Origin of the sequence: Salipiger sp. 1_MG-2023, assembly GCF_030547555.1 — a bacterium.
In the GTDB taxonomy this organism is placed as follows: Bacteria; Pseudomonadota; Alphaproteobacteria; order Rhodobacterales; family Rhodobacteraceae; genus Salipiger.
On sequence record NZ_JAUOQN010000002.1, the window covers coordinates 1 to 111,471 of the forward strand.

Annotated in this window: 111 protein-coding genes, 1 tRNA gene and 1 pseudogene (1 of these 113 only partly in view); 50 read left to right on the forward strand and 63 right to left on the reverse strand. The window is 64.6% G+C overall.

Going from position 1 to position 111,471, the window contains the following annotated elements; translation table 11 throughout:
* The 4 genes and pseudogenes from Q4543_RS01280 to Q4543_RS01295 all read right to left on the reverse strand — a co-directional run.
* Positions 1-818: IS256 family transposase (locus Q4543_RS01280; protein WP_303435891.1), on the reverse strand; the 818-nt coding region annotated here is incomplete at its 3' end.
* Between the two features lie 93 nt (positions 819-911).
* Positions 912-1,496, reverse strand: a pseudogene (locus tag Q4543_RS01285) (hypothetical protein); the annotation flags it as partial.
* A 349-nt stretch (positions 1,497-1,845) separates the two neighbouring features.
* Positions 1,846-1,935 (reverse strand) — tRNA-Ser (locus Q4543_RS01290).
* Positions 1,936-2,026: 91 nt separating this feature from the next.
* Positions 2,027-3,673, reverse strand: coding sequence for an electron transfer flavoprotein-ubiquinone oxidoreductase (locus Q4543_RS01295; RefSeq protein ID WP_303435892.1), 1,647 nt, complete (start codon positions 3,671-3,673; stop codon positions 2,027-2,029).
* A gap of 247 nt (positions 3,674-3,920) precedes the next feature.
* On the opposite strand from Q4543_RS01295, the gene greA reads away from it, so the two are divergent.
* The gene (greA, locus tag Q4543_RS01300; protein ID WP_216002318.1) at positions 3,921-4,391 is read left to right on the forward strand and encodes a transcription elongation factor GreA; all 471 of its coding nucleotides are present in this window, start codon (positions 3,921-3,923) and stop codon (positions 4,389-4,391) included.
* A gap of 9 nt (positions 4,392-4,400) precedes the next feature.
* A complete protein-coding gene (locus tag Q4543_RS01305; RefSeq protein ID WP_303435894.1) occupies positions 4,401-5,405 on the forward strand; it encodes a hypothetical protein in 1,005 nt (334 codons plus the stop codon).
* Positions 5,406-5,477: 72 nt separating this feature from the next.
* Here the strand turns inward: Q4543_RS01305 and Q4543_RS01310 are convergent, their stop codons facing one another.
* The gene (locus Q4543_RS01310; RefSeq protein WP_303435895.1) at positions 5,478-7,166 is read right to left on the reverse strand and encodes an acyl-CoA dehydrogenase family protein; all 1,689 of its coding nucleotides are present in this window, start codon (positions 7,164-7,166) and stop codon (positions 5,478-5,480) included.
* 148 nt (positions 7,167-7,314) lie between these two features.
* Between Q4543_RS01310 and Q4543_RS01315 the strand changes: the two genes are divergently transcribed.
* Positions 7,315-8,085: a sulfite exporter TauE/SafE family protein gene (locus Q4543_RS01315; RefSeq protein ID WP_303435896.1), complete on the forward strand. Its 771-nt coding sequence runs from the start codon at positions 7,315-7,317 to the stop codon at positions 8,083-8,085.
* Here Q4543_RS01315 and Q4543_RS01320 read toward each other — a convergent pair.
* The 3 genes from Q4543_RS01320 to glpD form a co-directional block, all read right to left on the reverse strand.
* A complete protein-coding gene (locus Q4543_RS01320; protein ID WP_303435897.1) occupies positions 8,082-8,822 on the reverse strand; it encodes an aspartate/glutamate racemase family protein in 741 nt (246 codons plus the stop codon). The genes Q4543_RS01315 and Q4543_RS01320 overlap by 4 nt on opposite strands.
* A 63-nt stretch (positions 8,823-8,885) precedes the next feature.
* Positions 8,886-10,373 (reverse strand): glycerol kinase GlpK, encoded by a 1,488-nt coding sequence (gene glpK, locus Q4543_RS01325; RefSeq protein WP_303435898.1) that lies wholly within the window; start codon positions 10,371-10,373, stop codon positions 8,886-8,888.
* A gap of 15 nt (positions 10,374-10,388) precedes the next feature.
* Entirely contained in the window at positions 10,389-12,002 is a 1,614-nt protein-coding gene (gene glpD / locus Q4543_RS01330) for a glycerol-3-phosphate dehydrogenase (protein WP_303435899.1), read from the reverse strand.
* A 212-nt stretch (positions 12,003-12,214) separates the two neighbouring features.
* Between glpD and lepB the strand changes: the two genes are divergently transcribed.
* Genes lepB through Q4543_RS01345 form a run of 3 tightly spaced genes read left to right on the forward strand, consistent with a single transcriptional unit; the run spans position 12,215 to position 14,608 of the window.
* A complete protein-coding gene (gene lepB / locus Q4543_RS01335; RefSeq protein ID WP_216002311.1) occupies positions 12,215-13,045 on the forward strand; it encodes a signal peptidase I in 831 nt (276 codons plus the stop codon).
* Positions 13,042-13,725 (forward strand): ribonuclease III, encoded by a 684-nt coding sequence (gene rnc, locus Q4543_RS01340; RefSeq protein WP_216002310.1) that lies wholly within the window; start codon positions 13,042-13,044, stop codon positions 13,723-13,725. Before lepB ends, rnc begins: the two co-directional genes overlap by 4 nt.
* Positions 13,726-13,729: 4 nt before the next feature.
* On the forward strand, positions 13,730-14,608 hold the full coding sequence (locus tag Q4543_RS01345; protein ID WP_303436130.1) for a DMT family transporter: 879 nt from the start codon (positions 13,730-13,732) through the stop codon (positions 14,606-14,608).
* On the opposite strand, the gene Q4543_RS01350 is transcribed toward Q4543_RS01345, so the two are convergent.
* Positions 14,581-14,859: a hypothetical protein gene (locus tag Q4543_RS01350; RefSeq protein ID WP_303435901.1), complete on the reverse strand. Its 279-nt coding sequence runs from the start codon at positions 14,857-14,859 to the stop codon at positions 14,581-14,583. The two genes, Q4543_RS01345 and Q4543_RS01350, sit on opposite strands and share 28 nt — an antisense overlap.
* Positions 14,860-14,994: 135 nt before the next feature.
* On the opposite strand from Q4543_RS01350, the gene era reads away from it, so the two are divergent.
* The 3 genes from era to Q4543_RS01365 all read left to right on the forward strand — a co-directional run bounded on the left by era (position 14,995) and on the right by Q4543_RS01365 (position 16,638).
* Entirely contained in the window at positions 14,995-15,912 is a 918-nt protein-coding gene (gene era, locus Q4543_RS01355; protein ID WP_303435902.1) for a GTPase Era, read from the forward strand.
* Entirely contained in the window at positions 15,913-16,245 is a 333-nt protein-coding gene (locus Q4543_RS01360) for a DUF1491 family protein (protein WP_303435903.1), read from the forward strand. It begins immediately after the preceding gene.
* A gap of 186 nt (positions 16,246-16,431) precedes the next feature.
* Complete coding sequence (locus Q4543_RS01365) at positions 16,432-16,638, forward strand: cold-shock protein (RefSeq protein WP_009505711.1); 207 nt, start codon at positions 16,432-16,434, stop codon at positions 16,636-16,638.
* Between the two features lie 96 nt (positions 16,639-16,734).
* Here Q4543_RS01365 and Q4543_RS01370 read toward each other — a convergent pair whose 3' ends face one another.
* Positions 16,735-16,914 (reverse strand): hypothetical protein, encoded by a 180-nt coding sequence (locus tag Q4543_RS01370; protein WP_303435905.1) that lies wholly within the window; start codon positions 16,912-16,914, stop codon positions 16,735-16,737.
* 267 nt (positions 16,915-17,181) lie between these two features.
* Between Q4543_RS01370 and recO the strand changes: the two genes are divergently transcribed.
* The 5 genes from recO (at position 17,182) to Q4543_RS01395 (ending at position 20,243) form a co-directional block, all read left to right on the forward strand.
* Entirely contained in the window at positions 17,182-17,904 is a 723-nt protein-coding gene (gene recO / locus Q4543_RS01375; RefSeq protein ID WP_303435906.1) for a DNA repair protein RecO, read from the forward strand.
* A gap of 147 nt (positions 17,905-18,051) precedes the next feature.
* Positions 18,052-18,717: a CDP-diacylglycerol--glycerol-3-phosphate 3-phosphatidyltransferase gene (gene pgsA, locus Q4543_RS01380; RefSeq protein WP_303435907.1), complete on the forward strand. Its 666-nt coding sequence runs from the start codon at positions 18,052-18,054 to the stop codon at positions 18,715-18,717.
* Positions 18,714-18,962 (forward strand): molybdopterin converting factor subunit 1, encoded by a 249-nt coding sequence (moaD, locus tag Q4543_RS01385; RefSeq protein ID WP_303435908.1) that lies wholly within the window; start codon positions 18,714-18,716, stop codon positions 18,960-18,962. Before pgsA ends, moaD begins: the two co-directional genes overlap by 4 nt.
* A 7-nt stretch (positions 18,963-18,969) precedes the next feature.
* On the forward strand, positions 18,970-19,410 hold the full coding sequence (locus Q4543_RS01390; RefSeq protein ID WP_303436131.1) for a molybdenum cofactor biosynthesis protein MoaE: 441 nt from the start codon (positions 18,970-18,972) through the stop codon (positions 19,408-19,410).
* A 62-nt stretch (positions 19,411-19,472) separates the two neighbouring features.
* Positions 19,473-20,243 (forward strand): FCD domain-containing protein, encoded by a 771-nt coding sequence (locus Q4543_RS01395; protein ID WP_303435909.1) that lies wholly within the window; start codon positions 19,473-19,475, stop codon positions 20,241-20,243.
* Positions 20,244-20,425: 182 nt separating this feature from the next.
* Here the strand turns inward: Q4543_RS01395 and Q4543_RS01400 are convergent, their stop codons facing one another.
* The 4 genes from Q4543_RS01400 to Q4543_RS01415 all read right to left on the reverse strand — a co-directional run bounded on the left by Q4543_RS01400 (position 20,426) and on the right by Q4543_RS01415 (position 24,869).
* Positions 20,426-22,513 carry a pyrroloquinoline quinone-dependent dehydrogenase gene (locus Q4543_RS01400; protein ID WP_303435910.1) on the reverse strand — a complete coding sequence of 696 codons (2,088 nt, stop codon included), beginning with the start codon at positions 22,511-22,513 and terminating at the stop codon, positions 20,426-20,428.
* Between the two features lie 17 nt (positions 22,514-22,530).
* Positions 22,531-22,932, reverse strand: a complete 402-nt coding sequence (locus Q4543_RS01405; RefSeq protein WP_216002300.1) for a glucose dehydrogenase — start codon at positions 22,930-22,932, stop codon at positions 22,531-22,533.
* 223 nt (positions 22,933-23,155) lie between these two features.
* On the reverse strand, positions 23,156-24,493 hold the full coding sequence (locus Q4543_RS01410) for an ammonium transporter (protein ID WP_303435911.1): 1,338 nt from the start codon (positions 24,491-24,493) through the stop codon (positions 23,156-23,158).
* Positions 24,494-24,530: 37 nt separating this feature from the next.
* Positions 24,531-24,869, reverse strand: coding sequence for a P-II family nitrogen regulator (locus tag Q4543_RS01415; protein ID WP_007794645.1), 339 nt, complete (start codon positions 24,867-24,869; stop codon positions 24,531-24,533).
* Positions 24,870-25,122: 253 nt separating this feature from the next.
* Between Q4543_RS01415 and Q4543_RS01420 the strand changes: the two genes are divergently transcribed.
* From Q4543_RS01420 to rlmH, 4 genes are all read left to right on the forward strand, one after another.
* Positions 25,123-27,300 carry a transglycosylase domain-containing protein gene (locus Q4543_RS01420; protein ID WP_303435912.1) on the forward strand — a complete coding sequence of 726 codons (2,178 nt, stop codon included), beginning with the start codon at positions 25,123-25,125 and terminating at the stop codon, positions 27,298-27,300.
* An 80-nt stretch (positions 27,301-27,380) separates the two neighbouring features.
* Positions 27,381-29,711: an aldehyde dehydrogenase family protein gene (locus Q4543_RS01425; protein WP_303435913.1), complete on the forward strand. Its 2,331-nt coding sequence runs from the start codon at positions 27,381-27,383 to the stop codon at positions 29,709-29,711.
* Positions 29,712-29,963: 252 nt separating this feature from the next.
* Entirely contained in the window at positions 29,964-30,329 is a 366-nt protein-coding gene (rsfS, locus tag Q4543_RS01430) for a ribosome silencing factor (protein ID WP_216002296.1), read from the forward strand.
* 24 nt (positions 30,330-30,353) lie between these two features.
* On the forward strand, positions 30,354-30,824 hold the full coding sequence (gene rlmH / locus Q4543_RS01435; protein WP_303435914.1) for a 23S rRNA (pseudouridine(1915)-N(3))-methyltransferase RlmH: 471 nt from the start codon (positions 30,354-30,356) through the stop codon (positions 30,822-30,824).
* 262 nt (positions 30,825-31,086) lie between these two features.
* On the opposite strand, the gene Q4543_RS01440 is transcribed toward rlmH, so the two are convergent.
* Positions 31,087-31,890 (reverse strand): undecaprenyl-diphosphate phosphatase, encoded by an 804-nt coding sequence (locus Q4543_RS01440; protein ID WP_303435915.1) that lies wholly within the window; start codon positions 31,888-31,890, stop codon positions 31,087-31,089.
* A 226-nt stretch (positions 31,891-32,116) separates the two neighbouring features.
* Here Q4543_RS01440 and Q4543_RS01445 point away from each other — a divergent pair, with 226 nt between their 5' ends.
* From Q4543_RS01445 to mtgA, 4 genes are all read left to right on the forward strand, one after another.
* Positions 32,117-33,553 carry an NAD(P)-dependent oxidoreductase gene (locus Q4543_RS01445; RefSeq protein WP_303435916.1) on the forward strand — a complete coding sequence of 479 codons (1,437 nt, stop codon included), beginning with the start codon at positions 32,117-32,119 and terminating at the stop codon, positions 33,551-33,553.
* A 72-nt stretch (positions 33,554-33,625) separates the two neighbouring features.
* On the forward strand, positions 33,626-34,063 hold the full coding sequence (locus tag Q4543_RS01450) for a GFA family protein (protein WP_303435917.1): 438 nt from the start codon (positions 33,626-33,628) through the stop codon (positions 34,061-34,063).
* Positions 34,064-34,144: 81 nt separating this feature from the next.
* Positions 34,145-38,686 carry a glutamate synthase large subunit gene (gene gltB, locus Q4543_RS01455; protein WP_303435918.1) on the forward strand — a complete coding sequence of 1,514 codons (4,542 nt, stop codon included), beginning with the start codon at positions 34,145-34,147 and terminating at the stop codon, positions 38,684-38,686.
* Positions 38,687-39,088: 402 nt separating this feature from the next.
* Positions 39,089-39,745, forward strand: coding sequence for a monofunctional biosynthetic peptidoglycan transglycosylase (gene mtgA, locus Q4543_RS01460; protein WP_303435919.1), 657 nt, complete (start codon positions 39,089-39,091; stop codon positions 39,743-39,745).
* On the opposite strand, the gene Q4543_RS01465 is transcribed toward mtgA, so the two are convergent.
* From Q4543_RS01465 to Q4543_RS01475, 3 genes are all read right to left on the reverse strand, one after another.
* A complete protein-coding gene (locus Q4543_RS01465) occupies positions 39,742-39,969 on the reverse strand; it encodes a hypothetical protein (RefSeq protein ID WP_303435920.1) in 228 nt (75 codons plus the stop codon). The two genes, mtgA and Q4543_RS01465, sit on opposite strands and share 4 nt — an antisense overlap.
* Positions 39,942-40,160 (reverse strand): hypothetical protein, encoded by a 219-nt coding sequence (locus Q4543_RS01470; protein WP_303435921.1) that lies wholly within the window; start codon positions 40,158-40,160, stop codon positions 39,942-39,944. Before Q4543_RS01470 ends, Q4543_RS01465 begins: the two co-directional genes overlap by 28 nt.
* A gap of 454 nt (positions 40,161-40,614) precedes the next feature.
* On the reverse strand, positions 40,615-41,241 hold the full coding sequence (locus tag Q4543_RS01475; protein ID WP_303435922.1) for a GcrA family cell cycle regulator: 627 nt from the start codon (positions 41,239-41,241) through the stop codon (positions 40,615-40,617).
* Between the two features lie 122 nt (positions 41,242-41,363).
* On the opposite strand from Q4543_RS01475, the gene Q4543_RS01480 reads away from it, so the two are divergent.
* Entirely contained in the window at positions 41,364-42,173 is an 810-nt protein-coding gene (locus tag Q4543_RS01480) for an ABC transporter permease (protein WP_303435923.1), read from the forward strand.
* On the opposite strand, the gene Q4543_RS01485 is transcribed toward Q4543_RS01480, so the two are convergent.
* The 7 genes from Q4543_RS01485 to Q4543_RS01515 all read right to left on the reverse strand — a co-directional run bounded on the left by Q4543_RS01485 (position 42,094) and on the right by Q4543_RS01515 (position 50,399).
* The gene (locus tag Q4543_RS01485; RefSeq protein WP_303435924.1) at positions 42,094-43,059 is read right to left on the reverse strand and encodes a DMT family transporter; all 966 of its coding nucleotides are present in this window, start codon (positions 43,057-43,059) and stop codon (positions 42,094-42,096) included. The genes Q4543_RS01480 and Q4543_RS01485 overlap by 80 nt on opposite strands.
* A gap of 316 nt (positions 43,060-43,375) precedes the next feature.
* Positions 43,376-43,828 (reverse strand): NUDIX hydrolase, encoded by a 453-nt coding sequence (locus Q4543_RS01490; RefSeq protein WP_303436132.1) that lies wholly within the window; start codon positions 43,826-43,828, stop codon positions 43,376-43,378.
* 204 nt (positions 43,829-44,032) lie between these two features.
* Positions 44,033-44,170, reverse strand: a complete 138-nt coding sequence (gene cydX, locus Q4543_RS01495) for a cytochrome bd-I oxidase subunit CydX (protein WP_303435925.1) — start codon at positions 44,168-44,170, stop codon at positions 44,033-44,035.
* A gap of 12 nt (positions 44,171-44,182) precedes the next feature.
* Positions 44,183-45,346 (reverse strand): cytochrome d ubiquinol oxidase subunit II, encoded by a 1,164-nt coding sequence (cydB, locus tag Q4543_RS01500; RefSeq protein ID WP_303435926.1) that lies wholly within the window; start codon positions 45,344-45,346, stop codon positions 44,183-44,185.
* 5 nt (positions 45,347-45,351) lie between these two features.
* Positions 45,352-46,950 (reverse strand): cytochrome ubiquinol oxidase subunit I, encoded by a 1,599-nt coding sequence (locus Q4543_RS01505; RefSeq protein WP_303435927.1) that lies wholly within the window; start codon positions 46,948-46,950, stop codon positions 45,352-45,354.
* A 147-nt stretch (positions 46,951-47,097) separates the two neighbouring features.
* Complete coding sequence (locus Q4543_RS01510; RefSeq protein ID WP_303435928.1) at positions 47,098-48,759, reverse strand: amino acid ABC transporter ATP-binding/permease protein; 1,662 nt, start codon at positions 48,757-48,759, stop codon at positions 47,098-47,100.
* Positions 48,756-50,399: an ABC transporter ATP-binding protein/permease gene (locus Q4543_RS01515; protein WP_303435929.1), complete on the reverse strand. Its 1,644-nt coding sequence runs from the start codon at positions 50,397-50,399 to the stop codon at positions 48,756-48,758. The genes Q4543_RS01510 and Q4543_RS01515 overlap by 4 nt, the downstream gene beginning before the upstream one ends.
* A gap of 154 nt (positions 50,400-50,553) precedes the next feature.
* On the opposite strand from Q4543_RS01515, the gene Q4543_RS01520 reads away from it, so the two are divergent.
* Together Q4543_RS01520 and acpS are read left to right on the forward strand one after the other, a co-directional pair.
* Positions 50,554-51,318 (forward strand): pyridoxine 5'-phosphate synthase, encoded by a 765-nt coding sequence (locus tag Q4543_RS01520; RefSeq protein WP_303435930.1) that lies wholly within the window; start codon positions 50,554-50,556, stop codon positions 51,316-51,318.
* Entirely contained in the window at positions 51,315-51,719 is a 405-nt protein-coding gene (gene acpS / locus Q4543_RS01525; protein ID WP_216002279.1) for a holo-ACP synthase, read from the forward strand. The genes Q4543_RS01520 and acpS overlap by 4 nt, the downstream gene beginning before the upstream one ends.
* A gap of 351 nt (positions 51,720-52,070) precedes the next feature.
* Here acpS and Q4543_RS01530 read toward each other — a convergent pair whose 3' ends face one another.
* From Q4543_RS01530 to Q4543_RS01545, 4 genes are all read right to left on the reverse strand, one after another.
* Complete coding sequence (locus tag Q4543_RS01530) at positions 52,071-52,643, reverse strand: cob(I)yrinic acid a,c-diamide adenosyltransferase (protein WP_303435931.1); 573 nt, start codon at positions 52,641-52,643, stop codon at positions 52,071-52,073.
* Between the two features lie 3 nt (positions 52,644-52,646).
* Positions 52,647-52,850 carry a twin transmembrane helix small protein gene (locus tag Q4543_RS01535; protein WP_216002327.1) on the reverse strand — a complete coding sequence of 68 codons (204 nt, stop codon included), beginning with the start codon at positions 52,848-52,850 and terminating at the stop codon, positions 52,647-52,649.
* Positions 52,851-52,917: 67 nt separating this feature from the next.
* Positions 52,918-53,751 carry an SDR family NAD(P)-dependent oxidoreductase gene (locus Q4543_RS01540; protein WP_303435932.1) on the reverse strand — a complete coding sequence of 278 codons (834 nt, stop codon included), beginning with the start codon at positions 53,749-53,751 and terminating at the stop codon, positions 52,918-52,920.
* 63 nt (positions 53,752-53,814) lie between these two features.
* Entirely contained in the window at positions 53,815-54,402 is a 588-nt protein-coding gene (locus tag Q4543_RS01545; protein WP_303435933.1) for an SH3 domain-containing protein, read from the reverse strand.
* A gap of 182 nt (positions 54,403-54,584) precedes the next feature.
* Between Q4543_RS01545 and Q4543_RS01550 the strand changes: the two genes are divergently transcribed.
* The 5 genes from Q4543_RS01550 (at position 54,585) to Q4543_RS01570 (ending at position 61,194) form a co-directional block, all read left to right on the forward strand.
* Positions 54,585-56,897 (forward strand): DNA topoisomerase IV subunit A, encoded by a 2,313-nt coding sequence (locus Q4543_RS01550; RefSeq protein ID WP_303435935.1) that lies wholly within the window; start codon positions 54,585-54,587, stop codon positions 56,895-56,897.
* Between the two features lie 67 nt (positions 56,898-56,964).
* A complete protein-coding gene (locus Q4543_RS01555) occupies positions 56,965-58,197 on the forward strand; it encodes a DUF898 family protein (RefSeq protein ID WP_303435936.1) in 1,233 nt (410 codons plus the stop codon).
* On the forward strand, positions 58,197-59,315 hold the full coding sequence (locus tag Q4543_RS01560; protein ID WP_303435937.1) for a M48 family metallopeptidase: 1,119 nt from the start codon (positions 58,197-58,199) through the stop codon (positions 59,313-59,315). The genes Q4543_RS01555 and Q4543_RS01560 overlap by 1 nt, the downstream gene beginning before the upstream one ends.
* 194 nt (positions 59,316-59,509) lie before the next feature.
* A complete protein-coding gene (locus Q4543_RS01565) occupies positions 59,510-60,268 on the forward strand; it encodes an electron transfer flavoprotein subunit beta/FixA family protein (RefSeq protein ID WP_303435938.1) in 759 nt (252 codons plus the stop codon).
* Positions 60,268-61,194 (forward strand): electron transfer flavoprotein subunit alpha/FixB family protein, encoded by a 927-nt coding sequence (locus Q4543_RS01570; RefSeq protein ID WP_216002271.1) that lies wholly within the window; start codon positions 60,268-60,270, stop codon positions 61,192-61,194. The genes Q4543_RS01565 and Q4543_RS01570 overlap by 1 nt, the downstream gene beginning before the upstream one ends.
* Positions 61,195-61,247: 53 nt before the next feature.
* Here the strand turns inward: Q4543_RS01570 and Q4543_RS01575 are convergent, their stop codons facing one another.
* Positions 61,248-62,858: a BCCT family transporter gene (locus Q4543_RS01575; RefSeq protein ID WP_303435940.1), complete on the reverse strand. Its 1,611-nt coding sequence runs from the start codon at positions 62,856-62,858 to the stop codon at positions 61,248-61,250.
* A 174-nt stretch (positions 62,859-63,032) separates the two neighbouring features.
* Between Q4543_RS01575 and Q4543_RS01580 the strand changes: the two genes are divergently transcribed.
* Positions 63,033-63,596, forward strand: a complete 564-nt coding sequence (locus Q4543_RS01580; protein WP_303435941.1) for an NADPH-dependent FMN reductase — start codon at positions 63,033-63,035, stop codon at positions 63,594-63,596.
* A gap of 42 nt (positions 63,597-63,638) precedes the next feature.
* Here Q4543_RS01580 and Q4543_RS01585 read toward each other — a convergent pair whose 3' ends face one another.
* The 4 genes from Q4543_RS01585 to Q4543_RS01600 all read right to left on the reverse strand — a co-directional run bounded on the left by Q4543_RS01585 (position 63,639) and on the right by Q4543_RS01600 (position 67,552).
* Complete coding sequence (locus Q4543_RS01585) at positions 63,639-65,336, reverse strand: capsule biosynthesis protein (RefSeq protein ID WP_303435942.1); 1,698 nt, start codon at positions 65,334-65,336, stop codon at positions 63,639-63,641.
* The gene (locus Q4543_RS01590) at positions 65,314-65,973 is read right to left on the reverse strand and encodes an ABC transporter ATP-binding protein (RefSeq protein WP_216002267.1); all 660 of its coding nucleotides are present in this window, start codon (positions 65,971-65,973) and stop codon (positions 65,314-65,316) included. Before Q4543_RS01590 ends, Q4543_RS01585 begins: the two co-directional genes overlap by 23 nt.
* A gap of 201 nt (positions 65,974-66,174) precedes the next feature.
* The gene (locus tag Q4543_RS01595; protein ID WP_303435944.1) at positions 66,175-67,203 is read right to left on the reverse strand and encodes a permease; all 1,029 of its coding nucleotides are present in this window, start codon (positions 67,201-67,203) and stop codon (positions 66,175-66,177) included.
* Positions 67,196-67,552: a helix-turn-helix transcriptional regulator gene (locus tag Q4543_RS01600; RefSeq protein WP_303435945.1), complete on the reverse strand. Its 357-nt coding sequence runs from the start codon at positions 67,550-67,552 to the stop codon at positions 67,196-67,198. Before Q4543_RS01600 ends, Q4543_RS01595 begins: the two co-directional genes overlap by 8 nt.
* A gap of 99 nt (positions 67,553-67,651) precedes the next feature.
* Between Q4543_RS01600 and Q4543_RS01605 the strand changes: the two genes are divergently transcribed.
* Positions 67,652-68,245 carry a uracil-DNA glycosylase family protein gene (locus tag Q4543_RS01605; RefSeq protein ID WP_216002264.1) on the forward strand — a complete coding sequence of 198 codons (594 nt, stop codon included), beginning with the start codon at positions 67,652-67,654 and terminating at the stop codon, positions 68,243-68,245.
* Positions 68,242-69,033 (forward strand): SseB family protein, encoded by a 792-nt coding sequence (locus tag Q4543_RS01610; RefSeq protein ID WP_216002263.1) that lies wholly within the window; start codon positions 68,242-68,244, stop codon positions 69,031-69,033. Before Q4543_RS01605 ends, Q4543_RS01610 begins: the two co-directional genes overlap by 4 nt.
* Before the next feature lie 3 nt (positions 69,034-69,036).
* Here Q4543_RS01610 and panC read toward each other — a convergent pair whose 3' ends face one another.
* Both panC and panB read right to left on the reverse strand, forming a co-directional pair.
* Positions 69,037-69,879, reverse strand: coding sequence for a pantoate--beta-alanine ligase (gene panC, locus Q4543_RS01615; protein WP_303435946.1), 843 nt, complete (start codon positions 69,877-69,879; stop codon positions 69,037-69,039).
* Positions 69,876-70,703, reverse strand: coding sequence for a 3-methyl-2-oxobutanoate hydroxymethyltransferase (panB, locus tag Q4543_RS01620; protein WP_303435948.1), 828 nt, complete (start codon positions 70,701-70,703; stop codon positions 69,876-69,878). Before panB ends, panC begins: the two co-directional genes overlap by 4 nt.
* A 124-nt stretch (positions 70,704-70,827) precedes the next feature.
* On the opposite strand from panB, the gene Q4543_RS01625 reads away from it, so the two are divergent.
* A complete protein-coding gene (locus tag Q4543_RS01625; protein WP_303435950.1) occupies positions 70,828-72,294 on the forward strand; it encodes an ABC transporter substrate-binding protein in 1,467 nt (488 codons plus the stop codon).
* On the opposite strand, the gene Q4543_RS01630 is transcribed toward Q4543_RS01625, so the two are convergent.
* The 5 genes from Q4543_RS01630 to folK form a co-directional block, all read right to left on the reverse strand.
* Positions 72,269-73,144, reverse strand: coding sequence for a DMT family transporter (locus Q4543_RS01630; protein WP_303435952.1), 876 nt, complete (start codon positions 73,142-73,144; stop codon positions 72,269-72,271). The two genes, Q4543_RS01625 and Q4543_RS01630, sit on opposite strands and share 26 nt — an antisense overlap.
* Before the next feature lie 19 nt (positions 73,145-73,163).
* Entirely contained in the window at positions 73,164-73,808 is a 645-nt protein-coding gene (locus Q4543_RS01635) for a DUF2062 domain-containing protein (RefSeq protein WP_303435954.1), read from the reverse strand.
* A 126-nt stretch (positions 73,809-73,934) separates the two neighbouring features.
* Positions 73,935-76,073 (reverse strand): bifunctional (p)ppGpp synthetase/guanosine-3',5'-bis(diphosphate) 3'-pyrophosphohydrolase, encoded by a 2,139-nt coding sequence (locus Q4543_RS01640; RefSeq protein WP_303435956.1) that lies wholly within the window; start codon positions 76,071-76,073, stop codon positions 73,935-73,937.
* A gap of 33 nt (positions 76,074-76,106) precedes the next feature.
* Positions 76,107-76,460, reverse strand: coding sequence for a DNA-directed RNA polymerase subunit omega (gene rpoZ / locus Q4543_RS01645; protein WP_216002256.1), 354 nt, complete (start codon positions 76,458-76,460; stop codon positions 76,107-76,109).
* 78 nt (positions 76,461-76,538) lie between these two features.
* Positions 76,539-77,162 (reverse strand): 2-amino-4-hydroxy-6-hydroxymethyldihydropteridine diphosphokinase, encoded by a 624-nt coding sequence (gene folK / locus Q4543_RS01650; protein ID WP_368502143.1) that lies wholly within the window; start codon positions 77,160-77,162, stop codon positions 76,539-76,541.
* An 83-nt stretch (positions 77,163-77,245) separates the two neighbouring features.
* On the opposite strand from folK, the gene Q4543_RS01655 reads away from it, so the two are divergent.
* From Q4543_RS01655 to Q4543_RS01685, 7 genes are all read left to right on the forward strand, one after another.
* Positions 77,246-77,824 carry an NYN domain-containing protein gene (locus Q4543_RS01655; RefSeq protein ID WP_216002255.1) on the forward strand — a complete coding sequence of 193 codons (579 nt, stop codon included), beginning with the start codon at positions 77,246-77,248 and terminating at the stop codon, positions 77,822-77,824.
* Between the two features lie 45 nt (positions 77,825-77,869).
* On the forward strand, positions 77,870-78,313 hold the full coding sequence (locus Q4543_RS01660) for a YqaA family protein (protein ID WP_303435961.1): 444 nt from the start codon (positions 77,870-77,872) through the stop codon (positions 78,311-78,313).
* 161 nt (positions 78,314-78,474) lie between these two features.
* Complete coding sequence (gene ispH / locus Q4543_RS01665) at positions 78,475-79,425, forward strand: 4-hydroxy-3-methylbut-2-enyl diphosphate reductase (RefSeq protein WP_303435963.1); 951 nt, start codon at positions 78,475-78,477, stop codon at positions 79,423-79,425.
* Between the two features lie 15 nt (positions 79,426-79,440).
* Entirely contained in the window at positions 79,441-79,893 is a 453-nt protein-coding gene (locus Q4543_RS01670) for a DUF3429 domain-containing protein (protein WP_303435965.1), read from the forward strand.
* Positions 79,890-80,477 carry a bifunctional 2-polyprenyl-6-hydroxyphenol methylase/3-demethylubiquinol 3-O-methyltransferase UbiG gene (locus Q4543_RS01675; RefSeq protein ID WP_303435968.1) on the forward strand — a complete coding sequence of 196 codons (588 nt, stop codon included), beginning with the start codon at positions 79,890-79,892 and terminating at the stop codon, positions 80,475-80,477. The genes Q4543_RS01670 and Q4543_RS01675 overlap by 4 nt, the downstream gene beginning before the upstream one ends.
* The gene (rnhA, locus tag Q4543_RS01680) at positions 80,470-80,928 is read left to right on the forward strand and encodes a ribonuclease HI (RefSeq protein ID WP_216002250.1); all 459 of its coding nucleotides are present in this window, start codon (positions 80,470-80,472) and stop codon (positions 80,926-80,928) included. Before Q4543_RS01675 ends, rnhA begins: the two co-directional genes overlap by 8 nt.
* A gap of 1 nt (position 80,929) precedes the next feature.
* Positions 80,930-81,550 carry a trimeric intracellular cation channel family protein gene (locus tag Q4543_RS01685; RefSeq protein ID WP_303435971.1) on the forward strand — a complete coding sequence of 207 codons (621 nt, stop codon included), beginning with the start codon at positions 80,930-80,932 and terminating at the stop codon, positions 81,548-81,550.
* Positions 81,551-81,629: 79 nt separating this feature from the next.
* Here the strand turns inward: Q4543_RS01685 and cueR are convergent, their stop codons facing one another.
* The 9 genes from cueR to argH form a co-directional block, all read right to left on the reverse strand.
* Entirely contained in the window at positions 81,630-82,019 is a 390-nt protein-coding gene (gene cueR / locus Q4543_RS01690; protein WP_303435973.1) for a Cu(I)-responsive transcriptional regulator, read from the reverse strand.
* Positions 82,016-84,460: a heavy metal translocating P-type ATPase gene (locus tag Q4543_RS01695; RefSeq protein WP_303435975.1), complete on the reverse strand. Its 2,445-nt coding sequence runs from the start codon at positions 84,458-84,460 to the stop codon at positions 82,016-82,018. The genes cueR and Q4543_RS01695 overlap by 4 nt, the downstream gene beginning before the upstream one ends.
* A 44-nt stretch (positions 84,461-84,504) precedes the next feature.
* Positions 84,505-84,936 carry a hypothetical protein gene (locus tag Q4543_RS01700; protein ID WP_303435978.1) on the reverse strand — a complete coding sequence of 144 codons (432 nt, stop codon included), beginning with the start codon at positions 84,934-84,936 and terminating at the stop codon, positions 84,505-84,507.
* Positions 84,937-85,033: 97 nt separating this feature from the next.
* On the reverse strand, positions 85,034-86,221 hold the full coding sequence (gene rlmN, locus Q4543_RS01705; protein WP_303435980.1) for a 23S rRNA (adenine(2503)-C(2))-methyltransferase RlmN: 1,188 nt from the start codon (positions 86,219-86,221) through the stop codon (positions 85,034-85,036).
* Positions 86,222-86,393: 172 nt separating this feature from the next.
* Positions 86,394-87,275: a bifunctional helix-turn-helix transcriptional regulator/GNAT family N-acetyltransferase gene (locus tag Q4543_RS01710; protein WP_303435982.1), complete on the reverse strand. Its 882-nt coding sequence runs from the start codon at positions 87,273-87,275 to the stop codon at positions 86,394-86,396.
* Between the two features lie 65 nt (positions 87,276-87,340).
* Positions 87,341-89,878: a TIGR02302 family protein gene (locus tag Q4543_RS01715; protein ID WP_303435984.1), complete on the reverse strand. Its 2,538-nt coding sequence runs from the start codon at positions 89,876-89,878 to the stop codon at positions 87,341-87,343.
* A gap of 37 nt (positions 89,879-89,915) precedes the next feature.
* Entirely contained in the window at positions 89,916-91,181 is a 1,266-nt protein-coding gene (lysA, locus tag Q4543_RS01720; RefSeq protein ID WP_303435986.1) for a diaminopimelate decarboxylase, read from the reverse strand.
* Positions 91,182-91,257: 76 nt separating this feature from the next.
* A complete protein-coding gene (locus Q4543_RS01725) occupies positions 91,258-91,407 on the reverse strand; it encodes an argininosuccinate lyase (RefSeq protein WP_303435988.1) in 150 nt (49 codons plus the stop codon).
* The gene (gene argH / locus Q4543_RS01730; RefSeq protein WP_303435990.1) at positions 91,404-92,795 is read right to left on the reverse strand and encodes an argininosuccinate lyase; all 1,392 of its coding nucleotides are present in this window, start codon (positions 92,793-92,795) and stop codon (positions 91,404-91,406) included. The genes Q4543_RS01725 and argH overlap by 4 nt, the downstream gene beginning before the upstream one ends.
* Positions 92,796-92,817: 22 nt before the next feature.
* On the opposite strand from argH, the gene Q4543_RS01735 reads away from it, so the two are divergent.
* The gene (locus Q4543_RS01735; protein ID WP_303435992.1) at positions 92,818-93,378 is read left to right on the forward strand and encodes a TlpA disulfide reductase family protein; all 561 of its coding nucleotides are present in this window, start codon (positions 92,818-92,820) and stop codon (positions 93,376-93,378) included.
* Positions 93,379-93,454: 76 nt separating this feature from the next.
* Here the strand turns inward: Q4543_RS01735 and Q4543_RS01740 are convergent, their stop codons facing one another.
* The 7 genes from Q4543_RS01740 to pncA form a co-directional block, all read right to left on the reverse strand.
* Positions 93,455-93,997 (reverse strand): hypothetical protein, encoded by a 543-nt coding sequence (locus Q4543_RS01740; protein WP_303435993.1) that lies wholly within the window; start codon positions 93,995-93,997, stop codon positions 93,455-93,457.
* A gap of 200 nt (positions 93,998-94,197) precedes the next feature.
* On the reverse strand, positions 94,198-95,019 hold the full coding sequence (locus Q4543_RS01745) for an extensin family protein (RefSeq protein ID WP_303435994.1): 822 nt from the start codon (positions 95,017-95,019) through the stop codon (positions 94,198-94,200).
* Between the two features lies 1 nt (position 95,020).
* Positions 95,021-95,932: a prephenate/arogenate dehydrogenase family protein gene (locus Q4543_RS01750; RefSeq protein ID WP_216002236.1), complete on the reverse strand. Its 912-nt coding sequence runs from the start codon at positions 95,930-95,932 to the stop codon at positions 95,021-95,023.
* The gene (hisC, locus tag Q4543_RS01755; RefSeq protein WP_303435998.1) at positions 95,929-97,014 is read right to left on the reverse strand and encodes a histidinol-phosphate transaminase; all 1,086 of its coding nucleotides are present in this window, start codon (positions 97,012-97,014) and stop codon (positions 95,929-95,931) included. Before hisC ends, Q4543_RS01750 begins: the two co-directional genes overlap by 4 nt.
* 558 nt (positions 97,015-97,572) lie before the next feature.
* Entirely contained in the window at positions 97,573-98,862 is a 1,290-nt protein-coding gene (gene pncB / locus Q4543_RS01760) for a nicotinate phosphoribosyltransferase (protein ID WP_303436000.1), read from the reverse strand.
* Positions 98,799-101,141 carry a PAS domain-containing sensor histidine kinase gene (locus Q4543_RS01765; RefSeq protein ID WP_303436002.1) on the reverse strand — a complete coding sequence of 781 codons (2,343 nt, stop codon included), beginning with the start codon at positions 101,139-101,141 and terminating at the stop codon, positions 98,799-98,801. Before Q4543_RS01765 ends, pncB begins: the two co-directional genes overlap by 64 nt.
* 66 nt (positions 101,142-101,207) lie before the next feature.
* The gene (pncA, locus tag Q4543_RS01770; RefSeq protein WP_303436004.1) at positions 101,208-101,801 is read right to left on the reverse strand and encodes a bifunctional nicotinamidase/pyrazinamidase; all 594 of its coding nucleotides are present in this window, start codon (positions 101,799-101,801) and stop codon (positions 101,208-101,210) included.
* A gap of 69 nt (positions 101,802-101,870) precedes the next feature.
* Here pncA and Q4543_RS01775 point away from each other — a divergent pair, with 69 nt between their 5' ends.
* A complete protein-coding gene (locus Q4543_RS01775) occupies positions 101,871-102,818 on the forward strand; it encodes a rhodanese-related sulfurtransferase (RefSeq protein ID WP_303436135.1) in 948 nt (315 codons plus the stop codon).
* Here Q4543_RS01775 and fliP read toward each other — a convergent pair.
* The 4 genes from fliP to fliF are packed head-to-tail and all read right to left on the reverse strand — an operon-like array spanning position 102,809 to position 106,051.
* Entirely contained in the window at positions 102,809-103,537 is a 729-nt protein-coding gene (gene fliP, locus Q4543_RS01780; protein WP_303436006.1) for a flagellar type III secretion system pore protein FliP, read from the reverse strand. The genes Q4543_RS01775 and fliP overlap by 10 nt on opposite strands.
* Before the next feature lie 3 nt (positions 103,538-103,540).
* On the reverse strand, positions 103,541-103,828 hold the full coding sequence (locus Q4543_RS01785) for a FliM/FliN family flagellar motor switch protein (protein WP_303436008.1): 288 nt from the start codon (positions 103,826-103,828) through the stop codon (positions 103,541-103,543).
* Positions 103,821-104,426, reverse strand: coding sequence for an ABC transporter ATP-binding protein (locus tag Q4543_RS01790; protein ID WP_303436011.1), 606 nt, complete (start codon positions 104,424-104,426; stop codon positions 103,821-103,823). The genes Q4543_RS01785 and Q4543_RS01790 overlap by 8 nt, the downstream gene beginning before the upstream one ends.
* Positions 104,423-106,051: a flagellar basal-body MS-ring/collar protein FliF gene (gene fliF / locus Q4543_RS01795; RefSeq protein ID WP_303436013.1), complete on the reverse strand. Its 1,629-nt coding sequence runs from the start codon at positions 106,049-106,051 to the stop codon at positions 104,423-104,425. Before fliF ends, Q4543_RS01790 begins: the two co-directional genes overlap by 4 nt.
* A gap of 116 nt (positions 106,052-106,167) precedes the next feature.
* Here fliF and fliL point away from each other — a divergent pair, with 116 nt between their 5' ends.
* The 3 genes from fliL to Q4543_RS01810 are packed head-to-tail and all read left to right on the forward strand — an operon-like array spanning position 106,168 to position 107,796.
* Positions 106,168-106,719, forward strand: coding sequence for a flagellar basal body-associated protein FliL (gene fliL, locus Q4543_RS01800; protein ID WP_303436014.1), 552 nt, complete (start codon positions 106,168-106,170; stop codon positions 106,717-106,719).
* 10 nt (positions 106,720-106,729) lie between these two features.
* Positions 106,730-107,089 (forward strand): hypothetical protein, encoded by a 360-nt coding sequence (locus Q4543_RS01805; protein WP_216002226.1) that lies wholly within the window; start codon positions 106,730-106,732, stop codon positions 107,087-107,089.
* Positions 107,086-107,796, forward strand: a complete 711-nt coding sequence (locus tag Q4543_RS01810) for a MotE family protein (RefSeq protein WP_303436017.1) — start codon at positions 107,086-107,088, stop codon at positions 107,794-107,796. The genes Q4543_RS01805 and Q4543_RS01810 overlap by 4 nt, the downstream gene beginning before the upstream one ends.
* 4 nt (positions 107,797-107,800) lie before the next feature.
* On the opposite strand, the gene trxC is transcribed toward Q4543_RS01810, so the two are convergent.
* Positions 107,801-108,226: a thioredoxin TrxC gene (gene trxC, locus Q4543_RS01815; protein ID WP_303436019.1), complete on the reverse strand. Its 426-nt coding sequence runs from the start codon at positions 108,224-108,226 to the stop codon at positions 107,801-107,803.
* A 143-nt stretch (positions 108,227-108,369) separates the two neighbouring features.
* Between trxC and Q4543_RS01820 the strand changes: the two genes are divergently transcribed.
* Entirely contained in the window at positions 108,370-108,927 is a 558-nt protein-coding gene (locus tag Q4543_RS01820; RefSeq protein WP_303436021.1) for a L,D-transpeptidase, read from the forward strand.
* 171 nt (positions 108,928-109,098) lie between these two features.
* Positions 109,099-109,302, forward strand: coding sequence for a hypothetical protein (locus tag Q4543_RS01825; RefSeq protein ID WP_303436023.1), 204 nt, complete (start codon positions 109,099-109,101; stop codon positions 109,300-109,302).
* A gap of 2 nt (positions 109,303-109,304) precedes the next feature.
* Here Q4543_RS01825 and Q4543_RS01830 read toward each other — a convergent pair whose 3' ends face one another.
* Entirely contained in the window at positions 109,305-110,003 is a 699-nt protein-coding gene (locus Q4543_RS01830) for an arylesterase (RefSeq protein WP_303436024.1), read from the reverse strand.
* On the opposite strand from Q4543_RS01830, the gene Q4543_RS01835 reads away from it, so the two are divergent.
* Together Q4543_RS01835 and Q4543_RS01840 are read left to right on the forward strand one after the other, a co-directional pair.
* Positions 110,002-110,694 carry an ABC transporter ATP-binding protein gene (locus Q4543_RS01835; RefSeq protein ID WP_303436026.1) on the forward strand — a complete coding sequence of 231 codons (693 nt, stop codon included), beginning with the start codon at positions 110,002-110,004 and terminating at the stop codon, positions 110,692-110,694. The genes Q4543_RS01830 and Q4543_RS01835 overlap by 2 nt on opposite strands.
* Positions 110,691-111,471, forward strand: the beginning of a protein-coding gene (locus Q4543_RS01840; protein WP_303436028.1) for an ABC transporter permease. The gene runs 1,724 nt beyond the window's last position; 781 of the gene's 2,505 nt are visible here — the first part of the coding sequence; it begins with the start codon at positions 110,691-110,693; its stop codon lies off the right edge, out of view. The genes Q4543_RS01835 and Q4543_RS01840 overlap by 4 nt, the downstream gene beginning before the upstream one ends.

The window sequence follows — 111,471 nt, forward strand, 5'->3', positions numbered from 1 at the left end:
GTGGCGATGAAAGCCGAGACAACACGACGGCTGCTCTTGCCGGCATGGGCCAGGGCATTTCGCTGGAAGTGAACGCGGCAGCGCTGCCAGGTGGTCGACAGGACACGGGCGGTGGCCGCCTTGATGCCCTCATGGGCGTCAGAAATGACCAGCTTCACGCCTGACAGACCACGCCGGACGAGGTCGCGCAGGAACTCAGTCCAGAAGGGCTCAGCCTCGGAGGCACCGATCGCCATGCCCAGCACCTCACGTCGGCCATCCATGTTGACGCCCACCGCGAGGGTGACCGCGACGCTGACGATGCGCCCGCCCTGGCGCACCTTCAGGTAGGTCGCGTCAATCCACAGGTAGGGCCATTCCCCCTCGATGGGCCGCGTCAGGAAGGCATCGACCCGGTCGTCGATTTCCTCGCACAAGCGGCTGACCTGGCTCTTCGAGATTCCGGTCCCGCCCATCGCCTGGACAAGATCATCCATGGCACGGGTCGATACGCCATGGACGTAGGCTTCCTGGATCACCGCTGTCAGCGCCTTCTCGACCGACCGCCGCGGCTCGAGGAAAGACGGAAAGTACGACCCGGTGCGCAGGCGCGGGATACGCAACTCGACGCTGCCTGCCCGGGTCTGCCAGTCCCGATCCCGATAGCCATTGCGTTGCGCCAGCCGATCGTTGCTCTTCTCGCCGTAATCAGCACCAGTCTTGGCGCCGACCTCCAGTTCCATGAGCCTCTCGGCCGCGAAGCCGATCATCTCGCGCAACAGGTCCGCATCTGCGCTCTTCTCGACCAGCGCGCGTAGGTCCATCATGGGTTTGGTCATCGGGTGTCGTCCTTGGTTCAGGTTGGTTCTCGCAACCCGACCCTACCGGGAAACCCGATGGCCACCGTAAGCTACACCACGTCTGGGGACGTCACCGGCGCCATCGCCATCCTCCTCCGAAACCCACCTGACCTTGCGCGCAAGATCGTCGCGGCCCGCTGATTTCAGGGCTGCACGCTCATGCGCCAAGACGCGCTCTTCACCGGCACGGCCGAGGGCGCGGTTTCGCTCGTCTCGTGCCGCGACATCGAATTTGCGGGCGATGTGCAGCATCTGCTCCAGCTCCTGCGGAGGAGGCTGGTTCGACAGCGTGGGCGGCGGCCCGATCCAGATCGGCCGCGCCTCCGCGAGGCCGGTCGTCGGGCGGTTGCCCAAGACCACGGACGCCCAGTCCGGATGCGACTGCATCCAACGCTGAACAGCATCCTCAAGCGAACTCTGATAATTGAAGGCAGGAGCAAGACCAGTCAGCCAAGGCTCACCTAACCCCTTGAGAACGGCGCTGATGTTCTGATGCTTGTACTCGATCGCTTTCTTTGAGCGATCGATCCGCTCCGCGAGTGTTCGATAGGATGCCGCCTTGTTCGGCGTGGCTCCCGATAGATCGTCGGCCAGCATCGCGAAGTAATCCGCGACGATCAGGTCGTTCTCTTGATCTGTCCAGGGCCCGTTCGACATTGCGCCAGGCTAGGGGCGGAAACTGCGTTTGTCATCAGAGACTTCGCGCAAAACTCCCAAGACATACCAACCACTACGCCGCCCGTGTCGCGCCTCTGACTTCATCGAAACAAGCCGGAACCAGCGAAACAGGGGCGCAACGCGATCCGGTCAGTTCATTGAAATGTATGGAGATTGTGAATCCGTCTCGCCGAGAGCGAGGGGCGGGTGGAAAGAGACGCTGGGCGTTAGGAGACTGATCTCACGCTGCAGGCTAGTCTCCGAAGGGCGGATGGTCCCTGCAAACCCCTTTGGCGCATAAAGAAAAAGGCCCCGCGAGGGACCTGTTTTCGGGTTTGCAATGTGCAAGTGGCGGAGAGGAAGGGATTCGAACCCTCGAGACGGTTCCCCGCCTACACACTTTCCAGGCGTGCGCCTTCGACCACTCGGCCACCTCTCCGTCGACCCGTTTAGCGGAACACATATCCCGGGTGCAAGGGCCAAAATCCTATAAAATCGGCCCCGGAGCACTGCTTCGGGGCCGGGGCGGCTTACATGTTCGGATAGTTCGGGCCGTCACCGCCCTGCGGGGTGGTCCAGGTGATGTTCTGGGCCGGGTCCTTGATGTCGCAGGTCTTGCAGTGCACGCAGTTCTGGAAGTTGATCACGAAGCGCGGGCCGCTGTCGTCCTCGACGAATTCATACACCCCCGCCGGGCAATAGCGTTGCGACGGGCCGGCGTAGCTGGCGTAATCGACCGCGACCGGCACCCCCTCGTCCTTGAGGCGCAGATGACAGGGCTGGCTTTCCTCGTGGTTGGTAAAGGCAAATGACACGTTGGTCAGCCGGTCGAAGGACAGCTTGCCATCGGGCTTGGGATAATCGATCGGCTTGTGATGCGATGCCGGCTCGGTCATCTGCGCGTCGTTCTTGCCGTGCTTCATCGTGCCGAACAGCGAGAAGCCCAGCACGTTGGTCCACATGTCCATGCCACCAAGGCTCAGCGAGCCCATCAGGCCGTAATGTGACCAGATCGGCTTGACGTTGCGCACCTTCCACAGGTCCTTGCCGATGTCGCCGTCGCGCACCTCGGTTTCGTAGGCAGTCAACTCATCGCTTGAGCGGCCTTCGGAGAGCGCGGCAAAGGCGGCCTCGGCCGCGGCGATGCCCGACAGCATAGCGTTATGGTTGCCCTTGATGCGCGGCACGTTGACCATGCCGACCGAGCAGCCCAGCAACGCCACGCCGGGCGCCACCATCTTGGGCATCGACTGATAGCCGCCTTCGGAAATCGCGCGGGCGCCATAAGCAACGCGCTTGCCGCCCTCGAGCAGGTTGGCGATCTGCGGGTGATGCTTCCAGCGCTGGAATTCCATGTAGGGGAACAGATGCGGGTTCTTGTAGTTCAGGTGCACCACGAAGCCGACGTAAACCTGATTGTTGTCGAGGTGATAGACGAACCCGCCGCCCCCGGCGTTCGATCCGAGCGGCCAGCCCATGGTGTGCTCGACCCGGCCTTCCTGATGCTTTTCGGGGTCGATCTCCCAGATCTCCTTCATCCCGAGACCGAATTTCTGCGGGCATTTGCCATCCGAGAGATCGTATTTGGCGATGACCTCTTTGGACAGAGAGCCGCGCACGCCTTCGGAGAGGAAGACATACTTGCCCAGCAGTTCCATCCCCGGCTCGGTGTTGGGCCCATAGCTGCCGTCGGGCTCAAGACCGAACACCCCGGCAACGACGCCCCTGACCTCGCCGTTCTCGCCATAGACCAGCTCGGAGCAGGACATGCCGGGGAACACCTCGACGCCCAGTTCCTCGGCCTGCTCGGCCATCCAGCGGCAGACGTTGCCCATGGACACGATGTAATTGCCATGGTTCGACATGAATTTGGGCATCGGCCAGTGCGGAATGCTCATTTTGCCCGCTTCACCCAGCAGGTAGAACTTGTCCTGCGTCACCGGCACGGTGATCGGCGCGCCCTTGGCTTTCCAGTCGGGAATCAGCTTGTTCAGCCCGCAGGGGTCCAGCACCGCGCCCGACAGGATATGGGCGCCAACTTCGGACCCCTTTTCCAGCACGACCACGGACAGATCCGCATCCAGCTGCTTGAGCCGGATCGCCGCCGACAGGCCTGCAGGCCCTGCGCCGACGATCACGACATCGTATTCCATGCTTTCTCGCTCGATCACGCTCATCTGGCTTCCTCCGGGGGTCTTCTGCTGCGACCCGAAGGCGCGCGCAATATTATTTCAAAAAAGACCTAACGCGGCGATGCGGCATTGGTCAATGCATCCGCAGCGTCGTTGCGCAAAGCTCCTGCACCGCTAGGATTGCTGCGACAAGGGCGACAAGCTGCCAAGCCACTTGAACAGATGTACCTGCGCACGCTATGTGCGTATGCTAGACTGAAATGCACGAACCGTACGTTCAGGAGCCGCCTCCTTGGAAAAGATACTGATCACCCGCGCGGGTTTCACCGCGCTTGAAATCGAATTGAAGAAGCTCAAGTCCGTGGAGCGCCCGTCCGTGATCCGGGCGATCGCCGAGGCGCGCGAGCTTGGCGACCTCAAGGAGAACGCCGAATACCATTCCGCCCGTGAAAAGCAGGGCTTCATCGAGGGCCGCATCAAGGAGATCGAGGCGATCATCAGCCTCTCCGAGGTGGTGGACCCGGCCAAGATGTCCGGCCCGATCAAGTTCGGCGCCACCGTGTCGCTGGTCGATGAAGACACCGACGAGGAAAAGACCTGGCAGATTGTCGGCGAACACGAAGCCAGCATCGAAAAGGGTCTTCTCAACATCAAATCGCCGATTGCCCGCGCCCTGATCGGCAAGGAAGAAGGTGACAGCGTCGAGGTCCGCACCCCGGGCGGCGAGAAAAGCTACGAGATCCTCAGCATCTCTTACAAGTAGGGTCTGGCCATGGCCGACAGCAACGATCTTCGCAAGACCCCGATCGGGATCTATGATCCGGCGGAGAAACGCGGCCCTGCCGCAGTAGACATCACGGCGCTGCTGCTCAGCGTCTTGTGGCTGCTGCTGTCGGGGGCGTTCTTCTTGCTGTACGGCGGCGAAGGGGTCGACGGGCTGCGCTTTGTGCTGACGGTGATGGTGGTGTTCCTGCCGGTGGCGATGATCTGGGTCGCGGCCAGCACCATGCGCGCGGCGCGGGTGATGCGCGATGAAAGCGCCCGGCTGCACGCGGCCATCGACGCCATCCGCGCCGCCTACCTGACGCAGGCGCAGACCGGGCGCACCGAACCGCAGGGCGGAAACATCGCCCGCAAGCTTGACGAGCTGGTCGCCTCGCAGCGCAAGACCGAAGCCACGCTGGCGATGATCACCTCGCAGCGCGCGGTCGACAGCGCCGCGCCCGCTGCCCCCGCCCCGGGGCAACCGCAGCCCGAGGATCAGGCGACGCTGTCGCTGGGCACACCTGCCGATGCGCTGCAACCGCCGCTGCCCAACAGCGATCTCATCCGCGCGTTGAATTTCCCCGAAACCGCCGAGGATGCAGAAGGGTTTGCCGCGCTGCGCCGGGCGCTCAAGGACCGCCCCGCTGCGCAGCTCATTCAGGCCGCGCAGGACGTGCTGACGCTGCTGTCGCAGGATGGCATCTACATGGACGATCTGCGCCCCGATCTGGCCCGCACCGAGATCTGGCGCGCCTTTGCCGCCGGTACGCGCGGGCGCGAGATCGCGGCGCTTGGCGGCGTGCGCGATCGCGCCTCGCTGGCGCTGACCGCCGGGCGCATGAAGCAGGACCCGATCTTTCGCGATGCGGCGCATCATTTCCTGCGGCTGTTCGACCGCGCGGTGGCGCGCTTTGCCCCCGAGGCAAGCGACGCCGAACTGTCCGAACTGGCCAACACCCGCTCGTCGCGGGCCTTCATGCTGCTGGGCCGGGTCGCGGGCACCTTTGACTGACACTCACATCAGCTGAACGCATCAAAAGCCCCGTGCCCCGGACAGGGACGCGGGGCTTTGGCGTTTGGACGATCAGCCCAGCAGACGGCGGGCGATCACCTGCGCCTGAATTTCGGCGGCCCCTTCAAAGATGTTCAGGATGCGGGCATCGCACAGGATGCGGCTGACCTTGTATTCCAGCGCAAAGCCGTTGCCACCATGGATCTGCAACGCGTTGTCGGCATTGGCCCATGCCACGCGCGCACCCAGCAGCTTGGCCATCCCCGCCTCGAGATCGCAGCGGATGCCCTCGTCTTTCTCGCGGGCCGAGAAATAGGTCAGCTGGCGCGCGATCATGATCTCGACCGCCATCATCGCCAGCTTGCCCGACACGCGCGGAAACTCGATAAGCGATTTGCCGAACTGCTTGCGATCTTCGGCGTATTGCATGCCGACATCCAGCGCCGATTGCGCCACACCGATGGCGCGGGCGGCGGTCTGGATACGGGCGGATTCGAAGGTCTCCATCAGCTGCTTGAAGCCCTTGCCCTCTTCGCCGCCCAGAAGGTTCTCGCCCTTGACCTTGAAGCCGTCAAAGCCGAGCTCGTATTCCTTCATGCCGCGATAGCCGAGCACCTCGATCTCGCCGCCTGTCATGCCCTCGGTGGGGAACGGGTTGGCATCGTCGCCCGGCGTCTTTTCCGCAAGGAACATCGACAGGCCCTTGTAATTGTCGCTCGACGGATCGGTGCGGGCCAGCAGCGTCATGATATGCGTGCGCGCGGCGTGGGTGATCCATGTCTTGTTGCCGGTGATGATCCAGTCGCCATTGTCGTCCTTCACCGCGCGGGTGCGCAGCGCGCCAAGATCCGAGCCGGTGTTGGGTTCGGTGAACACCGCCGTGGGCAGGGTCTCGCCCGAGGCCAGCGCCGGAAGCCATTTCTGCTTCTGCTCTTCGGTGCCGCCCGCAATGATCAGTTCGGCGGCGATTTCCGACCGGGTGCCCAGCGAGCCGACACCGATATAGCCGCGCGACAATTCCTCGGACACCACGCACATCGACGCCTTGGACAGGCCGAAGCCGCCGTATTCCTCGGGGATGGTCAGGCCAAAAACGCCCATCTCGGCCAACTCCTCGATGATCTCCATCGGAATCAGCTCGTCCTTGAGGTGCCAGTCATGGGCAAAGGGTTCCACCTTGTCGACGGCATAGCGGCGGAACTGCTCGCGGATCATTTCCAGCTCGTCGTCGAGCCCGGCCTTGCCCACGGTAATCTCGGCCGAGCGTTCCTGCATCAGCTCGACCAGCCGACTGCGCGCGCCCTGCGTGTTGCCGCGCGCCATCAGCAGCTCGACCGCAGGGGTGCGGAACCCGGCCAGCACGTCCGGCGCAAGGCCCAGATCGCCAAGGCGCACCATCTCGCCCTGATTCATCTGAATGCCACCGGCGATCTGGCTGAGGTATTCGCCAAAGGCGATCTGCTGGATGATCTGTTCGATCTCGCCAAAGCTGGCCTCGGAGGTCAGCTTGTTGGCCCAGTACTGCATCTGGCGCAGGGATTCGACATAGGTGGCCAGCCACGCAAGGCCATGGGCCGCGAACTGGTTCGCTTCGACAAGGCGGCTCGACACGCGCCCGCCGTCTTCGGTCATGGCCCGTACCGAGGCGCGCGCCGCCTCCAGAACCGCCTCGGCGGGGGCGATGGCCGCATCGGTGAGGCTCAGCAGATCGTCCAGCAGGATGCCCTGGCCCATTGCCAGGTCGGCTCCGTCATGTGCCATGATTCATGTCCTTCCTCTAGGGTCGCACCGGGGATAGCTACTTTGCAGTTGCAGCGCAATAAAAATTCAAGTGAGTATAGTCATGGGTTCTATTATTTCGCGGTCGATTTCGGAGGCGCGCGGATTCTGCCCATGTTAACAGCGGGCCATGGACAGTATACTTACTCTGATTTCGCCCTCCCTGCTTGCGCTTTCTTTCGCCATTGCAGCACTGGCGGGTCTCGTGAAGGGCATGGTCGGCTTCGCCATGCCGATGATCCTCATCTCCGGTCTGTCGAGCTTTTTGCCGCCAGAGCTGGCACTGGCCGGGCTGATCCTGTCGGCTCTGGCCACCAACGCGGTACAGGCGTTGCAGCAGGGCTGGCGCGCAGCGATGGCGTCGATGCAGCGCTTCGGGCTGTTCCTTGGGGTGGGGCTGGTGTTCCTGCTGCTGTCCTCGCAGCTGGTGGCGGTGCTGCCGGCGAATGTGCTGCTGGGAATGATCGGTGCGCCGGTGGTGTTGTTCTGCGTGATGCAACTCGCCGGCTGGAAGGCGCATCTGCCCAATGGCCCGAGCCGCCCCATCGAGGCGGCGGTTGGCGCAATCGCCGGGTTCCTCGGTGGCATGTCCGGTGTCTGGGGGCCGCCCGTGGTGGCCTATCTGACGGCGATCGACACGGAAAAGCGCGAACAGGTGCGGGTTCAGGGGGTCATCTACGGGCTGGGCGCGGTGGCGCTGACCGGCGCGCATGTCACCTCGGGAGTGCTGAACGCACAGACCGCCCAATTCTCTGCGCTGCTGCTGATTCCGGGGCTGACCGGCATGTGGCTGGGCATGAAGGTGCATGACCGCATCGATCAGGCGCTGTTTCGCAAGATGACGCTTTGGGTGCTGCTGCTAGCGGGGTTGAACCTGCTGCGCCGGGCGTTGATGGGTTAATAGCGCGGATCGTCCAGCGTATCGGAGAACCGCCGTGGCATCAGCGATTGCTGGAACCATTGCACGAAGCTGTAGATCGAGAACACCGGCAGCCCGGTGACCCGGCGCACATCCGCCGCGTAAGGCACCATATTGGTGCATTCCAGCACGATCGCGCCCAGCTCTGGGTGCGCCGCGTGAAAATCCCGGGCTGCGTCGATCATGTCGGCGCGGCAGGCGGCAAAGTCGATCTCCAGCTCATCCCCAAGGATCGCCCGGGTGAACTCTCGCCCGCCCTCGGTGCCCCAGACGGGCGTATCGAGCGGCACGTTCGCCGCCGCCAGATGCCGGTCGGTCAGCGTGGATTTTGAGATCGTCAGGATGCCCGCCCGCTTGCCCGGCGGCAGCATCGCCTGCACCATTGGCACCTGCATCAGCGACGAGGTCGCGACCGGCACCGGCACGGCGCGGGCGATCTGATCCTGCACGATGGCCAGAAAGCCGCAATTGGTGGTGATGCCGTCACAGCCATGCGCCACCAGATCCTGCGCCTGTTCAATGAACAGATCCACCAGCACCCGCGCATCCTGCCGCACCACCCTGTCGGGCGAGGCGCCGCGCACTACCCGGTATTGCACCGGAAAAGGCCATGTCAGCGCGTTGCCCATATCGCCGGGAATGCGCGGAAAGCGCGTTTCCAGCATCAGAATGCCAAGGGTCGCGCCAAAGACGGTCTTGCCGCCGTGGGTTGTCTGCATGGTGCCGGGCCTTTCTGGTTCGTCCCGGCAGAACGCGCCCGCCTCGCGGCCTTGTCAAGAGCGTCAGAACGCCTGCGCCGCCTTCACCGCGCGCTTCCATGCCGCGTATTTGTCCTCGCGGGTGGCGTCGTCCATCGCGGGGTCGAACTGGCGCTCCAGCTCCCATGTCTTGGCGAAGCCGTCCATGTCGGGGTAAAGACCCGCCCGTTGGCCCGCCAGCCACGCCGCGCCCATGGCGGTGGTCTCCAGCACCTTGGGCCGGTCGACAGCCGCCCCGGTGATATCGGCAAGGAATTGCATGGCGAAATCACTGGCGCTCATGCCGCCATCGACCCGCAGCGTGGGATCGTCGGCATCGGATGACCAATCGGCGTGCATCGCATCCAGCAGATCTCGGGTCTGGTAGCCGACCGATTCCAGCGCCGCGCGGGCCATTTCGGCCGGGCCGCTGTTGCGGGTCAGGCCAAACACCGCCCCCCGGCATTCGGCGTTCCAATAGGGCGCGCCAAGCCCGGTGAAAGCCGGCACCATGACCAGAGATTGCGACGGATCGGCGCTTTGCGCCAGCGGCTGGGATTCAGACGCGCTGCGGATGATCTTCAGCCCGTCGCGCAGCCATTGCACCACCGCCCCGGCAATGAATATCGACCCTTCCAAAGCATAGGTCCGCTTGCCATCGAGCTGATAGGCGATGGTGGTCAGCAGCCGGTTCTTCGATGTCACCATCTCGTCCCCGGTATTGAGCAGCGCGAAACACCCCGTCCCATAGGTGGATTTGAGCATTCCGGGCCGGAAACACGCCTGCCCGATGGTCGCCGCCTGCTGATCGCCAGCGATGCCCAGAATCGGGATCTCGGCCCCGAACAGATCCGCCCGCGCCATGCCGAAATCGGCGGCGCAATCCTTGACCTCGGGCAGCATCGACATCGGGATGCCCAGCATCTCACACATGGTCGAGGACCAGCGCCCGTGGCGGATGTCGTACAGCATGGTGCGCGCGGCGTTGGTGGCATCGGTCACATGCACATGGCCTTCGGTGAGGTTCCACACCAGCCACGAATCGACGGTGCCAAAGGCCAGCTCGCCCGCTTCGGCCCGCGCCCGCGCGCCCTCGACATTGTCGAGCAGCCAAGCAACCTTGGTGGCCGAGAAATACGGGTCGAGCAGCAGCCCGGTCTTGCGGGTCACCGTTTCCTCATGGCCCTGCGCCTTGAGCTTCTTGCAGAAATCAGAGGTCCGCCGGTCTTGCCAGACGATGGCATTGTGGATCGGCTTGCCGGTCTTGCGATCCCAGACCAGTGTGGTTTCGCGCTGGTTGGTGATGCCGATGCCGGCAATGTCGCGCGCCCTGACGCCGTGCTTTTCCATCACCCCCCGGCAGGTGGCCGCCGTGCTGGTCCACAGATCCATACAATCATGTTCGACCCAGCCTGAATCGGGGTAATGCTGGGTGAATTCTTCCTGACTGACGGCGGCGATCTTCAGAGTCTCGTCGAACAGGATCGCCCGGCTCGACGTGGTGCCTTGATCGATGGCGAGTATATAGCTCATTGCGGTCTCCCCCCTTCAGACCCGTGCGCGACGGGCATCCATATAGTCCCCAAGCCGTGCCAGCCCCTCCTCGGGCATCGACAGGCCAAGCTTGGTGCGCCGCCACAGCACGTCCTGCGGCGTGCGGGCGTATTCGCGATCCATCAGCCAGTCTACCTCGGCGGCGGTCAGGGTCGCGCCGAAATCCTCTCCAAGCGCCTCGGCCTCGGTCGAGACCCCAAGGATCGCCCGCGCGTCGGTGCCATAGGTTCGCACCAGCCGCCTCGCCCAGCGCTGATCAAGGAACGGATGTGCCTCACGCAGCGATGCGATCAGCGCGGCCACCCCGTCGACCGGGAAATCGCCGCCGGGCATCGACGCCTCGGCGGTCCATTTTTCGGTGCTGCGCCCGAGCGCGGCGTCGATCTTATCGAGCGCGCTTTCGGCAAGGCGGCGATAGGTGGTGATCTTGCCGCCAAACACGTTGAGCATCGGCGCGCCGCCGCTCGCCTCGACCTTGAGCGTGTAATCCCGAGTCGCCGCCGTGGCGCTGCTGGCGCCGTCGTCATATAGCGGGCGCACGCCGGAATAGGTCCAGACCACATCCGCATCGCTCAGCTGCTGCTTGAAGTAATGATTGGCGAAATTGATCAGGTAGGATTGCTCTTCGGGGGTGCAGACCGGTGCCTCGTTGGCATCCGTGTGCTCGGCGTCGGTGGTGCCGATCAGGGTGAAATCCTGTTCATAAGGGATGGCAAAGATGATCCGCCCATCGGTGCCCTGAAAGAAATAGCACTTGTCGTGATCGTAAAGCTTACGCGTGACGATATGCGAGCCGCGCACCAGCCGCACGCCTTCGCGCACGTTCAGATGCACCTTTTCGTGAATGATGTCGCCAACCCACGGCCCGCCCGCGTTGATCAACATCTTGGCATAGCGGGTCTGCGTCGCGCCGGTTTCTGTGTCCTGCAGGTCGATCCGCCATTGCCCGTCTTCGCGGGCGGCAGAGAGCACCTTGCTGCGGGTCAGGATCTGCGCGCCCCGCGCTTCGGCGTCGCGGGCGTTGAGCACCACGAGCCGCGAATCCTGTACCCAGCCATCGGAATATTCATAGGCCGTCTCGAACCGGTCCTGTAGCAGCGCCCCCTCGGGGGCGCTGCGCAGATCCAGCCGCGCCGTTCCGGGCAGGATCTTGCGCTTTCCCAGATCGAGATGGTCGTACATGAACAACCCAAGCCGGATCAGCCACGCCGGGCGCCGCCCCTTCATCCACGGCATCACCGTGGTCAGCAGCTTTGAGGTCGGCGTGTCGTTTTCAAAGCGCATCGAGGGGTGATAGGGCAGCACGAACCGCATCGGCCAGGCGATGTGGGGCATGGCGCGGATCAGCACCTCGCGTTCGGCCAGCGCTTCGTGCACGAGCCGGAATTCGAAATATTCCAGATAGCGCAGCCCGCCGTGGAACAGCTTTGTCGACGCCGACGAGGTCGCCGAGGCCAGATCGTTCATCTCGGCCAATGTCACGCTATAGCCGCGCCCGACCGCGTCGCGGGCAATGCCGCAGCCATTGATGCCGCCACCGATGATGAAAAGATCGCTCGGATCCGTGGTCTGGACACTCACGCGCGCCTCCTTTCGATTGTTGCACATCCTTGATGCCAAGCGCGGGCGCAGGTCACAACTGCCGCACGCAGGATTTCGCAGGTTCGCGCCGCGATCTAGCCCGCAGCGCGCGACAATCGAGCCCTGCCGTCGCGACGGCATGCCACGCGGGCCTGTGTCTTGACACTCCGGGGCCTGCCGCCCATGAAGCCGAGGCGCATTTTGCGCATCAGACTGCGTGAAATCAGGGGCTGAGCTTCATGGCGAAAGAGAAAGAACAGGGCGGCATCGTCGAGACCATCAAGACGGTCGTCTATGCGCTGCTCATCGCGGGCATCTTCCGGACGCTGTTCTTTCAGCCCTTCTGGATTCCGTCCGGGTCAATGAAGGACACGCTGCTGATCGGAGATTTCCTGTTCGTCAACAAGATGACCTACGGCTATTCCTACGCCTCCTGCCCGTCGATCCGCCTGCCGCAGATCGGCATCGACATCGACGCAAAAGACCTGTGCGGCTGGATGGGCGAAGACGGGCGGTTCCTTGGATCAGAGCCGGAGCGCGGCGATATCGTGGTGTTCCGCCACCCGGTGCACGGCTCGGATTTCATCAAGCGCCTGATCGGCCTGCCGGGAGACCGGATTCAGGTCAAGGAAGGGCTGCTCTATATCAATGACGAGCCGGTCAAGGTCGAGCCGAACGGCCTGTTCACCGAAACCGCCGCACCGCAGGGCCCGCAGCAGCTGCGCCCGCGCTGCGCAAACGGGCCGGTCGGCACCGGCGGGCTGTGCGAAAAGGAACGCCTGACCGAAACCCTGCCGAACGGCGTTTCGCACGACATTCTGAACATCGCGATGCAGGGGTCGGACAATACCGGTGTCTACACCGTGCCCGCTGGCAAGTATTTCATGATGGGCGACAACCGCGACAATTCTTCCGACAGCCGCGTGCCCAATGCTGCGGGCGGCGTCGGTTTCGTGCCCGCCGCGAACCTGATCGGCAAGGCATCGCGCGTGATGTTCTCGTCTTCGGGCCGCTCGATGCTGTACTTCTGGACCTGGCGGGCTGACAGGTTCTTCCACAAGCTGCAATGAAACGATCCGCTGAAATTGCCGCGCTCGAAGAGCGTCTTGGCCACCGCTTCAAAGATCCCGAGCGGCTGCGCCGCGCGCTGACCCATTCGTCGATGTCCTCGCCCGGGCGCGAGGACAACCAGCGCCTGGAATTTCTTGGCGACCGGGTGCTGGGGCTGGTGATGGCCGAGGCGCTGCTGGGCTCGGATCGCCGCGCCTCCGAGGGCCAGCTTGCCCCGCGTTTCAACGCGCTGGTGCGCAAGGAAGCCTGCGCCGAGGTCGCGCGCGACGTCGATCTGGGCGCGGCGCTGAAACTGGGCCGCTCCGAGATGATGTCGGGCGGGCGGCGCAAGATGGCGCTGCTGGGCGATGCGATGGAGGCGGTGATCGCCGCCGTCTATCTCGATTCGGGCTTCGACAGTGCCAAGGCGCTGATTCTGCGGCTCTGGGCCGACCGGATCGACCGGGTCGAGGATGACGCGCGCGATCCCAAGACCTCGCTTCAGGAATGGGCGCAGGCCCGCGGCATGCCGCCGCCTCAATATGTCGAGGTGTCCCGCTCGGGCCCCGATCACGCACCGGTGTTTACCATCGAATCCCGACTGGCCACCGGCGAGAGCGCGCAGGCCACCGCCGGCGCCAAGCGCAAGGCCGAGCAACAGGCCGCTGCGGCGCTGCTGGCCGTGGTAAACGGTGATTGACCGGCTGTCAGGCAATGCTCTGGGCGCACTGTTCATGTGTGTCTCGATGTTTCTGTTCGCGGTCGAGGACGCGCTGTTCAAATCCGTGACCCCCGGCCTGCCGCCGGGCGAGGCGACGCTGATCTTTGGCGTCACCGCGACGGCGATCTACATTGCGCTGACCCTGAATGCGCGCGAGCCGGTGCTGCATCCGGCGATCTTGCGCCCGACACTGCTGATCCGCACCTTCTTCGAGATCATGGGCCGCCTGTTCTTTGCGCTGGCGCTGGCCTGGACGCCGCTGTCGGTGACCTCGGCCATTCTTCAGGCCGCGCCGCTGGTGGTCACGGCGGGGGCGGCGCTGCTGCTGGGCGAGCGGGTCGGCCCGGCGCGCTGGATCGCCATGGCGATCGGCTTTGCCGGGGTCATCCTGATCCTGCGCCCCACCCCCGATGCATTCCGAATCGATGCGCTGCTGGCGCTTGCGGGCATGGTCGGCTTTGCCATGCGCGATCTGTTCACCCGGGCCAGCCCTCCGGCGGTATCGGCGAACCAGCTTGGCGTCATCGGCTGTTCGGTGATCATCGTCGCCGGGCTGATCATGCTGCCGTTCGATCCAGCCCCGCCGCGGATGCCCGAGGCGGGCGAGCTGTTGCGTCTTGTGCTGACCGGCAGCGTCGGCGCCGCCGCCTATTTCGCGCTGACCCGCGCGATGCGCGCCGGAGAGGTCTCGGTGGTTGCCCCCTTCCGCTATTCGCGGCTTCTGGTGGCTCTGGGCTTTGCCTACGTGTTCTTTGGCGAGCGCCCCGACCTATGGACCCTCGCCGGCGGGCTGTTGATCGTAACCAGCGGGATTTACACGCTGCTGCGGGCGCGTCAGCCCTTGCCTTCGCAGATCACCTGAATGGCGTTGCCGCTGCCGGGCGCCGACATCGAATTGTCCGCCGCCTGAATCGCGGCGCGGTTCTTTTGAATCCAGCTGCGGGCCTGACGGTCACAGGCGTCCCGATCCATGCCATCCTCGGCGCCCTTGATCGGGTAGGACTTGTAGCTGCCATCCATCTGCCGCGCGTGGATGGTTGGCACAAAAAGATCCTGCGCCAAGGCCGCGCCCGCCATGGCTACAAGAACTGCTGCTGTTAAAAGTGGTTTCATACCCGCGCTCCTTGCGCAAATTGCCCCCGGCCCGCTGATCAAACACGACTCGGGTCCGGAGCGTTCCTGCAGATATGGTGTTGCACCGCAAAAAGCACTATGTGCTGACGGATCTTTCAGCATCGGACCCATCACATGACCGAAACCACACAAACCCGCGCCGGATTCGTCGCCCTCATCGGCGAGCCGAATGCCGGCAAGTCGACGCTGACGAACCGCATGGTCGGCGCGAAGGTGTCGATCGTGACCCACAAGGTTCAGACCACCCGCACCCGCATTCGCGGCGTCGCGATGGAAGGCGACAGCCAGCTGGTGTTCGTCGACACGCCCGGCCTGTTCAAGCCGCGCCGCAGGCTCGACCGCGCCATGGTCAAGGCCGCATGGGGCGGCGCCGCCGATGCCGACATCACCGTTCTGCTGATCGAGGCGCATCGCGGCGTGACCGACGGGGTGAAAGCCATCCTCGAAGGGCTGGGCGAGCTGCCCAAGGGCCGCAAGGTCGCGCTGGCGATCAACAAGATCGACCGGGTCGAAGCCCCGCGCCTGCTGGCCCTGACCCAGTCCCTGAACGAAGCCTACCCCTTTGCCGAGACCTTCATGATTTCTGCCGAAAAGGGCCATGGCGTCGAGCAGCTGCGCAAATGGCTGGCGCAAGCCGTGCCCGCCGGTCCGTGGCTTTACCCCGAAGACCAGATCGCCGATCTGCCCATGCGCATGATCGCCGCCGAGATGACCCGCGAAAAGCTGACCCTGCGCCTGCATCAGGAACTGCCCTACCAGCTGACCGTCGAAACCGAAGCCTGGGAAGAACGCGAAGACGGCTCCGCCCGCATCGACCAGATGATCTATGTGTCGCGAGATGGCCACAAGGGCATCGTTCTGGGCAAGAAGGGCGAGACGATCAAGGCGGTGTCGCAGGCCGCACGCGCCGACATCGAGGAATTCCTTGGCCGCAAGGTGCACCTGTTCCTTCAGGTCAAGCTGCGCGAAAACTGGCTCGAAGAGGCCGAGCGCTATTCCGAGATGGGGCTGGATTTCAAGGACGGCAACTGATTGGCGCGCCTGACCACGCGGTTCTGGGTCGATGCCTATCTTGCGCGGCTGTCGCTGGCGCTGATCCCGGCCTACGTCACGGCCCATGGCGATGACACCGCGGGCGCGGTGCTGGTCAAGCTCGCCACGCTTGACGGCAAGGCCCGCGCCTTCACCCGCGGCTTTGATCTGATGACCGGTGCGCGCAACTGGACAGAGCTTGCCAGCGGCGACGAGCGCGAGGTCGATGCGGCCATCGCGCGCCAGCGCGGCTTTGACACCGACCTGTGGGTGATCGAAGTCGAAGACCGCCAAGGCCGCCATCTGCTGAACGAAGACGGCCTGTCAGAGTAAGTTCGCCCAATTTTTAGGTGGCCTGAAAAGAATGCTTGCCCGACTCAGTCGTTGCGCGTAGGTAGCCCTTGCTGACCTCTATCTTTGTCGACCTCTGTCTCCCTTCAAACGGCGTTCAGGCTATCGATCCAGACTGACAATGCCAAGCTGCCGCATGTTGCGGGCAGACTACCAAGGAGACATCACATGGCCACTGGCACCGTGAAATGGTTCAACACCACCAAAGGCTTCGGCTTCATCGCACCCGACAACGGCGGCAAGGACGTGTTCGTGCACATCTCTGCTGTTGAGCGCGCCGGCCTGACCGGCCTGCGGGACGACCAGAAGGTGACCTTTGACATCGAATCCGGCCGTGACGGCCGTGAGTCGGCGTCGAACCTCGCCCTCGCCTAAGCCATTCCTGCCCCTCGGGGCATCGGAATTGATGAACGCGGCCTCCATTCGGGGCCGCGTTTTGCGTTTCAGCGCATAAAGCATGTAGAGCAGCGGCTAGCCCACCTCCAGCGCGCGGCCAAGGCGCAGCCCGTTCTTCGGCGCGGCGATCAACCACCACGGCACCGTCAACGCCGGGATCAGCGCGAACAGCCCCCAGTTGGCAATGGCATCAAGCCCGATCAGCGGCTTGGCCAGCACCAGCCAGTAGACAACGCCGACAATCCCGATCCACAACGCCAGACCGCCCTGCCAGAACGCGCCGCCACCTCCCGAACCCGGCCGCCACCGTCGCATTGGTCAGAATGGTGAAATACCGCGTCATGCCCCCCTTACCCGCAGGGCCGTCTCACCGGGATGATCCACCGATCTGGCAAGAAATTGCACCACCAACCCACCTAGCGCGGACAGGAAAACCATCAGGGCAACAAGGCGCAAGTCCGGCGTCATCGCAAAACCCCGCCCCAGCTTGCAGGGCCTCGCAAGGCAATGGATAACAGACCGATGGACTGGCGCGACACCGGCATTCTTCTCAAGGCCCGCAAGCATGGCGAGACCTCGGCCATCCTGGAGGTCTTCACCCCGCAGCATGGCCGCCACCTCGGGGTGCTGCGCGGCGGCACCTCGCGCCGCATTGCGCCCAGCCTGCAACCGGGCGCGCAGCTCGATCTGACATGGCGGGCCCGGCTCGAAGACCACATGGGCGCCTTCACCGTCGAACCCCAACGCAGCCGCGCCGCCACCGCCATGGCAGACCGGCGCGCCCTTGCCGGGCTGAACGCGGTCACCGACCTGCTGTGCTTCTGCCTGCCCGAACGCGAACCCCACCCCGCGCTCTATCGCCGCACCGAAGCGCTGCTCGACCTGCTCGGCGAACAGTCGCTCTGGCCGCTGGGCTATCTGCACTGGGAACTGGCCCTACTCGAAGACATGGGCTTCGGCCTTGATCTCACCTCCTGCGCCGTGACCGGCGCCAGCACCGGCTTGGTCTACGTGTCCCCCCGCACCGGTCGCGCGGTCTCTGCCGAGGGCGCGGGCGCGTGGGCCGACCGGCTGCTGCCCCTGCCCGCTGTCCTGCTTGGCGAAGGCGAGGCCAGCGATGCCGACATCCTGACCGCGCTCACCACCACCGGCCATTTCCTGCACAGCCACCTCGCCCCCGCGCTGCGCGACAAGCCGCTTCCCGCCGCCCGCGCGGCCTGGATCGACCGTCTCGCGCGGGCCTGATGCCCCGGTTTCTTCTGGCCCGAAATATCCCGGGGGAGCGCGCCCCGACGCGCGAGGGGACAGCGCCCCGATCTTATCGCCGAGACCGCAGAACTATCGCGAAACCTGTTCTTCCCCCGCCCCGCAAACCGCGCTAACACTCTGGGCATGCGCTGGACCCTGCCAAATACCCTCACCGCACTCCGTCTGCTCGCCGCGCCCGGCGTGGCGGTGCTGTTCCTGTATTTCTCGCGACCGCTCGCCGACTGGTTTGCCCTGCTGCTGTTCATCAGCGCAGCCGTCACCGATTGGTTCGATGGCTACATCGCTCGCACATGGGCGCTGGAATCAAAGCTCGGCGCCATGCTCGACCCGATCGCCGACAAGGCCATGGTGCTCATCGCGCTGATGGTCATCGTCGGCTATTCCTCGATGTCACCATGGCTGGTGCTGCCCGCTACGATGATCCTCTTCCGCGAGGTCTTCGTCTCGGGGATGCGCGAATTCCTCGGCAGTGTCGCCGGCACTCTCAAGGTGACCCGGCTGGCGAAATGGAAGACCACCTTCCAGATGGTCGCCATCGCCGTGCTGTTCGCGCAAGGCGTGTTTGAACATTACCTCGCCGTCAGCATCGAAGGTCTGAACACGGAAACCGTCAGCGCCATTCTCAACCGCGAGTCGGCGGATCTGCACGGCTTGCTGTGGAAACAGCAGGGCATGGTCTACGCTGGCCATATCGGGCTGACGCTGCTGTGGATCGCGGCCCTGCTGACCCTCATCACCGGCTGGGACTATTTCAACAAGGCCCTGCCCCACCTGAAAGACGGCAAATGATCGACGTGCTGTATTTTGCCTGGGTGCGCGAGCGCATCGGCCTGCCGAAGGAACGGATCGAGACATCGGCCACCACTGTTGCCGATCTTGTCGCCGAACTGTGCGAGCGCGAAGAGCGCTACGAGGCCGCTTTTGCAGACCTGTCCGCTTTGCGCGTCGCGCTTGATCAGGAGTTGAGCGATTTCGATGCCCCGCTGGCTGGCGTGCGCGAGGTCGCCTTCTTTCCGCCGATGACCGGAGGCTGACATGGCCATCGATGTGCGCGTGCAGCACGCCCCTTTCGATTTTGGCGCCGAGGCGGATTCCTTTGCCGCGGGCCGCAGCGATCTTGGCGCGGTGGTGACCTTCACCGGCATCGTGCGCGACACCGATGGAGCGCTCGATGGCATGGAAATCGAGCACTACCCCGGCATGACCGAAAAGGCGCTGCAAAATATCGCCGCCGAGGCCGAAGCGCGCTGGTCGCTTGGCGAGGTGCTGGTAATCCACCGCTTTGGCAAGCTGGCGGCCGGCGAGCGGATCATGATGGTCGCCACCGCTTCGGTCCATCGCGCCCATGCCTTCGAGGCCGCAGAGTACCTGATGGATTACCTGAAATCCCGCGCGCCCTTCTGGAAGAAGGAACGTGCAGGCGGTGCAGAGTCGTGGGTCGCCGCAAAGGATGCGGACGAGGCAGCCCTGAAGCGCTGGTAGGCTGGACGTTTCCGGGTTTTGGTCATATCATTTGACCAATTCACGCCAACTCGGAGCCCGCCATGCCCTTTCGCCCCGTGCAATCCGAGAAACTCAGCGCCGCCGTGGTGCGTCAGGTCGAAGAGCTGATCCTGCGCGGCATCCTGCGCCCCGGCGAACGGCTGCCATCAGAGCGCGAGCTGTCTGATCGACTGGGCGTGTCGCGCCCCTCGCTGCGCGAGGCTGTTGCCGATCTGTCTGACCGGGGGCTTCTGGTCGCAAGGGCCGGTGCGGGGATCTTTGTCACCGAGGCCTTGGGCTCGGCGTTTTCCGAAACGCTGGTGCAGCTGTTCGCGCGTCATGACGAGGCAGTGTTCGATTACCTCGATTTTCGCCGCGACATGGAGGGGCTTGCCGCCGAACGCGCCGCCACGCTGGGCACCGACACCGACCTTAAGGTCATCGACGCCTTGTTTGGCCAGATGGAGGCAGCCCATGGCAAGCGCAATCCCAATGACGAAGCGCGGCTCGACGCGGAATTCCACCTTGCGATCATCGAAGCCAGCCACAACGTCATGATGCTGCACATGATGCGGTCGATGTATCAGTTGCTGCGCGAGGGGGTGTTCTATAACCGGCAAGTGATGTTCAAGCAGCGCACCACACGCGAGGCCTTGCTGGACCAGCATCGCGCCATCAATGTCGCGCTGCAGACGCGCGACCCGATTGCTGCCCGCGCGGCTGTCGAGGCACATCTGGCCTATGTTGAAACCGCTCTGTCGGCGGATCGCCGGGCTGAGCGGGATGAGGACATCGCGCGACAGCGCTATGAGAGGGTCCGGAGCCGGAACTGATCCTCCTCGCCGCCAGCATTTGCTAGATACGTGATGTTTCCCCGAAGGGGGGGGCCAGCCCCCTCGGCCTTGCGGCCTCACCCCCGGAGTTTACCCGGCAAGATGAAGGGCGAGACCGCGCCTTGCTTCGCGTGGATTCGGGCTGGGCAGCGCGCCGCGCTCTGGAGGCGCGGCGCGATTTTTCAGGGCAGTTTATAGGCGATCACCGCGTCTCCGACGGGCGTGTGCATGAAGTGATGACCGCCGGGGCCGATCAGCACATATTGCTCGCCATCCACCTCATAGATGATCGGATTGGCCTGCCCGCCCTGATCCATCACGTCCGACCACAAGGTTTCGCCGGTTGTCATGTCTATGGCGCGGAACAGGTTGTCGGTGGCGGCACCGATGAAGATCAGCCCGCTCTTGGTGATCGCCGATCCGCCATTGTTCGGCGTGCCGATCTTGAGCGGCAGCATGGAGGGAATGCCAAACGGCCCGTTGCGGCGCGCGGTGCCGATGGGCGTGTCCCAGAGCTGCTCGCCGGTTTCGAGGTCGACGGCGGTGATCCCGCCATAGGGCGGCCGCGTGCAGGGCATCCCCGTCAGTTCCGACTGCCAGCCCGCGTTGACCTGGATGCCATAGGGCGCGCCGACCTGCGGATCGCCTGCGCCTTCGGCGCCACCAGAGCCTTCGTTTCCGGTCTCGTTGATCGGCTTCCAGCCTTGGGCATCGGCCGTTTCACGCGGCACGAGACGGTTGTAGTTCGGCACGTCGTTGTAGTTCATGATCATCAGGCCGCGCTCGGGATCGATTGCAACCGAGCCCCAGTCATTGCCGCCATTGTAGCCGGGGTACTGAATATACCAGTCGGTCGAGGGCGGCGTCAGGTAGCCATCGTAGCGCGCCTGCCGAAAGCGGATGCGGCAGAACAGCTGGTCGATCGGTGTAAAGCCCCACATGTCCTTTTCGGTCAGCTCCGGCTTGCGGATGTTGAAGAACTCGGACACCGGCTGGCTGTCGGCGATGAAATCGGGTTCAATGTCGCCTTGGGGCAGATCGGTGATCTCGCCCACCGGGGTGATCGGTTCGCCGGTTTCGCGATTCAGGATGTAGACATCGCCCTGCTTGGACGCCAGCAGGATGGCCTTTTGCCCCTGATAGTCGAGCAGGCTCGCCTGGCTGCCAAGGTCGTAATCCCACACGTCATTGCGCACGGTCTGGAAGGTCCAGCGTTCCTCGCCCGTGGTGGCATCCAGCGCGACCAGCGAGGTGGCGTAGGCGTTTTCAGCCTCGGAACGGTTGGAGCCGTAGTAATCCACCGACGAATTGCCGAGCGGCAGATAGACCATGCCCAGCTCTTCGTCGCCGGTGGCGGTGGTCCACATGTTGGGGGTGCCGCGGGTGTAGGTTTCGCCTTCGGGCGGGCCGTTCCGCATTTCGTCGGGCGCGGCAAGATCCCATGCCCATGCCAGTTCGCCGCTGCGCGCATCATAGCCGCGGACCACGCCCGAGGGGGCGTCTTCGGCCTGACCGTCCTTGACCTGCGCGCCGGTGATGACCACGCCGCGCACGATGGCGGGGGGCGCCGTCACCGCGTACCAGCCGGGCACCTTGTCGCCGATGCCCTCCCACAGATCGACATTGCCGTTGTCGCCGAAATCGGCGCAGGGTTCGCCGGTCTGGGTGTCGACGGCGATCAGGCGGGCGTCGAGGGTCGCTTCGATGACACGGGTGGCGCAGGCGTCGCCCTCGGCTTTCTCGGGATCGGTCCAGACCGATACCCCCCGGCAGGTGGCACCATAGGGGATCGCCTCATTGGGCACCTCGGGATTGTAGCGCCAGTTTTCCTCGCCGGTTTTGGCGTCGATCGAGATCAGGATGTTCATCGCAGTGCACATCAGCAGGTCGTCACCGACCTTGACCGGGGTGTTCTCGGGCGAATATTTGCCACTGGCGCTGCCGCTGGGCAGATCGCCGGTGTGGAATACCCAAGCCCGTTCGAGCGAGCCGACGTTTTCGGGGGTGATCTGTTCGAGCGGGGAATAGCGCTGCGCCTTTTCGTCACCGCCCCAAGCGGGCCAGTCGGCCCCGGTCTGCGCGATGGCAACCGGCGGCGCGGCATTGCTCGCCTCGGTGTCGTCGGTGTCATCGGGCGCGATCACCGGGGCATCGGGGCTGGCCGGCGCCTGCTCGGGCGAAAAGGGGGTCTCTTGGGCAAAACCCGGCGCGGCGGCCAGCGCGGCGCAAAGAGCCAGCGCAGAAAGGTTTGGCGAAGAAAGCTGTGTCATCGTCTGTCTCCTGAAGCTCAGAGGGGGCGGCGCTGGACGCGGCGGATGTTCGGCAGGCACAGCAGCAGCAGCAGCAGGATCACCGTCGGCGCAACCATGCGCGGCACCTGCGCCCACCAATCCGCGCCGACCTCCCACCATGACCAGACCAGCGTGCCGGCCCAGATCAGCAGGTAAATCCAGAGCGCTGCGACCTTGCCGTGGTTCAGCAGGATGCCTGTCACGATCAGCCCGGCCCCGGCGATGGCGTAATACCAGCTGCCGCCCAGAACGATCAGGTAGACGCCCCCCCCGAACAACACGAGCCCGAACAGCACGCAGACCCAGCCCAGCAACAGGACGCCCCAGCCGGGTCGCGAAAGCCTCTCCTCGCCCGCGGCGGAACTGTCGCTGCGGGTGTCGAATGTCGTGGTGGCCATGGCGACCTCCTCTTGGTGATTTGCATGCGATGAAGGGCAGAAGAACTGCCTCACAGGAACAAAATGAAGCCAGCCGTCGGAAGGTTCCCGCCGACGGCCAACATTCGCGCGGATTTTACGAATAGCCAAGGGAACCGCGTCACCACCCGGCACGGAACACAAAAAAACCCGGGCGCAAGCGCCCGGGCAGTTGGTCACGAAAGGCTGATAAGGAAGGAGGAAATCAGCCCTTGGAGAACTCGGGGTAGGCTTCCATGCCCAGCTCGCCCATGTCGAGGCCGGTCATTTCTTCTTCGGCGCTGACGCGGATGCCCATCACCAGCTTGAGAACAAGCCATGTCAGACCAGAGGCGACGATGGTGAAGATGCCAACCACGACGATGCCGTAGAGCTGCGTGCCAAAGGTTGCGTCACCGTTGGTGAAGGCCACCGCGATGGTGCCCCAGATGCCGCAGACGAGGTGAACCGGGATGGCACCGACGACGTCGTCGATCTTCATCTTGTCCAGCATCGGGACCACGAACACCACGATGATGCCGCCGATGGCGCCGATCAGGGTCGCTGCGCCCAGCGTCGGGGTCAGCGGCTCAGCGGTGATCGACACGAGGCCGGCCAGCGCGCCGTTCAGCACCATGGTCAGGTCGGGCTTCTTGTACATGATCTGCGTCAGGATCAGCGCCGCAAGCGCACCACCGGCAGCAGCCGTGTTGGTGTTGGCAAAGATGCGCGACACGTCGGCCACATCACCCACGGTGCCCATCGCAAGCTGCGAGGCGCCGTTGAAGCCGAACCAACCGAGCCACAGGATGAACGTGCCAAGCGTGGCAAGGGTCAGGTTCGAACCGGGCATCGGGACGGTCATGCCATCCTTGTACTTGCCGATACGCGGACCAAGGATCAGCGCGCCGGTCAGAGCCGCCCAGCCACCGACCGAGTGCACGACCGTGGAACCAGCGAAATCAAGGAAGCCAGCTTCGTCAAGGAAACCGCCGCCCCACTTCCAGGACGCCTGAAGCGGATAGATGATCGCGGTCAGCACGATCACGAAGATCAGGAACGGCCACAGCTTGATACGCTCGGCCAGAGTGCCCGAAACGATCGACGCGGTGGTGGCGCAGAACATCAGCTGGAAGAAGAAATCCGACCCGGTCGAGGCATAGCTGTAATCGTCGGCCGCATCTGCGGTCACGCCAACGGCTTCCAGCACGCCGGGGCCCCAGACGCCCGAAATCACGCCATCCATCGACCATGTGCCCAGCGGGTACATCAGGTTGTAACCGATCAGGTAGTAAAAGATCGCGGCCAGCGAAAACAGCGCGACGTTCTTCATGCACTGCATGGCAACGTTCTTGGAGCGCACGAGGCCCGCTTCGAGCATCGCGAAGCCTGCCGCCATGAAGAAAACGAGAAAGCCGCCGACGAGAAAGAGAAGCGAGTTGAGGATGAAGACTGTGTCGGTCGCGGCGTTCACGCCGGCGACGGGGGTGTCATCCTGTGCCAGGCCCAGTGTCGGCAGCGCGATCAGCGCGGCAACCGGGGCAAGTACCTTGAGAAATTTCATGTTCCTGATGTCCCTTGTATCCTGATGTCCCGAAGGATCAGATCGCGTCCGCGTCGGTCTCGCCGGTGCGCACGCGTACCGCCTGTGCCACGTCCAGCACAAAGATCTTGCCGTCACCGATCTTGCCGGTTTGCGCGGTCTTGGTGATCGTCTCGACGACCTGATCGGCCATCGACGCGGCGACCACGATCTCAAGCTTGATCTTCGGCACGAAGTTCACCGCATATTCGGCGCCACGATAGATTTCGGTGTGACCGGACTGCGAGCCGAAGCCCTTGATTTCGGTCACCATCATGCCGCGAACCCCGATACCGGTGAGCGCCTCGCGCACCTCTTCGAGCTTGAACGGCTTGATCGTCGCAATGATCAGTTTCACCTTGGTCCCTTTCGTTTGGCAGACCGCTGCCTGCATCCCATGGGCAGAAAGACGCCGCGTCAGCGCGATTAGAAGTCGGGGGGGCCTGCAAGCCCCGCGACCCCACCCATGATGCACAAGATGTAACCAGAAAATCAGCAACTGCACAAATATCAGGCTTCTTAAAAAGACGATAATGTGACCCTTTCTGCGTCTACATCCCGACGCAAAACCGTTAACCTATGACAAAAGAGACAAGGCCGGGCAGGTACAGATGAGTGATTCAGGCCGGGGCAAGGGTCGGCTGGTGGCAGAGCGCCGATATTCCAGCAAAACGACCCAAAAACCCCAGAAAACCGCAAAGAAACCCACGGCAAAGCGACGCCCCCGCAAGGCGGCGCCGCGGCGGCGTGGCGGCATCTCGGGCTTCATTCTTGGCATCTTCCGCTGGGTCTTTGGCCTGATCTGGACCGTGGTCTGGCGGGTGACGGCGGTGATTGCCCTGCTCGTCGGGCTTGGCGTCGGCTATTTTTACAGCACCCTGCCACCGCTCGAGTCGCTGCTTGACGGGCGGGCGCGCGGCTCGGTCACCCTGCTCGACCGGCACGACCAGATCTTTGCATGGCGCGGCGATCAGTTCGGCGGGCCGGTGACGGCGGACAGCGTGTCGAAACACCTGAAGAACGCGGTGATCGCGACCGAGGACAAGCGATTCTACCAGCATTTCGGCGTCTCGCCGCGCGGCGTCGCCGGGGCGATCCGCATCAACCTGTCCGAAGGGCGCGGGCCGCTGTCGGGCCATGGCGGCTCGACCATCACGCAACAGACCGCCAAGCTGCTCTGCGTCGGTCAGGAATACGATGCATCGGTCTGGAAGACCGAATCCGCCTACCTGTCGGATTGCCGTCAGGGATCGCTGGCGCGCAAGGGCAAGGAAGCGCTTTACGCCCTCGCGATGGAGCTGAAGTATTCCAAGGACGAGATCCTCTCGATCTATCTCAACCGCGCCTACATGGGCGGCGGCGCCTATGGGGCCGAGGCCGCATCCGAGCGCTATTTTTCGAAACACGCGGGCGAGCTGAATGCGCAGCAATCGGCGATGCTGGCCGGCCTGCTGACCGCCCCGTCGACCCTGTCGCCGACCAACAACCTTGAACGCAGCCAAGGGCGCGCGGCCACCGTACTGCGGCTGATGCGCGAACAGGGTTACCTGACCGCCGAACAGGAGGCCGCCGCGCAGGCAAACCCCGCCACCCTGTCGGACGAGGCCGAGCGCAAGCTGGGCGGCTATTTCGCCGACTGGGTGATCGATACGCTTCAGGACAACCCGATCACCGCCGACACCACCGAAGACGTGGTGATCAATACCACGCTCGACCCCAAGCTTCAGCGCGCCGCCGAGGCCGCAATGAACAAGGTCTACAGCGAAAAGGTGACCAAGCCCGGCTCGGTGGTCGAAGCGGCGATCGTGGTGATGTCGTCGGATGGTGCGGTGCGTGCCATGGTCGGCGGCAAGAAGACCGGCGTTTCTGGCGTGTTCAACCGTGCCACGCAGGCCAAGCGGCAGACCGGCTCCAGCTTCAAGCCCTTCATCTACGCCACCGCGCTCGACATCGGCTATTCGCCCTATGACACCGTCGTCGATGAGCCGTTCTGCATGAACATTCCCGGCTCTGGCCAATGGTGCCCCAAGAATTACACCAACAATTTCAAGGGCCGGGTGACGCTGACTCAGGCGCTGGAAAATTCGCTGAACATCCCGGCGGTGAAGATCTCGGAATCCGTCGGGCGCGATCTGGTGCAGAAGGTGGCGAACGGGTTCGGCATCCGCTCGGATCTCAACGACAGCCCGGCGATGGCGCTTGGCACCTCCGAGGCATCGCTGCTGGAAATGACCGGCGCCTATGCCGGGTTCCTCAACGGCGGGTCCGCCGTTCTGCCCTACGGGTTGCGCCAGTTGCGGCTGAAGGGCGACAACGAGGTGCTGGTGGGCTCAGGCGGCGGCATCCGCGAACGGGTGATCCAGCCCGAAGCGGCGGGCCAGCTGATCTGGATGATGGAAAAGGTGGTGAGCGAAGGCACCGGTCGCCGCGCCAAGCTGCCCGATGGGCGGCCTGCCGCGGGCAAGACCGGCACCTCGAACGATGCGCGTGATGCGTGGTTCATCGGCTTTACCGCCGATTACGTAGTCGGCGTCTGGATGGGCAACGATGACAACTCTCCGCTGTCCGGCGTTACCGGGGGCGGGCTGCCCGCCGATATCTGGCGCGAGACCATGACCCGCGTCTCCGAGGGGCTGCCGATCTCTCCACTGCCCACGATCGCGCCCAAGGAACCCGAGCCACAGGTGGCGCAGCCCGCGCCCGCGCCGCAGCCGGCCCCCGCGCCAGAACGGCAGCGCCGCGACAACATCATCCAGCAGGTGCTGCGCGACCTGCTGGGCGGCGGCTGACGCCACGCTTGCGCGCGCGGGGGCTGGCATTCGCCGCCCTCGCGCGCTCTAATCACCCGTGACGCGGAGGAGCCCAGAGCATGAGCGTGAAAGAGATCTTCGAGACGATGGACTACGGCCCCGCCCCCGAAAGCGCCGCCGAGGCCCTGACATGGCTGGTCGATCAGGGCGCCCGCTTTGGCCATTTCATCGACGGCAGCTTCACCGAGCCGGGCACCCTGTTCGACTCCCGCAACCCGGCGACGGGCGAAGTGCTTGCCTCGCTCACGCAGGCCACACAGGATGATGTCGACAGCGCGGTCGCAGCCGCCCGTCAGGCGCAGCCCGGCTGGGAAGACATCGGCGGCGCGGCCCGCGCCCGGTTTATGTATGCGCTGGCGCGGCTCTTGCAGAAACATGCGCGGCTGCTGGCGGTTCTGGAAACGCTCGACAACGGCAAGCCGATCCGCGAATCGCGCGATATCGACGTGCCGCTGGCGGTGCGGCATTTCTATTACCACGCTGGCTCCGCCCAGCTGATGGACAGCGAAATGGACGGGCGCGCCGCCATGGGGGTCTGCGCCCAGATCGTGCCGTGGAATTTCCCGCTGCTGATGCTGGCATGGAAGGTCGCCCCGGCGCTGGCGATGGGCAACACCGTGGTGCTCAAACCTGCCGAATGGACCTCGCTGAGCGCGCTGCTGTTTGCCGATCTGTGCCGTCAGGCCGGGCTGCCCGATGGCGTGGTCAACATCGTCACCGGTGACGGCGCGGTGGGCGAGATGCTGGTGCGCGCCGACGTCGACAAGATCGCGTTTACCGGCTCGACCGAGGTTGGCCGCGCCATCCGCACCGCCACCGCGGGCAGCGGTAAGGCGCTGACTCTCGAGCTCGGCGGCAAATCGCCCTACATCGTGTTCGAGGATGCCGATCTGGACAGCGCCGTCGAAGGGCTGGTCGATGCGATCTGGCTCAATCAGGGGCAGGTCTGCTGCGCCGGTTCGCGCCTGCTGGTGCAGGAAGGCATCGCCGAGCGCTTTTACGCCAAGCTGCGCGCCCGGATGGATACGCTGCGCATCGGCAATCCGCTGGACAAATGCATCGACGTCGGCGCGATCATCGACCCCGAGCACCGCCAGCGCATCGCCCGGATGATCGGCAGCGAGGGCGACATCCATCAGACCCTCCCCTGCCCCGAGGGCTGCTATTTCCCGCCGACGCTGATCACCGGCCTCTCATCTGCGCATCCGTTGATGCAGGACGAGATCTTTGGCCCGGTGCTGGTCGCTGCCACCTTCCGCACGCCCCAAGAGGCGGTGCAGCTGGCCAATGACACCCGCTATGGCCTTGCCGCCAGCATCTGGTCGGAAAACATCAACACCGCGCTGGATATCGCGCCAAAGCTGGCGGCGGGCGTGGTGTGGATCAACGGCTCCAACATGTTCGACGCCGCCGTGCCCTTTGGCGGGCTGCGCGAAAGCGGCTTCGGGCGCGAAGGCGGCCCCGAGGGGCTTGCCGCCTACACCCGCCCTGTGCGCACGCGCGAACCGCTGACGCCCATCGCGCCCTTTGCCGGCAGCAACGCCGACCCGCAGCCGGTGGACCGCACCGCCAAGTTGTATATCGGCGGCAAGCAGGTGCGCCCCGACGGCGGCCATGCGTCGGGTATCTACGATGCCGAAGGCCGCCTGATCGGTCAGGCCCCAATCGCCTCGCGCAAGGATATCCGCAACGCGGCCGAGGCGGCGCGCGGTGCCTCCGGCTGGGCCAACGCTCCGGCGCACACCCGCGCGCAGGTGCTGTATTACATCGCGGAAAACCTGCACGCCCGCGCCGACGCCTTTGCCACGCTCAGCGACCGGCTGACCGGCATGGCGCGCGGCGCCGACGAGGTGTCGCTTGCGGTGGACCGGCTGTTCACCGCCGCCGCATGGGCCGACAAATATGACGGGCGCATCGCACAGGCCCCGCTACGCGGTGCGGCGCTGGTGATGCGCCAGCCCTGCGGCGTCATCGGCGCACTGTGCCCCGACGAGGCGCCGCTGCTGGGGCTGGTGTCGGTCATGGCGCCTGCCATCGCGATGGGCAACCGGGTGGTGCTTGTCGCCTCGCAGCCCTTCCCGCTGGCGGCACTGGAATTCTCGCATATCCTCGAAGGCTCGGACGTGCCGGGCGGGGTGGTCAACATCCTCACCGGCCCGCATGCCGATCTTGCCCCCACGCTGGCGCAGCACATGGATATCGACGCGGTCTGGAGCTTTTCCGGCGCCGATGTCAGCCAGCCCATCGAACAGGGCGCGGCAGGCTCGCTGAAGCGCAGCTGGGTCAACGACGGGCGCGCCCGCGACTGGTGGGGCCCCGAAGGCACAGGCCCCGAATTCCTAGAACAGGCCACCGAGTGCAAATCGGTCTGGATTCCCTGGGGCGCGTAGGGTATGGCCCCGCAATCGGCGATGGACCGCCAAGACAGAAGCTCCTGACCTTGCGGCAGAATCGGGCAGATGCAACGCATTCTGCCTTTCCCGCAGGCGTGCGCTGGCCGGTCATCATTGAGAATTTACATCCGGGATGTTATCTTGTCCCTACGCCCGGCGCCGGGGTGACTTTCGGCGCTTGTCTAGAAGGAGGACGATGTCCTGTCACTTAACGCGAACGCGGCACATGCCGCTGAGCCGGGGCTGGCGATGAACAGCGCGCCCCAATCCGAGGTCACCGGCGAGCAGATTCTCGCGGCGATCCTCACCAGTCTCGACGACATGAAGGCCGAGGAAATCGTGCAGATCGATCTGCGCGGCAAGACCGCTGTCTGTGATCAGATGGTGATCTGCTCGGGTCGATCGTCGCGCCAGGTTGCGGCCATCGCCGACAAGGTGGCCGAGGACCTCAAGCATCAGCTTGGCGTCATGTCCAAGATCGAGGGCCAGGACACCGGCGACTGGGTGCTGATCGACACGGGCGATGTCATCGTTCATGTCTTCCGCCCCGAGGTGCGGGAGTTCTATCAGCTTGAAAAGATGTGGGGTCCGCTCGGCCGCATCGCCAGCGCCTGATCGGCAAGACCTGAAAGGCCGCCCATGCGTGTGCATCTGTGCGTCGTGGGGCGGCTGCGGTCTGGCCCTGAAAAACAGCTGGTCGACGACTATCTCAAGCGCTTCGATCGAACCGGGCGCGCGTTGGGTCTTGGCCCGGCGCGCCTGATCGAAGTCGACGACCGCAAGGGTGGCGGCATGGCGGGCGAGGCCGAGCTGTTGCGCCGCGCCCTGCCCTCCGGCGCCCGGCTTTGCGTTCTAGATGAACGCGGCGCGGTGATGAGCTCGCCTGATTTCGCCCGAAAACTTGGCACTCTGCGCGACACCGGCACGCAGGATCTGGCCTTTGTCATCGGCGGGGCCGATGGTATCGACCCTGCGCTGCGCGCCGAATCGGATATGGCGCTGTCCTTCGGGCAAATGGTCTGGCCGCACATGCTGGTGCGGGTCATGTTGTGCGAACAATTGTACCGTGCTGCCTCGATTCTGGCCGGAAACCCCTACCACCGCGCCTGAGGCGCAGCATTTCCCGGCCATTTTCCGCCGAAACACGGCCCTGTTTGGCGAAGTTCCGCCGCCGCCGGGCGCGCGGTATCTGGCCACCATTGCCACCGGCAATCCCCGTGATCTAGCTCTCATTTCAGGACGTGTCACGCTGCCCACGGGCGCGCTCCTCTGGTCCGGCAAGCCTGTCCCTATGCGGCCCGCCCGAGGCCGCTTACGGCCGGTTCAGATTCCACACCCCGGAGAGCCACCCAACTCTCCGGGGTTTCTTTTTTCAGGTGTAGGCGTACCAGAGCAGGCCTGCCCCCAGCAGCACGCGGTAGATGACATAGGGCGTGAAGCTGACCGATTGCAGCAGCTTCATCATCAGCGTCAACGCCGCCAGTGCCGCGCCAAAGGCAAAGATCGCGCCGATCAGCCCGTCGATGGCCACCTGCGCATCGGCCTGTCCGGCCACATCCGCCGCCAGCAGAACGCCGGAGGCAAGGATCGTCGGGATCGACATCAGCATCGACAGCTTGGCCGCATCGTGCCGTGTGTAGCCCATGAAGCGCCCGCCGGTGATGCAGATACCCGACCGCGACGTGCCGGGAATCAGCGCAAGCATCTGCCACAGACCCATTTTCAGCGCCTGCATCGGCGTCCAGTCGGCCTCGGTCCTGACCTCGACGCCCTTCTGATCTGCCCACCAGAGTACCAGCCCGAAGCCCAGCATCGTCCAGCCGATCACCGCGACCGAGCGCAGCTGCTCGTCGAGGCCGGTGACCTTGAGCACCAGTCCGGCGATCACCACCGGGATGGTCGCGATCGCCAGCCCGAGCGCCAGCTTTGCGCCCGGCGTGTCACGGCGTCCGCGCAACAGATCGACAAGGCCCAGCAGCGCCATCCGCACATCGGACCAGAAATATAGGATCACGGCAGCCAGCGTGCCCAGATGCACGGCGACATCGATGGCGAGACCCTGATCCGCCATGCCTGTCAGGCTTGGCAGCAGGATCAGATGCCCCGACGAAGAAATAGGCAAGAATTCGGTGATTCCCTGGATCAGCGCCAGTAGGATCAGTTGCAGCATTGGCATGGGGAGGTTCCTGCGACTAGGCTTTTTAAACTCTATAAACCTGTGCGCAGTATCGCGGCAGAAGGTCAATACCTCCGATCCGGACCTTTTTTCATCCGGTTTTGCGCTGAATTCGCCTACCTAAGGCAAAATAATGCGAATATAGGTCAGTACTTGTGACTTTTACTCCATTTCGCCTTTGTATATGACCCTCCTTGACCAAGGACTTGTTCGGAGACCCAGGAATATGGCGAAGCAGCCGATGCTCAAATTCGTGAAGATCTCGCGGGACATGCCCGAAAAGCGGGATGCAGAGGCCCGCAACACGGACTTCGACGAAATCTATGCCGGTTTCGCCGAGGCCAAGGCCGCAGAACAGGCCAGCCGCTGCTCGCAATGCGGCGTGCCCTACTGCCAGAGCCACTGCCCGCTGCACAACAACATCCCCGACTGGCTGAACCTGACCGCCACCGGACGCCTCGAAGAAGCGTACCAGCTGAGCCAGGCCACCAATACCTTCCCCGAGATCTGCGGCCGCATCTGCCCGCAGGATCGTCTGTGCGAAGGCAATTGCGTCATCGAACAGTCGGGCCACGGCACCGTCACCATCGGCGCGGTCGAAAAATACATCACTGACACCGCGTGGGAAAAAGGCTGGGTCACCCCGGCCGCCCCTGCGATCGAGCGCCGCGAGAGCATTGGCATCATCGGCGCGGGTCCGGGCGGGCTTGCGGCGGCGGATGTGCTGCGCCGGGCGGGCGTGCAGGTCACCGTCTATGACCGCTACGACCGTGGCGGCGGGCTGCTGACCTACGGCATCCCCGGCTTCAAGCTGGAAAAAGACGTGGTGATGCGCCGCATCAAGCAGCTTGAAGACGGCGGCGTGCGCTTTGTCTTCAACTGCAACGTCGGCGAGACCCTGTCCTTCGAGGATATTCGCGATCAGCACGATGGCGTGATCATCGCAACCGGTGTCTATAAATCGCGCGATCTGCGCGGTCCGGGCGCGGGCGCCAAGGGCATCGTCAAGGCGATCGACTATCTGACAGCGTCGAACCGCGCGTCGAACTTCGGCGACAGCGTCCCCGAATTCGAAAGCGGCGAGTTGAATGCCAACGGCAAGAAGGTCGTGGTGATCGGCGGCGGCGACACCGCGATGGATTGCGTACGTACCGCGATCCGGCAGGGCGCGACCTCGGTCAAATGCCTCTACCGCCGCGACCGCGCCAACATGCCCGGCAGCCAGCGTGAGACCCAGAATGCCGAAGAAGAAGGCGTAATCTTCGAATGGCTGACCGCACCGAAGGGCTTTAAGGGCGACACCGTCGAGGCGGTGATCGTCGAAAAGATGCGCCTTGGCCTGCCCGATGCCACCGGGCGCCAGTCGCCCGAAGTGATCGAAGGCTCGGATTATGAAGAACCCGCCGATCTGGTGATCAAGGCGCTTGGTTTCGAGCCCGAAGAGCTGCCGAGCCTGTGGGGCACGCCCGAGCTGGAAGTGACTCGCTGGGGCACCATCAAGGCCGAGTTCACCAGCGGGCGCACCTCTCTGCCGGGCGTCTACGCGGTGGGCGACATCGTGCGTGGTGCCTCGCTCGTCGTCTGGGCGATCCGCGACGGGCGCGACTGTGCCGAGCATGTGCTGACCGATCTCGACAAGCAGGCGGCGATTGCAGCGGAGTGACACCGGGCTGTCGCATCGCCCGCGCAGAGTTCGCCAGTTGAGCGCACCGCGCGCGGCGGATCAGGAGGCATCATGACGGAACGAACAGGTGGCTGCCTCTGCGGGGCGGTGCGATTCACGGCAAAATCACTGGGCGGCTTCGGCGTCTGTCATTGCGAGCAATGCCGCCGCTGGGCCGGGTCGGCGTTGTTTGCCACCACGGTGCCCGAGGCCGACATGATGATCGAGGACGTCCGATCGATCCGGGCCTTCCGGTCATCGCCCTGGGCCAGCCGCGCGTTCTGCGGCACCTGCGGATCGACGCTGTGGTATCGCTTTGATCACGGAGTCGATCGCAGCGGTAATTACGAGCTGGCCGTGGGGCTGCTTGACGATGCGAACGGGCTGACGCTTGAACGCGAGATTTTTTCCGACCAGCAGCCCGACTGCTGGCAGCTTGCCGGGGATCACCTGCGGATGACGCGGGCGCAGACCTTGGAAAAATATGGCGCTCAGCCCGAAACCGACTGAGCCCGCGCAACTTATCCGGCCCCGTGCCGGACCCGAAGAATCCAGGCCGCAAGACGCGGCCCCGCATGGAGGTGCAATGCCATGACCACGTATGATCAGACCTGGGCCACAGCCGAAGAAGCCAAGCGCAAGTGGATGGAAGAAAACGCGATGTTCCGCGAGGAGCACGAGCATTCCTCCTGCGGGGTCGGCCTTGTGGTCTCCATCAACGGCAAGCCGTCGCGCAAGGTTGTCGAGGCGGGCATCACCGCGCTCAAGGCGATCTGGCACCGCGGTGCGGTCGACGCCGATGGCAAGACCGGCGACGGCGCCGGCATCCACGTTCAGATCCCGGTCGATTTCTTCTATGATCAGATCGAGCGCACCGGCCACGCCCCCCGCAAGGGCGAGCTGATGGCCGTGGGTCAGGTGTTCCTGCCGCGCACCAACTTTGGCGCGCAGGAAACCTGCCGGACCATCGTGGAAACCGAAGTGCTGCGCATGGGCCATTACATCTATGGCTGGCGGCACGTTCCGGTGTCGGTCGACTGCCTTGGCGAAAAGGCCAACGCCACCCGCCCCGAAATCGAGCAGATCCTGATCTCCAACGCCAAGGGCGTCGACGAGGAAACCTTCGAGCGCGAGCTTTACGTCATTCGTCGCCGCATCGAAAAAGCCGCCGTCGCGGCGGGCATCAACGAGCTGTATATCGCGTCGCTGTCCTGCCGGTCGATCATCTACAAGGGCATGATGCTGGCCGAGCAGGTCAGCGAATTCTATCCCGACCTGCAGGACGAGCGCTTCGTTTCGGCCTTTGCGATCTATCACCAGCGCTATTCCACCAACACCTTCCCGCAGTGGTGGCTGGCCCAGCCCTTCCGGATGCTTGCCCATAACGGCGAGATCAACACCATCAAGGGCAACACCAACTGGATGAAAAGCCACGAGATCCGCATGGCATCGGCCACGTTCGGAGACATGGCCGAGGACATCAAGCCGATCATCGCCAACGGCGCATCGGACAGCGCCGCGCTGGATGCGGTGTTCGAGGTGCTGGTGCGCGCCGGGCGCAACGCGCCGATGGCCAAGACCATGCTGATCCCGGAATCCTGGTCGAACCAGGCGGTCGAGCTGCCGCAGGCGTGGCGCGACATGTATTCCTATGTCAACGCCGTGATGGAACCGTGGGATGGCCCCGCCGCGCTGGCGATGACCGATGGCCGCTGGGTCTGCGGCGGGCTTGACCGCAACGGCCTGCGCCCGATGCGCTATGTCATCACCGGCGACGATCTGCTGATCGCTGGCTCCGAGGCGGGCATGGTGCCCGTGGATGAGGCCACCGTGCGCGCCAAGGGCGCGCTTGGGCCGGGCCAGATGATTGCCGTCGACATGGAAGAGGGCAAGATCTACCGCGACACCGAGATCAAGAACCGCCTTGCCGCCTCGCAGCCGTTTGGCGAATGGGTCGGCAAGATCACCGATCTTGACGAGGCGCTGGCCGGGCTGTCGGAAAAGCCGATGTTCACCGGGACCGAGCTGCGCAAGCGGCAGATGGCGGCGGGCTACACCATCGAAGAGCTCGAACAGGTGCTCTCGCCGATGGCCGAAGACGCCAAGGAGGCGCTGGCCTCGATGGGTGATGACACCCCGTCGGCGGTGCTGTCCAAGAAATACCGCCCGCTGAGCCATTTCTTCCGGCAGAACTTCAGTCAGGTGACCAACCCGCCGATCGACAGCCTGCGCGAATTCCGGGTGATGTCGCTGAAGACGCGGTTCGGCAACCTCAAGAACGTGCTGGATGAATCCAGTGCCCAGACCGAGATCCTCGTGCTGGAAAGCCCCTTTGTCGGCAACGCGCAATTCGACGAGCTGGTGACGCATTTCAACGCCGATCTGGTCGAGATCGACTGCACCTTCCCGGCGGGCGCCGGCGAAGGCGCGCTGCGCGAGCATCTCGCCCGCATCCGCGCCGAGGCCGAAGATGCCGTGCGCTCTGGCGGTGGGCACATCGTGCTGACCGACCAGCACCAGTCGCTGGACAAGGTGGCGATGCCGATGATCCTTGCAACCAGCGCGGTGCATTCGTGGCTGACCAAGAAGGGCCTGCGCACCTTCTGTTCGCTGGGCATCCGCTCGGCGGAATGCATCGATCCGCATTACTTTGCCGTTCTCGTCGGCTGCGGCGCGACCATCGTGAACCCCTATCTCGCCGAAGACAGCCTTGCCGACCGCATCGAGCGCGGCCTGCTCGATGGCACCCTGACCGAGAACGTCCTGCGCTACCGCGAGGCCATCGATCAGGGCCTGCTGAAGATCATGGCCAAGATGGGCATCTCGGTGATCTCGTCCTATCGCGGCGGTCTCAACTTCGAGGCTGTCGGCCTGTCGCGCGCCATGGTTGCGGAATATTTCCCCGGCATGCTGAGCCGCATTTCCGGCATCGGTGTGCACGGCATCCAGCAAAAGGCCGAGGAAATCCACGCGCTTGGCTACAAGAGCAACCGGGATATCCTGCCGATTGGCGGCTTTTACAAGGCGCGCAAGTCAGGTGAGACCCATGCCTGGGGCGCGCAAACCATGCACCTGCTGCAGGCGGCCTGCAACAAGGCGTCTTACGAGCTGTGGAAGACCTATTCCAAGGCGATGCGGGCCAACCCGCCGATCCACCTGCGCGACCTGCTCGACATCAAGCCGATTGCCAAGGCGATCCCCATCGAAGAGGTGGAATCCATCACCTCCATCCGCAAGCGGTTCGTGACGCCGGGCATGTCGCTGGGGGCGCTGTCGCCCGAGGCGCACAAGACGCTCAACGTCGCGATGAACCGCATCGGCGCCAAATCCGACTCTGGCGAGGGCGGCGAGGATCCGGCACATTTCGTGCCCGAACCCAACGGCGACAACCCGTCGGCCAAGATCAAGCAGGTGGCCTCGGGGCGGTTCGGCGTTACGGCGGAATACCTCAACCATTGCGAAGAGCTTGAAATCAAGGTCGCGCAGGGCGCCAAGCCCGGCGAGGGTGGCCAGCTTCCGGGGATGAAGGTTACCGACCTGATCGCCCGCCTGCGCCATTCGACCAAAGGCGTGACGCTGATTTCGCCGCCGCCGCACCACGATATCTATTCCATCGAAGACCTTGCGCAGCTGATCTATGACCTCAAGCAGATCAACCCGCGCTGCAAGGTGACGGTGAAACTGGTGGCCTCGTCCGGCGTCGGTACGATCGCAGCCGGTGTGGCCAAGGCCAAGGCGGATATCATCCTGATCTCGGGGCACAATGGCGGCACCGGGGCATCGCCCGCGACCTCGATCAAGCACGCCGGTCTGCCGTGGGAAATGGGCCTGACCGAGGCGCATCAGGTTCTGGCGATGAACAAGCTGCGCGACCGCGTGACGCTGCGCACCGATGGTGGCCTGCGCACCGGGCGCGACATCGTCATGGCCGCCATGCTGGGCGCCGAGGAATACGGCATCGGCACCGCGGCCCTGATCGCCATGGGCTGCATCATGGTGCGCCAGTGCCAGTCCAACACCTGCCCGGTGGGCGTGTGTACGCAAGACCCGGAGCTGCGCGACAAGTTCACCGGCAACGCCGATAAGGTGGTGAACCTCATCACCTTCTACGCCACCGAAGTGCGCGAAATCCTCGCCTCGATCGGGGCGCGCAGCCTGAATGACGTGATCGGCCGCGCCGATCTGCTGCATCAGGTGTCGCGCGGATCAGAGCATCTGGACGACCTCGATCTCAACCCGCTGCTGATCCGCGTGGATGGGGCCGACGACATCGTTTACGACCGCTACAAAGAGCGGAACCCGGTTCTGGATACGCTCGACGCCGAGATCGTCCGCGACGGCCACCGCTTCCTTGAAGACGGCGAAAAGATGCAGCTGTCCTATGCGGTGCAAAACACCCACCGCACCGTGGGCACGCGCACCTCTAGCCATATCGTCAGCAAGTTCGGCATGCGCAACGCGCTGCAACCCGACCACCTGCACGTCAAGCTGACGGGCAGCGCGGGCCAGTCTTTGGGGGCCTTCGCCGCGCCGGGTCTGAAGCTGGAAGTGTCCGGCGATGCCAATGACTATGTCGGCAAGGGTCTGTCAGGGGGCACCATCGTGGTGCGCCCGCCGATGATGTCGCCGCTCAAGGCCGAGACCAACACGATCATTGGCAACACCGTTCTTTATGGTGCGACCGATGGCTACCTGTTCGCTGCTGGCCGCGCCGGCGAGCGCTTCGCGGTGCGCAACTCGGGGGCCAAGGTCGTCGTCGAGGGCTGCGGCACCAATGGGTGTGAATACATGACCGGCGGCATCGCGGTGATCCTTGGCCCGATCGGGGCCAACTTCGGCGCGGGGATGACCGGCGGCATGGCCTATCTCTACGATCCCAAGGGCGAGGCCAATGACGTGATGAACCTTGAAAGCATCGTCACCTGCCCGGTCACCACCCCGCATTGGGAAACCGAACTGAAGGGCCTGATCGAACGCCACGCCGCCGAAACCGGCAGCCGCAAGGCGCTGGATATCCTGCAGAACTGGGATCTGGAAAAGCAGAGCTTCCTTCAGGTCTGCCCGAAAGAGATGCTGAACAAGATCCCGCACCCGCTGGGCATCGATGAAGATCTCGCCGTTCCCGCCGAGTGATCCACACCCGGCTCGGCCCAAAGACCAAGCGCCCGAGGGTTTCCCTCGGGCGTTTCCTTTTCAGATGACCCGATCTTTCGATCCGCGCGGCGCAGTTCTGCCGCATCCGGTTTCCTTCGACGATTAACGGTTTGTTCTGACTTTCGTGAAAACCCTGTAAAGGTGTTCGGTAATTGGTAGCGTCCCGCCCCTTCTGGGGCATCGGACCCCGGCGCGCTTCGGCGCGCCGGGTCTTTCCTGCAAACCACGCTCAGCTGATACTTTCATGGCACCGATTGGGCGTGTACATCTTTGCCCATGGCGCGAAACGCAAAACCCAAGACAGCTACCGCAACTTCCGGCGCGAAATCCGCAAAGGCGCAGCCAAAGTCGCGCAAGCCGCCACGCCCCGGCCGCTGGCTGATGGCGCAATTGCTGCGGCTGGCGCTGGTGGTGGCCGCGCTGCTGCTGCTGCTGGTCATCCTGTTCAAGGCGGTCAACCCGCCTGTCACCTACACCATGTGGTCCGAGGGCAAGCGCCTAGGCAGCCCCGTCGACCACAGCTGGGTCGATGCCGATGACATCGCCCCGGTGATGCTGCGCGCTGTCGTGGCCGCCGAAGACGCGAATTTCTGCACCCACTGGGGCTTTGACATGAAGGCGATCCGCGCCGCAATCGAAGAGGGCGGCAACCGCGGCGCATCGACCCTGTCGCAACAGACGGTCAAGAACGTCTATCTCTGGCAGGGGCGCAACTGGCTGCGCAAGGCGCTCGAGGCATTGCTGACCCCGGTGGTCGAGGCCGTCTGGTCCAAACGCCGCATTCTAGAAGTGTATCTGAACATCGCCGAATTCGACGAGGGTGTGTTTGGGGTGGCTGCGGCGGCGCGGCACTATTTCGGCGTGTCCGCGATAAACCTCAGCCCGACGCAGTCGGCGCGGCTGGCGGCAATCCTGCCCGATCCCAAGGGCCGCTCGGCGTCGAACCCGTCGAATTTCGTGCGCAAGCGCAGCAGCCAGATCATCAGCGGCGCTGCGACCATCAAGGCGGATGGCCGCGCTGCCTGTTTCGAAGGCTAGCGCATCGACTCATAATGGTAGAACTGGGCGGTGCCACGCGCGCTGCTGCCAATGGCTTGGGCAAGCGCCTCTTCGGAGTGCTTGGGCAGCAGCGCGCGGAACACATCCCAGCTAGGTTTTCGAACCCCCAGCACCTGGCCTTTGCGCCCGCTGACGATCTGCACCACATCGCCCGCAAACACCAAGGGCACCTCGATCACCACCTGCATGATTGATTGCAGCAACGTGCCTCGTCGAGCGCCTGCTTGACCGCGGCGCGGCCCGCCATGCGAAAGGCATGATCCGAACTGTCGACCGCATGCGCCTTGCCGTCGCGCAGCGTGATCTCGACATCGACCACCTCGTTCCCCAAGGGGCCGCAGTCCAGCGCCTCCCGCGCCTCAGCCTCGACGGCGGGGATATAGTTGAGCGGCACTTGATCCGCTCGGAAAAAGCCACCCCGCTGCCGGGGATGCCCGGTGCGACGCTTAGCAGCACACCGGCGAACTGCCCTGCCCCGCCCGATTGTTTGCGATTCTCTCGCGGCCTTCAGCGTCTCGCGCAGGGCGGCTCGGGCGGGCAACCATCTCTCGCGGCAGTTCGACCAGCGAGGACGCTGCGCCCGGCTGATATTGCCACGCCCGCTCCGAGATCAGGTCGATGGCGCCAGTGATCTGCCCGTCGCTGCGCATCGGGATCTGGCGCACGCAGCACGATGCCGTGGCCGCAGCAATGTTGCGGCGCCGAGACGATCAGCGATACCCGGTCTGCAGCACCGTCCTTCAGGTCGAGAAAGGCCAAGCGCCCGACGCGCCGGCTTGACCTTACGCAAGCGGCGCAACGCAAAAGGCCCCGGATCTCCCCGGGGCCCTGATCGGATGCCGCGCGGCTTAGCGCCGACGGTCGCGGCGCGAGGACATCGGCTGGAACGCCACGCCCACATGCGCCTCGCAATAGGGTTTGCCCTGCTGAACCGGCAGACCGCAGAACCAGAACTGATCGGTCGCGGGGTCGCCCACCGGCCATTTGCAGGTGCGTTCCGTCAACTCCATCAGCGTCAGCTTCTTTGCCTTTTTCTCGATCTCGGACACCTTGGCGAGCGCCTCGGGGCTGATCTCGTTCGCCGAGGGCTGCGGCGGCAGGGGCTGGCCCGCCGGGATGATCTTGCTGCGCGCCGAATAAGGGGCAACAGGCACGACGGCGGTTTCCGTCGCCTCTTCCTCGGGCTCGGCTTCGACCGGGCGCGGGGCGGGGCGGGGCTTGATCGCCTCCTTGGGGGCGGGCGCCTTGGGCTTTTCAGCCGGGGCGGCGGAGGGAGTCGGCGCAGCGGCAGCCGAAGCGGGTGCAGGGGTCGGGCCGCCCGCGCCGCCGGTGCGGTTCGACAGGCCAAGGCGATGCACCTTGCCGATCACCGCGTTGCGCGTGACGCCGCCCAATTCCTTGGCGATCTGGCTTGCGGACTGGCCTTCCGACCACATCTTCTTCAGGAGCTCGACGCGCTCATCGGTCCAGGACATCGTTCTTCCTCATTGAAAAAGGCGGCCCCCTCGGTCGGGCCGCCTGGAAATTCCGCGGGTCACGCTATTGTAGTCATCGCTATCCGAGTTACAAGCCGCGAGCAGCGATGAAAGGCTTCACAATGACCCAGATTCCGCACAGGAACCCCGCAGAGCGGCGCTTTGGCGCCGTCAACTGGATCGGGCTGTACACATTGTGCCGCCGCGAAGTGCTGCGGTTCACCACGGTCTGGACCCAGACGCTGCTGGCGCCGCTGGTCACGGCGGGGCTTTTCCTGCTGATCTTTACCATCGCCATCGGCCCGACGCGGGGCGAGGTGATGGGCGTGCCCTTCACCCAGTTTATTGCGCCGGGCATCCTGATGATGACGGTCATCCAGAACGCCTTTGCCAACACCTCGTCGTCCATCGTGATCTCGAAGGTGCAGGGCAATATCGTCGACACGCTGATGCCCCCGCTTGCACCGTTCGAGCTGGTGCTGGGCTATCTGGCCGGCGGCGTGGCGCGCGGGATGGTCGTTGCGGTCTGCATCACGCTGGCGCTGGCGCTGACGACGGGGCAGATGCCCCAGCACCCGCTTGTGCTGCTGGTGTTCGTGATCCTTGGCGGGGCGTTCATGTCGGCGCTGGGAATGCTGGCGGGGCTGTGGTCGAACAAGTTCGACCAGATGGCGGCGATCACCAACTTCATCGTCACGCCGCTCGCCTTCTTGTCGGGCACATTCTATTCGGCGCAGGCGCTGCCGCCGCTGATGTACTCGCTGACCCATTTCAACCCGGTGTTCTATCTGATCGACGGGGCCCGCTACGGGATGCTGGGCACCAGCGATGCCAGCCCGGCGATCGGCTTCGTCATCGCCTTGGGCGCGACGGCGGCAGTGCTGCTGGCGGCATGGGCGCTGATCCGGACGGGATGGCGGCTGAAGGCGTAACACCTGCCAGAGTCGGGGCCGGCTTGCGCCGCGCCTCGCGCCAGGCCAGAAGCCCGGCCCCGGCGACGATCACCGCCCCGCCAAACAGCGACACTCTGTCTGGCACCACGCCGAACAGCGCCGCATCATAGAGCGCGGCAAAGATCAGCGTCGCGTACCAGAACGGCGACACGAAACTGGCATCGGCGCGGCGCAGCGCCTGCACGAAACAGGTCTGCGCGCTGGCCATCAGCATGCCGATCCCCGTCAGCGCCGCCCATTGCCCCGGCGTCGGCATCTGCCACACGGCCAGCGCCGCAACCGACGCGATTCCGGTGCCGATCAGGTTGTTGACCAGCAAGATCTGAAACGCCCCTTCGCGGCCTGTCAGCCGCTTGATCACCACCAGCTCGCAGCCAAGGCATAGCGCTGCGCCCACCGCCAGCAGCGCGGCGGGCTGAAATGCTTCGGGCGTCGGGCGCAGCAGGATCATTGCACCGGTGACGGCGATCAGCGCGGCAGCGATGCGCCATGGCCCAACCTTTTCACCCAGAAACGGGATCGCCAGCAACATGCCCACCACCGGGTTGAGAAAGCTGATCGCCGTGGCATCGGCCAGCGGAATAAAGGCCGCGGCGGCGAACAGGAAGCTGATGCCGCCCCAGCCCAGTACCACCCGCCCGGTGTGCACCGCCCAAGCGGGCCGGGTGAAGCTTGGCCGCAACACCAGCGCGGCCAGCGCAAAGCTGCTTAGAGCAAAGACGAACCGCCCCTGACTGATCTGCAGCGGGTGCAGCGCCGGTCCCAGAACATCGGTGCCCAGCATCTTGGCCAGCAGCGTGGTACCCGCGACAAAGGCCGAGGCGCTCAGGACCAGAAGGGCGGCAAGGGGCGGATTTTGTGTCATGCGCCCTGCCTGCGCCGCGCCTTTGGCAAAGGCAAGCGCTAACGCCTCGCGCGCATTCTAGCGCTGCCGAAGCAGAGAGCGCAAAATGGTCGTTTCGCCGGGGTGCAGCGCGCCGCCGGTGTTAGTCATCTTCAACCTTGCTGTCGTGGTGGCGGCGCTCAGAAGCTTGGCTGCGATGTGGCCTCGCCTGTCAGGCCTGATCACGCCCGACGCGGTTTCGCCATTGCCCGGCTCGAGCAAACCATGCGCCCGGTCGACCGGACGACAAGGCAGGCGATGAGGGCGTGCAGCGGGCGGCCGTTGGTCGGAGTCCGTGTCAGGATTTTAGCAACTGGCGGATGATGGGTTGGCGCCTTGGCTTGTCCGAGAGCGACAGCAGCAATTCGCTCAGTTCCGGTTCGTGCACCCGCGCTGCCGCCGCCTCGGGCGAGAACCAGCGCCGCTTGCGCTCGCCGCGCTCCTTCCAGTTGCGTTTGAGCTTGTCGACGATCATCGGATAGACCCGCACCGAGCAGGGCAGAACATTGCCACCCTCAAGCAGCTTGTCGTAATGATAGACCCCAAGCTCGTTGCACGAGATGCGCCCCTTTGCGCCGGCTTCTTCAAGCGCCTCGATCTCGGCCGCCGCCCATGGTTTGAGCCCGTCCATCTGCCAGCCCTTGGGCATGACCCAGCGACCGGTGTCGCGGGACGTCACCATAAGAACCTTGAGATCGCCGTTGCGATCCCAGTGCAGGGGAAGGGCGGCGATCTGCGCGCCCTTGATCATTCTTGAAACGCGCACGTTCTGGGTACCATCGTCTAAAGATATGCAACTCTCGTAAATCAACTATGACGATTATGTTAAAAATCCGCTGACATTCACGTCATCTGCGCAAGTCGAGGCCACTTTCCCCGATCTCGGGGCGCAATATGCAAAGTGAGCATCAACAAGCCCCCCCAGCCGCGCAAGGCGGCCGGGGGGGGTGGCGCTTCAGCGGCCCTGCTCGCCGCGCAGGCGATCAGCCTCTTCGACAAGGTTGGCATCGGCGCGCAGCTCAAGCCACATCGCGTTCAGAACCGCGAACAGGGCGGCCAGCGGCAGGCCGAGGATCCAGGCAAAATACCACATCAGGGACTCTCCTTAGTAAACGCTGTCGGAATTGCTGGTGACGTCGTCTTCGGTGACCTTGCCCCACAGCACCTTGTAGACCCACGCCGTGTACATCACGATCAACGGCACAAAGATCACGGAGGCCACCAGCATCACGAACAGGGTCAGATGCGACGACGAGCTGTCCCAGACGGTCAGCGAGCTGGACGGATCGACCGTCGAGGGCAGGATGAACGGAAACATGGTCAGACCGACGCTGGCGATGATGCCGGTGATGGCCAGCTTCGACCACAGCAGGGTCGAGACCTCATGCCCCTCACGCAGCCCGTTCACCGCCAGCGCGATGCCAGCAAAGCCCATGATCGGAGCGATGGCGATCCACGGGCGGTCGGCGTAGGAGGCCAGCCAGCTGCCCCCGTGCGCGACGGTTGAGAACAGCGGGTTGGACGGCCCGTCGGTGATCACCTCGCCGACGATCTGAAAGCCATCGACGCCAAATCCCAGCCACAGCCCTGCCAGCGCATAGGCCCCTGCGGCAACGATCCCCGCGACGATGCCGATGCTGCGCGCGCGCAGCTGCACCATGCCTTCGGTCTTCAGCGTCAGCCACGCCGCGCCATGCATCACCAGCATCGATAGCGACACCACGCCCGACAGGATCGCGAAGGGCCGCAGCAACCCAAGGAACTTGGTTGCAAAGCTGCCGTCATACATCGGCATCAGGTCTTCGGTGAAATGGAACGGCACCCCAAGGAGCACGTTGCCCACCGCCACGCCGAACAGCAGCGCCGGCGCGGCGCCACCGACGAACAGCGCCCAGTCCCAGTTGCTGCGCCAGCGCGCCGAGGGCCGCTTGGACCGGTACTTGAACCCAACGGGCCGCAGGATCAGCGCCGCCAGCACCGCGAACATCGCAAGGTAGAAACCCGAAAAGCTGACGGCATACAGCGGCGGCCACGCGGCAAAGATCGCCCCGCCGCCAAGGATGAACCACACCTGATTGCCTTCCCAGACCGGGCCGACGGTGTTGATCACCACCCGCCGTTCCAGATCCGTCTTGGCCACGAAGGGCAGCAGCGCCCCGGTGCCAAGATCAAAGCCGTCGGTGATGGCAAAGCCGATCAGCAGCACGCCCAGCAGTGCCCACCAGATCACCCGCAGCAGTTCGTAGCTTACAAAGTCATGAAGGATCATTTGATTTACTCCGCGGGAGTTGTCGCAAGGGGGGCACGCAGCCGCGCTTCATGGCGCGCGTTCCACGCGTCGGTTTCGGCGACATCCATGTAGGGACCTTTGCGGATGTATTTGAGCATCAGCCCCATCTCGATGATGAACAGCACCGTGTAGAAGATGACAAAGCCCGCAAGCGTGATCAGCAGGTCGGCGATGCTCAGGTGGCTGACCGACAGTGCCGTCGGCAGCACGCCATCAACCGTCCATGGCTGGCGGCCGTATTCGGCGACGAACCAGCCCAGCTCGGCGGCGATCCACGGGGCGGGAATGACCGCAACCGCCAGCCGCAGCGACCAGCGCGGGAACTGCATGGTGCGGAAATTGGCGGTGACGAAGAAATACAGCATCACCGCGATGAACGAGAACCCAAGGCCCACCATGAGGCGGAACGCCCAGAACAGCGGGGCGACGCCCGGAATGGTATCGTTCGCCGCCATGACGATCTGTTCTTCGCTGGCATCGCGCGGATCGTCGACATAGCGCTTGAGCAGGAAGGCAAAGCCCAGATCGTCGCTGTGTTCTTCGAATGTCGCGCGGATCTCGGGCGACACCCCGGTACGGTCGGCACGGATCTGCATCAGCGCGTCATAGGCGATGATGCCCGAGCGGACCTTGTCTTCGGCCTCGGCCACCAGATCGTTGATGCCCGGAATCACGGTATCAAGCGAGCGGGTGCCGATCAGGCCCATCGCCCATGGGATCTCGATGGCGTAATGGGTTTCCCGCGCCTCTTTGTCGGGAAAGCCGATGGCGGTAAAGGGCGCAGGCGCGGGATGGGTTTCCCACATCGCCTCGATGGCGGCGAGCTTCATCTTCTGGGTATGCGAGGCGGAATAGCCCGATTCATCCCCCAGCACGACAACTGACAGCGATGCCGCAAGGCCGAAAGCCGAGGCCACCGCGATCGAGCGGCGCGCCAGTTCGATATGCCGCCCCTTGAGTAGATACCACGCCGACACCCCGAGCACGAAGACCGAGGCGGTGACATAGCCCGCCGATACCGTGTGCACGAATTTCGCCTGCGCGACCTCGTTGAACATCACCTCGAAGAAGCTGGTCATCTCCATCCGCATGGTGTCGGGGTTGAACTCTGCGCCCACCGGGTTCTGCATCCAGCCGTTGGCGATCAGGATCCACAGCGCCGAAAAGTTCGATCCGATGGCGACCAGCCATGCCACGACCATGTGCTGCACCTTGCTCAGCTTTTCCCAGCCGAAGAAGAACAGCCCCACAAAGGTCGCTTCGAGGAAGAACGCCATCAGCCCCTCGATGGCCAGCGGCGCGCCGAAGATGTCGCCGACATAGTGCGAATAATACGACCAGTTCATGCCGAACTGGAATTCCATGGTGAGGCCCGTGGCCACGCCCAGCACGAAGTTGATGCCGAACAATGTGCCCCAGAACTTGGTCATCTGCCGCCAGATCGGGCGGTTGGTCATGACGTAGACCGTCTCCATGATCGCGACGATGATCGACAGTCCCAGCGTCAGCGGTACAAAAAGAAAGTGGTACATCGCGGTCATCGCGAATTGCAGTCGCGACAACTCTACGAGATCGAAATCCATATCAGGTCTCCTTACTTGCGGCAGGCGCGCTGTGCTGTGCCGCAGAACGTCTTCCTGAGCTTCACGTCGATTGCTGTGGCGCAGAGTCAGATTTAAGCCCCTGCTAGACCGGTCGGCCGGGATGCGGATTGATCTGCATCAAGACCATCAGGAAACGTGAATGTAACTTTCCAGCGAAAGCACATGATCGGCTGTTTCCAGCTCTGCCAGCCGGTGTGACGCGGTGACAATGGCGGCCTGCGGCAAAAAGTCTCGAATTCCGGCAAGGACTTGGCGCGCTGTCGCCCCGTCTAGCCCTTCGGTCGGTTCGTCAAGCAGCAGCAGCGCGGGGCGGCGCAGGATCGCGCGGGCCAGAACCAGCCGCCGGGCCTGACCGCCCGAAAGCCCAGCGCCGCCTTCGCCCAGAACCGCGCCAAGGCCACCGCGCGCCGCGATGTCATCGCCAAGCGCCACGGCGCGCAACGCAGCCCATGCGGCATCTTCGCTCAGGCCGGGCGCGGCCAGCGCGAGGTTTTCGAAGATCGTCCCCGACAGCAGCGCCGCGCGTTGCGGCACCAGCAGCAGGGTGTCGCGCAGCGCGCCGTGGCTTTCGACTGGCGTGCCCAGCAGCAGCGCCTCGCCCGCCGTGGCCGGTGCCAGCCCGGCCAGCACATCGAAAAGCGTCGACTTGCCCACGCCGCTTTCACCGCGAAGGGCCAGCGTTTCGCCCGGCATGACGTGGAATGACAGATCGTGCAGCAACAGCCGCGTCCAGCCGGGCCGGGCCAGCGACAGGTTGCGCACCTCAAGCACCGTGCCCGGAACGGCGGGCAACGCCGGGCTGCTGCGCTGAGGCAAGGCATGGGGCGCAGGTTCGGCCATGACACGGGCGGCGGCGTCGCGCATCCGGCCGATCTCGGCCATGCCCCGGCGCAGGGGCACCAGTGTTTCCGCCAGCGCCAGCGCCACAAAGACACCAATCGCCGCCAGCGCCGGATCAAGCGCGTCGCGCGCCACCAGCAGCCCAGCCAGCGCAAAGGCGCTGGCGGTGACCAGCGCGACGATGGCGCTCAGGATCATCCCTGCCCCGGTGTCGATGGCATCGAGCCGATCCATCGCGGCGCGGGCCTCGGCCTCGGATGCATCCAGCGCGGCGCGCCAGCGTGGCAGGGTGCCTTGCAGGATCGCCTCGCGCCGTCCGCGAAACAGGCCGATCGCCCCCTGCCGCAGCGCCTGCATCGCCGCCTCGGCGCGGCTCGACGGGTCCAGCGTCGCGCGCCCGACACGCCAGAGCACCACCCCGCCGCCGATCAGATAGCCCAGCGCAACCGACGCGGCGATGGCGTGCGAGGTTAGCGCCCACAACGCCACGAACGCCCCCGCATGGGTGATCAGCGCCGCCGCGACCGGCAACGCCAGCCGCAGCACCACGCCATCCAGCGCATCCACATCCGCGGTGATCCGGGTCAGCGCCGCCGCGCCGCGCAGGCGCCGCAGGTCCGGCATTGCGTAACCTTCGAGCCGCGCCAGCAGCGTCACCCGCAGCCGCGCCAGCGCCCGCAGCGTGGCGTCATGGGTCAGCAAGCGTTCGCCATAGCGCGCCCCTGCCCGGCCCAGCGCCAGAAACCGCACCCCCGCCGAGGGCCGGAACACATCGAAGGCGATGCCCACAGCCACCCCGGCAATACCGGTCGCGGTGATGAACCAGCCCGAAAGGCCGAGCAGCGCCGCGCCCATCCCCAGCACCGCCACGGCGAGCGCCGCCCCGCGCCACATCGCCCATGGTTCGGCCTTCCAGAGCAATCTCAGAACCTGCCAGAGTTGCCTCATGCGTCCTCTCCAAAGCGGATCACCCGCCCCATTGCATCGGCCAGCGCCGGGTCGTGGGTGGCGACGATAACGGTGCGCCCGGCGGTTGCCAGATCCACCAGTGCCGCGATGATCGCCGCGCCGTTGGTTGCGTCGAGATCGGCGGTCGGCTCGTCGGCAAGGATCACGTCTGCGCCGGTCAGGAAGGCGCGGGCGATCAGCAGCCGGCGCGCCTCGCCGCCGGAGACGCCAGCGCCGGTTTCGCCCAGCACGGTGTCCAGCCCTTCGGGCAGCGCCTCGACGATGCCGCCCGCGCGGGCCAGCCGCAGCGCCGTGCCCAGATCCGCGCCCGTCTGGTGCGGATCGAGAAACCGGCGCAGCGTCATGTCGGGCACATGCACCGCCTGCGGCACATAGGCGATCCGGGCGCGCCATGCGTCGGCGATTTCGTCGTTCAGCGGCTGACCGGCGACCGCCACCGCGCCGCTGGCCGGGGTCAGCAGCCCTGCAAACAGATCGAGCGCGGTGGATTTGCCCACCCCGCTTGGCCCCCAGAGCGCGACACTGCTTCCCGCCGCGATGTCGATATCCGGCAGTGCCAGCACCGCGCCGCGCCGCACCGTCACGCCCTGCAATGCCACCGACGCAGGCCCGACCAGCGGCGCAGAGCGCGCGCCCTGCCCCAGCACCGGCGCGGTGTCATCCTGCGCCAGCGCGTCAAGTTCATCGGCCACCGCCTCGGCGGCGGCCTTGTCGTGCCATGCCGCGGCCAGATCGCGCAGCGGCTGGAAATACTCCGGGGCAAGCAGCAGCAGGAACACGCCCTGTGTCAGAGACAGCCCCTGCCCCCAAGCGCCAAAGCTCAGCTCTCCGAGCAGGGTAAAGCCAACGTAAACCGCCACCAGCGCCACCCCAAGCGCCGAAAACAGCTCGAGCATCGTCGAGCTGAGAAACGCCACGCGCAGCACCCCCATGGTGCGTATGCGCAGCCCCTCGGCCCGCGCCTCGAACGCGGCGCGCGAGGCCTCTGCGGCGTTGAGCAGCAGGATGTCGGGCAAGGCGGCGATACGATCGATCAGCAGCGTGTTCATCGCGCCGATCTCGACCATCTGCTTTTCGCTGGCGCTTTTCGCGGCGATGCCGACCAGCGCCATGAACAGCGGGATCAGCGGGCCGCTCACCAGAAGGATCACCCCCACCGCCCAGCTTTGCCAGAAAGCCAGCGCAAGAATCACCGGCGGCACAAGCTGGCAGCGCGCCATGGCGGGGCGGTAACGGGTGATCCACGGCCCCAGAAGCGCAAGCTTTTCCGTCAAGATCGCCGCCAGCGCCGCTGAGGACGCGCCGCCGGGGCGCAGCGACTCACGGTCGAGCAGATCGGCGCGCAGGTTGTGGATGACACCATCGGCGGTGCGAAAGGCAAGCCGCGCCGCCAGCCGGTCGATCAGCGCCCGGACCAGCCCCAGCGCCGCGAACGCCGCCGCGCAGGCGAGCGTGTGCCCAGCGCCAGCGCCCGATACCCAGCCGCCGATGCCGATGGCCAGCGCCAGCGCCTGCAGCGGCCACAACGCCGCGGCCAACGCCGACAGCCGCGCCGCGCGCGACAAACCCGTTTGCGCCTCTGCCGTCAGCAGGCGGTCCGGCGATGATGTTCTGGCCAAGGCGGTCCCCGTACGCGCGTTCTTTGCCCCGGTCTTAGCCCGCGGCACACGCCGCGCGCAAATCGCCATGGTGCCGCACCCCCGCGTGAAACCGGTTTTCTCTGGCACACTTCGCCGCTAGGGTTCGCCGCGCAGACCTGCGGAGACCGTAAGAATGACCGATTTCGCCGGACGCCTGAGGCTTGGCGTCAACATCGACCACGTCGCCACCGTGCGCAACGCCCGTGGCAGCGCCTATCCCTGCCCGCTGCGCGCGGCAAAGCTTGCGCAAGAGGCGGGCGCCGACGGCATCACCGCCCATCTGCGCGAAGACCGCCGCCATATCTCGGATGCGGATATCGACGGGCTGATGGAAACCCTGACCCTGCCGCTGAATTTCGAGATGGCCGCAACCGGCGAAATGCAGGCCATCGCCCTGCGCCACAAGCCGCACGCCGTCTGCATCGTGCCCGAAAAGCGCGAAGAGCGCACCACCGAGGGCGGTCTGGACGTTGCGCGCGATGACAACCGGCTGGCGGCGTTCATCGCCCCGCTGCGCGAGGCCGGCTGCCGGGTGTCGATGTTCATCGGCGCTGACGAGGCGCAGGTGACGGCCTCGGCCCGCATCGGGGCGCAGGTGGTCGAATTGCACACCGGGCATTACTGCGATCTGCATGCCGAGGGCCGCTTTGCCGAACGCGACGAAGAACTGACGCGCCTGCGCGAGATGACCGCCTATGCCCATTCGCTCGGGCTCGAGGTGCACGCCGGGCATGGGCTGACCTACGAGACGGTGCAGCCGATTGCGGCCTTCCCCGAGGTGATGGAGCTCAACATCGGCCATTTCCTGATCGCCGAGGCGCTGTTCAAGGGCCTCGCCCCGGCCATCACCGAGATGCGCCGCCTGATGGACGAGGCGCGCGGACTGTCCGCACAATGATCCTCGGGATCGGCACCGATCTGGCCAATATCGACCGCATCGCCGGAACGCTCGACCGGTTCGGCGATCGGTTTCGCAATCGCGTCTTCACCGATATCGAACAGCGCAAGGCCGAGCGGCGCGCCGACGTGGCCGGAACCTATGCCAAACGCTGGGCCGCCAAGGAGGCGTGTTCCAAGGCGCTTGGCACCGGGCTGCGCATGGGCATCGCGTGGAAAGACATGGCGGTCAGTAACCTAGATACCGGGCAGCCGGTGATGGCACTGACCGGCTGGGCGCAAGAGCGGCTGGAGCAGATGACCCCGCCGGGGCACGAAGCCATTGTCCATGTCACCCTGACCGACGATCACCCCTGGGCGCAGGCTTTCGTGGTGATCGAGGCGCGCCCGGTTCGGCCCTAGCCGATCACAGTCCGGGTGACGCGCGCCCTGACAGGCTGGTAGCGGCCCTGCCCGACGTCGAGCCCGCGCTTCCGGGGGCCGGACAGTCCACTGTACGCTCCGCCGCTGTCAGCGCCTCGCCCTTGCGGGCCTGTGCCGGATGGCGCTTCCGGGGGCCGGGCCGTCCGCTGGACGCCCCGCCGCTTTCAGCGGTTCGCCCCCGCCCTCGCGGGCCTGCGCCAGATGGCGCTTCCGGGGGCCGGGCCGTCCGCTGGACGCCCCGCCGCTTTCAGCGGTTCGCCCCCGCCCTCGCGGGCCTGCGCCAGATGGCGCTTCCGGGGGCCGGGCCGTCCGCTGGACGCCCCGCCGCTTTCAGCGGTTCGCCCCCGGAACCCACAACACGTCGGCGCGGCCGTCGTCGTTACAGATCCGCGAGGCGACAAAGAACCAGTCGCTGAGGCGATTGAGATATTTCACCGCGTGCTCGTTGGCCTCGTCCTGTGCGGCGAGTTCCACCGCGCGGCGCTCGGCCCGGCGGCCCACGGTGCGGCACTGGTGCAGATGCGCCGCTGCCGCCGATCCGCCCGGCAGCACGAAGCTGCGCAGCGGTTCGAGCCGGGCGATCATCGCGTCGATCTCGGATTCAAGCCGCTCCACCTGTGCGGCGACGATGCGCAGCACCGGATATTCGGACTCGGCATCCTTCGCCATGTCCGGACGACCAAGATCGGACCCCAGATCAAACAAATCGTTCTGAATGCGCGACAGCGCCGCGTCCATCTCGGGGGGGCAATGCAGCCGGGTGATGCCGATCACCGCGTTCAGCTCGTCAACCGTGCCGTATGCCTCGACGCGCGCGTGGTATTTCGGCACCCGCGCACCATCTACCAGCGCGGTTTCGCCCTTGTCTCCGGTGCGGGTGTAGATCTTGTTCAGAACGACCATCGGTCAGCCTCCTCTGCGCAACAGCACGAAGATCACGATCGCCACCACCGCCACGAATTGCGCGATGATGCGCCAGCGCATCGCCTTGTTTGCGTATTTCTTGTTGAACTCTCCGCCCCGGGCAAAGCTGCCGATGCCAAACAGCAGGATCGCGACGACGATCAGCATGATCGTCGCGATCACAAGGAACAGCGGGTCTTCCCTCAGCATGGCGTCTCCTCCCACGGGCGCTTTGCGCAGACATAACCCGGCGCGGCGCAAAAGCGAACCCGGCTTATCTCTGCCGGTCGATCAGCCAGTCCAGCGCCACCGTCGGCAGGATGCGCCGCAGCCGCCCCATCAGATGGGTTGGAAAGGTCACGTAATAGCGCGGCTTGGGATTGGGATGTTCCAGCGCCGTCACCAGTTTCGAGGTCACCGCCGAGGGGTGCAGCTCGAATCTGTCCTTGGCGGGCGGCGCGTAGAGGCGCGGCACCAGCGATGCCTCGTATTGCGCCGCGCGGACAGAGCCGCGCCAGTCGATCCATTTTTCGAAATGCGGCACGGAATTGGCGCGGATTTTTGACGTAATCGGCCCCGGCTCGATCAGGATCACCTTGATCTCGGTGTCGCGCAGTTCAAGGCGCAGCACGTCCGTCAGCCCTTCGAGTGCGAATTTCGACGCCACATAGGCGCCGCGCCAATGCAACGGCATCAGCCCAAGCACCGAGGAGCAGTTGACGATCCGCCCCTGCCCCTGTTTGCGCATCACCGGGATCACCGCCCGCGTCAGCGTGTGCCAGCCAAAGAGATTGGCTTCGAACAGCTCACGCAAGGCCTGCGTCGGCAGATCCTCGACCGCGCCGGGGCAGGCAAAGGCTCCGTTGTTATACAGCGCATCCAGCCTGCCGCCGGTGGCACTCAGCACCTCGTCCAGCGCGGCATGGATGCTCGCCTCGTCGGCATAATCAAGGCGGGGGCTGTCGAACCCATCGGCGCGCAGCCGCGCACAGTCGGCATCCTGACGGCAAGATGCAAACACCCTCCAGCCCCGATCCCGCAGCCCGTGCGCCGCATCATATCCTATCCCCGAAGAACACCCGGTGATCAGAACCGATCTTTCGGCCATGCCCCTGCCCCTTGTTGCGATTGCCTTCCGGCGTAGGGCAGGCCGACAGGCGGCGCAAGCGGATCAGTTCACGGCGTCAAGGAAGCGGTTCGACATCCAGCCGACCCGCGCGCCGTCGACGCTGCGCAGCTTGACCCAGCCATCGATATTTTCCGACACCACCTCGACCACGGCATTGCGGCGCAGCTGGTCGACCACGTGATACGCCGTTCCCGGACCGCTGCGCATGTTCACCACCGAGCCGGTGACCCGGTGCAGATCGCGCATGGGGTCGGGGTTGGCGTCGCTCTTGGTCTCGCGCGCGGCAAGCTTGGCGATCATCGCATCCGACGGACGGGCCAGCGGAATGCGCGCCGCAGACGCCAGCGTCACATCAAGCTTTTGCGCGGCGGGGGCGGCCTTTGCCCTGTCGACGGCGGGCTCTGCCACAGCTTGCCCGGCAGGCACGGCGCGGGCCGAGGCCAGCACCACGCCCGCAGCCGGCGCGGCGACGGTTACCAGCGGCGCAGCGGAGGTATCGGCGCGGGCAACCTCGGGCGAGCGCGCCACGGCGGCGGCCGCGCTGCGATCGGCGTTGAAATCAGCGCCGCCGGACATCTGGTACCAAGCCAGAGCAAGAAAGGCGAAGGTCAGGAAAATAAAGCTTTTCATATCAAAAACCGCCCCCCAGCGGCAGGCAACCAACAAACAGGCCGCCAACCACAGGCAGACGGCAAAACATGGCGGGCATAGTACAGCACACAGGCTTGTGATCAAAGCCGCGTTCGGAAAAATCGTCACGCGCCGGTCTGGATCGCTTGTCCGCCCCGCCGCGCGCTTGTATCACAACCTCTATGAATGACATCGTCGATGACCCCAATATGAACCCCAGGAACGTGGCCGAGCCGCTGCGCCGTGCCATTGGCGAGCGCTACCTGACCTACGCGCTGTCGACGATTATGAACCGGGCGCTTCCAGACGCCCGCGATGGGCTCAAGCCCGTTCATCGCCGTATCCTTTATGCAATGCGCAGGCTTCGGCTTGGTTCCGCCGGTGGCTTCCTGAAATCGGCAAAAATCAGCGGAGACACGATGGGGGACTTCCATCCCCATGGTGACGCGGCGATCTACGACGCTATGGCGCGACTCGCGCAGGATTTCACCATCCGCTATCCGCTGGTCAACGGTCAGGGAAATTTCGGCAATATCGACGGCGACAACCCCGCCGCCTCGCGCTACACCGAAGCGCGCATGACCATCATGGCCGAGGCGCTGCTGGAGGGGCTTGACGAGAACGCCGTCGATTTCCGCCCCAATTACGATGGCCGCCTCGAAGAGCCGATCGTGCTGCCCGCCTCTTACCCGAACCTGCTGGCCAACGGGTCAAGCGGCATCGCGGTGGGCATGGCCACCAACATTCCGCCGCACAATATCGGCGAGCTGATCAACGCCTGCCTGCATCTGATCAAGCATCCCAACGCGGTGGACGATTCGCTGCTGCAGCACGTGCCCGGCCCCGATTTCCCCACCGGCGGCGTCATCGTCGAGCCGCCCGAGAACATCGCGCAGGCCTATAGCACCGGGCGCGGCTCGATCCGGCTACGTGCGCGCTGGTATGTCGAGGATCTGGGCCGTGGCCAGTGGCAGATCGTGGTCACCGAGATTCCCTATCAGGTTCAGAAATCCAAGCTGGTCGAGCGGCTGGCCGAGTTGATCCAGACCCGCAAAGTGCCGATTCTGGGCGATATTCGCGATGAATCCGCCGAAGACATCCGCATGGTGCTGGAACCCAAGACCCGCAACGTCGATCCCGACGTGCTGATGAACATGCTGTTCCGCCATTCGGATCTGGAAATCCGCTTTTCGCTGAACATGAACGTGCTGATCGACGGGCTGACGCCAAAGGTCTGCTCGCTCAAGGAAGTGCTGCGGGCGTTCCTTGATTTCCGGCGCGACGTGCTGTGCCGCCGCTCGCAGCACCGGATGGAAAAGATCGACCACCGGCTCGAAGTGCTCGAAGGGCTGATCATCGCCTTCCTCAATCTCGACCGGGTGATCGACATCATCCGCTACGACGATGACCCAAAGGCGGCGCTGATGCGCGAGGACTGGGCCAAGACCCATGCCCGCGCCATGGACGAGAAAGATTACGTCGCGCCCCGCGCCGACCCGTCGGCCGAGATCGTGCTGAGCGAAGTGCAGACCGAGGCGATCCTCAACATGCGCCTGCGCTCTCTGCGCCGTCTCGAAGAGATGGAGCTGGTGCGCGAGCGCGACGCGCTCAAGGCCGAACGCGAGGGGCTCGAAACGCTGCTCGCCTCGGACGAATTGCAGTGGAAGCGCATCTCGGAACAGCTGCGCGACGTCAGGAAAAGCTTCACCAAGGATTACGCGCGCGGCCAGCGGCTGACCTCGTTCGCCGAGGCGGGCGAGACCGAAGACGTGCCGATCGAGGCCCTGATCGAGCGCGAGCCGATCACCGTGGTCTGTTCGAAAATGGGCTGGATCCGGGCGATGACCGGCCATATCGCGCTGGACCGCGAGCTGAAATTCAAGGACGGCGACGGCCCGCGCTTTACCTTCCACGCCGAAACCACCGACAAGCTGCTGGTGTTCGCGTCGAACGGGCGATTCTACACGATCACCGCGGCCAACTTGCCCGGCGGGCGCGGCATGGGCGAGCCGCTGCGGCTGATGGTCGATCTGCCGAACGAGGCCGAGATCGTCGACATCTTCATCCACCAGCCGGACCGGCGGCTGCTGCTGGCCTCTTCGGCGGGCGATGGATTCGTCGTTTCCGAAAACGAGGTGGTGGCGCAGACCCGCGCCGGCAAGCAGGTCATCAACGTCAAGGCTCCGGCAGTGGCGCGCGTGTGCAAGCCGGTCAACGGCGATGCGGTGGCGGTGGTTGGCGACAATCGCAAGGTGCTGGTGTTCATGCTCGAGGAACTGCCCGAGATGAGCCGCGGCAAGGGCGTTCGGTTGCAGAAATACAAAGACGGAGGGATGTCGGATGCGACGACCTTCAACTTTGCCGTGGGCCTGTCGTGGCGCGACCCTGCCGGGCGCACCCGCACGGAAAGCAACCTTGACGAATGGCTTGCCAAGCGCGCCACTTCGGGGCGCATGGCCCCGCGAGGCTTCCCACGCGACAACACCTTCACCTGACCCCGCCTGACCGGGCGGGGCCGGGCCCGTTTGACCAGCGGCGGCCCCCGCCCGGAAAGGCAGTGCCATGACCGAAGCCCCCCCGGTGCCCGATCACGCCATTGGCGAATACACCGGAGACGGCAAAACGCTGTTCTGGCTCGCCCTGCGCACCTCGCTGCTGACGCTGTTGACCTTGGGCATCTACCGCTTCTGGGCCAAGACCCGCATCCGGCGCTACACGTGGTCGGCAACCCGGCTGGATGGCACCCGGTTCGAATACACCGGCACCGGGCTGGAGAAATTCCTGGGTTTCCTGATGGCGGTGGTGATCCTTGCGGTCTACCTCGGGGTGCTGCAACTGCTGCTGGTCTGGTTCGGCATGACGATCTTTGCCGACCCCGAAACGCCCGAGCAGGCGATGCTTCAGGGGATGGGCCTGTCGGTTTCGGCGCTGGCGGTGACGCCGCTGGTGTTCTTTGCGCAATACCGCGCCCGGCGCTACCGGCTGGCCCGCACCCGCTGGCGTGGCATCCGCTGTGGCATGGACAAGGCCGCATGGGGCTATGCGTTTCGCGCCATGGGCTACTGGGCGCTGACGCTTGTCAGCCTTGGGGCGCTACTACCGCTGATGACCTTCCGGCTGGAAAAATACATGACCGAGCGCAGCTGGTTCGGCGATGCCCGCTTTGAACAGCACGGCAGCTGGACCGGGATGTACCGTCAGATGAAACATCTGCTGATCGGGCTGGCGCTGGTGCTGGGCGGGCTGCTGACCGGATCAATCGGGATGGCGACCGACCAGCCCGCGCTGATCATCGGTTACGCGGCCTTTGCCGTGGGTCTGGTGTGGTTTCCCATCGGCGTGATCTCGTGGCGGGTGCAGAGCTTTGCCTATCTGACCCGCCACAAAACGCTGGGCCGGCGCGTCACATTCGACGCCCAGCCCGAGACAAAGACGGTGATCCTTGCATGGGTGGTTGGCAGCATCGTTCTGGCCGTCGCGCTGTCGGTCGCGACCGGGATCATCGGCGGCACGGTCGCAGCCTTGCTGGCAGGCTCGGGCTTTGCGGTCGAGACAGGCAACGGTGATCACCTGTTCCTGCCGATCGTGCTGGCGGCGCTTGGCTACCTGCTGACGCTGGCGGCAACGCAGGCCGGGGCGCTGGCCGCCATCGTGCAGCCGATCCTGAAACATTACGTCACCACGCTGACACTCCACAACATTTCCGCGCTGGACGAGATCCACCAGCGCGCCGCCGATCCGGGCGCCGATGCCGAAGGCTTTGCCGATGCGCTCGATCTTGGCGGGGCGTTGTGATGCAAGGCGCGGCGCATCTCTATGACGGGCACTCGGCGCGCCGCCACGCGGTGACGGTCAGCTTGGCGCGCCACGATCTTGCGCTGCGGATCGAGGGCAGCACCCTGCCCGCCCCGCTGCTGTGGCCGCTCGCCGACCTGCGCCGCCTGCGGGATCACGCCGACGCCGACCAGCTGGTGCTGACCCGTCATCAGGACAGCAAAGACGAGCAGCCACGCGATGCCGCCCGACTGGTGATCGACGATGCCGCACTGGCGCAGTGGCTGCAGCGCACCCGCCCCGGGCTGGACCGGCGCGACGTAACGCGCGGCACCGCACGGCGCATCGCACTGCGCGGCATGGCGGCGCTTGCGGCGGTGGCGCTGATGCTCTTCGTCATCCTGCCTGCGCTGGCTGGCACCATGGCGCGCCTGCTGCCGATGGAGCGCGAGATCGCATTTGGTCGCAGCGTCAAGGCGCAGATGGAACGGCTTCTCGGCGGCTCCGAGCTGGACGGGCTGGATTGCACCGCCCCCGAAGGCCGCGCTGCGCTGGACGCGATGGTGACGCGCCTGACACAGGGGCAGGATCTGGGCTATCCGCTACAAATCAGCGTGATCGATCACGGCATGGTCAATGCCTTTGCGGTGCCCGGCGGGCAGGTCGTGCTGCTGCGCGGTTTGATCGAGGCGGCCGATTCGCCCGACGGCGTCGCTGCCGTGCTGGCGCATGAGATCGGCCATGTGGTGCACCGCGACCCGACGCGCGAGGCGTTGCGCGCCGCGGGCTCGGTCGGTCTTTTGGGGCTGCTGCTGGGCGATGTGACCGGCGGCGCGGCCATTGCGGGTGTGGCGCAGCGGCTGATCAACGCAAGCTACGGGCAAAATGCCGAAAGCGCCGCCGATGCCTATGCGCTCGACGCGCTGGCGCAGGCCGGGCTGCCGCCCTCGGCCCTTGGCGACATGTTCGAGATGTTCCGCGAGCGCCATGGCGACACCAGCGGGCCGATGGCGCATTTCCTGTCGCATCCGCAGCTGTCATCCCGCATCGACGCCGCCAACGCGGCCGCGCCGGGCGAGGCCCTCGGCCCGGTGCTGGACGCGGCCCAGTGGCAGGCGCTGCGCAGCATCTGCGGCTGAGCCGGGCGCGTCTGCACAAGGATCGCAGGCCCGACAAACCGCGACAAAGGTCGCGCGAGATTGCGACGCGGCGTCCCTTTTACGCTAACATGTCGTATTGGTACTGTTTTACCCGAGCCCGGTTCGTTATCAACCGTCCAAAGATTGTTTCGGGAGTCGCGCCCGCCGCGACGGTTATAGGGAGAAACTCGCCGATGAAGGTGCTCGTACCTGTCAAACGCGTGATCGACTACAACGTAAAGGTCCGCGTCAAGGCGGATGGTTCCGGTGTCGATCTGGCCAACGTCAAGATGTCGATGAACCCCTTCGACGAGATCGCCGTCGAGGAAGCCATCCGCCTCAAGGAGGCCGGCAAGGCGACCGAGGTGATCGCCGTGTCGATCGGCATCGACAAGGCGCAGGAAACGCTGCGCACCGCGCTGGCGATGGGCGCCGACCGGGCGATCCTCGTGGTGGCCGCCGATGACGTTCACAACGATATCGAACCGCTCGCCGTGGCCAAGATCCTTGCCGCCATCGTCAAGGAAGAAGAGCCCGGCCTCGTGATCTGCGGCAAGCAGGCCATCGACAACGATCTGGGCGCCACGGGGCAGATGCTGGCGGCGCTGACCGGCTTTGCGCAGGCGACCAACGCCAACACGCTGGCGGTTGAAGACGGCGCGGCAATTGTCGCCCGCGAGGTCGACGGCGGCTTGCAGACCATCAAGGTCACGCTTCCGGCCATCGTTACCGCCGACCTTCGCCTCAACGAGCCGCGCTATGCCTCGCTGCCCAACATCATGAAGGCAAAGAAAAAGCCGCTGGAGCAGAAGACCGCCGCCGATTACGGCGTCGATGTCTCGCCCCGGCTTGAAATCGTGACCACCGCCGAGCCCGCGGCCCGCGCCGCTGGCATCAAGGTCGGATCGGTCGACGAACTGGTCGGCAAACTCAAAGATGCGGGGGTGATCTGATGTCTGTTCTTCTTCTTGCTGAAATCACCGATGGCGCGCTGTCGATGGATGCAACCGCCAAGACCGTGACGGCCTGTGCGCCTCTGGGCGATGTCACCGTGCTGTGCATCGGCTCGTCGGCCAAGGACGCTGCTGCCGAGGCCGCGACCATCACGGGCGTGGCAAAGGTGCTCTGCGCCGAGGATGCGCTTTACAGCCACCGTCTGGCCGAGCCGGTGTCGGCGCTGATCGTATCGCTGGCAGGCGATTATTCGCATATCGTGGCCCCGGCCACGACCGATGCCAAGAACATCCTTCCGCGCGTCGCCGCGCTGCTGGACGTGATGGTCATCACCGATGCGACCAAAGCCATCGACGCCGACACGTTCGAGCGCCCGGTCTACGCCGGCAACGCCATGCAGACCATCAAATCCAAGGATGCGACCAAGGTTGTGAGCTTCCGCACCTCGACCTTTGACGCGGCAGCCACCGGCGGCGCGGCACCGGTCGAAGACATCGCTGCGGGCGAAAACCCGGCGCTGTCGGAATGGATCGAAGACAAGGTCGCCGCAAGCGATCGCCCCGAGCTGACCTCGGCCAAGATCGTGGTGTCCGGCGGACGCGGCGTTGGCTCTGACGAAAACTTCAAGATCATCGAAGCGCTGGCCGACAAGCTGGGCGCGGCGGTGGGCGCCTCGCGCGCGGCGGTCGATTCGGGCTTTGCGCCGAACGACTGGCAGGTCGGCCAGACCGGCAAGGTCGTGGCGCCGGACCTGTATGTTGCCTGCGGCATCTCGGGTGCGATCCAGCACCTCGCCGGGATGAAGGACAGCAAGGTCATCGTCGCGATCAACAAGGACGAGGAAGCGCCGATCTTTCAGGTCGCCGATTTCGGCCTTGTCGCCGACCTGTTCGCAGCCGTGCCGGAGATGACCGACAAGGTCTGATCCCTGCCGATCACCATACAAGGGCCCGCCACTGCGCGGGCCCTTTCGCGTTTTCAGATGTCTTCCAGCGCCGGGTCGTCCTTGATCTCGACATGCTGGATATCCTCGGCGCCAAGCCCCTTGATCAGCGAGGGGATCATCATGAACACCAGCGCAAAGATTGGCAGCCCGATCACCGTGATCACCTGTTGCAGCGCGTTCAGCCCCGCATCCCCGGCCAGCCAGATCAGCATCCCCGCGATGGTGCCTTCGGCGACGCCCCAATAGACGCGCTGGTGCACCGGGCCGGGGGTTTCCTCGCCGGTGCACAGCATGTCGACCACCAGCGAGGCGCTGTCCGACGAGGTGGCGAAAAAGATCGCCACAATCACCACGGCAAAACCCTGGATCAGGGTCGTGTAGGGGAAATGTTCGAAAAATGCGAACATCGCCAGCGGAACGGATTCAGCCACCGCGCGGCTCAGCTCACCGGCGCTCTCGCCCATAGCGGCGCGAGCGGCCTCCCCGATGCCGTCGATCTGCATCGCCTGCCAGCCGAAGATGGCAAACCAGATCAGCGTGAAGGCCGACGGCGCCAGCAGCACCCCCATGACGAATTCGCGGATCGTCCGCCCGCGTGAAATCCGCGCCACGAACAGACCGATGAAGGGCGACCATGTCACCGTCCACGCCCAGTAGAACACCGTCCAGCTGCCCTGCCAGCCCCAGCCCTCGCCGCTGGGATGGGCATAGGCCAGCATGTCGTTCCAGAACGCCAGCTGCGGCAGGTTGCCGAAATAGATACCCACGGTCTGCACGATGCCGCGCAGCAGGAACAGCGTCGATCCGGTCACCAGCACAAAGACCAGCAGCGCCACGGCCATGCCGATGTTGATGTTCGACAACAGCTTCACCCCGGAATCCATCCCCGCGACGATGGACCCGACCGCAACGCAGGTCAGCACCGCGATGATGCCGATGCGCATCCATGTGGTGTTTTCCATGCCGGTCAGTTCCGACAGGCCCGCCGCAATCTGGCTGGACCCGAGGCCAAGTGAAACCGCAACGCCAAACAGCGTGCCAAGGATCGCCGCCACGTCGATGGCCTTGCCGATCGGTCCGTGAATGCCGTCCTTGAGCAGCGGGTAGAACACCGATGACACCCGCACCGGCAGATCGTAGCGATGAATGAAATAGGCAAAGGCCAGCCCGGGCAGGGTAAAGATCGTCCAGGTGTGCAGGCCAAGGTGATACAGCGCAAAGGCCATCGCGTCCTGCGAGGCTTCGATGCTGTAGGGCACGACCCCCTCGCGCGGTGGCGATGAGAAATGCGAGATCGGCTCGGCGACGCCCCAGAACATCAGCACCGTGCCGATGCCCCCCGCGAACAGCATGGTGAACCATGACAGGTTATCGAAATCGGGCTTGGTGTCGGTGCGCCCGAGGATGATGTGGCCGTGCCGCGAGCAGGCGACCCAGATCAGAAAACCCAGCCAGACGTTGACCCCAAGGATGAAGAACCAGCCAAGGTTCGTCACCACCCAGGCCCGCCCGCTTTCGAAAAAGGCGCCGATGGCCGTGGGGGCGATGATCAGCGCGCCGAGGAACAGAACCATCAGCCCCGAGGCGCTGAAAAAGATCGTTGTGTCGGTGCGCAGACGTAGCGCGCGTGCCAATCCGGTCATGACTGTCCCTGCCTTTTGCAATGCAATTTTGACCCAACGCAGGGTTGCAGAGGATGTTCCCTGCCGAATTCGCCTGTGCAGCGCTGCATGTCGGCTGTGCGGCCCCGTGGATTGCGACAGCCCGGCAGAAGCTTAGGTGTTTGGCAACCTCTCACCCTGCAAGGATTTCCCGACATGGCTTTGAAGCTCAAGATCGTCACCGCCTCCACCCGCCCCGGCCGCATCGGCCCGATCATCAGCAACTGGGTTGCCGAGCAGGCCAGCGCCCATGGCAAGTTCGAGGTCGAGATCCTTGACCTCGAGAGCTTCAGCCTGCCGCTGCTGGACGAGCCGAACCATCCGGCCATGCAGAACTACACGCAGGATCACACCAAGGCCCTGAGCGCCGCCGTCGCCGATGCCGATGCGTTTGTCTTTGTGACGCCGGAATACAACGGCTTCCCGCCCGCCGCCGTGATCAACGCGCTTCAGGCGCTGGTGGTGGAATGGAATCGCAAGGTCGCGGGCGTCGTGTCCTACGGCGGTATTTCGGGCGGGCTGCGTTCGGCGCAGGAACTGCGGATGCTGCTTGCGAATATGGGGATCATGCCGCTCAAGCAGGCGGTGCCGATGCCAATGGTGTTTGGCGATCTCACCAAGGAGGGCACGCTGACCCCCAATGCCGAGGTCGCCAAGGGCACCGTCGGAATGCTCGACGAGCTGCACGTCTGGGCCGGCGCGCTAAAGACCATCCGCTGAGACGCCCGGGGCGGGGCCATCGCGGCCCCGCGCCTTTTCCCCTTAGCTCGACACCTGCTCGCGCAGGATCGACGCGGTCAGCGAGAACATCAGGTAGACCCCCGAAAAGATCAGGAACGCGAGGATGGTGTTCTCGAACTTGCGCGGATAGCTCGGGTCTTCGGAGGCGACCGGCACCACCGAGGTGGTCAGATAGCGCGCCTGACTGTCGGCATCCCGTCGCGCCTGTTCCAGCCGTTCCAGCGCCGTCTGAAGCATCAGGTCGCGGGTCGACAGATCGGCCTCGGCCAGCTTGATCTGCACCGCGATCTCGGCCAGCGAATTTTCCCCGGTTGTTGCCTGCGTCATCTGGTTGTTCAGCGTGGCCAGCAGCGCCTCAAGCCGGCGCACATCGCCACGCGCCCCGTCGACCTTGGCCTGGTTCGGACGCGCGTTGTCGAGCAGCGCCTGAAGCGCAAGCTGCTTTTCCTGAAGCTGGATTTCGATGTTGTTGACCTGCCCGCGCAGCGCGGCAATGCGCCCTTCGGGGTCGATGACGGCGCCGTCCTGCTGCAAGCGCACCAGCTTTTCCTGCGCCTGCGCCCGCGCCGCCTCGGCATCCCTGAGCCCGACCTCGGCATCATCCACCGCGTTCGAACGCTTGCGCATCGACAGGTTGTCGACGCGGGCTTCGGCATAGCCGATCAGCGCACGGCTGAACCGTGCCGCGGTCTCGGGGTCGGCGGCAAGGATCTGCATCTTGATGACACCTTCGGTCGGGTCATAGCCGATCTCGATGTTGCGCTTGTACAGCGCATAGGCCGCCTCGTTCGAGGCACCGGGATCAAGCCGCTGGATCGGGTCGATCCAGTCCTGTTCGAAATGGGTCTTGAAACCTTCGTCCCGGTCGAGCCGCAGCATCGCGTCCTTGGACATCAGGTAGCTTTGCACCGCGATCGCGTCCTGATTGGTGGCAAATTGCGTGCCCGAGAACAGCGAGCCCATCGAACTGGCCGAATTTTCGGCCTTGAGAATAAGGAATTCCGACTTCGTGGCAAACATCGGCGTCGCCATGATATAGAAATAATACCCCGCAAGGATCGTCGGCAGGAACACGAAGAACGCCAGCCGCGTCAGCAGCAGCAGCAGCTTCTTGCGGCGCCGGGCGGCCAGATCCTGCTGGATCTGCATGATCTCGGCGGCGCGCCGCTCCGACGGGCTGGCCATCTGGGTCGAGGGCAGCTGCGCCTTGCCGGTCTCGACCTTCTGCGGCAGCTGCACCTTGCCGCCCGAGGCGGGCGCTTCGGCGGCGGGGCTGTCGGTGCCTTTGTCCGGCACCACGAGTTCCAGCATGTTCGCGCGCTGGAACGGGTCGATGCCGCGGACCCGCAAGAGGCGCACCGCATCGAAATCCGAGGTCGGCGCCATGCCGTGCTTTTGCGCCACGCGCCGCGCCATGCGCAGCTGACGCCCGGTCAGGCCTTCGTTGCGGATCGCGTCCATGTCGGTCTTTGCGTCCCTGGCAGCGTCGGCAGTTGCCGGCTGCGAGCGTGGCGCGGGCTGAACCGGCGGGCGCAGCTCTTCGGCGGCCTGCGCCGGGCTCGGCTGTGTCACCGGCGCTGGCCTGGCTGGCTGCGCAGGCTCTGCCGGGGGCACCGGGGCCGTCGCGTCATTGGTTGCCGCCCCGGGCAAAGCGCCGCCCGCCTGCATCTCGCCGCTGCGGCGGACACGGAATTTCTTAGCCTTGGGTTTCGTAGTCATAGAGTCGCTTCGCCTCTTCCAAGGTTTCAAACATGTGCAGTTTGCCGTCCATCAGGACCGCCGCCTTGCGCGCGAATCGTTCAAGGATCTGTGGCTGGTGCGAGACGATCACGATGGTCGTCGTACGCAGCCGCTCTGCGAGGAGTTCGCCCGCCTTCTTGTTGAACTCGACGTCGGTGGAATTGGGCATCCCCTCGTCGATGAGATAGATGTCGAAATCCAGCGCCAGCATCAGCGCAAAGGTAAAGCGCGAGCGCATGCCGCTGGAATAGGTGCCCAGCGGCTGATCGAAATATTCACCAAGGTTGCAGAGCCAGCGGCAGAAGCTTTCGACGTAATCCGGATCGATACCGTACATCCGGGCGATGAACCGCGAGTTCTCGCGCGCCGAGATCTTCGACACCACCCCGCCCATGAATCCCAGCGGGAAAGACACCCGGCTGGTCGAGCGTATCTCGCCCTCGTCGGGTTTTTCCAGCCCGGCCATCATGCGGATCAGCGTCGACTTGCCGGTACCGTTCGGAGCAAGGATGCCCAGCGACTGGCCAAGTTCCACCCGGAACGACACGCGGTCAAGGATCACCTTGCGCCGCTGCCCTGTCCAGAAGGACTTGCTGACCGTGTCAAACTCAAGCATCCACCGTGCCCCGCACCATACGCCCTCCTCAGCAATACAGAGGGCAGATTAAGCATGTCTTAGGCGTGGAATCTGGTGATATTATGTCCCGATCGGGAAACAAAGAGCAATCGCCGGGGGTGTTATCCGGCGATTGTCTGGTTGTGGGGGCCACAAGATAGCGCGGGCTGCCCCAGCTGTGACCAAGGCGTTAACGCCGACTCAGGCGATGGCGCCCCAAGCAAGACCGGCGGCGAAGGCACCGATCAGGGCAAATCCGAAATAGGCGGCAAACACCCGCGGCTTGACCAGCGCCCAGACCGCGATGGCCGCCGGAATGCAGCTGACGCCGCCCGCCACCACAAAGCTCATCGCCGCACCCGGCGCCATGCCCTGCGCCAGCAGCGCATCGACCAGCGGCACGGCAGCATAGCCGTTCAAATACGCCGGGGCCCCGATCAGCGCGCCCAGCAGGATCGGCCAGACCCCGGTGCCGCCCAGAACGCCCGCGATGGTTTCTGCGGGGATATAGCGCAGCATCACGGCCTCGATCAGATAGGCGAGCAGCAGCCATTTCAGCAGGAAGACAAGGTTGGCCTGCGCCTCGGTGCGGAAGGTCTCGCGCCGCGCCGCATCCTGCCAGAAACGCCATTTCGGCGTACCCTGAAACGGCTTCGTCACGCCGCCACAACAGCTGCTGCCACAGGTCTTTGGCTGCGGCTTCAGCGGATCGGAAAACACCGGGCTGCGTTTCAACGCCATGGCGCCCAGCCCGCCCGCAAGCCCGATCGCCACCGCGGCCAGCGTCTTGGCCAGCGCGAAATCCAGCCCCAGCGTGCCCGCGGTCACCAGAAACATCGCCGGGTCCATCAGCGGCGAGGCCAGCCAGAAGGCCATCACCGCGCTGAGCGGCGCGCCCACCGCCAGCAGCGCGGCGATGAACGGGATGACCTCGCAGGAACAGAACGGCGACAGCCCGCCCAGCATCGCGGCCAACACGATCATCCGGGTTTCGCGCCCCTCGAAAGCCTTGGCCAGCAGGGTTTCCGCCCCGGAGGCCTTGATGGTGGCCACCGCCGCCACCGCAAACAGCACGAAGGGCAGCGTGTGCAACAGCGCCCCCAGCGCGAATTGCGCCGTGGGCAGGGTCTGGGGCGTATCGACCAGAGCGACAGACAGCAGCAGCAGCGCGCTCGCCATCCAGGCCTTGTCGAGTTTCGGCAGCCGTGCCGGGCGCCATGTGTCAGCCATCGTGATGCTCCGGGTGTTCGCTGCAACCCTCACAATCGGCGCAGCATTGAGTGACAAGAAACTCAGACAATGCCTGCACCTCTTCATAGGCGGCGGCGGCGCAGATGATGCTGCGGCCCTGCTTTTCCTGCCGCACGAGGCCGGCATGGGTCAGGATGCGCAGATGATGGGTCAGGGTCGAGCCGGTGACGCCGGTGCGCGCGCCAAGCGCACCAATGCTGATGCCCGAGGGGCCGGAGCGCACCAGCGCCCTGAGCACGCTCAGCCGCTGTTCAGAGCCAAGCGCGGCGAATTTCGACGCAGCGATCTCCAGCGGCATATCTTTGGGGATGGGGGATTCGTATTTCATATTTCTAGCATCATCGAAACATTCCCCACACGCAACGGTTCATTTCGATAATTTTCGAACTGTTCTGGCAATCTCGCGCCACGCGCTTATCTGCCCCTCATGGAACCGTTGCCAGAGCTCGCCGATCATCTCCGCGCCTGCCGCCTGTGTGCGCCGCGCTTTGCCACCACCCGCACCCAGCACGCCCCGCGCCCGGTGGTTTGGTTCGCGCCGGGCGCGCGGCTGCTGATCGCCTCGCAAGCGCCGGGACTGCGGGCGCATCAAAGCCAGAAGCCATTTGACGATGCGTCGGGCATACGCCTGCGTGATTGGCTGGGGCTGGACGAGGCGACCTTCTGGGACCGCTCGAAGGTGGCGATCATACCAATGGCCTTCTGCTTTCCGGGCTATGATGCGGCGGGGTCCGACCTGCCGCCGCCGCCGATCTGCCGCGCCACGTGGCACGACCGGCTGTTCGCCGCATTGGGCGACGTTCAACTGCGGCTTTATATCGGCGGCTATGCCCATCGCTATCATCTTGGCGTGAAAACCGGCGTCACCGAGACGGTGCGCGGCTGGCGCGACCATTTGCCGGGCGCTATCCCCTTGCCTCATCCGTCGTGGCGCAATACCGCATGGCTCAAACGCAACCCGTGGTTCGAGGCCGAGCTTTTGCCGGTGCTGCGATCCCGCGTCCGCGAGGCGATGACATGACTTTGGAAACCCCACTCGACCACGCCCATGCCGCGATGGAGGCCGCCCCGCTGGACGGGGCCGCCCGCCTGCGGTTCTACGAACGGCTTGCCGATGGCGAGCTGTTCGTGCTGCTGGCGAAAGAAGCGACCGGCGACACCGTCGAACCCGAGGTGTTCGAACTGGCCGATGCCTCCTTCGTGCTGGTGTTCGATCGCGAAGAGCGCCTGTCGCAATTCGTCGGGGCCGCCGCGCCCTATGCGGCGCTGTCGGGGCGGGCCTGCGCGTCGATGCTGGCCGGGCAAGGCATCGGCCTTGCGGTCAACCTCGAGGTGGCGCCGTCGTCGATCCTGCTGCCGCCCGAAGCGGTGGACTGGCTGAACGAGACGCTGGGCCACGGCCCCGCCGAAACCCATGGCCAGATCGAAGAGGTCACGCCGCCGGGCGGGCTGCCCGAGTCGCTGATCACCGCGCTGGACACCAAGCTGGCAACGGCGGTGGGGCTTGCCCGCGCCGCATGGCTTGCCGGGGTGCGCTATGAGGATGGCACCCGCAGCCACCTTCTGGCCTTTGCCGGGGCAGTGCCGGGGGCCGAGGATGCGCTGGCCCGCGCCGTTAACGAGGCGCTGGTGTTTTCGGGGATCGAGGCTGGCTCGCTCGACGTGACCTTCGTGCGCGATCACGACCCGCTGGCGGCATCGCTGACCCGCGTCGGGCTGCGCTTCGATCTACCCGAACCGGAAAAGCCTGCGCGGATCGAACCCATCGCGCCCGGGTCCGACCCGGACAGCCCGCCAATCCTGCGCTAGGCCTCAGCCCACCGCGATATTGTCGATCAGCCGCACGCCGCCGATCCATGCGGCGGCGAGCAACCGCGCCGGGCGGTCGAGCCGATCCAGCAGGGCCAGCCCGTCAGCGGCGCGCAGCTCGATGTATTCGACCTTGTCGAACCCGGCCTCCAGCAGCGCCGCTTCGGCAGGCCCGCCCAGCTCGGCCATCGTCCCGCCCTGCGCCAGCGCCTCGGCCATGCCTTGCATGACGTGGCCCAGCGCCGGGGCCTTTCCCCGCGCATAAGCCGGCAGCAAAAGGTTGCGCGACGACAGCGCCAGCCCGTCGGGTTCGCGCACCGTGGGGCAGCCGATCACCTCGACCGGGATATCCAGATCCGCTGCCATCCGCCGCACCACCTGCAATTGCTGGTAATCCTTTTCGCCGAACCACGCCTTGTCGGCGCCGGTCTGAAGGAACAGCTTGGGCACCACTGTGGTCACCCCGTCGAAATGCCCTGGCCGGAACGCCCCGCACAGGATCTCGGTCAGCCCATCCACATGCACCGAGGTCGCAAAGCCATCGGGATAGATCTCTGACGGGCCGGGCACATAGATCACATCGACCCCGAAAGGCGCGAGCTTTTCGGCATCCTGATGTTCGGTGCGCGGGTAGTTTTCCAGATCAGACGGATTGTTGAACTGCCGAGGATTGACAAAGATCGTCACGATCACCCGGTCGGCCCCGGCCCTTGCCGCCTGCGCAAGGCTCAGGTGGCCCTCGTGCAGCGCCCCCATGGTGGGCACCACGCCGATCACCTCTCCGGCGCGTTTCCAAGCGGTGACGCGGGCGCGCAGGGCCGCCTTGTCGCGGATGATCTCGGTCATTTCATCGGCTCCGTATCGGCAAAGACATGCTCTGGCGCGGGAAAGGCGCGGGCGCGCACCTCTGCGGCATAGGTGGCGATGGCGCCTTCGGCCTGATCGCCAAGGCTGGCATAGCGCTTGACGAATTTCGGCTTGAAGGCGGTGAACAGCCCCAGCATGTCGTCGACCACAAGGATCTGCCCGTCACAACCCGCCGACGCGCCGATGCCGATGGTCGGTATGTCTACCGCCTCGGTCACACGGTCGGCCAGCGCGGCGGGCAGCTTTTCCAGCACCACGGCAAAGGCTCCGGCCTCGGCCACGGCGCGGGCATCCGCCAGCAGCGCCTCGCCCGCCGCGCCCCGGCCCTGCACCTTGTAGCCACCCAGCGTGTTGATCGACTGCGGTGTCAGGCCGACATGCGCCATCACCGGAATGCCGCGCCCGGTCAGAAAGGCGATGGTCGGCGCCATCTGGACCCCGCCTTCCAGCTTCACCGCGCCAGCGCCGGTTTCCGCCATGATGCGGGCGGCGTTGCGAAACGCCTGCTCGCGGCTTTCCTCGTAGCTGCCAAAGGGCATGTCGACGACCATCATCGCCCGGCTCAGCCCGCGCTTTACCGCGCGGCCATGCAGGATCATCATCTCGAGCGTGACGCCCAGCGTCGATTCCAGCCCGTGCAGCACCATGCCGACGGAATCCCCTACCAGCACGAAATCGCAATGGGCGTCCATCAGCTGGGCCATCGGCGTGGTATAGGCGGTGAGGCTGACAATCGGCACGCCGCCCTTGCGGGCGCGGATATCGTCCGGCAGCGGCACGCCCTTGTGTGCGGTTGCGCTCATGTGCTCCTCCCTAAGCTGTGGCGCCCTCTATCAGCCCGCGCGATGCCTTTCCAGTGCGACGCGCCTTGCACCTTTGGCGAATTGCGTCACAGTTCGACAATCATCCCAGAACGGAGAGCCGCCGATGTCCCGCCTTGCCCTTGTCGCCGCGCTGCTTGCCGCACAGGCCGCCAGCGCCCAGCAGACCGACATCACCGTCGCCCTGCAACTGGAACCGCCGCATCTTGATCCGACCTCGGCAGCGGCCGGGGCCATCGATTCAGTGCTGTATTCCAACGTCTTCGAAGGGCTGACGAAATTCACCGAAACCGGGGCCATCGCCCCCGGCCTTGCGCAAAGCTGGGACATTTCCGACGACGGCGCGCGCTACACCTTTCACCTCGCCAGCGGCGTGACCTTCCACGACGGCAGCGCGATGGACGCCGAAGACGTCAAGTTCAGCCTTGATCGCGCCCGCGCCGATGACAGCCAGAACGCACAAAAGGCGCTGTTCGCGGGCATCACGTCGGTCGACGTGATCGACCCGCAAACCGTCGAGGTGACGCTGGGCGCGCCTGACGGCAACTTCCTGTTCAACCTCGCTTGGGGGGATGCAGTGATCGTCGCGCCCGAAAGCGTCGATGGCATCAAGCAGACCCCGATCGGCACCGGCCCGTTCAAATTCTCGCGCTGGGTGACGGGCGATCGCATCGAGCTGGCCCGCAACGACGCCTACTGGGGCACCGAGCCGGCGCTGAGCGACGTCACTTTCCGGTTCATCGCCGACCCGACAGCGGCCTTTGCCGCGATGATGGCGCAGGATATCGACGTCTTCGCCGGCTTCCCCGCCCCCGAAAACCTGCCGATGTTCGCCGCCGACCCGCGCTTTCAGGTGCTGTCCGGCACCACCGAGGGCGAGACCATCCTTGCGATGAACAACGCCCAAGCGCCGCTGAACGATGTGCGCGTGCGCGAGGCGGTGGCCCATGCCATCGACCGGCAGGCGATCATCGACGGCGCGATGTTCGGACAGGGCACGCCCATCGGCACCCATTTCGCCCCGCATAACCCCGATTACGTCGATCTGACCGGGCTGTCCGCCTATGACCCCGCGAAATCACGCGAGTTGCTGACCAAGGCGGGCTATTCCGAAGGCTTCACCACCACGCTGAAGCTGCCGCCGCCCTCCTATGCCCGGCGCGGCGGCGAGATCATCGCGGCGCAGCTGCGCGAAGTCGGGATCTCGACCGAGATCGTCAATCTCGAATGGGCGCAATGGCTTGAAGAGGTGTTCAAGGGCAAGGATTTCGGCATGACCATCGTGTCGCACACCGAACCCTTCGACATCGGCATCTATGCGCGGCCCGATTACTACTTCCAGTACGGCAAGCCGGAATTTTCCGAGCTGATGACCACGCTGAGCGCAACATCCGACCCGGCGGCGCGCTCGGCGCTGATCAAGCAGGCTGAAACCATGATCGCCGAGGATTACGTCAACGCCTATCTGTTCCAGCTTGGCTTTGCCACGGTGGCTGATGCGCGGCTGACCGGGCTGTGGACCAACCAGCCGACGCAAGCCACCGACCTTACCGCGGTGCGCTGGACCGAGTGAACGGGATCACCGACAGCGCGACTCCGCCCAGCACCAGCCCGCAGGCGAGCACAAAGCGCAGCGTCAGCGCCTCGCCCAGAAAGGCCATGCCGCCCGCCATGGCGATCACCGGCACGGTCAGCTGGGCGACGGCGGCGGTCGATGACGGGATGCGCGGCAGCACCGCGTACCATATGATGTAGCCAAGCGCCGAGGTCACCGCGCCCGAGAACACCGCCAGCAGCACCGCGCTGGCGGACCAGCTTGCGACCCTGCCGCCGTCGCCACCCATGACAAACAGCCCGATCTGCACAAGGCAGCCCAGCCCTGCAGTCAGCACGAAATTCGCCGCGCTCGACACCATCGGCACCGTCGACAGCTTGCCCGCCAGCGAATAGATACCCCAGCCAAAGCCCGCAACCAGCATGGCCAGCGCGTGCGGCAGGCTGGGGGCCGCGCCGCCGCCCGGCGCCAGCAGCCATACCAACCCGCCAAAGGCCAGCCCCGCCCCGACCCAGCGGCGCGGCGGAATGACCTCACGTGCCATGGCACCAGCCGCGAACATCGTCACCTGCACCATGCCGAACAGCAGCAGCGCCCCCAGCCCGGCAGCCAGCCCATCATAGGCCACTGAAAACCCGTAGATATACAGGAAAAGCCCGGCAACGGCCGCCAGCCGCCCCGGACCGCCCAGCGAAAACCGCCCCTGACGCAGCAGCACCAGAACCGACAGCATCACCGCGCCGGACAGCAGGCGCAGCGTTCCGAAACTGGTGGCGTCGATGCCGCCCCCGGCCAGCGCCGCGCGGTTGAGCAGTGAATTGGCCGCAAACGCCACCATGGTCAGCGCGATCAGTCCGAACAGTTTCATGTATCCTCCGGGCGGCGGCTCAGTCAGGCCGCGCCGTGCTTTCCGCTTTTTTCTTCTGCAAGGCCGCCAGCTTGGCGTTCAACCGGCCGCGCCGCCGCTTCTGATAGGCGCTGATCACCGGCACCGTCAGATAATAAGCAACCAGCGCGGTGATGATCCCCGGCAGGATGCCCCCGATCATGTAGGGGTAGAACACCGTGTGATAAAAGGCGATCAACGCCGTCCAGTCGGTGGGGTTGCCCTGAAGCCAGTTCAACAAGTTGTCCCAAAGATCCTGCCCCGCCATGGTAAAGCGGTGGAGCAGCGATGTGTGATGGGGCTCGTGCCGGTCGATGCCCAGCAGCCAGTAACCGTTGCGCAGCGAGGCGATGCCGATCGGCACATAGGTCAGCGGATTGCCGACAAACGTGCCAAGGAAGGCCGCAAGGAAGTTGCCCCGCAGCAGCCAGGCCAGCCCGCCCGCCACCACGAAATGCAGCCCGTAAAACGGCGTGAAAGTGGTGAAGACCCCGGCAAACACCCCGCGCGCGATCTTTTCCGGGGAATCCGGCAGACGATGCAGCCGGTGCTGCATGTAACGCGCCGCGCGCGTCCAGCCGCCGCGCGGCCAGAACAGCTCGAACACGGCTCGCAAAAAGGGCCGTCTGTCGCGGCGTTTGAACACGCGTCCCGTCCGTTATTCCTGCGGCGGCCCGTGCTGTGGACCGCTGCTCCCCAAGTCGTAATCGCGCCCCGGCAGGGCCGCCCCATCAATGCGCCGACCCTAGCGCCATGACGCGCGAGGGAAAGCCTATTCCGCCGCCGCGGGCGCAACCGCCAGCGCAGTATCGCGCCTGCGGTGCACCGAGGCCACATCGCTTTCCGCCTCGAGCGCCGAGACCACCGAGTGCAGATGTTCGACATCGCGGAATTCGATGTCCATCCGCATTCTGAAGAAATCGGGTTTACGATCCACGAAGGTCAGATCGGAAATGTTGGCCTGACGCTCGCCGATCAGGCTGCACACGCGGCCCAGAACCCCCGCGTCGTTGCCAAGGGTCAGCTCGAGCGTCACATCATAGGCGGCGGGATGGGTGCCTTCCTCCCAGCGCAGATCGACCCAGCGTTCGGGCTGATCTTCCCAAGCGGCAAGGGAATCGCAGTCGATGGCGTGCACGTACACGCCCTTGCCGCGCTGGGTGATGCCGATGATGCGTTCGCCCGGCAGCGGCTGGCAGCAGCGCGCCCGGGTAAAGCCCTGCCCCGGCTCCAGACCGATCACCGCCGATTGCGCGTCGATCTCGTCGCCGCGTGCATCGTCAAGTTCGGGGTAAACCGCGTGCACCACCTCGCGTGAGGTGATCTCGGCGCTGCCAAGCCGCACCAGCAGCTCGTTGCGTCCGCTGATGCGCAGGGTGCGGGCGGCCTTTTCCAGCACCTTGTCGGTGGCCTTCTTGCCAAGATGTTCAAAGGCCGAGCGTGCCAGTTCCGCCCCCAGCCGCATGAACCGCTCGCGCCCGGCTTCGCGCAGGGCGCGGCGGATGGCGGTGCGGGCCTTGCCTGTGGTGGCGATGTCGAGCCATGTCGCCTGCGGGGTCTGGCCCTCGGCGGTGATGATCTCGACCGACTGGCCGTTCTTGAGCCGGGTCCAGAGCGGCACGCGAATGCCATCGACCTTGGCCCCGACGCAGCCCGACCCGATCCGGGTGTGGATCGCATAGGCGTAATCCAGCGGCGTCGCGCCGCGCGGCAGTTTCACCACGTCGCCCTTGGGCGTGAAGCAGAACACCTTGTCGGAATACATCTCGAGCTTGACCGCTTCGAGGAATTCGTCGTGATCCTGTTCGGCGTCGAACTGTTCGGTCAGCGAGGCAATCCAGCGGGCGGGATCGACGGCAAAGGGGTTTTCCGAGCGTTCACCATCGCGGTACGACCAATGCGCCGCGACGCCGGTTTCGGCGACGTCATGCATCTGGCGGGTGCGGATCTGCACCTCGACCCGCTTGCCGTCGCGACCCGACACGGTGGTGTGGATCGACCGGTATCCGTTGGATTTCGGCTGGCTGACGTAATCCTTGAACCGTCCCGGCACCGATTTCCAGCGCTGGTGGATGACCCCCAGCGCACGGTAGCAATCCATTTCGCTGCGGGTGATGACGCGAAAGCCGTAAATATCCGACAGGCGCGAAAACCCGACGCCCTTGTCCTGCATCTTGCGCCAGATCGAATAGGGCTTTTTCGCACGCCCAAACACCTGAGCGTCGATGTCGGCCTTTTCCAACTCGTCGCGCATGTCGCCGGTGATGCGATGGATGACGTCGCCGGTTTCCTTTTGCAGGTTGATGAAGCGGCGGATGATGCTGGCCCGGCCCTCGGGGTTGAGCACGCGGAACGCGAGGTCTTCGAGCTCCTCGCGCATCCATTGCATCCCCATGCGCCCGGCCAGCGGCGCATAGATATCCATCGTCTCGCGCGCCTTCTGGATCTGCTTTTCCGGCCGCATCGCCTTGATGGTGCGCATGTTGTGCAGACGGTCGGCCAGCTTGACCAGAATCACCCGCAGATCCTTGGACATCGCCATGAACAGCTTGCGAAAGTTCTCGGCCTGCTTGGTTTCCGAGCTGGAGAGCTGAAGATTGGTCAGCTTGGTGACACCATCCACAAGATCGGCCACATCCGCGCCGAACCGGTCGGTGATGTCCTTGTACGAGGCGCGCGTGTCCTCGATCGTGTCATGCAGAAGGGCGGTGATGATGGTCGCATCGTCAAGCTGCTGCTCGGTCAGAATGGCGGCAACAGCGACGGGATGGCTGAAATACGGCTCGCCCGAGTGGCGCATCTGCCCATCGTGCATCGCGCGGCCAAAGTCATAGGCCGCGCGGATCAGCGCTTCGTTCGTCTTGGGATTGTAGTTGCGGACCAGCGCAACGAGGTCTTCCGCCGCGATCATGGGCGTTCATCCTTGCAACGGCCCGCCGGGGCCTCAGCTTTCCCCTTGCGCTTCCATCAGAGCGCGAAGCAGCTTTTCCTCGGACATGTCGTCTTCGGCGGGCTTGTCCTGCTCAGCACCCATAAGAAGCGCCATGCTGTCGTCTTCGGGTTCGTCGACTTCGATCTGGGTCTGGTGCGACTCGATCAGCCGCTCGCGCAGCTCGTCAGCCGACTGGGTTTCCTCGGCGATCTCGCGCAGCGAGACGACGGGGTTCTTGTCGTTGTCGCGGTCGACCGTGATCGCGCTGCCAGCGGCGATCTCACGCGCACGGTGCGCGGCGAGCATCACCAGCTCGAAGCGGTTCGGAACCTTGTCGACGCAATCTTCTACCGTCACGCGGGCCATATGCGTATCACCTATCCGGTTAGCCGTAAGAAAGGGCACGTCTAACGCGCCCCTGCCCGGAAGACAAGCGCGATTCGCTCAAATGGGCTTGACTTCGGCGCGCGCCTCGGCAGGCAAGGCGTCGTGCATCTGCCGCACGGTCTGGCCGCTGACCGGGTGGCACCAATCCGGCGCGACATCCAGAAGCGGCACAAGCACGAAGCCGCGATCCTGAAGCCGTGGATGGGGCAGAATCAATTGCTCTGGCGCCAGCCTGCCCTGCGCCTCGGGCGACAGATCCCGCCATTGCTGGTAATACTTTAGTGAGGGCAGAACTTTTCCGCCTATTGCCAGCAGGTCCAGATCAAGGCTTCGCGCCCCCCAGCGACGGTCTCTTTTGCGATCATGCTCGGCCTCGATCTGGTGCAGCGCGGCAAGCACTGCCTCGGGAGAGGGAACAGCTGTCAAGTGCGCACAGGCGTTCACATAATCGGGCCCCGCCCCCGCCGGAAAGCACGGAGTCTCATAGAATTTGCTGACCGCGCGCACCGCAAGACCAAGCTCGGGCAGACGCGAGAGGGCGCTGCTCAAAGTTTCAACCGGACCACCATAAGGAGAGTCCATATTCGCCCCTAAGGCGATCAAGATTTCTTGTCCGACAGGCATGTGTGGACTATCCTTATGAGCAGGCTTCGTGGGTTGAAGCGCCTTTTCGAAAACCATAATATTCCAGGTTCGGCCTCGCGGCGCAGTACCCTCACACTCACGGACCATTTTCGCGCGGCCAATTGCTGAAAGGACATTTAATGTTTTACAAGGACGAACGGCTGGCGCTGTTCATAGACGGATCGAACCTTTACGCGGCCGCAAAGGCGCTTGGGTTCGACATAGACTACAAGCTCTTGAGGCAGGAGTTTGTACGTCGAGGCAAGATGGTGCGTGCCTTCTACTATACCGCACTGCTTGAAAACGATGAGTATTCGCCAATCCGCCCGCTGGTGGACTGGCTGCATTACAATGGCTTCACAATGGTGACGAAGCCGGCCAAAGAGTACACCGACAGTCAAGGGCGCCGCAAGGTCAAGGGCAACATGGACATCGAACTTACGGTCGATGCCATGGAACTTGCCCCGCGCGTCGACCATATCGTGCTGTTCTCGGGCGATGGCGATTTCCGCCCGCTGGTGGAATCGCTTCAGCGTCAGGGCGTCCGGGTATCGGTGGTCTCGACCATCCGCAGCCAGCCGCCGATGATCGCCGACGAGCTGCGTCGCCAAGCCGACAATTTCATCGAGCTTGACGAATTGCGCGAAGTCATCGGTCGCCCGCCGCGCGAGCAGACCGCCGAGCGCAACTTCGAGGTTGCCGCGCCGCGCAACGCGTGACCACCTGCAAGGCGAGGGTTCGAATGGGGATGAGAGCCCTCGCCCATGCTGGGTGAAATCGCCGCACTTGGCGGCCTGTTCCTTGCCGCCTTCGGGGCGGCAACGATCCTTCCGTTCCAGTCCGAGGTCGTGTTTGTCGGCCTGCAATTGGGCAATGCGGCGCCAGTGCTGCTGATCGTTCTGGTGGCCAGCATCGGCAATGTGCTGGGCGCAGTGGTAAATTATTACCTTGGGCTCTGGCTGGAACATTTCCGCCATCGGCGCTGGTTTCCGATCACCGAAGCGCAGCTGGAAAAGGCGCAGCGGATTTACGCCCGCTGGGGCGTCTGGACCCTGCTGATGAGTTGGGCGCCATTGGGCGATGCCTTCACCGTTCTGGCCGGGGTGATGCGCACCAACCTCGTGCTGTTTACGCTGCTGGTCACCCTCGCCAAGACCGGACGCTACATCGCGCTGGCCTGGATCACCGCCGCCGCATCCGGGGGATGATCCGCAAGGGTCCGCTTTTGAGATCTCGGCATGGTATTGACGCACGGCCAACGCCCCCGCCACACCAAGGGCAAGCTTCCGCAGCCCAGCCCAGAGTTAAAACGCCGCACTGGATTCGCCGTGCGTTTCGCCCTAGGTCTTGAACTGCACAGGAGACCCACATGACCGCTCAGAAGCTGACCCTATACCTTGCAGCCCCTCGCGGGTTCTGCGCCGGTGTCGATCGCGCCATCAAGATCGTCGAGATGGCGCTGCAAAAATGGGGCGCCCCGGTCTATGTCCGGCACGAGATCGTGCACAACAAATACGTGGTGGACAGTCTGCGCGACAAGGGCGCCGTCTTTGTCGAAGAGCTGTCCGACTGCCCGCCCGACCGTCCGGTGATCTTCAGCGCCCATGGCGTGCCGAAATCCGTTCCCGCCGAAGCGGCGCGGCGCGAGATGATCTATGTCGATGCCACCTGCCCGCTGGTCAGCAAGGTGCATATCGAGGCGGCCCGCCATCACGAGAACGGTCTTCAGATGATCATGATCGGCCATGCCGGCCACCCCGAGACCATCGGCACCATGGGCCAGCTGCCCGAGGGCGAGGTACTGCTGGTGGAAACCCCCGCCGATGTGGCGCAGGTGCAGGTGCGCGATGCGCAGCGGCTGGCCTTCGTCACCCAGACCACCCTGTCGGTCGATGATACCGTGGAAATCGTCGCCGCCCTGCGCGCGCGCTTTCCGGCCATTGTCGGCCCGCACAAGGAAGACATCTGCTACGCCACCACCAACCGTCAGGACGCGGTCAAGGTCATCGCTCCGGATTGCGACGCGATGCTGGTGGTCGGCGCGCCCAATTCATCCAATTCGCGCCGTCTGGTCGAAGTCGCCCGCAAGGCCGGGTGCGGCTATGCGCAGCTGGTGATGCGCGCCTCGAACATCGACTGGCGCGCCCTCGAAGGGGCGAAGACCGTGGGCGTCACCGCCGGGGCCTCCGCCCCCGAGGTGCTGATCGACGAGGTCATCGGCGCGTTTTGCGATCGCTACGACGTGACGGTCGAGACGGTCGAGACCGCGACCGAAACCATCGAATTCAAGGTCCCGCGCGTGTTGCGCGAGATGGCCTGAGCAGGCCGCGCCGCGATGGGTCCGGTTCCACGCTCTGCGCTGCTGCTGGCGATTGCCGGGCTGATCCCCTTTGTCTGGAGCGCGGTAACGCTGGTCAGCGATCCCGCCTATGAGCTGAGCTATGCCCTGCTGGGCGGGCGGTTCGTCGGGCCTTATCTGCACCTGTCCTACGGCATGGTGATCCTTGCCTTCATGGCAGGGGTGCTTTGGGGGTTTGCCGCCAAGGCCTCGCGCGAACAGGCGCCGATCTGCTATGCGCTGTCGGTGATCCCGGCGCTCTGGGCGTTTTTCATGGCGGGCGGCGGGCCGGTGTCGGCGGGGATGAATCTGATCTTTGGCTATCTCGGCTTGCTGGCGCTGGATTGGCAATTCTGGAAATGGCAGCTGGCTCCACGCTGGTGGTTGCACCTGCGCCTGCCGATGACGGCGGCGGTGGTGGCGCTGCTGTTCGTTGGAGTGATGGCATGAGCGATCCGCAGACGCTAAAAGTCTATGCCGAAAAGGCCCGCGATTACGAGGCGCTGGCCCCGAACTACCCCTACCCCGCCATGGCCGCCTTTGTGGCCCGCCTGCCCGCCGGGGCGCGGGTGCTGGATTATGGCTGCGGTCCGGGGCTGGATGCCGGGTATATGGCCTCGCAAGGAATGACAGTCGACGCGCTGGATGCCTCGCCCGAGATGGTGGCACTGGCGGCAACGCGCCCCGGCGTGACAGCGACGCTGGGCGATTTCGATGCGCTGAGCGCCGAGGCGCTGTACGATGCGATCTGGGCCAGCTTCAGCCTGCTGCACGCACCGCGCGATGCGATGCCGCGCCACCTTGCCGCCATCGCCCGCGCCCTGAAGCCGGGCGGCCTGCTGGGCCTGACGCTGAAAGAGGGAAGCGGTGAGGCGCGCGACCGGCTGGGTCGGTTCTACACCTATTACACCGAAACCGAGCTGCGCCCCCTGTTGGACGCGGCGGGGCTGAGCGTGATGGATGTGGCGCGCGGCAGCAGCTCCGGGCTTGACGGCAGTGCCGCGAACTGGATAAGCGTCACCGCCCATGCCTGAACTTTTTGCCTATACCGACGGAGCTTGCTCCGGCAATCCCGGCCCCGGAGGCTGGGGCGTGCTGCTGCGCGCCATGGACGGCGAGACCGTCTCGAAACAACGCGAGCTTTCCGGAGGAGAGCGCGACACCACCAACAACCGGATGGAGTTGATGGCGGCGATCTCGGCGCTTGAATCGCTGACGCGGCCATCCTCGATCACGGTCATCACCGACAGTGCCTACGTCAAGAATGGCGTCACCGGCTGGATTCACGGCTGGAAGCGCAATGGCTGGAAGACCGCCGCCAAGAAGCCGGTCAAGAACGCCGAGCTGTGGCAGCGTCTGGACGAAGCGCAAAAGCGCCACGAGGTGACGTGGAAATGGGTCAAGGGCCACGCCGGGCACCCCGAAAACGAACGCGCCGACGAGCTGGCCCGCGCCGGCATGGCGCCGTTCAAGGCCGGAAAGTGACATGAGCCTGATCGCGGTGCTCGACTATGCCTCGGTGCTGGTCTTTGCCGCAACCGGGGCGCTGGTGGCGAGCCGCGCGCAGCTGGATATCGTCGGGTTCTGCTTCATGGCCTGCCTGACGGCGCTTGGCGGCGGCACCATGCGCGATCTGCTGCTGGATCGCGAAGTTCTGTGGATCGGAAATCCAGCCTATCTTGGCATTGCCTGCGCGGCGGCGGTGCTGTGTTTCTTTACCGCGCATCTGCTGGAAAGCCGGATGCGGGCGATCCTCTGGCTGGATGCGGCGGCGCTGAGCTTTGCCGTGGCCGCCGGCGCCGGGATCGCCGCGAACGCCGGGCTCAGCTGGCCGCTGGTTCTGGTGATGGGGGTGATGACCGGCTGCCTTGGCGGGCTGATGCGCGACGTGGTGGCCAATGAGGTGCCGCTATTGCTAAAGCAGGGCGAGCCTTACGCCACCTGCGCGCTGATCGGTGCCGGGGCGCTGTTGCTGGCGGAAACCACCGAGATGCTGCCCGGACGAGGAGCGTTGATCGGCGCGATGCTGACCTTTGTCGCGCGGGGCGGCACGCTGGCCTTTGGCTGGCAGCTGCCGGTTTACAAGAGCCGCCCGCCGCGCAGCTGACCGCCCGTTTCGCATGGCCGCTGGGGCCCGATGCCTCCGGCGGGGATATTTAGGGCCAGAAGAAACCGGGGCGGCGCGGTCAGCCTTCGCTGGCGATGCCGGAGAGGATCGGACAATCGGGGCGGTGGTCGCCGTGGCAGGCATCGACGAGTTTTGCGAGGGTGTCGTGCATGTCCTGAAGCTGGGCGATCTTGTCTTCGATCTGTGCGAGGTGGTCTTGCGCAAGGCGTTTGACGTCGGCGCTTTCGCGGGACTGGTCGTTATAAAGGCCAAGCAGCGTGCGGCAATCCTCGATGCTGAAGCCGAGGGCGCGGGCGCGGGCGAGGAAGGCGAGCTTGTGCAGATCCTGCTTCGAGAAATCGCGGTAGCCGTTTTCGCTGCGCGACGGCGCGATGAGGCCGATGTCTTCGTAGTAGCGGATGGTCTTGGCGGGCAGGCCCGCGCGCTCTGACACCTGTCCGATGTTCATGCTGCGGCCTCCTTGGGCTGGCGGGCGATCGAGGCAACGCGGCGCAGGCGCAGCGCGTTGCTGAGCACGAAGACCGAGGACAGCGCCATCGCCCCGGCCGCCAGCATCGGCGAGAGCATCATCCCGAAGAGCGGATAGAGCGCCCCCGCCGCCACCGGGATCAGCAGCACGTTGTAGCCAAACGCCCAGAACAGGTTCTGCCGGATGTTGCGCAGCACCGCGCCGGACAGGTTCACCGCCTCGGCAACGCCCGCCGGATCGCCGGATACCAGCACCACGTCGGCGCTTTCAATGGCGACATCGGTGCCGGTGCCGATGGCGATGCCCACGTCGGCCTCGGCCAGCGCCGGGGCGTCGTTGATGCCGTCGCCGACGAAGGCCACCGCGCCGAAGCGTTGGCGCAGGGATTTTACCGCGTCGAGCTTGCCTTCGGGCAGGATCTCGGCCTGCACCTCGTCGATGTTCAGCGCGGCGGCGATGGATTGCGCCGTGGCTGCGGTGTCGCCGGTGATCATCGCGGTCTTGAGGCCGCGCTGGTGCAGCAAGTCGATGGCACGCTGCGCTTCGGGCTTGACCGTGTCGGCGACCGCAAACACCGCCGCGATGTGTCCATCCAATGCCATCAGCACCGGGGTCTGGCCCGCCTGCGCGATCCGATTGAACGGGGCTTCGAGTGAGCCGAGCGCGATGTTTTCGCGATCCATCAGGCGCTTGGCGCCGATCAGCACGCTACGGCCGTCGATCCGCGCCTTGAGGCCGTGCCCGGAGATCGCCTCGAGGCTTTCGGGTTGAGGCAGGCCCGTTGTCGCCTGTTCCAGCGCGCGGGCGATGGGGTGTTCAGAGCCTTGTTCGGCGCTGGCTGCGAGGCGTAGCGCCTCTGCGGCGTCGATGCCATCGGTGATGGTTTCGATCAGAACCGGGCGACCCATCGTCAGGGTGCCGGTCTTGTCGAAGGCGATGACGCGCACGTCGTCCAGTGCCTGCAACGCATCGCCCTTGCGGAACAGCACGCCCAGTTCGGCGGCGCGCCCGGTGCCGACCATGATCGAGGTCGGCGTGGCCAGTCCCATGGCGCAGGGGCAGGCGATGATCAGCACCGACACCGCGGCCACCACCGCCAGCGCCAGCGACGGGCCAAGGATCAACCATGTCACGAAGGTGAGCAGCGCCACCGCGATCACGGCGGGCACGAACCAGACCACGACCTTGTCGGCCAGCGCCTGAATGGGCAGCCGCGCGCCTTGCGCCTGTTCGACAAGGGCGATGATGCGGGCCAGCATGGTATCCTTTCCGACCGCCGTGGCGCGCAAGCTCAGCGCGCCCTGCCCGTTGATCGTGCCGCCAACCACCATGGCGCCGGCCTCCTTCAGCACGGGCACCGGCTCGCCGGTGATCATGCTTTCGTCGATGTAGCTTGCACCGGTGAGGATTTCACCATCGACCGCGATGCGCTCGCCGGGGCGGACATGCACGATATCGCCGACCTCCAGATCCTCGACCGGAACCTCGACAATGACATCATCGCGGGCGACCCGCGCGGTCGTCGGGCGCAAACCCACCAGCCGCCGGATCGCCGCGCCGGTGCGCCCCTTGGCGCGCGCCTCGAGAAAGCGGCCGAGCAGGATCAGCGTCACGATCACCGCCGCCGCCTCGAAATAGACCGCGCGCGAGCTTGCGGGCAGCAGCCCCGGCGCAAACAGCGCCACGGTGGAATACCCCCATGCCGCCAGCGTTCCAAGCGCCACCAGCGAATTCATGTCGGGCGCGCGTTTGGCCAGCAAGGGCAACCCGATCTGGTAGAAGCGACGGCCGGGAAACACCATCACCAGCGTCACCAGCACGAATTGCAGCGCCCAGGACGCGGTCTGCCCGATGCTGTTCAGCATCAGCGCGTGAAAGCCGGGGACGACATGCCCACCCATTTCGATCACGAAGACCGGCAGGGTCAACGCTGCGGCGACGATCAGATCGCGCAGCAATCTGCGCTGCTCGGCCGCCTTTTCCTGCCTGCGCTCGGCGCTGTCGTCGCTGCCCGGGCGGGCGGGGTAGCCGGCATCGCTCACCCGTTGGGCAAGCTCCGAAGGGTCGGCGCTGCCGGCCAGCAGAGTGACCTCTGCGGTGTCACTGGCCAGATTGACATGGGCGCTCAACACGCCGGGCACGGCGAGCAGCGCCTGTTCCACCCGTCCTGCACAGGACGCGCAGCTCATCCCGGTGACGCCAAGCGAGATCCGCGATTCACGCGCAGGATACCCCGCGTCTTTCAGCGCGTCGCGCAGGGCGCTGATGCCGGCGCTGCCTTTGATCGTGGCCGTTCTGGTGGCCAGATTGACGCTGGCATCGCTCACGCCGGGAACGGCGGAAAGCGCCTTTTGCGCGCGGCCTGCGCAACCGCCGCAGGTCAGCCCTGTGACTTCGAATTGGGTGGTCCCGTCAGCCATCAATGCCTCCTTGGCTCATGCTGAACGGGATATAGTGGTTCCAGTCACTGGAAGGTCAAGGGGCAGCGCAGCCTGTCCCGACACTCCTCGCACAGCAGTGGCAGACCGAGACGGGTGCCCGCCTCGACCAGCGGCAGGATCGCCTGCGGCGCGACCAGCATCATCGCTTCGGCCGTAGCGGTGTCGCGGTCCTGTTCGGCGCAATGCAGCACGAACCGGGCCAGATTCAGCTCGTCGTCCGAAACGCTGCGGGCACCGGGCCTTAGGATCAGCGGCGCGTTCCAGCCGTGCTGCCCGAGCATCGCCAGCACCTGCAGGAACCCATCGATTGCCTGCGCAGCGCGGGCGTCGCCGATGTTTGCCGCAAGCTCGGCTTCGATGGGCCCGATGTCGTCCCGTGTGCGCAGCATCCGCACAATGCGCCATTCCGGGGGGCGCAAGGCAACCCCGGATCTCTCGAAATGTTCGTGACGCATATCGGCCCTCCGTTCCCTGCCGCGCATGAACGCCGGGCTGCTCGGAGGGCTCCGATCTGGCTGGACTCCTTTATCCTGACTTAAAAAGTCGGATAAATCAAGCGCCGCCGGTTTCCGCTGCGATCTGGGCGCGGGACTTGCGGGCACGCTCGGTGGCGGATTTCAGCTGGCCACAGGCGGCCATGATGTCTTCGCCCCGCGGCCTGCGGATCGGGGAGGCATAGCCCGAATTGTGGACGATATCGGCAAACCGCGCGATCCGTTCGCGATCCGAGCGCTGGTAAGGCGCGCCGGGCCATTCGTTGAACGGGATCAGGTTGATCTTGGCCGGGATGCCCTTGATCAACTCCACCAGTCGGCGGGCGTCGGCATCGCTGTCGTTCACATCCTTCAGCATCACATATTCAAAGGTGATGCGTTCGGAATTCGACAGGCGCGGATACTCGCGCAATGCGTTCAACAGCGTCTCCATGTTCCAGCGCTTGTTGATCGGCACCAGCTTGTTGCGCACCTCATCGGTGGTGGCGTGGAAGCTGACCGCCAGCAGGCAGCCGATTTCCTCGGCGCATTTGGCGATCTCGGGGACAACGCCCGAGGTCGACAGCGTGATCCGCCGGCGGCTGAGCGCGATGCCCTCGCCATCCATCGCGATCTTCATCGCATCGCGCACGTTGTCGAAATTATACAGAGGCTCGCCCATGCCCATCAGCACGATGTTGGACAGCAGCCGTGGGCCATCATCGCCCGAGCCGGTGCCATGGGCGGGCCATTCTTCCAGATCGTCACGCGCCAGCATGACCTGACCGACGATCTCGCCCGCGGTCAGGTTGCGCACCAGTTTCTGCGTGCCGGTGTGGCAGAAGGAACAGGTCAGCGTGCAGCCGACCTGGCTGGAAATGCACAGCGTGCCACGGCCTTCCTCGGGGATATAGACGGTTTCCACCTCGTGCCCGCCCGCGATGCGGACAAGGTATTTGCGGGTGCCATCCGAGGAAACCTGCTTGCTGACGATCTCGGGCAGGGCAATTTCGAACTGCTCTTCGAGCAGGGCGCGATAGGGCTTGGCAAGGTTGGTCATCGCCGCGAAATCGCGCACGCCCCAGTGATAGATCCACTGCCAAAGCTGGTTGACCCGCATCTTGGCCTGCTTCTCGGGGGTGCCCGCCGCGATCAGCGCAGCGCGCAGCGCGTCGCGGGTGAGCCCCACGAGGTTCACCTTGCCACCTTCGGGCAGCTTGCGGGGAATGGTCACCAGATCCTGGGTGATGGGCGCATCTGCGGCCATGGCTGCGGTCCTTTGACTGAGGAAGACGTGCTCTTACAGGATTCGACGGAAAAATCAAAGGGTCTGTCAACAGGTCACCGGCACGCATCCGCAGAGGCGACAGGATGCCTGTAAACGGCACCGCGAACGCGGCCAAGACCGCGGCAGCAGCGACCGGCTGGAGGCGCCGGGACTACAGGGTCTTTTCGAAGAAATGGTCCGGGTAGGGATCGTCGTTGAAACGGTCGATCTCGGTCCAGCCAAGGCGACGATACATGGCGATGGCCTCGGTCAGGGCCGAGTTGCTGTCAAGGCGCAGCCGGTCGATGCCCAGCACTCGGGCGCGAATTTCCAGCTGATCCATCAGGCGCCTGGCAAGCCCCATGCCGCGCGCGGACGGGGCCGTCCACAACCGCTTGACCTCGGCGTAGCCCTTGTCGGTTCCCTTGAGACCGACACACCCGATCGGCATGCCATCCGAAAGCGCGACAAGGAACGCCCCGTGCGGGGCCATCATCGCGCTGGCCTCGGGGTCGGTGGACAGCTGCACCTCGAACCCGGTGGCGAGACGCTGCGCCAGTTCGGCATAGTAGGCCCCGAGGCAGGCGGTGGCGCGCGGGTCGTCGGGCGCGGTCTCTACGATCTCGGTCCGCTCGATGCCAAGCGCGGTGGCAACGATATCCATCGCCGCCAAAAGCCTGTCGGGGCACGGACAACGCGCGAGGATCTGCGCCGCCTGCGCGTCGGACAGCGCCTCGTAGGCGTCGAATTCCGCCGCGCCCTTGGGGGTCAGCGAAGCGAGACGGCGGCGGGCATCATTGGGAGCGCTGGCCGTGGTGATCAGCCCTTCGTCTTCAAGCCCCCGCAGCAGCCGGCTCATCAGTCCGGAATCCAGCCCGAGATAGCTGCGGATGTCGGCGACATCGCAGCGCCCGTTGCCAATGGTGTTGAGCACGCGCGCCGGGCCAAGCGGGCGCCCTCGCCCGAGGAACGAGCTGTCGAGCACCCCGGCTTCCGCGGTAACCGCACGGTGAAAGCGGCGGGTCCGGGCGATGGGGTCGGTAAGGTCGGTCATCGGCGCGCCCTCGGAGAATTGGCCTGACTTCTTTCAGTCCAGGTCCTCGAAGACAAGACCCTTGATCAGAAACGCTCCAGCAAGCGGCCGAGATAATCGAGTTCGGCCTCTGGCCGCTCGCCGTCACCAGAACGGCGGCGGATTTCATCGAGCAACTCGCGGGCGCGGCGGTAGACGTCTTCGTCCTGCACCATGTTCTCGTCAGAGCCGATGTTGCCGTTGGCCCCGGCGTTGCGGCCGAGAGGGTCGCGCTGCTGGCCGGGATTGCCGCCCTGCATCTGCCCCTGCTGGCCCTGATTTTGCTGCTGTTGCTGCGCCATGGCCTCGCCCAGCTCGCGCATGCCTTCGCGCAACGCCTCCATGGCGCGGGACTGATCGTCGATCGCGCCGGCAAGATCATCCTGACGCAGTGCATCTTCGGCGTCGTCCATCGCGTCTTCGGCGCGGCGCAGGGCCTCGCGGGCATTGTCGCCCGGCTCGGTTCCGGCTCCGGGCAGGTTCTGGCTTTGGCGGTTCAACTCGCCGCGCAGCTCTTGCTGACGGTCGGCGAGCTGGTCGCGCAGCGAACCCTGCCCTTGGCCGGGCTGATCGCCCTGACCTTGCCCCTGTCCTTGGCCCTGCTGCTGGCCTTCGCCCTGCTGGCCCTGACCCTGCTGACCGGGGTTGAACTGGTCCTGCAACTGGCGGAATGCCTCGTCGGACAGGCCTTGCTGTTCACGCAGCGTCTCGCCCAGACCTTCCATCGCCTGTTCTCCCGGAGACTGGCCGCCCTGCCCCTCGGTGACCTGCATGTTCTCCATCATTTCCTGAAGCTGGCGCAGCGCTTCCTGCGCTTCGGCCATGCGGCCCTTTTCCATCAGCTCCTGAATGCGGTCCATCATGCGTTGCAAATCGTTCTGGCTCATCTCCATGCTGTTCTGGTTCTGCGCGCTCTGCTGATCCGGGTCTGCGTTGCGCTCGGCCTGCCGCGACAGCTGGCGCAGGTAATCATCGGTTGCCTCGCGCAGCTCCTGCATCAACTCGGCGATTTCCTGATCCGAGGCGCCGTTTTTCATCGCCTCGCTGAGGCGCTCCTGCGCGCGCTGAAGCCGTTCGAGCGCCGAGGCAAGATCGCCTTCTTCGAGCAGCATCGCCAGATCCCACATCGCCGTGGCGATCTCTTCGCGTCGGTCCATGGACATGTCGGGCCCCGCCACTTCGAGATCGCCGAGAATCGCCTTCATCCGCAGATAGGGCACCGCCGAGCGGAACAGATCATCGGGCAGGTTTGAAATGGCGCGCATCATCCGGGTGATTTCGGGCACATTGCCACGGGTCCAAAGCAAGGCGCGGCGCAATTCGATCACCGACGCCGCGATCGGGTCAAAGAAACGCCGCCCCGGCAGGGTGATCACCTCGCTGTCGGTCCAGCCCTTTTGCCCGGCCTCATCCTCGACCCCCATCTCGAGCTTTACCGGCAGGTTGGCCCACGGGTGCTGCGAGAAATTCTCGACCAGCGTTTCGCTGAAATCGGCACGGTTGCCCGCAATGGGCATCGGCAAGGGCACCTCGATGGCGGCGACAGCCTCCGGCTCAGCGGCCAGCAGGTAGCGGCGGTCGACCTGATCGAGTTGAAGCGTCATCCGGGCGATGCCGGCGACCACGCCGTAATCATCCATCGCGGCAAAGGGAATCTGCGCGTCGCCCTCGTAGCTGGACTCAATCTCGCCCTCGCGGCGCACGCTCGGCGCGGCGTCGGGTTTCATGCTGATCTCCCATGCGCGACCACCGGGGCCGTCGATGGCAATGCGCCCCGAACTGGCGACACGGAAATCCTGCGCCGTCGCTTCGGCGCCCTGCGGCGCGAGCGGGCGGTTCGACACGCTTTCCTCGACGCTCAGCGCGCCGACCTCGCCATACATGCGCAGGGTGATCTGCGCGCCCTCGGGCACGTCGATGCCCGGCGCGGTGATGTCATTGAGATAGACCGACGGCAGGCGGGTATAGCGCGGCGGCTCCATCCAGCCCTCCCACGCCGGGCCGGAGGCAAGATCGCCGCTCGGGCCCATCGCCGTAACGGATGAGACCCGCAGGAAAGAGCCGAACACCAGCGCCGCGGCAAAGGCCAGCAGCGCAACGTAGCGCAGCGCGAACGGATCGGCCCGGGACACGCGCAGATCGGGTTCCACCGCCTTTGCCTCGGCCAGCCGGGCGCGCATCCGCGCCTGATGTGCCTGCCACACCGCCTGCGATCCGGGATCGGCAGCGCCAATCGCCTGCGCATCCAGCGCCGCCTGAATCGGATTGCCCTTGAGCGAGCCATCGAGCCGCGCCAGCGCCTCGGCCCTTGTCGGGCGGCGCCATGTGCGAAACCCGCGCCAGATCGCCCAGCCAAGGCCAGCAAGGAACACCGCCCCACCGGCCCAGACCCATTCCACCGCGACCAGATCCTGCACGCCCAGCATCAGCAGCGCCAGCGCCGAGATCAGCACCGACCACAGCGGCCAGAAGGCGCGCGTGACCCTTTCGGCGGACATGCCCCACAGGGTCAGCCGAAGCGGCCAGCGGATGGGGCCGAGGATATCGGGGGGCGTCTCGGGCGGCGTACTGCCTTGCGCGGGCATGGGCGTCTCCTTCGGGCGGGGCCGAAGGGGAATTGCCCTACAGCCACTCGGGCAGGCTATCGCGGTTTATCATATCCTCAAAGGACGGACGCGGCCGTATGACAGCGAATTGATCATCCCTGACGAGAACTTCGGGGACAAGTGCCCGCGTATTGTACTCGGAGGCCATTACCGAACCGTAAGCGCCCGCCGAACGGAACGCCACGAGATCGCCTTCGCCAAGCGCGGGCATCATGCGCCCCTTGGCAAAGGTGTCCCCGGATTCGCAGACCGGGCCGACGATGTCGAACGGCGCCTGTTCGGCCCCAGCCTTGGCTTCGATCACCGGCACGATGTCATGATGGGCATCATACATTGCCGGGCGGATCAGATCGTTCATCGCCGCATCGAGGATCAGGAAATTGCGCCCTTCGCCTTCCTTGACGTAGATCACCTTCGACACAAGGATGCCCGCGTTGCCCGCGATCAGGCGGCCCGGCTCGATCTCGATCTCGCAGCCCAGATGCCCCAGTTCGCGCTGCACCACCGCGCCATATTCCACCGGCAGCGGCGGCGCCTCGTTGGAACGGGTGTAGGGAATGCCCAAGCCCCCGCCCAGATCGAGCCGCGAAATCTCGTGCCCGTCGGCGCGCAGCACTTCGGTGAGTTCGGCGACCTTGCGATAGGCCATGGCGAACGGCTCAAGATCGGTCAGCTGCGAGCCGATGTGTACGTCGATGCCGACGACCTTCAGCCCCGGCAGCGCCGCCGCCTCGGCATAGACGCTCCGCGCCTTGGCGATGGGAATGCCGAACTTGTTCTCGGATTTGCCGGTGGCGATCTTGGCGTGGGTTTTTGCATCCACATCCGGGTTCACCCGCACGGTCACCGGGGCGATCACCCCCATGGACGACGCGATTTCCGAGATCACCCGCATTTCGGGCTCGCTCTCGATGTTGAACTGGCGCACGCCCCCGGTCAGTGCGGCGCGGATTTCGTCGCGGGTCTTGCCGATGCCGGAAAACACGATGCGCTCGCCCGGCACGCCAGCGGCCTTGGCCCGCGCGTATTCGCCGCCCGACACCACATCCATGCCGGCGCCAGCTTCGGCCAGCGTCTTGAGGATCGCCTGATTCGACGCCGCCTTCATCGCGTAGCAGACAAGATGCGGGCCCCATGCCAGCGCCTCGTCGAACAGCCGGAAATGGCGCAGCAGCGTCGCCGTCGAATAGATATAGACCGGCGAGCCGACGGCGGCGGCGATATCCGCCACTGGCACGTCTTCGGCGTAAAGCTGGCCGTCGCGATAGAGAAAATGATCCATGCCGGTCTCCGTGCCTTTGGCGGGCAGCCTGGCCGCCCGTTGGTCTTTGCCTGTGTGTTCTGCGCTCGGGCGGGCCTTACCAGCCGCCCGAAACGCCCATCTCTGCCGTGCCGCTGACCGACAGCTGAATTGCGCTGTCGGATTTTGCCTTCGGCGCCACCGGCTCTCCATCCGCGCCGCAGCCGGCGATCAGCAGCGCCAGCGCAAGAGTTGCGAGCGGCTTCATGACAGGATCTCCGTCCAGCGGGCGACCTGCTCGCGCACGCGCGCCGGGGCGGTGCCGCCATAGCTGAGCCGGCTGGCGACCGAGTTGTGCACGCCCAGCACATCATAGATGCCCTGCGTGATCGCGCCGCTGACCGATTGCATGTCTTCGAGCGACAGATCGGGCAGATCGCAGCCCTTTTTCTCGGCCATGGCGACCAGCGTGCCGGTCACGTGATGGGCCTCGCGGAACGGCAGCCCGGTTTCGCGCACCAACCAGTCGGCAAGATCGGTCGCGGTGCTGAACCCGGCGGACGCGGCAGCTTCGAGATTGGCGACATTGGCGCTCATGTCGCGCACCATGCCCTCCATCGCGGCCAGCGCCAGCATCAGGTTGTCGGCGGCGTCGAACACCTGTTCCTTGTCTTCCTGCATGTCCTTGGAATAGGCCAGCGGCAGACCTTTCATCACCATCATCAGCGCGACATTTGCACCAAAGATGCGGCCGATTTTGGCGCGGATCAGCTCGGCGGCGTCGGGGTTCTTTTTCTGCGGCATGATCGACGAGCCGGTGGAAAAGCGATCCGACAGCGTGACAAAGCGGAACTGGGCCGAAGACCAGATCACCAGTTCCTCGGCGAAACGGCTCAGGTGCATGGCGCAGATGCTGGCTGCGCCAAGGAATTCCAGCGCGAAATCGCGATCCGACACCGCATCGAGCGAATTGGCGGCAGGGCGGTCGAACCCCAGCGCCTCCGCGGTCATCTGGCGGTCGATGTTGAACCCCGTGCCCGCCAGCGCCGCCGCGCCAAGCGGGCTTTCGTTCATCCGCTTGCGCCCGTCGCGGATGCGGGACAGATCGCGGGCGAACATCTCGACATAGGCCATCATGTGATGCCCCCAAGTCACCGGCTGCGCGGTTTGCAGATGGGTAAAACCGGGCATGACCCAATCGGCCCCAGCCTCGGCTTGCCCCAGAAGCGCGCGGATCAGCGCCAGCAACCCCTGTTCCGCAGCGTCGAACTGATCGCGCACCCAGAGTTTGAAATCCGTCGCCACCTGATCGTTGCGCGAGCGGGCGGTGTGCAACCGGCCTGCAGGCTCGCCGACGATCTCTTTCAGCCGCGCCTCGACATTCATGTGAATGTCTTCGAGCGCGGTGGAAAATTCGAATGTGCCGCCCTCGATCTCTGACAGTACCGTGAGCAGGCCTTCCCGAATGACCTCTGCGTCGCTATCACTGATGATGCCTGTGGCGGCGAGCATCGCGGCATGGGCCCTTGAACCGGCGATATCCTGCGCCGCAAGCCGCTTGTCGAAGCTGATCGAGGCGTTGATCGCCTCCATGATCGCATCGGGGCCAGCGGCAAAGCGGCCGCCCCACATCTGGTTCGAGGTCTTGTCCGACATGCTGATGCCTCCGGGAGGAATAATGAGAAACCTGGCGCTCGCCGTCCTGTATACCGCCGCAACGGCGCTTGCAAATCCCGCCCTTGCCGATGTCGCCGCCGCGCAGGCGCTTCGGGACGGCGATATGAAGAAGCTCAACTTCCATTCCGAAGCGAAACCGGCGGGTACGGCGGATTTCACCAGCTTCGAAGGGAAGCCGCTGAACCTGTCGGACTGGCAGGGCAAATGGCTGCTGGTGAACTTCTGGGCGACGTGGTGCGCGCCGTGCCGCAAAGAGATGCCGATGCTCTCGGAGTTGCAGACCGAGCTGGGCGGCGAGGACTTCGAAGTGGTCACCATCGCCACCGGGCGCAACCCGCCGCCCGCGATGCAGGAGTTCTTTGCAGAGATCGGCGTCGACAATTTGCCGCTGCACCGCGATCCAAAATCGGGTCTGGCGCGGCAGATGGGCGTGCTGGGCCTGCCGATCACCGTGATCGTCGACCCGGACGGACAAGAGGTCGCCCGCATGCAGGGCGATGCGGAATGGAATTCCGACAGTGCCAAGGCGGTGCTGGCGGCACTGATGGCCCCCGCGAGCTGAAAACAAGAGCGGGGCAAGGGTTTCCCCCTGCCCCGCCTCGCTGACGACACGTGCCGAAATTTGCCGATCCGTGACGCTAGTTCAGCGCCAGCAGGATGCGACGGGATCGGGTCTTTACACCGCTCTGATGGTCCCTGGCCCAGCCTTTCATGGCCGCTCCGAGCTGATCGAGTTCCAACGCCCCCGTCGAAACCAGCCCATCGAGCCCCCATTCCTTCCACGCCAGCCCCAGCGCTGTCTCGCGCGTCACCCGTTGCCGGATTTCGCGGAAACCATCGGAATGGATGATGACATAAGCACAGCGCCCCATCGTGCGTGCGCAGCGGTACGGTTCGAATCTGGTGATCAGCCCTTCGGCTGTCACCTCCCGCACCACCTCGCCCCGGTCGTTGGTGTAGTAGCTGCCCAAGAAGACCGGCCGTTTGCCCTTACTCTCGTACGTGTCGAACCGAAAAAGCCCATCCTGCTGCCCGCGCGCGACGTGGCTTTGAAACGCGCCGTGCCCGTCCTCGATCACCATCAGCGAACCGGGCGTCATGCGCGCGGCCTGAAAGGCGATGTCGGCGTGCAGCGGAGCGCTGGCCAGCGTCAGGATTGCAGATAATAGAATGGCGCGCATGGCGCGTGCATCTCCGGTTTCATGGCCCCCGCCACTGATGGAAACCTTGTCGAATTTGCGACGCAGATCAAGCTTTTGCCATATTCCCGCCCAAGAGTGCTCCGGCTGGAGAACAATGCCGCGCTGGCGGCGCAACCGTTCACGAAACCCGAAGCAATCGCCCCATGCGCGGGCGAAACTATGCGGCCCGCCTGCGCGAATCAGCGGCAGTAGGCCCCGTTGCCGTGGCGTGCGATGTCATAGTGCAGATGGTCTTCGTGATAGCCATCCGAGCCGGGGCCAAGCGTGGTGCCAAAGATGCCGCAGGCGCTTTGGTGCATCGATTGCAGCGCCCGGCCCTTGGCCCCGGAATGCCAGTCGCGCAGCACCACGATGTCCTCGCCGTTTTTCAGCCGTATCCCTGCAATGTCAATGGCGCGGCCCTTGCCATGTTCGCTGACCTCTGCCCCCGCCACGTTGTTGCGCGACCGACACGCGTAATGCGCCGCAACGTGCAGCCCCGAAATCCCGCCGCCCATGCTGCCGAACGTAGGCTTGGCGGCGGTGTCGACCCAGCGCTTGAGCGCCTTGGCCGTCGGACAGCTCAGCATGGCCTGCTGGCTGAGCGCGACCCCCGATACAGACGAGACCTTCACCGCGTCCTTGATGCCGCACCCCGAGATGCGCCCCGGAACAAAGCCGACCCTTTCGCCCTGTATCGCCGGATCGCCGCAGACAGATCCCTTGCGCCAGCTCTCGCGCTGCGACATCACCCGCGTCACAAGGCTGTCCGGGCGCAGTTCCGGCAGGTGCGACAGCGCCACGGCCAGCGGCGAGGCAGATGCAAACCCCATCGTCTTGGCCGCATCTTCGGGACTGAAACCGGGGATGCCCGCGTTCTGTAACGCACGGGCAAGCGCGGCACGGGGTGCTTCAGACTGCTGCTCGGTGGTTTTCAGCGGCGGGCGAAGGGACAGCGCCGGAGCCTCTGCCAGCGCCGGGGTCGCCAGCACCAGTACCGCAAAGACCGTGCCAAGCCGCATGTCAGTCGTCCTTCTTGATCCGCCCGAAATCAGGTGCGTCGGTGTCCTGCCCGGCCTCAAGAATGCCCCGGCGGATGCTGCGCGTATGGGTGAAATAGTCGAACAGGGTATCGCCATCGCCGGTGCGGATCGCCCGTTGCAAGGCAAAGAGCTCTTCGGTGAACCGCCCGAGCACCTCGAGCGCGGCATCCTTGTTGGTCAGGAAGACATCGCGCCACATGGTCGGATCGCTGGCGGCAATGCGGGTGAAATCGCGAAAACCGGCGGCCGAGAACTTGATGACCTCCTGATCGGACACCCGGCGCAGATCGTCCGCCACGCCCACCATGGTGTAGGCGATCAAGTGCGGCACATGGCTGACCACGGCACAGACAAGATCGTGGTGACTGACCTCCATGCGCTCGGTGTTGGCGCCCAGCGCCTGCCAGAAGGATTCAAGCGTCGCGGTGGCCTCTTCGCGCGCGCCATGCGGCACGATCAGACACCAGCGGTTGTCGAACAGGCTGGAAAAGCCGGATTCAGGGCCGGAATGCTCGGTGCCGGCCATCGGGTGCGCCGGAACGAAATCCACGCCTTCGGGCAGATGCGGGGCGACCGCCTCGATCACCGACGCCTTGACGGAGCCGACATCGGTGACCGTGCAGCCCGGCTTCAGAAACGGCGCGATGGTCTTTGCAATGGCCCCCATGGCGCCGACCGGCACGGCAAGCACCACAAGATCGGCATCCTTCACCGCCTCTTCGACGCTGTCGCAAACGGTGTCACACAGGCCGATGCGCCGCGCGGTGTCACGAGTTTCGGCGCTGCGGGCATAGCCGGTGACATGGCTTTGCATCCCCGCCCGGCGCATCGCCCAGAACATGGACGACGCGATCAGGCCAAGGCCGATCAGCGCGACGCGGGGATAGCTCATCTTGCGCCCGCCTTGAACAGGCCGATGCAATGGGCGACCCGGCGACAAGACGCCTCGTCGCCGACGGTGATGCGCAGCGCGGCGGGCAGTTTGTAGCCGGTGACGCGGCGCACAAGGATGCCCTGAGATTGCAGGAAGCTGTCGCAGGCCGCAGCCTCGTCCGGGCTGCCAAAGCGCGCCAGCACGAAATTGGCGGTCGAGGCATCCGAGGGCACGCCATGTTCGGCCAGCGCCTCGGCGAGCCATGCCCGCCAGCGGGTGTTTTCTTCGCGCGATTTCTCGACATACATCGTGTCGCGAATGGCGGCTTCGGCGGCCTTGAGCGCAACGTTCGACAGGTTGAACGGCTGGCGGATGCGGTTCAGCACGTCGATCATGTGCTGCGGGCCGTACCCCCAGCCAACGCGCATTCCACCGAGCCCGTACAGCTTTGAAAAGGTGCGGGTCATCACCACGTTCTGCCGCGCCTCAACCAGACGCGCGCCGCCGTCATAGCCCTCGACATATTCAGCATAGGCGCCATCAAGCACGAGGATCGCCTGCGGCGGCAGGTTTTCGGCCAGACGCTCGATCTCGGCGAAGCTGATCATCGTGCCGGTCGGATTGTTCGGATTGGCGATGAACACCAGCCGCGTACGCTCGTTGCAAGCCGCAAGGATGCTGTCGACGCAGACCACGCGCTCGCGCTCGGGCACCTCGACCGGCGTGGCGCCGACAGCGCGGGCAAGGATCGCATACATGGCAAAGCCATGTTCGGTGTGGATCACCTCATCCCCGGGGCCAGCATAGGCTTGCGCGAGAAATTGCAGAACCTCGTCCGAGCCGACGCCGCAGATGATGCGGGCCACGTCCAGATTGTGGACATCGGCAATGGCGGCGCGCAACTCGGCGTGATCGGTCGAGGGATAGCGATGAATATCGTGAACCGCACGGCGAACCGCATCCTGCGCCGCTGGCGACGGGCCAAACGGGTTCTCGTTCGAGCTGAGCTTGATGACATTGCTCAGGCCGTCGACGCTGGATTTGCCGCCGACATAAAGCGCGATATCCATGATACCCGGTCGAGGCTCGATGCCCGCCATTGTCGTCACCCCCGGAAAAACGTTTCCGAAACCTTCTAGCTTGCACGGCCGGGCATGACCAGACACGGCTCCCGGCCCCATGAAAATTCGCACGAAATTTTCGGGGGACGATCGCGGCACGGGGCGCGCACTGTCTTCTCCCGGCGAGTCGTCAGGTGGCGTATGGCCGAAGGCTCGTTTTCGGCGCTGTCTTCGGGAAAATGGTCCCACCGATCCTGACGCGTCCAGTTGGCGCACTGCGCTTCGGTCCGGTTAAGGCAGGGCCGCTGCAGCGGAAGACAGCGGACAGGATCAGGCGCCCTCAGCGGGCTACTCCAGCCCCCAGACCAGCCTCGCGACAGCGCGCCTTGTTGGTGTCCGCAGGGCAACACAGCCAACCCGGCGATGGTCTCGACGGGCTCGTCCACGTCAAAGGTGGTGCTTTACCGGCTAACGGCCTGAGCCGATCAGCAAAACGGCGCTTTCGAATCGCCCGCATAGCGGGAGATCCGGCGCCATGTTTCCGCTGTCCCCTGCCGATGCGAGGCCCGCGTCACGGCGACGCCGGCGCAGGCCCGGTCAGACCATGACCTCGCGCCGCTCCTGCTCGCCAACGGCGAAGACCCGCTTGTAACGGTCGATTTCCGATTGCGGCCCCATCGCCTTGTTCGGGTTGTCCGACAGCTTGACCGTCGGGCGGCCATTGGCGCTGATCGCCTTGCAGACAAGGCTGAACGGGGCGAGCCGGTCATCTTGCGTCAGCCCGCGGAAATCATTGGTGAGAAGCGTGCCCCAGCCAAAGCTGACACGCACCCGGCCATGAAAGCGCGCGTGCAGCTCGATCATCTTGTCCACGTCGAGCCCGTCCGAGAAGATCACCAGCTTTTGCGTAGGATCCTCGCCGCGCACGATCCACCATGCGATCGCCGCCTCGGCTCCCACTTCGGGCGCGCCGCTGTCGATACGAATGCCGGTCCAGCCCGCAAGCCAGTCCGGCGCGCGTTCCAGAAACCCGACCGTGCCGTAGGTGTCCGGCAGGATGATCCGCAGGTTGCCGGAATGCTCCTTGTGCCAGTCGGCCAGCACGTCATAGGGCGCCTGCGCCAGCGCAGCATCATCCTCGGCCAGCGCGGCATAGACCATCGGCAGCTCGTGCGCATTGGTGCCGATCGCCTCGAGATCGCGGTTCTTGGCGATCAGGCAGTTCGAGGTGCCAGCGAAGCGGTCACCCAGCCCTTCGGTCATCGCCTGCACGCACCAGTCCTGCCACAGGAAGCTGTGCCGCCGCCGCGTGCCGAAATCGGCGATGCGCAGGCCGGGCGCGTCGCGCAGACGCTCGACCTTTTCCCATAGCTTTGCGGTGGCGCGGGCATACAGCACCTGCATCTCGAATTTCTTCATGTCATTGAGAACCGCGCGACCGCGCAATTCCATCAGCACCGCCAGCGCCGGGATTTCCCACAGCATCACCTCGGGCCATGAGCCTTCGAAGGTCAGCTCGTACTGATCGCCGACCCGTTCGAGGAAATACGGCGGCAGGCGCAGGTTTTCGAACCATTCCATGAAATCGGGGCGGAACATCTGGCGCTTGCCATAAAAGGTGTTGCCGCGCAGCCAGGTCGATTCCCCGCGCGTGAGCGACAGCGACCGGATATGGTCGAGCTGTTCACGCAACTCCCCCTCGTCGATCAGCCGGGCAAGCGGCACGTGCTTTGAGCGATTGATCAGACTGAAAGTGACCCGCACGTCTGGCCGGTTGTGAAACACTGACTGACACATCAGCAACTTGTAAAAGTCGGTATCAATCAACGAGCGGACGATCGGATCAATCTTCCACTTATGGTTCCAGACTCGTGTGGCGATTTCCAAAGTGTGGCCTCGTGCGCAGGGGTCGCCGCCCCTGATACGTCAACAACGCTTTGCAGGCCAATAGATTTGTCGAGGGCCATCGCGGTCTGCGCCCGCGCCAGAGCAGACAGCAAGGCGCCTTTGCGCAGCGGCTTGCACAGGAAGTCGTCCATTCCGGCATCGATGCAGGCGTCGCGGTCGCTGTCAAAGGCATTGGCGGACAACGCGATGATCCAGGGCTGGGCGCCATCCTGCGCACGTATCGCACGCGTCGCCGCAAATCCGTCGAGCACGGGCATCGACATATCCATCAACACCACGTCAGGAGGGGCCCTCACGACCTGCTCGACGGCCTCGCCACCATTGACCGCCTCGATGATCTCGATCGGCTGATCGACCAGAAGACGCGTTACAAGCAAGCGATTGGCGCGGTTATCCTCGGCCAGCAACAGGCGCAACGGCACCAGCGTGGCGCAGATTGGCACAGAGCGGGCCTTGGGTGGAAGCGGCGCCTCGACTTCGGCCAGAGCAAGTTGCAAGCGCAGTTCGAAGCAGGCTCCACGCGTCTGCGTTTCGGACAGGGAAAGCCCGCCTCCCATGCTCTCGGCGATCTGGCGCGAAATCGACAGCCCGCGCCCCTTACGCGTCGCTTCGCTGCTGGCCTGTTCGAATTGCTCAAAGATCTCGCGGGCACTATCGGGTGGGACACCGATCCCGGTGTCCTGTACCTGCACCACCAGATCCACCATTCCCCCTGCACTGGCCTTCGCATGCGTCGTCACCGTGACGCCGCCCGCGTCGGTGAACTTCACTGCATTCCCCAGAAGGTTTATCAGGATCTGCCGCAGACGCCCGCTATCGCCCAACACATCTGGCAAGAGCGACTGGTGACAGATGTCGAGGTAAAGCCCCTTTTCACGGGCCTGAGGGCGCAGAATATCCGTCGCCTCGCGCAGGCAGGTGCGCAGCGAGAACGGTTCGTCGAGGATCAACACCTTGTCCGCCTCAAGCTTCGAATAATCGAGAATGTCGTTGATGATCTTCAAAAGCGCTTCGGCAGAGCTGCGAATCGTCTTCGTGCAATTGGTCTGATCCGGGGTCAGGTCGGTATCCGACAGGAGACCAGTCATACCGATGATCCCATTCATCGGGGTTCGCATCTCGTGGCTCATGGTCGCAAGGAAGGACGCTTTGGCGCGCGCAACGGCCTCGGCGCAGTGCTTTGCCTCGGCCAGCTCCGCCGTGTGCGCCTTTGCATCGGTGATGTCACGCTCGGTGACGATCACCTCTGCCAACGCGCCATCTACGCCCAGCACCGGCGCAAAGGCCGCCTCGACCCAGATCTTACGGCCGCCCTTGTGGTAGTTGATGACTTCCGCCCGAAGAGTCTCACCCGAACTGGCCCGCGCCATGATGTCCTCGACCTGCCCCAGATCAGTATCAGGCCCGGAGAAGACGTCTTTCAGGCTGCGCCCGACCAGTTCCTCGGAACTGTAGCCCTTCATCCGGGTGACCCCGTCGTTCACCCAGAGGATGCGCATCTCTGGATCCAGCAACAGAATCGACTCATTCGCATGCCGCGCGATCAGCGCCAGCTGCCGAATCTCGTCATGCGACTGCAGGAGGTCTGCGTTGGAGCGCGCAAGCTCTGCCTGCCCAAGCAAGAGCTTGTGTTCATTGGCGATTCGCCTTCGTTCCGCGCCATTGGAATGATGCAGGAAGACATAGGAACAGAAGGCCAGTATCGACAGCCCGAAGGCATTGTAGAACAGCCCCTCGGTGCTTTCATGATTGAGCATTTCCGCGGAAAAACCATAAATCGCCGTGACGCCATAGATCACGATCCGCAGGTTTGCCGCTGCCTTATGATAGCGCCGCACCGCGCCCGCGTTCAGCACCGCTGCCGCAAGAAAAGCAAAGCTGAACAGCGATGCCCCCCCGTCCGGCGCGGTTGCCTGTGCCAGCATCACCGACGCCGCGATCGTCAGCCCCTGAAAACCCGCGGTAAGCGTGCTCAGCAACATCACGTGACGCACCGAGACGCCGCGCCGGATCAATGCGGGCACCTGATGCAGCAACAGGCAATCGACCCCCTCACCGACGATCACGAGAGCCGCGACGATCAACCCCAGAGCCGGCTCGACAAGCAGGCCCAGCGCAACCGCTCCGCCCACGGTCGCAACCTGCCGCACGGCGACATGCCTTACGCGTCCGCGCGCGTAGCGTCGCAACAACCCCTCGGGACTATTGCTTGCCTCGAACACGGCAAGCGACTGAATTTCGACAGCTTGGTCGGACATGGATGGGCTTTCGCTCCGTTACCCACCCCTTCTACCCGTCCAAAGGTTAAGATGGTGCAACCGCGCTCAGGTAAGCGTCACGCCAGCCGTGCCCATCCGCTCTCGCGCAGCGGTTAGCGAACCTCCAAGATCGATACCTCGGCACAGCGCCTCGTTCACCATGACTTCGAAGCCAAGCCGCACCGCATCTATGGCCGAGAAAGCCACGCAGAAATCCGTCGCCAGCCCCACGAGCGTCAACCGTTGAAGACCGCGCGTCTTCAGGTAACCTTCGAGCCCGGTCGGCGTTGCGTGATCGTTCTCGAAAAAGGCGGAATAGCTGTCGATCTGCGGGCGGAATCCCTTGCGGATCACCATTTCGGCGCGGTTCGCATCCAGCGCCGGGTGGAAGGCCGCGCCATCGCTGCCCTGAACGCAATGATCCGGCCACAGCACTTGCGGGCCATAGGGCATCTCGACCTGTTCCAACGGAGCCTTGCCGGGATGCTGGCTGGCAAAAGACGAATGCCCGGCCGGGTGCCAGTCCTGCGTCAGAATGACCGCGTCGAAACCGGCCATAGCATCGTTGATCGGCCCTACGATCCGGTCGCCTTCGGTGACGGCAAGCGCACCGCCCGGACAAAAGTCATTCTGGACATCGATAACGATCAGCGCGTGCATGGGCGGTCTCCTTGGCTGCGGCGATCCTCATGCTTGCCCCGGAGCGATGCAAGGCGTAAATCCGTGCCCATGTTTACCGTTTGCGCGCTTTACCACTTCACTCGTTTCGACGATCCCGCCGGGCTTCAGGGCCCGCTGCTGAACTGCTGCCGTGCCCACGCGGTGACCGGCACGCTGCTGCTGGCGGGCGAAGGCATCAATGGCACCATCGCCGGCCCGCGCGCCGGAATCGACGCGGTGTTGCTGCATATTCGCGCCTTGCCCGGTTGCGCCGATCTAGAATGGAAATTGTCGAATGCTCAGGATCGACCGTTTGCGCGCATGAAGGTGCGCCTCAAGCGTGAGATCGTGACGATGGGGCAGCCCGACGTCGACCCGCGCAGCCGCGTTGGGCACTATGTCGAGCCCTCCGACTGGAATGAGCTGATCCGCTCGCCGGACGTGGCGGTGATCGACACGCGTAACGATTACGAAGTCGCCATCGGCACGTTCGAAGGCGCGATCGACCCTCAAACCGACAGTTTTCGCGACTTTCCCGCTTGGTGGGAGGCAAATCGCGAGCGGTTCCACAACAAGCGCATCGCGATGTTCTGCACCGGCGGCATCCGTTGCGAGAAATCGACCAACTGGCTGCTTGGTCAAGGGGTCGAAGAGGTCTTTCACCTCAAGGGCGGCATTCTGAAATATCTTGAAGACATCCCCGAGGACACCAGCGCCTGGCAGGGTGAGTGTTTCGTGTTCGATGGACGCGTGTCGGTTGGGCACGGGCTTCGGGAAGGGCCGCATCTGCTGTGCCACGCCTGCCGCCGCCCGATGCTGCCCGACGACCGCAGCCGGCCCGAATATGAACATGGCGTGTCCTGCCATCAGTGCATCTCTGAGACATCCGAGTCGGACAAGGCGCGGTTTCGCGAGCGCCAGAAGCAGATCGCGCTCGCTGAAGCGCGCGGCGAACGCCACCTGCTTGCCGACGTTCCCAATGATGCCATGCCGATTATGGCGCGCGATCAGAAATAACTTCGCACCAAGGCCCCGGCGAGCAGCGACCAGCCGTCCGCGACCACGAAGAAGGCCAGCTTGAAGGGCAGGGACACGATCGCCGGCGGCACCATCATCATGCCCATCGACATCAGCACTGCCGCCACCACGAGGTCGATGATCAGGAACGGCAGGAAAATCAGAAAGCCGACCTGAAACGCCCGCGCCACCTCGGACAGCATGAAGCTTGGGATCAGGATCGACAGCGGCGCTTCGGGCGCAAGCGTGGTGCCTATCGAATCTGGCCGCAGATCCGCCATGTTGACGAAGGTTTCCGAGTCGGTGCGCCCGGCCATAAAGCCCCGGAACGGCTCGAGCGTGCGCTCGACGGCAACGTCGAGGTCGATCTGCTCCTCGATCAGCGGCTGCAAACCGTTGTCCCATGCAGCGGTGAAGGTTGGCTCCATGACGAAATAGGTCAGGAATAGCGCGAGACTCACGATCAGCATGTTGGGCGGGGATTGCTGCAAGCCGACCGCCTGGCGCAGGATCGACAGCACGGTCACAAGAAACGGAAAACAGGTGATCATGATCGCGATGCCGGGCGCGAGACTCAGCAGCGTGATCAACGCGATAAGCTGCAGGCTCGCCGCAGTGACGGAGTTTCCCGCGCCAAGGTCGAGGCTGAATTCCTGCGCGCCAGCAGGCCCGGCGAACCCGATCAGCATCGCCGCGTAAAGGACTGGTAGAAGGCGCATCGCTCAGGACGGTTTCTTCAGATCGATCACTTCGGTGAGCCTGACAGCAAGCTGCCCGTTCTCGCCGCCCTCGAGCACCTCGAGAGCGCCGATCCCGATCAGCCGATCGCCGACATACAGTTCCACCGGATCCTCGAGACGCTTGTCGAGGGTCAGAACCGACCCCTCTGCGAGCTTGAGAAGATCCCGCACCAGTGGGCGCGCCCGACCGACAGAGACGGTGATCTCGATCGGAACGGAGGTGAAGGGCGTCGCGGATTCGCTCCGCGCGGCATCTGCCTGGTCATCCATGTGCGGTCTTTCTCCGGTTATCATGCACAAAGCCCTGCACGGCCCGTGCCACCTCCTCGACAAGCCCGCCGAGGTCGATTTGTCTTTCGATATCGCCAAAACGGATATCTGCTTGTCCACCCATCAGGGTTTCATCCTCGATCAGCGACAACGGGAAGCCGATGTCCGGGTCGAGCATCGGCGCCACCTGTTCGGCATGCCCCGATGCAACGGCAATCACCACATCGAGCGTTCCAACCTCGTGTGCCATGGCCCTGAGCTGCTCGGACACATGCAAGCCAAGCGTCTCGCGCAGCATCGCGGGCAACAGCTTGCCGACGACCTCCTCAAGCAAGGGAGAAATGCCGCTCATGACCTGCCCATATGCTTCATGATAGGTGAACGAGAGATCCTGAAGATTCTGCGCGAAGTCGCTTGCGATGCGGGAATGACCGTCATCCTGCGCCTTGATCGCATCATCCCACCCCGCCTTGTAACCGCTCTCGAACGACTCGAGCCTTGCCGTCTCGAGGTCTCCGTCGTCGTGCATGACGCTCATTGCCTGAGCCGGGAGACGGGTTGCCCCGAAATCCTCGAGAATTTCAGCAAGCCGACTCATTTCGCTTCCTCCTTCTCATCAAGCCAGCTGCGCAGGATCTCGACGGTCTCGGTCTTGCGCTCCTCGATCAGGTTGCGCAGTCGATCGACCGGATCCTCCTCGGCAGGGCTATCGAAATCGACCACGCCCATGCCGCCAAACCCCTCGGCTTTGCTCACTGTTGCCAAGGGCGCAAAATCGTCATCGCCCGAGGAGATCTCGCCATCAAGCGCCGGGCCCGAACCCAAGTCCGATACAGGAAGCGCCAGTGCGGCTCCTTCCGCCCCGGCCAGAGCCGCCTGACCGCCACCCGTCAGGATCGGGCGCACCACAAAGAGCCCGAGCACCAGTGCTACAAGCGCAAGCACCGCGATCTTGATCAGCGTCATCGGATCAAGCGTCATCGCAAACCAGCTCGGCTCGATCGGACCGGTGCCTAGCCCTTCGGGCCGTTCAAAAGGCATCGAGCGGATGGTAATCTGATCTCCCCGCGCCTCGTCGAAGCCAACGGCCGACGCGACCAGATCATTCAGCGCCGCAAGTTCGGTGTCCGGCAACGGAACGAAGGTCTGCGTGCCGTCATCCGCGATGGCAAAACTCCCGTTGACGAGGACCGCGACGGTCAGGCGCTTGACGGCCCCCGGCGCCTTGGTGATTTCGCGGGTCGTTTCGGACACTTCGTAATTCACCCGCTCACGCGTTTCGTTTTCCGAGCTTTTCGAACTGTCGCCCCCGCCGTCAGCATTCCCGGCCGGCAGATTCGAGGCCACTGTGACATTGTTGCCCCCCTGATCCTGCGAGGAGCTCGTGTTCTCCGAGGTGTCGGTCGAGATCACCACGCGCCCTTCAGGGTCGAACTGGCGCTGTCTGATCGTCTCACTTTCAGTGATGGTGGCGACGCTGACCTCGACAACTGTGTTGCCTTGCCCCACACGCGCCTCGACGAGCCGTTGCACCCGGTCACGCAGCGCTGCGGCCCGGTCTTCGGCGGTCTGCGCCCCGCCCGGTTCGTCGTCCGCCCCGACAAGGCCGCCTTGCCCGTCAATCACCGCGACATTGTCCGGGACCAGACCCGGAACCGCAGAGGCGACAAGATATTTCAGAGCACGGGCCTGCCCCGGCGAAATCAGCTCGCCATTGGTGGTCACCGAAATCGACGCCGAAGCCGTCACGTCGCGCTGGAAGGGATTCGCCGTGGAATTGGCTATATGTACGCGCGCCGTTGCCACCCAAGGATTGGCGACAATTGTGCGGGCAAGTTCACCTTCCTTGGCACGCCAGTACGCCGCATCGAACATCTGCGATGTCGTGCCGAAGCCCGATAGACTGTCGAGCAACTCATACCCCTGATTCGAATTTGCGGGCAGCCCTTCGCTTGCCAGCGTCATGCGCAGGGCATCGCGCTGCGTATCGGGAACAAATATCGCCCCTCCACGCACTTCATAGGGCACGCCGCGCGCTTCGAGCGCTGAAACCACCTCGCCGGCGGCACCGTTTTCAAGGCCCGCATATAATAGCGTCAGTGAAGGTGACGAGGCCATCCTGCCCATCGCGAGCACTGCAAGTACCATGGCCAGGGTAGCGCCAATGACAATCAGCCTGCGCCGCGCGCCAAGACCATCCCAAATTTGTGCGATCTGCTGCAAGACCAACCTCCGTTCCGACCGTTCTGCTCGGTGAAGGCATCATTGGGGCATCAGGCTTAACAATCGGTTAGTCCCTGAGAGGCTATAACGATCTTGGTTCGAATAAGAGGTCAGCCATGACGGATGCCACAGTCGACGCCCCCGATGGGGAACAAGATGTCAAGAAATCCTCAAACCTGCCGCTCATCATCGGCGTGATTCTGGCGCTTGTGGGCGGAGGCGGAGGATTCTTTGCCGTTTCTTCCGGGCTTTTGCCGTTCGCTGGCAGTGCAACACAGGACCATGCCCCGGCAGAGGCTTCGGAAGACGGGGGCCACGACGCCACCGCCGATTCGCATGCTTCCGGCGGTCCCGGTACGGCCATCGGAGAGGTGTCGTTCATCGAACTTCCACAGCTTGTCGTGTCCATGGGCACGGCATCGAACATGCATCATCTGCGGTTTCAGGCGAGCCTCGAAGTGCTGCCGTCTTCGGTCGCACCGGTTGAAAATCTGAAACCGCGCGTGATCGACGTATTGAACAACTACCTGCGAGCGCTGTCACCCTCGGATATCGAGGCCCCCGGCGCGCTCATCAAGATCAGGTCGCAGCTGTTGCGACGCATTCAGATGGTCACCGGCGAGAATCGCGTGCGTGACCTTCTGATCCTGGAATTCGTGCTCAACTGAGGGGACTGGAATGGAATTCATTGCCGATATCCTGCTCGCCGCCGGGGCCCTCGGGGCCGGCTTTTACTGCTTCGTGCTGTCGCGGCGCCTGTCGAGGTTCACCGACCTGGAGAACGGCGTCGGCGGGGCCGTTGCCCTCCTGTCCGCGCAGGTGGACGATCTGACCCGCACGCTAGACGCAGCGCAAACCACTGCCGGAGAGTCATCGAACAAACTCGAATCGCTGTCCAAACGTGCAGAGGAGTCCGCCAAACGGCTGGAGCTGATGCTTGCATCTATGCATGATCTGCCCGCAGACGAAGCTCCGGCGAAGCAAGCTGTTGGTGGCGGCGAACCGATGTTTTTCCGGCATCCCGGAGCGTCAAGATGATCTCGCTATTTCGCAAGGTAAAGCAGAAACCAGCCCCGAGCGATGCGCAGACTGCGGCCAAACCCACTGCATCGCGCGCACCGACCCGCGCCGGGACGACATCGAAGCCGAAACGGCGGCGCGGAAAGGGAGTTCTTGCGATCATCGGTGGCCTGCTCATCGCCTCTGCTCTGACGCGAGTGGCCATTCAGGCAACTGCGGCGATCGCCTTGGAAACCGGCGCGCCGTCTAATGATGCGATAGCGTCAGAACACGGCGCCGGGGTCCCGGGCAATTCTGTCGCAGCCTGCACCGCGGAAGAGGACATTGCGCCGGTACTGTCTGCCTTGAAGGCGCGCGAAGAGCGGATCACCAAGCGAGAGACGGATATTGAAACCCGTATGCAGGCGCTTTCCATCGCCGAGCAGGAAATCGACCGCAAGCTGGTCGCGCTGGAAGAGGCCGAGGTCAAGCTTCGCTCGACTCTGGCCATGGCGAAGACAGCTGCGGACGACGACGTCGACCGATTGACCCAGGTTTATGCGAGTATGAAACCCAAGCAGGCCTCGGCACTGTTCGAAGAGATGGACCCGGAATTCTCTGCCGGTTTTCTTGGCCGAATGCGTCCGGATGCGGCCGCCGCGATCATGGCGGGCCTGACACCGGCGACGGCCTACACAATCAGTGCAATGTTGGCGGGCAGGAACGCAAACGCGCCAAGGCAGTGACTTTTCAACCCCGCCCCGTGGCAAAGTCAGCGATTCCCTGCGCCCGCAGCGCGCCGGATTGTCGCCCTGCCTCCTGCCCTCGCCGAAACGAGATGATCGTGGGAATCCCCCGGATTCGATAGGATGCGGCAGCGGATTGATGCGCTTCGGTGTTCAACTTCACGAGGCGTACCTGCCCTTTGAGCATCCCCGCCGCCTTGGAGAATTCCGGCCCCATCATCCGGCAAGGCCCGCACCATGGAGCCCAGAAATCAACAACCAATGGCAAATCGTCGACGCGGATCGCTTTTTCAAGCGTGCCGGCATCTACCTCTTGCGCCTTACCCGAAAGCAGGGTGGCGCCACAGGTGCCGCACTTTGGCCCGGCCCCGAGCTGCGCATCCGGCACACGATTGATCTGACCGCAGTCAAGACAGACAAGCTTTGTCATTTTCCAGCTCCACGTCATATTCCATGTGGATTATATGTGCTTTGCACGCCATCGTGACAGTCCCACTGGGACAGCTTGCATTGCTTTCGCGTTGGGCCCGAACAAGATACACTTGCTGTCACCAGAGGAGTCCGAGTTTCAAGATGATCACCCGCCGACAATTCACCCTCGCAAGCGTCGCAGCTGCCGCCGCCGCCGGGTCCCCCGCCCTCGCCTTCGAAGTCGAGCCGAAATTCCGGCCGCAGCCGGTGCGCATCAAGCAGGATCTCGCGCCCGGCCAGATCCTGATCCTGCCCCGCGCGCATTTTCTGTATTACGTGTCCGCTCCAGGCCAAGCGATCCGCTACGGCGTTGGCGTCGGGAAGGCCGGGCTTGAGTTCACCGGGGATGCGATCATTCAGGTCAAGAAGGAATGGCCGACATGGCGCCCGACACAAGACATGATCGATCGTGAGCCAGATCACTACGGCAAGTTCAAGGACAACGATTATGTCCAGCCCGGCGGCCCGGAGAACCCGCTTGGCGCGCGCGCGCTCTACCTTTTCCAGAATGGTCGCGACACGTTCTTCCGCATTCATGGAACCACAGCCCCCGAATCGATCGGCCAATCCGTGTCGAACGGCTGCATCCGGATGTTGAATGAACACGTGAAGGACCTGTACGAGCGTGTACCGCTTGGCACACCGGTCACCGTGCTCTGAGCCTTGGCAGCGCGCCTAGCGCGCTGTTTACCAAGCCTGCCGCAATTCAAACGAATTTCTGGCCATTCGCTTCCTTCCTGACTGCCTCCTGACACAATCCAGCCCGAATTGGCCCGGATTAATGCTATCGTAGAGTTTGAAGCGCAGTCTTAATTGCGAAGGGAGGCTGACATGGCATTGATCGCACTCTTGTCTGGAAGCGTTTTGGGCGCTTTTGCGGCAATTTCTGGTTGGCTGGTTTTCGGCATCTCACCGATGTTCGGGTTTGGCCTGTACCTCGCAACCTCGCTTGGCCTTGGTTTGGCGCCCTTTGTGCTTTGCGGTCTGAGAACGGCTTTGCGCGGCGTCGGCAACCCCATTCCGGCGAACCGCTGACGCTACTCCTTGGCGTCGATGCGCTCCACCAACTGCTCGACAGTGGGGCCAATTGCATCGACGATCATCGCCACCCCTTCCGGGTTTGGATGAATTCCGTCTGCCTGCATCAACCCTTCCGCCGCCGACGGTGCCGCCCCCTCGGGCAAGATCCCTTCAAAGAAATATGGGTAGAAAAGGCTGTCGTGCTGCGACGCCAGAGCAGGGTAGAGCGCATCGAAGGATGCCTTGTAGTCCGGCCCGTAGTTCCCCGGCGCAGTCATCCCGACCAGCAATACGGCAACATCCTTGGCTTCGGCCGCCGTCAGGATGCCGTCGATATTGCTGCGCGTCACCGCCGGATCCAGCCCGCGAAGCAGGTCATTTCCGCCCAGCGTAACGATCATCCCTTCGATGTCCGGCGTAAGCGACCAATCGACCCGCGCCAACCCTCCGGCAGAGGTATCGCCGGACACACCTCCGTTGACGATCTGCACGTCATATCCCCGGGCCGTGAGCCAGGCTTGCAGCTGCGGCACGAATCCTTCGCCATCCATCAGCCCGTAGCCTTGCGTCAGGCTATCGCCCAGTGCCAGAATTCGCGTCGTTTCCGCCTGCACCGGTAGGGCCAACCCCACCAGCAGCACCGGAAACAGGTTGTGGATCCGCAACCGGGTCCCATATTTCGTCAAAGCTTTCATTGTTCCCGGAAAATCCCTCATGCCCGATCCCGTCATCACCCTTGAAGATGTCACGCTCAGCCTCAGGGGCAATGCCGGAATGGTCGAGATCCTTCACGGTATCTCGATGCAGGTGGCCGCCGGAGAGACACTGGGCCTCATTGGCCCGTCGGGCAGCGGCAAATCTTCGCTTCTTATGGTGATGGGCGGCTTGGAAAGCGCAACATCTGGGGTTGTCCGGGCCCTCGGACAGGATCTCACCGAGATGAACGAAGACGCGCTGGCCCGCTTTCGGCGCGATCACATGGGCGTGGTGTTTCAAAGCTTCAACCTGATCCCAACGATGACCGCGCTTGAAAACGTCGCCACCCCGCTGGAGCTGGCGGGCCACAAGGACGCATTCGCCCGCGCCAAGGCCGAGCTTGACGCGGTCGGGCTGGGTCACCGCGCCGATCACTATCCCGCGCAAATGTCCGGCGGAGAGCAGCAGCGAGTTGCGCTGGCCCGCGCCGCGGCGCCCCGGCCACATATCCTGCTGGCGGATGAACCGACGGGGAACCTCGACGGCGCGAATGGCGATGCGATCATGGACATGCTGTTCGGCCTGCGGGATCGACATGGGGCAACGCTGGTGCTGGTGACGCATTCGAACACGCTTGCCGCGCGCTGCGACCGGGTGATCCGCCTGACCGACGGGCGCATCGACCCTGCACAGGCGAGGGCCGCCGAATGAGCCTTGCCATCGCGGCGCGCCTCGCCCGGCGCGAATTGCGCGGAGGTCTGCACGGCTTTCGCATCTTCCTTGCCTGCCTTGCGCTGGGAGTCGCGGCGATTGCCGGGGTCGGCTCGGTGCGCTCGGCGATTCAGGCGGGGCTAGCCGATCAGGGCGCGGTCTTGCTCGGGGGCGACGCGCAGGCCGAATTCACCTATCGTTTTGCCTCGGATGAGGAACGCGCGTGGCTGCAAAGCGTGGCCACGCAAGTCTCTGAAATCACCGATTTCCGGTCCATGGCCGTGGTCGGGGACGAGCGCGCGCTGACGCAGGTCAAGTCGGTTGATGATGCCTATCCGCTGCTTGGGCAGATGGTTCTTGATCCGCCGATGCCGCTGGCCGACGCGCTCAACGACAGCGGCGCGGTGATGGCCCCGGTGCTGGCGGACCGGCTCGGGCTGTCTCCTGGCGACACCTTCAAGCTTGGGACGAGGGAGTTCACCCTCTCGGCCATTATCGTGACAGAACCGGACGATGCGGGCGACGGGTTCGGCCTTGGGCCGCGCACGCTGGTCAAGACCACCGATCTGGATGGATCTGGCCTGCTGGCGCCCGGCTCGCTGTTCGAAAGCGAATATCGGCTGACAGTCCCCGCCGGCACCGACATGCAGGCGCTCAAGGCTGAGGCAGAGGCGCGCTACCAGGGCAGCGGCATCCGCTGGCGCGATGCCAGCAACGGCGCGCCGGGGATCGCGCGCTTTGTCGACCGGCTGGCAAATTTCCTTGTGCTGGTGGGGC

Excerpts from the sequence above, each read along its gene's own strand:
- Q4543_RS01295 (WP_303435892.1), bottom strand. The coding sequence starts at position 3,673 with ATGAGCGTGATCGAGCGAGAAAGCATGGAATACGATGTCGTGATCGTC.
- Q4543_RS01305 (WP_303435894.1), top strand. The coding sequence starts at position 4,401 with ATGGCCGACAGCAACGATCTTCGCAAGACCCCGATCGGGATCTATGAT.
- Q4543_RS01310 (WP_303435895.1), bottom strand. The coding sequence starts at position 7,166 with ATGGCACATGACGGAGCCGACCTGGCAATGGGCCAGGGCATCCTGCTG.
- Q4543_RS01315 (WP_303435896.1), top strand. The coding sequence starts at position 7,315 with ATGGACAGTATACTTACTCTGATTTCGCCCTCCCTGCTTGCGCTTTCT.
- Q4543_RS01320 (WP_303435897.1), bottom strand. The coding sequence starts at position 8,822 with ATGCAGACAACCCACGGCGGCAAGACCGTCTTTGGCGCGACCCTTGGC.
- glpK (WP_303435898.1), bottom strand. The coding sequence starts at position 10,373 with ATGAGCTATATACTCGCCATCGATCAAGGCACCACGTCGAGCCGGGCG.
- glpD (WP_303435899.1), bottom strand. The coding sequence starts at position 12,002 with ATGTGCAACAATCGAAAGGAGGCGCGCGTGAGTGTCCAGACCACGGAT.
- lepB (WP_216002311.1), top strand. The coding sequence starts at position 12,215 with ATGGCGAAAGAGAAAGAACAGGGCGGCATCGTCGAGACCATCAAGACG.
- rnc (WP_216002310.1), top strand. The coding sequence starts at position 13,042 with ATGAAACGATCCGCTGAAATTGCCGCGCTCGAAGAGCGTCTTGGCCAC.
- Q4543_RS01350 (WP_303435901.1), bottom strand. The coding sequence starts at position 14,859 with ATGAAACCACTTTTAACAGCAGCAGTTCTTGTAGCCATGGCGGGCGCG.
- era (WP_303435902.1), top strand. The coding sequence starts at position 14,995 with ATGACCGAAACCACACAAACCCGCGCCGGATTCGTCGCCCTCATCGGC.
- Q4543_RS01365 (WP_009505711.1), top strand. The coding sequence starts at position 16,432 with ATGGCCACTGGCACCGTGAAATGGTTCAACACCACCAAAGGCTTCGGC.
- recO (WP_303435906.1), top strand. The coding sequence starts at position 17,182 with ATGGACTGGCGCGACACCGGCATTCTTCTCAAGGCCCGCAAGCATGGC.
- pgsA (WP_303435907.1), top strand. The coding sequence starts at position 18,052 with ATGCGCTGGACCCTGCCAAATACCCTCACCGCACTCCGTCTGCTCGCC.
- moaD (WP_303435908.1), top strand. The coding sequence starts at position 18,714 with ATGATCGACGTGCTGTATTTTGCCTGGGTGCGCGAGCGCATCGGCCTG.
- Q4543_RS01395 (WP_303435909.1), top strand. The coding sequence starts at position 19,473 with ATGCCCTTTCGCCCCGTGCAATCCGAGAAACTCAGCGCCGCCGTGGTG.
- Q4543_RS01400 (WP_303435910.1), bottom strand. The coding sequence starts at position 22,513 with ATGACACAGCTTTCTTCGCCAAACCTTTCTGCGCTGGCTCTTTGCGCC.
- Q4543_RS01405 (WP_216002300.1), bottom strand. The coding sequence starts at position 22,932 with ATGGCCACCACGACATTCGACACCCGCAGCGACAGTTCCGCCGCGGGC.
- Q4543_RS01410 (WP_303435911.1), bottom strand. The coding sequence starts at position 24,493 with ATGAAATTTCTCAAGGTACTTGCCCCGGTTGCCGCGCTGATCGCGCTG.
- Q4543_RS01420 (WP_303435912.1), top strand. The coding sequence starts at position 25,123 with ATGAGTGATTCAGGCCGGGGCAAGGGTCGGCTGGTGGCAGAGCGCCGA.
- Q4543_RS01425 (WP_303435913.1), top strand. The coding sequence starts at position 27,381 with ATGAGCGTGAAAGAGATCTTCGAGACGATGGACTACGGCCCCGCCCCC.
- rsfS (WP_216002296.1), top strand. The coding sequence starts at position 29,964 with ATGAACAGCGCGCCCCAATCCGAGGTCACCGGCGAGCAGATTCTCGCG.
- rlmH (WP_303435914.1), top strand. The coding sequence starts at position 30,354 with ATGCGTGTGCATCTGTGCGTCGTGGGGCGGCTGCGGTCTGGCCCTGAA.
- Q4543_RS01440 (WP_303435915.1), bottom strand. The coding sequence starts at position 31,890 with ATGCCAATGCTGCAACTGATCCTACTGGCGCTGATCCAGGGAATCACC.
- Q4543_RS01445 (WP_303435916.1), top strand. The coding sequence starts at position 32,117 with ATGGCGAAGCAGCCGATGCTCAAATTCGTGAAGATCTCGCGGGACATG.
- Q4543_RS01450 (WP_303435917.1), top strand. The coding sequence starts at position 33,626 with ATGACGGAACGAACAGGTGGCTGCCTCTGCGGGGCGGTGCGATTCACG.
- gltB (WP_303435918.1), top strand. The coding sequence starts at position 34,145 with ATGACCACGTATGATCAGACCTGGGCCACAGCCGAAGAAGCCAAGCGC.
- mtgA (WP_303435919.1), top strand. The coding sequence starts at position 39,089 with ATGGCGCAATTGCTGCGGCTGGCGCTGGTGGTGGCCGCGCTGCTGCTG.
- Q4543_RS01475 (WP_303435922.1), bottom strand. The coding sequence starts at position 41,241 with ATGTCCTGGACCGATGAGCGCGTCGAGCTCCTGAAGAAGATGTGGTCG.
- Q4543_RS01480 (WP_303435923.1), top strand. The coding sequence starts at position 41,364 with ATGACCCAGATTCCGCACAGGAACCCCGCAGAGCGGCGCTTTGGCGCC.
- Q4543_RS01485 (WP_303435924.1), bottom strand. The coding sequence starts at position 43,059 with ATGACACAAAATCCGCCCCTTGCCGCCCTTCTGGTCCTGAGCGCCTCG.
- Q4543_RS01490 (WP_303436132.1), bottom strand. The coding sequence starts at position 43,828 with ATGATCAAGGGCGCGCAGATCGCCGCCCTTCCCCTGCACTGGGATCGC.
- cydX (WP_303435925.1), bottom strand. The coding sequence starts at position 44,170 with ATGTGGTATTTTGCCTGGATCCTCGGCCTGCCGCTGGCCGCCCTGTTC.
- cydB (WP_303435926.1), bottom strand. The coding sequence starts at position 45,346 with ATGATCCTTCATGACTTTGTAAGCTACGAACTGCTGCGGGTGATCTGG.
- Q4543_RS01505 (WP_303435927.1), bottom strand. The coding sequence starts at position 46,950 with ATGGATTTCGATCTCGTAGAGTTGTCGCGACTGCAATTCGCGATGACC.
- Q4543_RS01510 (WP_303435928.1), bottom strand. The coding sequence starts at position 48,759 with ATGAGGCAACTCTGGCAGGTTCTGAGATTGCTCTGGAAGGCCGAACCA.
- Q4543_RS01520 (WP_303435930.1), top strand. The coding sequence starts at position 50,554 with ATGACCGATTTCGCCGGACGCCTGAGGCTTGGCGTCAACATCGACCAC.
- acpS (WP_216002279.1), top strand. The coding sequence starts at position 51,315 with ATGATCCTCGGGATCGGCACCGATCTGGCCAATATCGACCGCATCGCC.
- Q4543_RS01530 (WP_303435931.1), bottom strand. The coding sequence starts at position 52,643 with ATGGTCGTTCTGAACAAGATCTACACCCGCACCGGAGACAAGGGCGAA.
- Q4543_RS01540 (WP_303435932.1), bottom strand. The coding sequence starts at position 53,751 with ATGGCCGAAAGATCGGTTCTGATCACCGGGTGTTCTTCGGGGATAGGA.
- Q4543_RS01545 (WP_303435933.1), bottom strand. The coding sequence starts at position 54,402 with ATGAAAAGCTTTATTTTCCTGACCTTCGCCTTTCTTGCTCTGGCTTGG.
- Q4543_RS01550 (WP_303435935.1), top strand. The coding sequence starts at position 54,585 with ATGAATGACATCGTCGATGACCCCAATATGAACCCCAGGAACGTGGCC.
- Q4543_RS01555 (WP_303435936.1), top strand. The coding sequence starts at position 56,965 with ATGACCGAAGCCCCCCCGGTGCCCGATCACGCCATTGGCGAATACACC.
- Q4543_RS01560 (WP_303435937.1), top strand. The coding sequence starts at position 58,197 with ATGCAAGGCGCGGCGCATCTCTATGACGGGCACTCGGCGCGCCGCCAC.
- Q4543_RS01565 (WP_303435938.1), top strand. The coding sequence starts at position 59,510 with ATGAAGGTGCTCGTACCTGTCAAACGCGTGATCGACTACAACGTAAAG.
- Q4543_RS01570 (WP_216002271.1), top strand. The coding sequence starts at position 60,268 with ATGTCTGTTCTTCTTCTTGCTGAAATCACCGATGGCGCGCTGTCGATG.
- Q4543_RS01575 (WP_303435940.1), bottom strand. The coding sequence starts at position 62,858 with ATGACCGGATTGGCACGCGCGCTACGTCTGCGCACCGACACAACGATC.
- Q4543_RS01580 (WP_303435941.1), top strand. The coding sequence starts at position 63,033 with ATGGCTTTGAAGCTCAAGATCGTCACCGCCTCCACCCGCCCCGGCCGC.
- Q4543_RS01585 (WP_303435942.1), bottom strand. The coding sequence starts at position 65,336 with ATGACTACGAAACCCAAGGCTAAGAAATTCCGTGTCCGCCGCAGCGGC.
- Q4543_RS01590 (WP_216002267.1), bottom strand. The coding sequence starts at position 65,973 with ATGCTTGAGTTTGACACGGTCAGCAAGTCCTTCTGGACAGGGCAGCGG.
- Q4543_RS01595 (WP_303435944.1), bottom strand. The coding sequence starts at position 67,203 with ATGGCTGACACATGGCGCCCGGCACGGCTGCCGAAACTCGACAAGGCC.
- Q4543_RS01600 (WP_303435945.1), bottom strand. The coding sequence starts at position 67,552 with ATGAAATACGAATCCCCCATCCCCAAAGATATGCCGCTGGAGATCGCT.
- Q4543_RS01605 (WP_216002264.1), top strand. The coding sequence starts at position 67,652 with ATGGAACCGTTGCCAGAGCTCGCCGATCATCTCCGCGCCTGCCGCCTG.
- Q4543_RS01610 (WP_216002263.1), top strand. The coding sequence starts at position 68,242 with ATGACTTTGGAAACCCCACTCGACCACGCCCATGCCGCGATGGAGGCC.
- panC (WP_303435946.1), bottom strand. The coding sequence starts at position 69,879 with ATGACCGAGATCATCCGCGACAAGGCGGCCCTGCGCGCCCGCGTCACC.
- panB (WP_303435948.1), bottom strand. The coding sequence starts at position 70,703 with ATGAGCGCAACCGCACACAAGGGCGTGCCGCTGCCGGACGATATCCGC.
- Q4543_RS01625 (WP_303435950.1), top strand. The coding sequence starts at position 70,828 with ATGTCCCGCCTTGCCCTTGTCGCCGCGCTGCTTGCCGCACAGGCCGCC.
- Q4543_RS01630 (WP_303435952.1), bottom strand. The coding sequence starts at position 73,144 with ATGAAACTGTTCGGACTGATCGCGCTGACCATGGTGGCGTTTGCGGCC.
- Q4543_RS01640 (WP_303435956.1), bottom strand. The coding sequence starts at position 76,073 with ATGATCGCGGCGGAAGACCTCGTTGCGCTGGTCCGCAACTACAATCCC.
- rpoZ (WP_216002256.1), bottom strand. The coding sequence starts at position 76,460 with ATGGCCCGCGTGACGGTAGAAGATTGCGTCGACAAGGTTCCGAACCGC.
- folK (WP_368502143.1), bottom strand. The coding sequence starts at position 77,162 with ATGGTTTTCGAAAAGGCGCTTCAACCCACGAAGCCTGCTCATAAGGAT.
- Q4543_RS01655 (WP_216002255.1), top strand. The coding sequence starts at position 77,246 with ATGTTTTACAAGGACGAACGGCTGGCGCTGTTCATAGACGGATCGAAC.
- Q4543_RS01660 (WP_303435961.1), top strand. The coding sequence starts at position 77,870 with ATGCTGGGTGAAATCGCCGCACTTGGCGGCCTGTTCCTTGCCGCCTTC.
- ispH (WP_303435963.1), top strand. The coding sequence starts at position 78,475 with ATGACCGCTCAGAAGCTGACCCTATACCTTGCAGCCCCTCGCGGGTTC.
- Q4543_RS01670 (WP_303435965.1), top strand. The coding sequence starts at position 79,441 with ATGGGTCCGGTTCCACGCTCTGCGCTGCTGCTGGCGATTGCCGGGCTG.
- Q4543_RS01675 (WP_303435968.1), top strand. The coding sequence starts at position 79,890 with ATGAGCGATCCGCAGACGCTAAAAGTCTATGCCGAAAAGGCCCGCGAT.
- rnhA (WP_216002250.1), top strand. The coding sequence starts at position 80,470 with ATGCCTGAACTTTTTGCCTATACCGACGGAGCTTGCTCCGGCAATCCC.
- Q4543_RS01685 (WP_303435971.1), top strand. The coding sequence starts at position 80,930 with ATGAGCCTGATCGCGGTGCTCGACTATGCCTCGGTGCTGGTCTTTGCC.
- cueR (WP_303435973.1), bottom strand. The coding sequence starts at position 82,019 with ATGAACATCGGACAGGTGTCAGAGCGCGCGGGCCTGCCCGCCAAGACC.
- Q4543_RS01695 (WP_303435975.1), bottom strand. The coding sequence starts at position 84,460 with ATGGCTGACGGGACCACCCAATTCGAAGTCACAGGGCTGACCTGCGGC.
- Q4543_RS01700 (WP_303435978.1), bottom strand. The coding sequence starts at position 84,936 with ATGCGTCACGAACATTTCGAGAGATCCGGGGTTGCCTTGCGCCCCCCG.
- rlmN (WP_303435980.1), bottom strand. The coding sequence starts at position 86,221 with ATGGCCGCAGATGCGCCCATCACCCAGGATCTGGTGACCATTCCCCGC.
- Q4543_RS01710 (WP_303435982.1), bottom strand. The coding sequence starts at position 87,275 with ATGACCGACCTTACCGACCCCATCGCCCGGACCCGCCGCTTTCACCGT.
- Q4543_RS01715 (WP_303435984.1), bottom strand. The coding sequence starts at position 89,878 with ATGCCCGCGCAAGGCAGTACGCCGCCCGAGACGCCCCCCGATATCCTC.
- lysA (WP_303435986.1), bottom strand. The coding sequence starts at position 91,181 with ATGGATCATTTTCTCTATCGCGACGGCCAGCTTTACGCCGAAGACGTG.
- Q4543_RS01725 (WP_303435988.1), bottom strand. The coding sequence starts at position 91,407 with ATGAAGCCGCTCGCAACTCTTGCGCTGGCGCTGCTGATCGCCGGCTGC.
- argH (WP_303435990.1), bottom strand. The coding sequence starts at position 92,795 with ATGTCGGACAAGACCTCGAACCAGATGTGGGGCGGCCGCTTTGCCGCT.
- Q4543_RS01735 (WP_303435992.1), top strand. The coding sequence starts at position 92,818 with ATGAGAAACCTGGCGCTCGCCGTCCTGTATACCGCCGCAACGGCGCTT.
- Q4543_RS01740 (WP_303435993.1), bottom strand. The coding sequence starts at position 93,997 with ATGCGCGCCATTCTATTATCTGCAATCCTGACGCTGGCCAGCGCTCCG.
- Q4543_RS01745 (WP_303435994.1), bottom strand. The coding sequence starts at position 95,019 with ATGCGGCTTGGCACGGTCTTTGCGGTACTGGTGCTGGCGACCCCGGCG.
- Q4543_RS01750 (WP_216002236.1), bottom strand. The coding sequence starts at position 95,932 with ATGAGCTATCCCCGCGTCGCGCTGATCGGCCTTGGCCTGATCGCGTCG.
- hisC (WP_303435998.1), bottom strand. The coding sequence starts at position 97,014 with ATGGCGGGCATCGAGCCTCGACCGGGTATCATGGATATCGCGCTTTAT.
- Q4543_RS01765 (WP_303436002.1), bottom strand. The coding sequence starts at position 101,141 with ATGTCCGACCAAGCTGTCGAAATTCAGTCGCTTGCCGTGTTCGAGGCA.
- pncA (WP_303436004.1), bottom strand. The coding sequence starts at position 101,801 with ATGCACGCGCTGATCGTTATCGATGTCCAGAATGACTTTTGTCCGGGC.
- Q4543_RS01775 (WP_303436135.1), top strand. The coding sequence starts at position 101,871 with ATGTTTACCGTTTGCGCGCTTTACCACTTCACTCGTTTCGACGATCCC.
- fliP (WP_303436006.1), bottom strand. The coding sequence starts at position 103,537 with ATGCGCCTTCTACCAGTCCTTTACGCGGCGATGCTGATCGGGTTCGCC.
- Q4543_RS01785 (WP_303436008.1), bottom strand. The coding sequence starts at position 103,828 with ATGGATGACCAGGCAGATGCCGCGCGGAGCGAATCCGCGACGCCCTTC.
- Q4543_RS01790 (WP_303436011.1), bottom strand. The coding sequence starts at position 104,426 with ATGAGTCGGCTTGCTGAAATTCTCGAGGATTTCGGGGCAACCCGTCTC.
- fliL (WP_303436014.1), top strand. The coding sequence starts at position 106,168 with ATGACGGATGCCACAGTCGACGCCCCCGATGGGGAACAAGATGTCAAG.
- Q4543_RS01805 (WP_216002226.1), top strand. The coding sequence starts at position 106,730 with ATGGAATTCATTGCCGATATCCTGCTCGCCGCCGGGGCCCTCGGGGCC.
- Q4543_RS01810 (WP_303436017.1), top strand. The coding sequence starts at position 107,086 with ATGATCTCGCTATTTCGCAAGGTAAAGCAGAAACCAGCCCCGAGCGAT.
- trxC (WP_303436019.1), bottom strand. The coding sequence starts at position 108,226 with ATGACAAAGCTTGTCTGTCTTGACTGCGGTCAGATCAATCGTGTGCCG.
- Q4543_RS01820 (WP_303436021.1), top strand. The coding sequence starts at position 108,370 with ATGATCACCCGCCGACAATTCACCCTCGCAAGCGTCGCAGCTGCCGCC.
- Q4543_RS01825 (WP_303436023.1), top strand. The coding sequence starts at position 109,099 with ATGGCATTGATCGCACTCTTGTCTGGAAGCGTTTTGGGCGCTTTTGCG.
- Q4543_RS01835 (WP_303436026.1), top strand. The coding sequence starts at position 110,002 with ATGCCCGATCCCGTCATCACCCTTGAAGATGTCACGCTCAGCCTCAGG.
- Q4543_RS01830 (WP_303436024.1), bottom strand. The coding sequence starts at position 110,003 with ATGAGGGATTTTCCGGGAACAATGAAAGCTTTGACGAAATATGGGACC.